The organism is Exiguobacterium oxidotolerans JCM 12280, assembly GCF_000702625.1.
GTDB lineage: Bacteria > Bacillota > Bacilli > Exiguobacteriales > Exiguobacteriaceae > Exiguobacterium_A > Exiguobacterium_A oxidotolerans.
Window position 1 is genome coordinate 1,945,686 of the sequence record NZ_JNIS01000001.1, and the last position, 101,815, is coordinate 2,047,500.

Sequence of the window (101,815 nt, forward strand, 5' to 3'; positions counted from 1 at the left end):
CGACCCGACGTTTGAGTGGAACGACGTATCAATTGCAGTCGACGAATCCACTCGTCTGGGAAGCATTGCGTGAAGAAGGATGGGCACAGCGTGATTTAAAACAATTCGTCATGAGTAAAGCGATTCGTTAACGAAAAAAATAGCCATCGTTCGTAAGTAGCAACCACTACTTTGGAACGAATGGCTATTTGTCATGTCCATAAACTAATCATGACGATGATGGCGAAAATTACGAATAAGATTCCAGTGCCACCCAGCATGATAAGCATAATTTTGTTCATCATTGGAAAATGCCTCATCTCTAAGAATGAATTTATGAAGAAATACGTGCTATATAATCTTGAATCATCACAAGATGCGACCCGACGATATTATCCGGCAAGTCCGTCAGCGACACATACGTCAATGCAACACTTTCATCACTGACACGGAGTGTGCCGGAAGTATCGGACGCAATGTACGCAAGGGTGACGCTTTGAAAGACATCCCCATTCGCGAGTGTCGTGACATAATTTTTACCGGAGTAGACACCAAGCAACGCAAGCGTCTCCGCAACGAGTCCGGTTTCTTCGAATAACTCACGTCGGGCCGTCTCTTCCGTCGATTCTTCCCATTCCATGAGACCACCCGGAAGACCGAAACGTGCTTGATCTTCATTTCGTTGTTCGAGTAAAATCTGACCTTCCTTAATGACGAGAACGACGGCACCGACTAAAATCAGCGGAGTGGGTCCGACTAAATCACGGATGGATTTGACGTAATTCATCGCGGCACCTCCTGATGGAACGGGCATCCCGTAGCTTGCGTCTGTTTCGGGAAAAAGTTCGGTCGCTGTAACGCATTGTCATAATCTTTATGGAAGACGTGTGTCGCTGCTCCGCTCATCGGCGGAACGAGCCACGACCATTCCCCAGTGACGTCGCGACCGCAAGTGGCTTCATTTTTTTCGAACCGGGCGAATTGTTTAGCCGCCGTATGATGATCGACGATCGTCACTCCGGACCGCTCGAAGGATTCGAGGACGGCGACATTGAGTTCGACGAGGGCCCGGTCTTTCCATAAGGCGCGTTCGCGGGACGTGTTCAGACCAAGTTGTTTTGCGACAAGCGGTAAGAGATTATAACGGTCCGCGTCAGCAAGATTTCGGGCTCCGATTTCAGTTCCCATATACCAGCCATTGAACGGAGCACATGGGTACGAAATGCCGCCGATTTCAAGGCGCATGTCGGAAATCATCGGGACCGCGTACCACTTGATTTCGCGTCCGGCGAATAAGTCGTATTCGGGATGGATGATCGTAACTTCAAGAATCAGTTCTTGCGGAATCTCATGGACTGTCACTTGACCATCAAGTTCAATCAGGAGCGGCAAAATATCAAAGGCCGTTCCTTGTCCTGTCCAACCAAGTGCCTGGCACTGCTTCGTGAAGGCAAGCGATGCCGGGTCACCAAGAACGCCGTCGACCGTTTCGTATCCAGCGTAACGAATCAATTGATGATTGAGGACGCGGACACGTTGCGGATGGAAAATCGTGATTGTCGAGCGGATCCGTCCCTCATTGGTGGCGTGGCGAATGTGGTGGAACAACGCGTCTCGAATCGCTTCGATTGTTGTCGCCGCACGGGCATCGATGACGTGCAGTTGATCCCAAAAGAGCCGTCCGATGCACCGGTTGCTGTTACGCCAAGCAAGTTTCGCTCCGAACGTCACTTCATCCGTTGTTTGTGTATAGCTTCCCGTTCGTAAAATTTCATCGCGCACGTCGTTCAAACGATTTTGTGTATGTGGTGTCTCTTCTATATAAGTCGTCAAGAAGCGTTCTGCTTCGTCTAGTAAATGTTGCACGGCGTTTGAGTCCTTTCTTCATCCAAAGCGACAGAGTTTCTTATTCTAGTGTACAAGGTGAATGGGGGGAGCGCCAACTCATAGCAATTGCCCGTTTTTTGACACGTTCAAAAGACGTTCGCAGATTAAGCGGGAGAGGGAAGGGGGATAGATAAGAGAATCAATCGAAAGTGAGGAACTTGGCATGTCTTTAGTCAAACCGGTTTTTATTCGCTTTTTTGGCGAAGCTTTTTTTGATAAGTCGGCACAGCTCGCCTATTATTTGATGTTGTCCTTATTTCCATTCTTATTATTCGTTGTCGGATTAGTATCTTTTTTACCGTTCACTTCCGGTGAAGTCCTTGATTTGATTCGTCCTTTCGCACCAGCGGAAACCTATGATTTAATTCGCCGAAATGTCGTAGGGATTTTTGACGAAGGGGGATTAAAACTTGCTTCGATTAGCTTCATCGCAGCCTTTTGGCTCGCCTCGATGTCGGTCCAGTCGCTTGTCCGTTCCCTCAATGACGCCCTTGAGGTAACAAGGAAAGTGCCGTTTTGGCGGGGCTTATTACAAGATTTCGGATTTACGATTGGTATGATGTTCATCTTGCCGTTTTCGCTACTTGTTCCGGTCGCCGAGAAATTGGCCCGGCGTTTCATCAGTCATTTTGCACTCATCGCAGATATTGCAGCGGACTATTCGTCCATCTGGTTTGTATTCCGCTGGGGGCTCGGTTCCTTGTTTCTATTCGTGTTCTTTGTGTTATTGTATCGCGTTTTACCAAGTGTTCGATTAACGATTCGTCAAGTACTCCCGGGGGCATTGTTTACGACGATTGCCTGGCAGGTCGTATCGGAAGCCTTCTCGTACTATGCGGAGTTTGGGAGTTACAATCGTCTCTACGGTCAGCTCGCAGGAATCATCGTCTTGATGACCTGGTTTTATTTATCCTCCGTCGTTTTGATGCTCGGTGGATTGATGAACGCAGAACGAATGCGGCAGAAAAAAGAGGCGAAGATCATGAAGCCTGAAAAAATCAAAAAAGAAACTGTCCGCTGAGGGCAGTTTCTTTAGCGTGTAGATAAACTCTTATGAAGCGTGAAAATGCGATATCGAGAGACAATCCGTTCGCGTTTCTTTGTCTCGCATCGTCTTCAAAGCGGCAATCGGTCGCGGTTCTAAAGCGATTCGAGACGGAGTGCGATTTAAACCGCCTGCATGCCCAGCTTTCCGTCACGACATCCTCTAAAAAGCGTCACGTTTCGTTGACTCCTACGGGAAAAAGTGCGTTTTCAACGCACTTTCAGAGGCAGGCAAGACCCTGCTCGTTGTCCGTGAGGATCAAGGAGCAATGGCTTGCGCCTCGCCCGAGGAAAGCAACGAAAAAAGACGCTTGATCTCCTGATAACACGTTGTCTTCAGTTTGCAGATAAAGGGTTATGAAGATTATTTTTCGCTTTGGACGCGATTCAAAAAAACTCATGTCCTAGGAATGTCTACTTCTTACTTTTTGATAGAAAAATAGAAGCAATAATCCAATCGTAAAGACACCGAGCAAGATGAGCGATCCTGTTTCCTGCCCTAAGACTTTTAAAATGACACTGACGGCGACGACGGCGTAAAAGACGCCAAGACTCTTCCGGACGAAATGGTCTTCAAATAGATGAAGCAAGGAAGCACCGATCGGAGAGCCGATAAACGCACCGACGATTAAAGCAATGCCGAGATAAAGCGGAGCCTCGGTACCGGAAGCAAGATAACTGGTGACACCGCCGAGGACGATCAGTGTCGCCGAGGCGATGCTCGTGCCGATGGCTTGTTTGAGTGGGAAACGGACCCAACCCATCAAGAGTGGGGTAAGCAAGAAGCCACCACTGACCCCCATGAGGGATGACAGAATTCCGGCAGCAAATCCGATCACCATCAATTTATAGAGATTCGCTTGTGTGACGTGTCCTTCGACTGGTTTTCGTTTCGATGGTTTTAAGAATTGAATCGCAAACCACGTCAACAAGACGATGTAGAGGACGGAAATCATGGCATCGGCACCGGTCCGTTGTTCGAGCCAAAAGACGACCGGCGTGATGACTGCAGAACCGACGATCCCCGATAATCCGACGGCTAACGCATCACGGGCATGGAAATTTTTCAGACGCATATGCGATACCGTCCCGGTCACGGTCGAACCGAGTGTCAATAACAGACTGAGGACGATCGCGGTACTGGGTGGATAACCGAGGATTAATAAAAGAGGAGTTAAAATAATTCCTCCGCCGATTCCGAAAAAGCCGGATAGAATACCAATTACTGCTCCAAGTATGATAAATAGTACAAACTCCATATGAGCCCTTCTTTCATGTTTTGTTTCTTTGTGTAATTAGTATAAGTGAACAGATATTATTATGAAAATGAATTATAATAATGATAATGATTTAAAAAAATAATAAGGTGGTAGATATAGATGAAACTGCATGAATTAAAAACATTCGTAACACTTGTAGATACAAAACATTTTACGCGAACGGCTGAACTCTTGTTTATTTCACAACCGACAGTTAGTGTTCACTTAAAACGATTAGAGGAAGATTTAGGACAACTATTATTACTTCGTAACGTGTTTAATGCATCGCTTGAAGTGTCTGATGCAGGCTGGGTTGTGTATCACCATGCAAAAGAAATGTTGTTTCAAGCAGAACAAATGCAATTAGAACTAGATGAACTGAAAGGTTTCATTCGGGGGACACTACGACTTGCAGCAACGCATACCATTTATGAAACGATATTAGAAGAGATGATCCATGACTTCTTAATTGCATACCCAGATGTCTCAATTGACGCACGGATTATGAACCATGATCAAGTTGAACAAGCGTTATTACATCATGAAATTGATATCGGACTTGTCGAAGGTGATCCGTTAGTTCAAAACATCAATTGTATTCCTTTTGCGAAGGATCAGTTACATGTCATCGGGCGGACAGAGTTGGACATGTTAGAAGCTACTTGGATTTTTAGAGAGGAAGGTTCAGCTGCACGTGTTGCCTTGATGCGGTGGTTGGAAGAAAAAAAGATTCAGCCTCAAAAAACTATAACGGTTCACTCTAATCATTTAATCCGTCAACTGATTATGAATGGAACTGGTATTTCGACATTATCAGAACGATTTATTCAACCCTTAAAAAAATCGAATGACTACCGAATTTATGCAGAAGACATTGAACAAAGAACATTTCAATTTGCGATTCCAAAAGCACATCCATCCCGTCTCGCGCTCAAGTGGATTGAAGAAACGATAAAGAAATCTTGACTCCATCAATTAATTAAAGCTACTTATTATGTTTTTTTATTTAGTCTATTAATCAAAACTATGATAACAGTAAAAATATGGGGGTTATAATGTAGGGGATTCTTTTAGTAAAGCGATAACGAGGGGGAATTTATGAATGAAAAAGGAAAAAATGATTGTCGTAACGATCATGTTCTTCATCATCGGTCTATTTGTGTGGGTCAAATTTTTAGCACCGACAGAAGAAAACGTCATACAAGCAGCACATGGACCGAGTCTGAACACCTTGGACCAAGAAGCGAATGCAGAAGACATCAAGCAAGGGAGAGACTATATCAATCATACAAGTAGTCTTCTTCCTGATCATGTGGGAAGTACGATGTCATGTGCTAGTTGTCATGCGACAGGAGCAACAGGTGGATCACTTGATTTAGTTGGGGTCACAAAAGAGTATCCACAATATAATAAGCGTGCGGGGAAAGATGTTTCCATTGAAGAACGTGTAAATGGGTGTTTTACACGAAGCATGAACGGGACAAAACTTGATTTGGACGGTAAGGAAATGAAAGCGATTGTAGCCTACTTGGATTTTCTTGCAAAAGATACTCCAGATGGAATCAAGGAACGACCATGGACAAAAATCGCGCTCGAAGGTGACTTGCCAAAACCTAACATAGGCAATGGGAAAGATATTTATTCGAATTCTTGCATGGCTTGTCACGGTTCGACACAAGCGGATGGACATGGTCTTGCTGTCTTCGGTAAGAATTCCTATAATGATGGCGCCGGAATGAATCGGCTTCGGACGACAGCTGGCTTCATTCAAAATTATATGCCAAAAGAGCCAATGGGAGGAGTCGAAACTGGGGGACTGACAAGACAGGAGGCAGTTGACGTTGCTGCGTATATCAATTCAGTTGGTCGACCGGTCATGAAAGGAAAAGAAAAAGATTACCCGAATGGAGATCCACCGGACGACCTATCGTATCCAATAGACTCCGTATCAAAACAATAAGGAACAATGAATCGATTGACAACGAGTCTCGCTGTACCTTTTAACATTCTTTACGTAGTCAACCCCCGACATGCTTTCCGCTTTTCGGACAGCGTGTCGGGGGTTGTTTGTTTGTTTCAGGTACGTGTGTTCTTTTCCAATACATGAATCGACCTATCTTTGGTTAAGTACAAATAACAGTTATCGATGAGACTGCACCAATTTTTCCATCATTTCTTGATTCATAGGTCCGATCACTTTGTTTACGATATATCCTTTAGAATCAATGATATAACTGGTCGGAACCGTATAGGCTTTATACTGTTTTCCGATTGTTCCATCCGTATCAAGTGGAATTGTAAAGGTGAGTTTATAGTCATCGATGAATTTTTGTAAAGCTGCTGTCCCGTTATCTTGTGACGTTAAATTCACCGCGATGACTTCTACATTTTCTTTGTGAGAAGCATGAAACTTTTGAATATGCGGCATTTCTGCCTGACAAGGTGGACACCAAGTCGCCCAAAAATTGAGAATGACTGTTTTCCCTCGATAGTCGGAAAGGCGAATCGTCTCACCATCTACTGTCTTTAGCGAGAAATCGGTCGCCAGTTCATGATGTGCCTCGTCTTTTGATGCTTTTGGATTTGAAAGTGCTATCGCTTCTTGTTTTTGAGATTGCTGGTTTCGGTACACATTAATGGTAGCTAACAGTACAACGAGAAACAGGATTAGCAATAGAGCTATTTTTTTATTTTGATTCATGCGTCCCTCCTAGTTTTTCTGCAAGTCCTGCCCCGCTTACGAATAAAAATTGGAATAGCATCACCTGCCACTCAGACAGTCCGATTAGTGATTGGATAATGAAATGAAAAAATAAAAAGACAACCATCCATTCTAGCGCCAACATGGAAGGCACGTTGTAAAACAATAAGATGAGTGTTAAAACAAGTCCTCCATACAAAACAGCCAGCCAGTTCGCCTGGAGTGTGTTTAAGATAAATTCAAACTGAAATAAGTATAGGACGGATAGGAACGGTAGTATGCGTAAGGTGGCTGAATCGACTTTTCTCACCCAATACAAAATCAGTCCAAGTAAAGATAGGAATAACCCACGGGTTCCCCCATCAAAAAAGAGAGCGGATTTAGGCATCGCTAAGACGAGTGGTAGATGGAAGAGAATATAGCTTCCTTTCCATACCAAAACGAAGAGTAAAAAACTATTTATCATCCAGTCACCTAGACGCCGATGCAACAAGATACGATATGAAATTGAAAGGAGGAAAAGCGCTAAAACAACCGATAACCAAGTGAAGGAAATCGAAAACTGTCCGATTTGAAGATAATTATTCATTAGAGGACAGGCGTGTTAACTCGAACGTAATTTCGATTGAATCGATAACAGATTGAATCATGCCACAATTTTTAAGGACGAGCTCTGCGATGGAAGAAGCTTGTTTTTCGCTGATCTCGCCATCCATTTCGACAGTAAAGTGAAGTTTGGTAATTCGATTGGCACGTTCTGTGTCACGTGTGACATCGACGTTCATCGTGAGACTTTGGTATGAAATCCGTTTCTTTTGTAGAAGATTTCGTAATAGCGTGCCGCTACACCCAGCAAGTGATGTGACGAAAAGTTCAAGCGGACGAAAACCAACTTCCGGGTTCTTTGATACAGGGAGAGAGCCATGTGGTAAGGACGTAGTAACTGCCTCTTCTTCGATAATATAGTGCATAATTGTGTCTCCTTTCAGGATACTATGATCAGTATTTCATTCAATTGTTAAGGAATGATGAAGAAGGAACAGGTGGTGTATTTTTCAAAGATTGGAGAGGTGGTCAGCTTCCGATAAATTTATAGCCCATTCCACGAACGGTTTGGATATAGGGAAAGTCTGTTTCTTCTTTAATTTTATTGCGTAAATGACGGATATGGACGTCGATGGTCCGATTGCTAACTGCTTTTTCATCATTCTCATAAATCCGGTCGAGTAACTGTGTGCGCGTTAAGATTTGATTCGGATGTTGCATCAAAAGCTGTAACAACCTGAACTCAAATGAAGTGAGATGAAGTTCGGTTCCATTGATGGATGCTTCACCGCGTAATGGTTTTAAGAGAAAACCCGTGAAACTCAATTTTCCACAGCGACTGGCTGTTCGTCTTAAGACAGCTGAAATCCGACTCATCACTTCAGCTGGACTAAAAGGTTTGGTGATATAATCATCAGCCCCTAATCTAAATCCGTACAATTTATTTTCTTCAGAATCTTTAGCTGTAAGTATGATGATCGGCATCATGCTTTGGAAGTCTTCACGAATCCAGTGGCAAAGGTCTTCCCCGCTTAACTTCGGTAACGTCAAATCGAGCAGTATGATACAGGGGTCGTACATCTCAATCATTCGTTTTCCTTCTAATCCATCTGCGGCCTCTAATACTTCATATCCTTCTTTTAGTAAATACATTTTCAAAAGCTGTCGAATCTCCGGATGGTCTTCGACGAGGAGAACTGATTTTCCAATGAGTTCTTGTTTTAGCATGCATATCACCTTTTCATGAATCAAAATATTAAGTGAACATCTATTCGATAACGCCATTATAGTCTACTTGTCGGTTCGTTAACGAATGGTCTAACTAAAACTTCTCGCCTTCATTTATTTTCTTCAGGCGAGACACCAGTCAGAAGTCGGGATGTAATTTGCCTTGACGGATCAGTAAGGACTCGAAAAAAGAACTTAGGGGGATTCCCCTATATCAGCGAGAGAACGCTTTCATTAAAATGGATATATCTAGTAAAACAAAATCGGAGGGGGATTTTTAAGTGGATATGAATCGGAAAGCAAAACTTGTCGTCGTAGGTGCCGGATCAGGTGGGATTACGGCAGTAGCGCAGTTATTACGTAAACGCCCTTCTCTTAAAGGAAATATATTATTAATCGACCCGGCTGAACAACACTACTATCAACCGTTATGGACGCTGGTCGGAGCGGGTGATGTCAAAAAAGAAACGACTGCACGACCGATGGCTTCGCTTATTCCAGAAGGTGCAGATTGGCTTCAAGAATCTGTACAGACATTTGAACCTGATCAAAACAGACTCGTAACAGGTGCTGGAACAGTGATTGAATATGACTATTTAATCGTAGCAGGAGGCATTCAATTAAATTGGAGCGCGGTTCCGGGACTTCGTGAAACAATTGGGAAAAATGGTGTTTGCAGTAATTATTCATTCGACACCGTCTCGTCCACATGGGAAGCGATTCGAAATTTCAAAGGGGGCGTAGCTTTATTCACCATGCCGAGTACCCCTATAAAATGTGGAGGAGCTCCCCAGAAAATCATGTATCTAGCTGAAGAATATTTCGAAAAGCACGGTGTCCGAAACCAATCGAGTGTTCAGTTCATGACAGCACTCCCAAATATGTTTGCGGTACCACGTTATGAAAAAACCTTAAACGAAGTCGTACGTCGGAAACGAATTGAAACGCATTTCAAAACAGAACTCGTTGAAATTGACGGGCCAAATCGCGTCGCGACATTCGAAAATTTAGATACAAAAGAGCGATTTACACAAAAATTCGACATGATTCATGTTACTCCACCGATGGGACCGATGGATTTCTTGAAGAATAGTCCGATATCGGACGATTCGGGATGGGTAGATGTAGATAAGAAGACACTTCAACACGATCGTTTCAAAAACGTGTTTGCATTAGGAGACTGTTCAAATCTTCCGACATCGAAAACAGGTGCCGCGATTCGTAAACAGGCCCCGGTCGTCGTCGAAAATCTAATCTTAATAATGGAACACAATGAGCAAGATAAGGCAGAGTACGATGGCTATACATCTTGTCCGCTCGTTACAGGTTACAATAGCCTGATTATGGCTGAATTCGATTATGAAAAGCACCCAGCAGAAAGTTTTCCGATTGACCAATCGAAAGAACGTTTATCGATGTTCATCGTTAAAAAACACTTTTTGCCGGTTTTATATTGGGACGGAATGCTCAAAGGATTGATGTGAGGAGGGAAATCATGGAGACGGAATTTACAAGACAAAATCCTGTGAATGATTTGTTACAACAACCTGAACAACAAGAAGCCCTTGCCCAGCTACTTCGTGATTTACCTGTTCTCGTTGCTAGACTTGAACAGTTAGAAAAAAGTGTGAGCTTTGCTGAACATGTCTTACAAGATAAAGAATCAGTCCTTCCTCTCGTGAAGGAAGTAGAGCGACGCGTCGAACAGACAGGTCTGACAAAAGCACACTTGGATTCAATGATTGAACTTTCAAGACTGTTACCTGAAGTGACGCCGCTCTTAAAGCAAGGTGTAACAAGTTTGCTTTTTGTTAAAACCGTTGTCGAAGATGAACAATCGATGAAAGACCTATTATCCTCTCCTCCACGAGTACCGATGCTCGAGGAGACGAAACGTCGCTATACCCATAAACAATTGGAGAAAAAACGAATCTCTCCTCTACGTATCCTACGCTTAGTACGACATCCGATGTGGAAACAAGGTTTTTTATACGTCGAAAGTTTACTTGAGACTTTCGAAATGAAAAAAAAGAAAAGGGGATGAAAGGCGATGTATTTTCGTTCTTGTTTTGATTCAAAACTCGCTCAATTTTCTTATGTCATAGGATGTCAAAAGACTGGTGAAGCCATCGTCATCGATCCAGCACGCGATACGAAGATTTATCAGGAGATTGCGAAAGCGGAAGGCTTACGCTTGACTGCAGCGACTGAAACGCATATTCATGCTGACTTCGTATCTGGAGCACGACAATTGGCAAGTCGAGGAGACGTTCAACTATACCTTTCAGATGAAGGGGATGAAGGGTGGAAGTATCAATATGATACGCCGAAAAGCGTCGTCTTATTAAAGGACGGGGACACCTTCTATGTAGGGAACATTCGATTTGATGTGCTGCATACACCAGGGCACACACCAGAACATATCAGTTTCATCTTAACGGATGAAGGTGGAGGATCAAGTGTTCCAATGGGAATATTCACAGGAGACTTCGTATTTGTGGGAGACGTCGGGCGACCAGATTTACTCGAAAAGGCAGCAGGGGTAAAAGGCACATCTGCTTTAGGTGCACGGCAACTGTTTCAGTCTTTAAAAAAATTTCGAGCGCTACCCGATTTCCTCCAGGTCTGGCCTGGGCACGGAGCGGGAAGTGCATGTGGAAAGTCACTTGGCGCAGTACCAATGACGACTGTAGGATACGAAAAGCAAAATAACTGGGCGTTACGTAACGAAGATGAAGCAGATTTCGTCAAGGAGCTCTTATCCGGTCAGCCGGAGCCACCGACGTATTTCGCAGTCATGAAACGAGTTAATAAAATCGGACCTGAAATATTGAGCGATGATAAAATAGAAGAGATTTCACTTTTACCGGAGGCTGGAGTGCAACTTCTCGATACACGTCCGGCGAACGAATTCCGTGTTGGCTATCGAAAAGGGACAATCAATATCCCATTCAATAAGTCTTTTACAAACTGGGCGGGATGGTTGCTTCCTTACGATCAAGACATCATGATTTTGGCAAAAAAAGAACAGATTACAGATATCGTAACTGCTCTTCATTCAGTCGGCATCGATCGAATTCGAGGGTATATCGATGTTGATAATCTAGAGTTCACGCAAGTCTATCCTGAAGTCAGCGCTGAGGAGTTACAACAGGAACTAGATTCTGACGATGTCTTTTTGATTGATGTCAGAAATCAATCAGAGTGGGAGACTGGACATATAAAAGGTGCCCATCACCTCATGCTAGGAACGTTAGAAGCTAATTTCTCTGAGATACCGCACGATGCAAAAATTGTGATGCAATGTCAATCAGGTGCACGTTCTGCGATCGCGATGAGTTTAATGAAACGAGCCGGGTATGAAAATGTCTATAACTTAACGGGTGGATATAATGCTTGGAAAAAAGCTGACAAACCGGTTGTCCAATCGTAAGATGAAATTAATTGAACGACCGTGTCTAGGATAGACGCGGTCGTTTTTATGGGGGGAGTCTACATGGAAATTGAACAGTTCGGTCAACAAATTCTCAATGTCATCCAAGATGGAATCATCGTGATGGATCAAACAAGAAGTATTGTTGCACTTAACCCTTCAGCCGAGAAATTGACGGGGTGGAAACTAGGTGGACTCGTCCCGTACTGTTCTTTTTGTCAAAAACGTTTTATTGGTCCGGGCGAAGAACGGTGTTACTTGGTGACTCATGAACAATCACCGTATTTTTCTTCAGAGATGCCGACGTACTCGGGAGAAATGGTAGATGTCGAGATGAGTACTGCGAAAATTATTCAAGATAAGGATAATGGTGCAACATATTATTTACTCGTTCTACGTGACTTCTCGGAACGGAAGAAACAACAGGAACATGAAGGAAGACAGCGGATGGTCCAACAACTGATTGCGGCACGTGAGGAGGAACATAAACGACTGGCGATGGAATTGCATGATGGTGTTGGTCAATCTCTATTTGGATTATCGATTGCGCTTGATACTTTAAAGAATAGTACGATGGATGAGAAGACGACGGCTTATTTGAGTGAAGTCTCGCAAGAAATGAAACGTGTCATGAATGATTTACGGCTCTATTCCAAACAGTTACGTCCTCTTGAACTTGATCAATTCGGTCTTGCGACGGCGCTTGAAAATTTGTTGATCGGCTTTCGCAAGCAAAAGCCGGATGTCCAATTTATTCTTCACACAAAACCGACGATGTCGCGTTTAGATGCAATCGTAGAAATCAATTTATATCGGATTGTACAAGAAGCAGTCATGAATAGTCTAAAACATGCATTTCCTGCTCGGATCAAGGTAGTGCTTCATGAGGAGAAAGATCAACTTGTACTTTCGATTCAAGACAATGGTATTGGGTTTGATGTAAAAAAACATCAAAATGGGTTAGGCTTACAGCATATCAATGAACGGGCTTCGACGATTGGGGCAGTGGTCCATCTAAAAAGTACAATCAGTTCAGGAACACACGTTACGATCAACTTAGCATATGGGAGTGTTGAAGATGAGGCGGACGCCGATTCAACTATTAATCGTAGATGACCACATGCTCATTCGAAACGGACTACGATTATTAATCGAAAAAGATCCAGACTTATGTGTCGTTGCAGAAGCGGGGGATGGAGGAACGGCGATTAGGTTAGCAATCCAACATCAACCTGATGTCATCTTGCTGGATGTCACGATGCCTGGTGGACTTGACGGCTTTATGACGAGTCAGGCGCTTCAGCAGGAAGTTCCGAATAGTAAAATCATCTTGTTGACGATGCATGATGAAGAAATTTATGTTCAAAAGGCAATCGAACAAAATATACCCGGGTATCTATCTAAAAATAGTGACATCTCTGAACTATGTGGAGCCATCAAGCGCGTGTACCATGGAAAAAGACATTATCAGACATCCCTTCCAGAGCATGAGATAGAACGGTTGTTGTCCGTAAAAACGAATAAAAAAAATACGTTGTCTCGTCGGGAAATTGAAATTGTTCGTCTGACAGTCCTCGGATATACGAATATTGAAATGGCGAATAAGTTAGGAATCAGTCCTAAGACCGTTGAAAATCATAAGGCGCGCGTTATGTCGAAGTTACAAATTAAGCATAAACATGAGCTTGTCGATTTTGCTTTAAAAAATTATTTCATTGAATTATGAACTTAAAATTAAAAAGAAAAACTTTTTCGTTGACTTATACCCCCGTAGGTATTAAAGTATGAAATGTACCAACGAGGTATGACGAATGTCACACGAAAAAGGAGAGTGGTCTTCAAATGGAAAAATTATATGAAGATCGAATCATTCATCGAATGAACCGGATTGAAGGACAACTACATGGCATCGTCCGCATGATGAAAGAGGATGCTTCTTGTAAGGATGTCGTCACACAGCTCAGTGCGACACGAAGTGCAATTGATCGTGTCATCGGACTGGTTGTGAGTGAAAACCTCATCGGTTGTGTCAAGAATGATGAGACAGAAGAAAACCATGAACAGGCTGTTGCAGAAGCCGTTCAGTTGCTGTTAAAAAGTCGGTAAAATTTTTTAGAATATTTTATACCCCATAGGGTAAATTAGATGGAGGAATTAATTAAATGTCAGATGTTAAAAAAACAACGATTGTATTGTTCAGTGGAGATTACGACAAAGTGATGGCAGCATATATCATCGCAAATGGAGCAGCAGCGTACGATCACGAAGTTACGATTTTTCATACGTTTTGGGGATTAAACGCGATGCGTAAAGATGAACCGATCCAACCGGATAAAACGTTCCTCGAAAAAATGTTTGGTAAATTCATGCCACGCGGTGCCGATAAAATGCCACTTTCGAAAATGAACTTCGGTGGAGCCGGTCAAAAAATGATCAAAAACGTCATGAAAAAACACAATGCGATGCCACTTCCGGATTTGATTGAACTGGCGAAAGAACAAGACGTGAAGCTTGTCGCTTGTACGATGACAATGGACTTACTTGGTTTGAAACAAGAAGAATTACATGATGGCATCGAATACGCAGGTGTTGCAGCATACCTCGCAGACGCAGAAGACGGAAACGTCAATCTCTTCATCTAATTAGAGAATGGGGGCATCACAAAGTGGATATCTTAACCGTTGTTTTTCTAGCGATTGTCGCGTTTCTTGCTTACCGGATGTTTGCACCGACGAAAGGTGTCGCAAAGGTTTCAACAACTGAATTAAAGAGTAAATTAAATGACCGCAACCGCTTTTACTTGGATGTCCGGACACCGGGCGAGTTTAAAGGCAACCACATTAAAGGGTTTAAAAATATTCCGCTCCAAACGTTACCGGCGCAACTCGACAAAATTCCGAAAGACAAGGAAGTCATCGTAATCTGTCAAAGTGGGATGCGGAGTAAGCAGGCTGTCAAGCAACTCAAAAAAGCAGGTTATCCGAACGTGACGGAAGTATCGGGCGGCATGAACGCGTGGCGCTGAACGTAAACTAAAGGAGGATGAACTAAATGAAACGACTAACAGCTAAAGAAGTACAAGAGAAGATTGAAAACGGGGAACAACTGAACATCATCGACGTACGTGAAGTCGACGAAGTGAAAGAAGGCAAGATTCCTGGAGCGAATCATATTCCGCTTGGCCTCGTTGAATTCAAAATGAATGAACTCGATAAGAAAAAAGAGTACGTCATGGTTTGCCGCTCTGGTGGACGTAGTGGTCGCGCGGCAACATATCTCGAAGGACAAGGCTTCCAAGTCATCAACATGGATGGCGGCATGATGTCTTACGAAGGAAAAACAGAGTAAAAAATTTAATCTTAATTATACCCCTAGAGGTAAAAGGAGCGAATACTTTTGCAGACAATTAAAACAGACGTTGTACTCGACGCACGCGGACTCGCTTGTCCGATGCCGATCGTCCGTACGAAAAAATCAATCAAGACACTCGAACCAGGTCAAGTCATCGAAGTGCAAGCAACCGATAAAGGGTCAACTGCTGATTTACGTGCTTGGGCGAACAGTACAGGCAACCAGTACCTCGGAACGATTGAAGAAGGGGACGTGTTACGTCATTACGTCCGGAAGTCTTCCGGAAACGATCAGGAAGCACCTGCTTTCACACAAGTAGTGAATAACGAGACACTCGAAGCAGTCCGCTCAAACGATGATGTGCTCGTTCTTGATGTACGTGAAACGGCCGAGTATGCTTTCGCCCATATTCCGAACGCAATCAACATTCCGCTCGGTGAACTTGACACACGCAGCGAAGAACTCGATAAAACAAAAACGATTTATGTCGTTTGCCGGACAGGGAGCCGGAGTGACCTCGCATCACAACAACTCGATGCAAAAGGATTCACGGTCCAAAATGTCGTCCCGGGCATGAGCCAGTGGACATTTGATACGGCAACGACTGTTTAATTACTAAACCGCTTAGGAGGAACAACAACAGATGGCACATGCAATGACGACTCAAGAAGTCACACAAAAAGTTATTAACCGTCAACCACTCTTTATCTTAGACGTCCGGAACGAAGATGCATTCGCGGACTGGAAAATTGAAGGCGAGAACTTCAATTACCTGAACGTTCCATACTTCGATTTACTCGATGGTGTCGAAGACATTCTCGATCAACTGCCAACGGATCAAGACGTTCTCGTCGTCTGTGCAAAAGAAGGTTCTTCCATCTTCGTCGCCGAGATGTTAGAAGAAGCAGGACGGACTGTTTCTTATCTAGCAGGTGGAATGAAAGCATGGAGCGAGCACCTCGAACCGATTTCACTCGGAACATTAAATGAAACAGGTCAAGATCGTGGTGAAGTCGTCCAGTTCGTCCGAATCGGAAAAGGCTGCCTGTCTTATATGATTATCTCGGAAGGCGAAGCGGTCCTCGTTGACGCAACACGGATGACAGATGTCTATCTTGATTATGCAGCAGCACGTAATGTCAAGATTACACATGTATTTGATACACACTTACATGCCGATCATATTTCAGGTGGTCGTGAAATCGCTGAAAAAACGGGTGCGACTTATTGGTTACCACCAAAAGATGCGACGGATGTGACATTCGAATACGCAGCACTTGAAGATGGCAGCCATGTGCAAGTCGGAGATACACAAATCGACGTACTTGCCCTTTATTCCCCGGGACATACGATTGGTTCGACATCATTCGTCGTCGACAACCGGTATCTCTTAACGGGCGATATTCTATTCATCGATTCAATTGGTCGCCCTGACCTCGCAGGTCTTGCGGACGACTGGGTCGGTGACTTACGAAACTCACTCTACAAGACGTACCGTGAACTTTCGAACGACTTGATCGTGCTTCCGGCACACTTCATGTTGATTGAAGAGTTAAACGTAGATGGCAGTGTCGCGGAGAAACTCAGTATCCTCCTCGCGAACAATCATGGATTGAACATCGAAGACGAAGCCGTCTTCCGTAAGATGGTGACAGAGAACTTGCCGCCGCAACCAAATGCGTATCAAGAAATCCGCGAAACGAACATGGGTAAGAAGACACCCGATCTCGAAACACAGCGTGAGATGGAAGTCGGTCCGAACCGGTGTGCCGTTCGTTAATCAGCTCGAAAACTAAACTAAAGCAAGCAACTATTAGGAGGAATTCACCAATGAAATCAGAACTCGTACTCGACGCAAAAGGACTTGCATGTCCAATGCCGATCGTCAAAACAAAAAAAGCAATCGCAGGACTTGAATCAGGACAAATTTTAGAAGTGCATGCTACGGATAAAGGCGCTAAAAATGATTTACAAGCTTGGGCAAACTCAGGCGGTCATGAGCTCGTTAAACACGAAGAAGAAGCGAGTGTCTTGAAATTCTGGATTCAAAAAGGGTAATTCAAGTTGAAGGGGGCTGCTGACAGTCCCCTTTTTTTAAAGGAGTGATCTACATGGAAATCGGTTTTATCATTACCATCTTCTTAATCGGTTTCGTCGGTTCTTACATCTCCGGGATGTTAGGGATTGGCGGGTCGATCATCAAGTATCCGATGTTACTTTATATTCCGCCACTGCTCGGATTTGCTGCGTTTTCTGCTCATGAGGTCGCAGGAATCAGTGCCATTCAAGTATTTTTTGCGACGATTGGTGGCGTCTGGGCGTATCGTAAAGGCGGTTACCTGAACAAATCGTTGATCATCAACATGGGTGGAGCGATTTTGATTGGGAGCTTCATCGGCGCATATGGCTCGAATGTCTTAGCGGAAGATACAATCAATCTCGTCTACGGCATATTAGCGTTGACGGCTGCCGTCATGATGTTCGTTCCGAAAAAAGGGCTCGATGACATTCCGCTCGATCAAGTGAAGTTCAATAAAGGTATCGCAGCAAGTGCTGCCTTCATCGTCGGGATTGGTGCTGGAATCGTCGGTGCTGCCGGGGCATTCTTACTCGTCCCGATCATGCTCGTCATCTTAAAAATTCCAACGCGGATGACGATCGCTTCGTCCCTCGCGATTACGTTCATCTCTTCGATTGGCGCGACCGTCGGTAAAATTACGACGGGGCAAGTCGATTGGGGTCCTGCAGCCATCATGGTCGTTGCCAGTCTGATTGCGGCGCCACTCGGAGCGATCGCCGGGAAAAAGATGAATACTAAAATTCTGCAAGTGACACTTGCCGTCTTGATTCTCGCGACAGCAATTAAGATTTGGCTTGATATTTTGTAAGCAGACAAAAAACGAGTCGGTATCGTCAAAAGACGAAACCGACTCGTTTTTTTGCTTACTTGCTTGCGTCGATGACGTGAAGCAATTGCTCTTCGACTTCTTTTGCGACTTGTTTTAATTGTTCATCTTCCACGAGCGCAATCAATGCCGTCGGACGTGGCATGCCGATTTTCGTTTGTCCACTCTCCGTAAAGACAGCCAGTTTACAAGGTAGGAAGTAACCCGCACGTCGTTCAGCTGACAGGACGCGGTGTGCTTCTTTCGGGTTACAGACTTCGAGAATATGGTACTCGCCTTCAAAGTCGAGTCCTTTTTCATCGAGCTTGCCTGCTAAATCGAATTCCCAGAGGACACCAAACGAAACTTTTTGGAGTTCCTCTTTCAAACGTGTGATGGTTTCTTCTGTTGAGTGTTCAGTCGTAACTGTATAATCAAACATCGATACCCCTCCTGGTGTTTAGTCTTAAAACTGTTCCCTACTTTTTCATTAAATAATCATTCCGCATCAGATGTGCAATTTTGAGGCACGGTCAACGACAAACTATGTGAAATCAAGGTACATTAGAAAAAAGACATCTAACCATTCACCCGGAACGTATGCTTTAAAAAGGAGGCGAAGGGAGATGAAGAAGCGAATGTTGACGATTCTATCCGTCGTGGCATTACTTGCCATCATGATTGGTGGGTATTTTGTTTTCCAGCAACAACAGGCGAAGTCGAGCGGAAGTAAAGAACTGACTTATGCGAAAGAGGAGACGGCGATTTTAGCAGGGGGCTGTTTTTGGTGTATGGAACCGCCATTTGAGGAATTGAAGGGCGTGAAATCCGTCATCTCAGGTTATACCGGCGGTGACGTTGAAAACCCGACGTACAATCAAGTGTCTGCTGAGACGACCGGTCACCGGGAAGCCGTTTTGATTACGTTTGACCCGACTGTCATTTCGTACAAACAGTTACTCGATGTCTACTGGCGCCAAATCGATCCAACCGATCCGAACGGTCAATTCGTCGATCAAGGCGAGTCGTATACGACAGCGATTTTTTATACAAACGACGACCAAAAGCAAATCGCTGAACAGTCAAAACAAGATCTGGCAGATCGCGGCATCTTTGACGACAAAATCGTCACACCTTTGATTGCGGCCGGTCCTTTTTATGAGGCGGAGGCATATCATCAGGACTACTACTTGAAGAGCGAGAAAAAGTATAAGTTTTACCGTGCCGCTTCCGGACGAGATGATTTCATCAATCGGCACTGGAACGATCAACCGAAACTCGATTTACCGAAGTATGACAAGTTAACGGATGCTCAAAAGAAAGCGAAATTGACCGATATTCAGTATAAAGTCACGCAAGAAGATGGAACGGAACCTGCCTTTGACAATCCCTATCATGACTTAAAGGCAGACGGGATTTATGTCGATTTGATTTCTGGCGAACCGCTCTTTTCGTCAAAAGATAAGTACGATTCAAAAACAGGGTGGCCGAGTTTCAGTCAACCGCTTGAACCGGGTAATATTATCGAAAAAAGTGACTTTGCCCTTGGGATGAAGCGGATGGAAGTCCGAAGCCGTCACGGCAATGCCCATCTCGGTCACGTCTTTAATGATGGTCCCGAGCCGACTGGTCTAAGGTATTGTATGAACTCGGCAGCCTTGAAGTTCATTCCTAAGGAAGATTTAGAAAAAGAAGGGTACGGCCAGTATCTGTCTGAATTTAAATAACATAGGCGCCCCATCCTTTCGTTTGAGAGGGTGGTTTTTTTCTGAAAAAAGCAGGGGGAACAAGTCGTTCGGTCAAGTGAATATTTTTTCTTTCGAAATTGTAAGGTAATATAACGAAAAAATTATCATATTTATCCAAATAATGTTTATACTTGAGAAAAGTGCGATTTTATTTTTCTAAGGAGGAACATTAGTGAAGAAGTTGACGATTTGGCTCATGTTGAGCTGCCTCATTCTGACACTTGGAGTGGGACCACTCGCTACGAAGACGGTAGCAGCGGACGAACTCGGACAGGCGATTGAATTGAAGGTTGGGCAAGAAACAGTCCTTGAGACAGGAACGAATGAAAAGAATACATATTGGTATAAGGTCGAACAGCAAGCAGGAATCGAAAAAACGGCATCGCACTTCGAATTATCACTTGATACGGATCAATCGATCGAAGTGACCGCCTATCCGAGTGAAGAAATGGCAGCGAAAGATGAAACATTCGATCGTTACCGGAGCTACGCTGAACCGAATGAAAAAGAAGCCATGAAACTGGCGGTTCCCTACGCTTGGGATGGCCCGTATTATATAAAAGTCGATTACTATCCGAACATCGAAGAAGGCAAAACGACGAAAGCAGCACACGTTAAACTGACATACAACGATGTCAAACTGGCAGTCGAGTACGAACCAATCAGTGATATTAGCTGTGCCGCGGAAGAAGCGTTGAAGCAAACGACTGAAGAAAAGCCAATGCTAGCGTTGATGCACGCGATTCAAAAACAAGTGTTGAGTCAATCGGAGCAAGGACGCAGCTTGACGTCGCTGTATTACAAAGCGTCACCCTACGTCGTCAAAGCGATTTTATTTAATAAAGATAAGCGCACGCAAGCAGCAGAAGACTTGAAGACGTTGAAACCAGCGATGACGGCGCTCGTCAACGGGACGACGTATACGTTATCAAAAGCCGATCAGCAGGCGGTCAATCGTCTGTTTGAATTAACACGTGACGCGTCACCAGAAGTCATCGCGAATGAAATCAATCAGTATGCGAAAAAGATGGAAATTTCAACACTCGGTGGAAGCACGCTGAGTGAAACGTTCCGTTCACTCGGAATGACGATTCAATCAGAAGAAAAAACACGGTTCATCGTTAAATTAAAACCGGGTCAGATGAATCGGTCGATGAAGATTGCTGGAACTAAGGCGACAGATGTTGAGCGTTTATCGCTTGGTAAGGCGGGCGACTTCGTCATTGTTACGGAAGATCCGACAGTCAAAAGTCAAACCGCAACGGCACTGAAACAGTCACTTGGCCGGTCTTCTGCCGTCGAGTATGTCGAGAAAATTCAGACGTACCGCGCAACAGGGGACATCAACTATGACTACCAGTGGGCGCTAAATAAAAATGCGATCGTCGAACAGTTACCGGATGTCGGAATCGGTTTTGAACAATTCGTCGCCAGTCCAATCAGCAAAACACTGACTCCGGTGACGATTGCTGTCATCGATACAGGCGTCGATTACCGCCTGAAAGATTTACAAGGAAAAGTCGACATCGCGAACGAAAAAAACTATGTCGATGTCAACGGACAAGGAGATGCCCTTGACGACAATGGTCACGGGACACACGTCTCAGGCGTTATCGCAGCAGCACTCGAAAATGAATATGGCATTCGCGGGATTCACCAATCTGCTAAAATTCTCCCGATTAAAGTGTTGAATGCAAATGGTGAAGGCGAAACAGATGCCATCGCACTCGGGATTAAATATGCTGTCGATCACGGAGCAAAAGTCATCAACATGAGCCTCGGTGGCGGCGAGAGTCGAACGATGGCTTACATGATGAAGTACGCAGCGGACAACGGTGTCACAGTCGTTGCGGCGTCTGGGAATGAATATGACAGTTATGTCGGATTCCCGGCAAGTTCAGAATATGCGATTTCCGTTGGAGCAACGAATCCACTCGGAATGGTCGCTGACTATTCCAACTACGGCTTCGGGCTTGACGTCGTAGCACCAGGATCAAAAATCGCAAGTCTCGTCCCGGACGGTAATACCGTCTACATGGATGGAACGAGTATGGCATCACCACACGTTGCTGCAGTCGCCGGTATCTTGGCGTCACTTGACGGGACACTGAAACCAAAAGAAATCGAAAATATCTTACGAACGAGTGCAGAACCACTTGCTTTCGAAAATCCGAATGATTGGTATGAGGATGATGAAGAGGATATGGAGGACGAGTATCCTCCTGGTAAAGCGCCAGAAAAACTTCCGGCCTACGTCAGTCCGGTATCCGGTTACGGGAAAATCAATATTTTGCGTGCCATCTCACAATTGCATTTACAAGGAAAAGTCAAACCGGTCTATGACAATCAACTCGTTGTCAGCGGGACTGTTAAGACGGGCACAAAAGTAGAAGTCTGGTCAACAAAACGTTTAGCTTCGACGGTAGCGAAAGCTGGTACGTTCTCCGTTCAAATTCCACGCCAAACAAAAGAAACGGTCTTGACGATTCGTTATGCGAATGGAACGGATGTTACATCTGAGCGGACGGAAGTATTGCCTGGGAAAGCACCTGCTGCACCGAAAGTGAATCCTGTACTCGCAGGCGCGACGAAAGTGACAGGGACAGCCAGTGCAAATGGGAAAATCGTCATGAAGGACGCGAAGAATAAGACGGTTGCCACAAGCATGGTCGATGCCAAAGGTAAGTTCAGCGTCAAAGTACCAAAACAAACAGCTGGAGCGCGCCTCAGTGTGACGGTGCTTGATATCGCAAAACGTTCAAGTAAACCCACTGTCGTAACGGTTTTGGCACCACCTGCGGCACCAAAAGTCAAAGCGATCACTAGTAGTCAGACGAAACTGTCTGGGACAGGTGAGAAAAAAACGCGCGTCTACGTACAAAATGCGAAAAAGAAAGTCATCGCTAAAGGAGCCGTCACGTCAAAAGGAACGTTCTCTGTAAAAATCGCAAAACAAAAAGCAGGAACGAAACTTTCCGTTTATCTTGTCAACGCGCATCAACAGACAAGTGTAAAGACGTCGGTCACGGTCAAAAAAGCAAAGAAATAATCTATTGAACGGGCCTTCTCCAGTCATCTGGAGGAGGATTTTTTGTAGTTAATTATTTTTAAGGTATTTTTCGGTAGATTATGCTATTTTTAAGTAACTGAAACAATTTCAAAAAAGGCATCATCCTTCAGGGGATGGTGAGGGGGATATTCTATGATCAAGTGGATTCGGAGACGAATCGGACGCCAGTTGTTAGCGGTGTTTTATGTAGTATTACTATTAGTATCGGTGACATCATTTTTTGTGTATGACTATATGGAGACACGAATCGAATCGTCCCGAAGTAATCTTGAGACGATTAGTGAAAAAAACAGACGGGCTGATACGCTTTGGGATAATTGGCAGACCGTCCAATTCGGGTTACGCGGATTCGTAATTTTTGGAGATCAAGAACGATTTGATGAAATCGAAGCTTTGCGGACTGAAATCAAAAGTGAGACGGATTGGTTTGGACGCAGAGCAGAAACAGACCAAGAAGAAGAATTCTCAGCGCAAATGTTGAACTTGTATGATTTATATTACGGGGCATTGTTCCCGCTGACGCAATCGTACGTAACGGAGAAAAAAGCAAATCGCATCAATGAAGATTTTTTACAAGGCGATAGTTTGTTTTCGTTACCAATCGCACAACGTCTTGTCGAGCAAGGCCAAATCAAACCGACGGCAGACGGGTCGATTGATATCACACCAGACATTGAAAAAGCATCATCAGCACTCGAGGAATACCGTGACACGTTGCAGCAACAACAAGAAGCAGCCGTTTTAAAATTACGGACGGAAGTTGCGAATACACAATGGATTTGGATTTCAAGTATTTTTGTTTTAATCAGTTTCATTCTCTTATTCGTTCATCCATTCATTCGTCGGGTAACAAAGCAGTTATTCCGCTTAATTGACGACAATCAAAAGTTAACACGGAGTGAACCGATTGAAATAGACGAAGTGGCACAACAACGTCCGGATGAAATCGGTCTACTCCGGGCCTCATTCAATCAAATGGCGATGACGACGAATGCCCATAAAGATGAGATGCAGGGGAAAAATGAAGAGTTGCAAGCGCAAAGTGAAGAATTGCTTGCACAACAAGAAGAATTGCAAGCGCAACAAGAAGAGTTAGAAGAAGCTTACCAAGCAACGAAACAAAATGAAGAAAAATTAAAGCTCAGAAGTGAATTGACGGAAGCCTTAGCTGTTCGAGAAACGATGGAAGCCTATCCATCCATCATCCAGAAAATGATTGATATCACGTCTTCGGAGTACGGAGCGCTTTTGCTTTATGAAGCAGGCATGTACATCGGGGCGACGACGAATGGGATGAAACAAACTCACCTGGAAGCCTTACGAACTGACGACACGTCTGTGTTAAGCCGGATGCTGTTAGGTAAACAGATTGTTCAATCTGAAAAACGTGTCGACCGCACAGCGGACATTCCGTACAGTTTTAGTACACACGAAGTGGCACTACCTATTTATGATCCGGCAAGTGGCCAGTTGATGGCAGCAGTTTATTTAGTCCGATACAAGTCGCCTTACAAAAAGCAACAGCTACTTGATATGCGCGATTTCTCCCAACAAATGACGCTCTCTCTGTTGCGGACACGTTCGTATGAAGAGATGAAACAAGAAAAGAAAAAGACGGAACAAGTCTTAGACTCGATTCGTGAGGCCATCATCTACCTAGAAGACGGAAATGACGAACTGTATGTCAACCGTCCACTGTTTGACCTGATTCCAGAATTACAATCGGAGTTCACGAGTGACCGGACCTTATCATCCGGGTCCTATGTGATTGAAGTGATGCGAAGTGTAGTAGACGATCGTGACGTATTTGATGAGTATGTCACTTTAATTCGCTCAGGCATCGTTCCCCCGGATAAGTTTCAGTTCGATGTGCGAAACAATACAGCACACCTTGAAGTGTATGCAGAGCGGATTGATATTGAAGGCGGATGGAAAGGTGTTATTCTTGTCATTCGTGATATTACCCGGGAAACAGAGGCGGATCGCCTGAAAACAGAACTCGTGTCAACGGTCTCCCATGAGTTACGGACACCGCTTTCATCCATTTATGGATTTACGGAGTTGATGTTGAATCGTGAAATCGATGTCATGAAGCAAAAAAAATATTTAGCAACGATTCATGACGAAACAGGTCGTTTATCGAACTTAGTGACAGACTTCTTAGACGTTCAACGGATGCAATCAGGAGCGCAGCTCTATCAAAAGATGACACTTGATTTGTATACTGTCACGAAACAAGTCGTCGAAATTTATGAGACGTCGAGTGTGCGCCACTCGATTCGACTACGCCTCTTAAATAAAGAATTGCCACCCATTCATGCTGACGAAGATCGCATTAAACAGCTCTTAAGTAATTTAATAAACAATGCAATCAAATATTCACCGGATGGTGGAGAAATTGACGTCGTTCTGGATTTGGATGATGAGAATGTCATCATTCATATTATTGACGAAGGGATCGGCATACCGCATCATGCGTTTGCTCATCTATTTGATAAATTTTATCGCGTAGACAATTCCGATACGCGTCGTATCGGTGGAACGGGGCTCGGATTATCAATCTGTAAAGAAATCGTCAAGGAACATGATGGAACGATCCACGTTGAATCTGAAGAAGGCGAAGGCAGTACATTTACGATTCTACTTCCAGTGTCTAGCGTACTTCCATCTTAAAAATACGAAAATGCTTGCTCGTTCATTCGAGCAAGCATTTTTTAGGGTCGACCAAACCAAATACTTCGATAGGCGGAATAGAGGAAAATAAAAAATTTTTTGAATATAATAAGAAAAGAAGGTTAAAAATATATTGTTTTGACCGATAGAATATAGGACATTAGAACTATTTGAAGGGAGGAGGACGAAGTGAGACAAAAATTAATTTATATTTTGATAATTGCTTGGATTGTGAGTCATTTTAGCTGGTTAGGTATCGTAGGAACGTCCTCCGATCTCGCACGAATCGGTAATAGTCTATTTACGACGGGTGGTGCCGTTTTATCGTCTGCAATGCTCCTACTGGCGATTTATAAACATCCCACTCGTTCCTTTACGCAACGACTTTTTTTCTTATTGCTCTTAGGAAATATCGCTCTGATTGCCGGTGAAGTAGGTCAATTGGTTTTGCAAATTCAGCGGGCTGAACGCCTTGGACCATTCGACTGGATTGATTTTGTCTTCAGCTTGCAAATCATCTTTTATTTGATTGCGTTTTGTTACTTTTTATTCAACCGCCGTACGCAAATCAATCTGCGATTTTTCTTATTCGATGAATTGATTATTTTGATTGTTGCAGGATCGATATCTTGGCACTATATGATTACACCCTATTTAGAAAATGCGACCGGATTTGACTTAGAAACTTTACTTTTGATTCGTTATCCGCTAGGTGATTTGTTACTCCTAGGAGGAATGATCATCTTATTCTTTGGCGTGATGAAACGAGGCAACAGTAAATCGTTGTTGCTCGTCTTATTAGGTTTTCACTTACAACTATTAGCTGACCTCTTGTATGTCGTCTTATACCGGGCGGACTTCCCGGTGTCTGCGATGTGGCTTGATCCGGTTTGGCTTGCGACGACATTGACAGTAGGGGGAGCCGCGATTTTATTTGATGCAGATGAGCGGTCCCTCGATTTCATGCTAAATCGTCGCGTGCTGGATTGGGTACGTTTAGTGACGCCTTATATTTTCTTGTTGATTTTATTTATCACAATGGCGCGCCAAGCCGTCACCTTTAACGGCTTGACCATCGGACTGATGATTGCGACACCGTTGTTGATTTCGCGACAAATTCGTATTGTCATGGACAATCAACGCCTTCGGGAAAACTTGGAGGCGAAAGTCGACCAGCGGACGGCGGACTTGGAGCGAGCGCTCGAAGAAATGGAGCACATGGCTTATCACGACGCATTGACGAATTTGCCGAACCGGTATTTGTTTGCCCGTCTCTTTAAAGAAGAGCTGCGTCGCGCAGAAATACATGAACGCTTAGCCGCCTTGTATTTTATTGATGTGGATCACTTCAAACAAATCAATGACACGTATGGTCACCAAATCGGCGATCAACTCATCATTGATATTGCCAGCCGTCTTGAGAAAAAATTACCACACAACACCGTCATTTCCCGTCAAGGGGGCGATGAATTCGTTGTCCTTTTATTTGACGTGAAAGAAACGAACGTGATTGAAGAGTGTGGACAAGTACTCGTACAATTGTTTGAACGACCCTTTATTCTTCAAGAGACCCCGGTCTTCATGACAGCGAGCATCGGGTGTGCGATCTATCCGACGCATGCGACGTCACGGACGACGTTGATCGAACAAGCGGATGTTGCGATGTATGAAGCAAAGCGGCGTGGGAAAAACCAGTTCTATCTACAAGCTGATTAAAAAGCGAAGCCTCCCGGGAAAACAGGTGGCTTCGCTTTTGCAGTTATTTAGCATTTGCTAAAAATTTTTCGAGATCAGAAATCGCTGTGATGGAAGCGTTACACTGGTCGCTGTCGATGCATAAGTAGTTCCCGACAGCACGATAATGATCAGCTGATTTATTTGTTCGGACCGAGACGAGCGCGACCTCATTGTTTGTTTTACAGAGGCTACAAATTCCATGCTGAATGTTTGGTAAATAACTGCTCTCGAGTCCAATCCACGTCCCATCGAGCGGATAAACAAAAAATTTCCTTTTGTTGCTCGTATCATTCCAGCTCAAATACGTCGTCGCTGAAAAATCAATCGTATCGAGGGGCGGAAGATGGAGTTTTTTTGTTTTTGGAAAGAGTGCCTGGATTTCGGCAACTGTAATCGCTGGAAATGGCTCGACGAACGGTTCGATTTGATCGAGATACGTGAACAGCTGCTGTTCTGAAGCTTGATTCCGGATCGTCATCAAAAGTTCCTCTTGTTCCGGTGACAGAACGGGAATGATGTCGAAGATTTTTGTCGTTGCGCTGTACAAAACGGCATCACGGACATCAGGGTCATTCACGGTCGTTAATTGTTGAAGTAATAATTCAATTTGATTCCGGATGAAATTATATTGGTGGGGCTTGATGAATGGTTGCATATAATCAACGCTCCTTTATCTTTCCATCGTACCTGATTCCGTTTCTTGAAGACAGTTTTTTTGTTTTCGAGCATGTCACGTCGGGGAAAGAATAGGTAAGGAGGTGGACGCGAGATGTTGACACTGACGGGACTTCGTTTACTCAATTTTTCATCGTTTTTATTCGTTTTACTTGCTCGTGTCGTGTGGTATAAGACGCCGACCGAGTTACCGTTAGCAATCATGCCGGCACCATTCGTTGATGCTGTCCTCGGTGTTCTGTATACGACACTCCTGATTTGGTGCATCCGTCCAGTCCGCTCTTATCCGGCCGATCGAACGTTGATACTTGATATAAGTGGATGGTTCAGTTTGACGATGATTGGACTCGGAGCAAGTTCGATTGTAGGTCCGCCGTGGGAACTCGTGTTGATGACAGTCTCTTTCATAAGTCTTTGTCTCATCTATTCAAAAATTCAACAGCATCCGAACCGTTCACCTTGGATGCGTTCGCCTTTTTCTGTCTTTCTAGCCTGGTCGAGCGTTCAAATCTTAATTTTACCGTTTCGGATTTTACGTGATTTCCGGTTTGAGGAACTATTTGGTTTAAGTGTCTCGCTTTGGACGAGTATCATGCTGATTGTTTTCGCCGGTGGTGTACTCGTATTCAGCTGGTTCCATTCGGATTGGGTGTTTGGTGTAGTGATGATTTGGTTTTATAGTGGGCTGTTCTTTAACGATCGTCTCACTTGGACACAGGAATGGATTACCGTGATTGCGACGGTGGCAGTCGCAATCGTTACAGTAGTGGTCTTTCGGAGACGACAAAAGATTTTTTCAGAACAAAAAACACCAGTTTCTTGAAAGAAAACGACAGTTTGAATCATTGCTTTTCGTTTTTTCGGGTATATCCCTTATAGAAGTTAAAAAGGGGGACACAGTCAAATGGGGAAAAAAATAGAAGTTAAAAAGGGGGACACAGTCAAATGGGGAAAAAACAATTTATCGGAACGTATGAAAATGAAACCGAATTGATTCGGGATATTGAAGATTTACATTTTAAAGGGTATCTTGAGGAAGATTTATATGTCGTCTTACAGGATAAAACCGATATGGCGATGTTGCGGGGACAGTCAGCAGCACAACTCGTCACGGGTAAACGGACATTGTTCGAGCGTTTTACTGGAAAGCCGGCGACAGAAGAGGAAATTCGAACAGCATTTACGTCACTTGGTCTAGCGGACGATGAAATCGAACGTCATGTCGTCGGTGTCCGGCATGGTGCTTACGTTTTGTTTGCGGATCGAGAAGGTGCGGAGCGACCGACACCGTCACCTAAAAGTATCTTGGAGACGGAGCCGGAAGGCATCGAAGCAGAACGGAAACTTGATCATGAAAACAGGGCATTGGAGAACGAAAACAACGATAAATTATGAGTGTTGCTTTTGTTTGAGTGGAGAGGGTGAACCATGATGGACAGCCACTACCATACAATTCTAGTCGCAGTAGACGGATCAAAGACGCCAGACTTGGCATTTGATAAAGCGGTCCAGTTTGCAAAAATTGATCATGCAAAGCTCGTCATCACACATGTCATCGACATTCAGACGTTCGCAAATGTCCGTGCCAACCAACGTTTCATTGACCAAAACGTGACAGAGTATGCACAAGAATTACTTGAACGATACGAAAAACAGGCACATGAAGCCGGGGTGGATGCAGTCGAGCTCGTCATCGAGACAGGGTCACCGAAGACGCTGATCCCGAAAGTGATTGCACCGCGTGTCGGGGCGGGACTGATTGTCTGTGGGGCTGTCGGCATGAACGCGATGGAACGGATCATGATTGGGAGTGTGTCTGAAAACATTGCCCGTTATGCGAAATGCGACATTTACATCGTCCGTCCAAAAACGTTAAATTAATCAAAAAAGATAAGCAGTCTCTTAACGATAGTAGCTTAAGAGATCGCTTATCTTTTTTAGGTTACTTTGTTAGCAGGTAATAAAATACACCAAGTACGATTAAGATGACCGGTAGTAAAATCAAGTACATCCAAACCATGTTTTTAGCAGTTGTTTTGTTACTGTAGCTTTCTTCATTGCGGCTACGTCCGACCATGAGTGTAAAAATAAGTCCAATGATGCAAATCACAAGGGCAATCCAAAATAAAGCTGTCATTCTGTTACCTCCTTCATGTACCAAGCATGAGCTCTCTTTCATCATATCGAACATTGATTGCGTCTGTCTGCCTAATTGTGACAGTTTGAAGTTGACGTCAGCTAGTTGAGGGGCTAAACTAACACTAACAGTTTAGGAGGTAAACTAAAATGAAAGACAATCTTCGGGAAGCCGTCCTTCTGTTTGAGGAAGTCATGATTCATGGGACGGAACGCGTATTAAAGTCCGTTGAATCTCCCGTGTGGCGTTTGTATTCTCCAGAGCAACTTCATTTATTGAAAATCGTCGGTAAGTACGGACCGATTGCTTCAGGACGAATCGCCGTCATGCAAGGTGTCCATAAAAGCGCGATTTCAAACCGTCTGAAAAAGTTGAATGAAAAAGGACTCGTTGAAGTCGAACGGGCGGAAGATGATCATCGGACAAAACAAATCATTTTGACGCAAGCAGGACACGATGTCGTCGAGGAATCGAACCAGGCAATCTATCTCTATTTGGAACAATTGATTGACGGTAAGGTCGAGGACGATGAAATTCAACAGTTTATCGAAACGTTTAAAAAGGTCAAATCGATTTTAAAGATTGAAGATTAAGCAGCAGAGAAAAATAGAACTAGAAGAGGTGGAGAAGGCATGCGACAAATCGTCAAGTGGCGCTGGCCAATCGTAATCGTCTTGTTGATTGCGACAGTCGGTCTATTTTTAGCGGCACCGAACTTATCGAAACAAGCAGAAGATGCGGGAGCGATTCAACTCGCAAGTGATGCAGACTCGCAGCGCGCAGCAGATATTTTACAGGCAGCTGGTGCAAGCGAAGAAACCATTTCGCTCGTCATCCCGTTAAAGGACAAGGTCTCAGCGTCTGACCGCACTGACATCGGTCAAATCGTGACGGATTTAGAAAAACTCGACAAACCTGTGACCGGTGTCCTTAATCCGTTTGAAAGTGAGGAAACGGAAGGACAACTCGTCTCAAAAGATAAAAAAACAGTGCTCGTTCCAATTACAGTGGACGGGTCGCAAGAAGAAATTACAGCGCTCGCGGAAAAAATCCGGGCGGATGTCCTTCCGAACGACCGGACGATTTATCTGACAGGTGAATCGCTGATTAATGCGGACGTCAACAAAAGTTCGCAAGAAGGACTGAAACGGACGGAGTTAATTACTGTCGGTTTGATTTTTGGTTTATTGCTCATCGTTTTCCGTTCGATCGTCACACCGTTCGTTCCACTGCTTGCAGTCGGCGTAACCTACCTGATGAGCCAATCGTTTGTGGCGTTTTTTGTTGATTGGTTCGGTTTCCCGGTCTCGAACTTCACACAAATCTTCCTCGTCGCGATTTTATTCGGGATTGGGACAGATTACTGTATCTTACTGTTAAGCCGCTACAAAGAAGAACTGACAGCTGGACATGACGTCGAAACGGCAATCGTCAACACGTATAAAACAGCGGGTCGGACATTGCTGATCAGTGGGATTGCCGTTCTCGTCGGTTTCTCGGCAATCGGATTCGCAGATTTCCCGATCTTTAAATCATCGGTTGCAGTCGCAGTCGGGATTGCCGTCTTACTGCTCGTCCTGTTTACACTCGTTCCATTCTTCATGGCGACGCTAAAAGAAAAATTATTCTGGCCGTCGAAAAGTGCCGCGAGTCACCGTGATAGTAAGTTATGGGCACGTTACGGCGGATTATCGATTCGCCGTCCATTGCTCGCGATGGCAATCGTCGCTGTCATTACAGTCCCGACGCTCTTTACGTATGATGACGATCTTTCATTCAATACAGTCGATGAGATTGGAGAAAAATACGAAACCGTCAAAGGGTTAAATGCGATTTCAGACGGATTTGGTGCGGGAGAATCGCTCCCCGTCAACGTCATCTTAAAGGACGATAAAGACATCGTGACAGAAGAAACGCTCCCTTACGCGGAGCAGTTAAGTCGTGAGCTCGTCAAATTGGATGGTGTCAAATCCGTTCGGTCGATTTCAAGACCAACGGGTGAGGTCATCCCCGATTTATACGTCGACCGCCAACTCGCGCAAATTGCAGATGGAGTCAAAGATGCCAATGCGGGTCTTGGTGAAGTCAGTCAAGGTCTAGAGGAAGTCGAAAAAAACCTTCAATCGATCAGTGGACAGCTTCCGGCTGGAGACGAAGCGACGGCTGGGGCAACACAATTGCAACAGGCAGCAGATGGTCTCGGTCAAATCAATCAACAGCTCGGCGCTGTCGGTCAAGGACTGCAAACGACACAAAACATACCGCAAGCGGTCGGGACGTTGTCCGCTTTATCGGAACAATTGACGCAAATTGAAACCGGGATTGCGCAAGCGGCGACAGGAATTGAACAACAAGGTGCACAAGCTGGACAGCTCGGTGGTGGCTTGACGCAACTTGCGGACGGTGTCGGTTCGGCAAATGACGGTCTTCAAAAAATCGAAGACGGTTTAACGGATGTAGCGGATATTCTGACTGAGATGGGCGATTCGAAAACGATTCGCGGGACCGGAATGTTTATTCCGAAAGAGACGTTAACGAATAAAGAGTTTGAACCGGTCATCGAACGATATGCAATTGATGACGAAACAGGATTGAAGTTTGAAGTCATCTTAAACGACGATCCCTATTCGCCAAAAGCGATCGAAACAGTCGCGGCGATTAAAAAAACGACTGCGAGTACGTTAAAAGATACGCCACTCGAAGAGGCGAAAGTGGCTTACGGTGGTATTTCAAGCATCAACAGTGACTTAAATGATACGTCAAAAGCGGACTTTTCGCGGACGGTCGCGATTATGATCGTGAGTCTGTTCATCGTCCTCGCAATCATGTTCCGTTCGTTCATCATGCCGCTGTTCATGATTGGTTCATTGTTACTGACGTACTATACGTCGGTCTCGATTGCAGAGTTGATTTTCGTCAACGGACTTGGGTATGACGGGATCAGTTGGGCGGTTCCGTTCTTCGGTTTCGTCATGCTCGTTGCACTTGGCATCGACTATTCAATCTTCCTCCTAGATCGCTTCCGTGAAGAAACGATCAACGGACTTGAGACGAAAGAAGCGATGTACATCTCGATGAAAAAAATGGGATCGGTCATCATTACGGCAGCAATCATTCTCGCCGGTACGTTCGGTGCGATGATGCCATCCGGTGTCCTCAGTCTCGTTCAAATCGCGACGATTGTCATCACGGGTCTTCTCTTGTATGGATTGATTGTCTTACCGCTCTTGATCCCAGCGATTACGGTTTCGTTCGGTTCAGGTGTCTGGTGGCCTTTCCGTCAAAAAGAAAATAAGAAGTAAAGGCATTAAACTAGTCCATCCGGGCGTCATCCGGATGGGCTTTTTCGTTATACTACAAGCAGGAGGCGATGAAGATGCAACAATTCAATCAATTGACGGACCGTGTGTGGTATCAAACACCGGTCAGTGAAACGGATCGACCGATTTTAGGGTTGATTGTCGGAGCAAAACGCAGTCTGATGATTGACGCAGGAAACTCGAGCCAGCATGCGGCACTGTTTTTAGAAGAAGTGGAGCGACAGGGCTTGAAAAAACCTGATTTACTGGCATTGACGCATTGGCACTGGGATCATATTTTTGGTTTGAAAGAAATGAACGTACCGTCCATCGCGACGAAGCGGACAGTCGCGCGAATTGAACAGATGCTTGATTATGATTGGACAGATGAAGCACTTGAAGCGCGGATTGGGCAGGGAATCGAGATTCCGTTTTGTGCCGATGCCATCAAGCTCGAGTTTGGTCCGACACGTGATATAGCAGTACAATTGCCAGATATTCAATTCGAGGGAGAACTTGTCGTCGACTTAGGGGGCGTACACTGTATATTACGAGAAGTTGAAAACGATCATTCACCCGGTAGTCTGCTCGTTTACATACCGGAAGAACGTGTCTTATTTTTAGGGGACGCGATGTATGCCGATATCTTTTCGGCGAAATGGAACTATACGGTCGAGCGAATGACGTTGCTACTCGATGCAATCGCGGAGTATGATGCGGCGTATTATGTCTGGTCGCATGGTGAGGCGATGCCCCGCGAAGTGTTCGAACAAGAAGTCGCGATGTTACGTCAGGCGATGGATGTGACGGAGCGAGCAGGTGGGAAGATTTCAGAGATGCGTCGGTTATACAAAGAAACGGTCGACCGTGTGTTAACGACGGACGAAGAAGAAACACTCGTCTTTTTTGCGAACGGGATGAAATCTTAAAGCAATCGATTGTCAGTTCGGAAGGAATTGATGCCGCCAAAGGCGAAATTGTTCAATATGAGAAAAATTGGATAGTTGAGAAAGGGAGTTGTATAATGTATCCGGATAAAAATAATCGGAACGAAACAAGCGACCGTGTTTTTTTTGGTACGGGAAAATTCTTTTTCGTCTTTGTGATTGCGCTAGTGCTCTATGTCCTCTATGACTTGTATCTCCAATAAGAACAATCTGACGCGTCACCTTCCTGAAAAAATCGGGAGGTGATTTTTTGATTTTTAGGGGAGTGCAAAGAGACCAAATTTTGGGTAATAATCACCATGAGACACTTACAGGTTTTTGCAGAGGAGGCACAACATGAAACGCATCCAGATTGCCGACTTTGATCGTCGTTTACCTGGGAGAGAGCTCCGGGAGACGACGCATTATTATGAAGTGATTTTTATGAAAGATTACGAAGAAATGTATCCTTCAACACAAGTACGAACGATTCAATTGGCAGATATATGTGTCAACTTAATCGTGATGCCGGAGCAGACGTATCTCGTCTCCGCGTTGTTTTTGAAGCCGGTCGAAGTAACAGACGTCGTCGCCTGGATTCAACTGTACACGATTAGTTTCGCGCAAGCAGACGCGTCAGGATATTATGTCGAACAGGCGGATGAGATTCTTGAAATCGTATTGTATCAAGGCAACCCCATCGTCATCGCAACGAGAGGGGATGACCGACTATATTATGCGACGAAAGGAGCAATCGAGGTGCGTCGAGCGACAAACGAAGGGATTGGAAAAAAACCGTTATTGTATTTAAATGGGGAAGCTTGGTTCGGGGTTCCGCGTTTAGAGTTCAATCCAAAGCAAGATGAGCTTCATGTGAACGGGACGTTTTTATTTGCTGATTATATGGATGCCTATCAAGGGCACGTCGGCTTCTTCCGTCAGGCGACACCCGATTTACCGACCGTGTTGTTAGTCGGACGAGCCATCATCGAGATGGAATTGACAGAGAATCCAGATGGCAGTCGGATTTTAGTCATTGAACAACCGTACGATGAGGCATGACATGTGTAGATGTAGAATCGTCTTCTTTGCTAAGCCAGTGAAGAGGACATTTTTTGGTTTGAAGAAAAGGGTTGAAACGGGACAGTGAAATCCCTTACAAAATGTGCGAAGATAGGAAGGAGAAGGTTAGAGGGGATGAGGGGAAGCATGACGAAAGAGACACCACGTAATTCAAAATGGATGCGCTCCTACAATCGGGCACTTGTGTTACGCCTGATTCGAATGCATCAGCCGATTTCGAGAGTCGAACTTGCCCAGCGGACAAATTTGACGAAGCCGACGGTCTCGAACATCGTCAGTGAGTTGATTGCCGATGGTCTCGTGACGGAACGGGAACTCGGAGTTTCGAATGGGGGACGCAAACCAATCATGCTTGAATTGGTTGCGACGGAACAATATGTCATTGGAATCGATGCGACGAGTCATCGTTTCATCGGTGTCATCGCCGACTTGAGTGGAAATACGATCCATGAAGTCGAATCACTCGGACAGTTTGATACGAATGACGATATGATTGATGCCGTCAGTCAACTGTGTGGAGAACTGATTGAAGCGACAAAAGGTGTCGGGACGATTCATGGCATCGGGATTTCTGTCCACGGGATGGTCAATCCGGAAACAGGTGTCATTTTATTCGCACCTCGGTTCCATCTCCATGATGTTGAATTAAAAACACATTTAGAAGAACGCTTTCCCTATCCCGTCTTCATTGAGAATGATGTCCGGGCACTCGCCTCGTTTGAACTGTTATTTGGTGAGGGCGTCGGTGTCGATCAATTCTTCTATCTCTACGCGGGAGAAGGGATTGGTGGGGCATACGTTCTCGGTGGGAAGCTGATTGATGGAGAAAACCATATCACCGGTGAAGTCGGGCATATGCGTCTTGATTTAGATGGACCCATTTGCTCCTGCGGGAACCGGGGATGCCTCGAGGCATTGGCAGGCGAAAAGTCACTGTTGCGCGATTTTGAAGTCATTGATCCACAAGTACAGACACTAACAGAACTTCGAAGTCGTCTAGCATCAGGGGATGAACAAGCAATCCGTGCGTATCACCGGGCAGGTGAATATATCGGAATCGGGGTATTGAATACGATTCACTTGTTGAACCCGAAACGGATTTTACTAGGCGGCCCGATGTTTGAACGCGCACCGGGCATCGTCGAGCAGATTAAAGAACGGGTCGCGCATACGGCACTGACAACAGCTTCGCGTCATACGGACGTGAAAATGGTTCCGTGGAGTGAAAAGCAAGGTGCACTCAGTGCAGCTGCCTTAGCGACAAATAGTGTCTTTCAAACGATTTAAAGTATAAACTACTTCCATCGATATGACGGAAGTAGTTTTTTTGACTGTAGGCAAAATCTTATGAAGAATGAAAATGCGATAACGAGAAGCAATCAGTTCTCGCTTCATCTTCAAAGCGGCAATTGGCCTAAAGCGATTCAAGACGGATTGCGCGCCAAATCGTCTGCGCGCCTGGATTTCTCTCGCGGTATTACCTAAAAAGCGTCACGTTTCGTTGACTCCTACGGGAAAAAGTGCGTTTTTAACGCACTTTCAGAGGCAGGCAAGACTCTGCTCGTTGTCCAAGGAGCAACGGCTGGGGCCTCGTCCGAGGAAAGCAACAAAAAAGACGCTTTGTAACGTCCTCAGTTATTAGGACTTCAAGCAATCTCGAGATAACTCCAAAAAATAATTTATGAAAACGTTTACAATCATAGAATCGATATGCTATAGTCTTTTTAAAGATAGATAATAAATTTAATTTACTAAGTTCATGTGAACGGTGGAGGTGGATGCGGACTGGCGAAGACCAGTCGAGCTGAAACGGAAAGAAGGAAGCAACGCGCCGATGGAAACAAAAGATCCGTGGGTTTCCTATCGTGAAGCTTTTGGGCGTTACGGGGCCATCCGCGGCTTTTACTATGATCGTCAAACGCAGCGGATGACTGAACAACAATTAGGGGATGAACGGTCACCGGACCAAGACATCGTGCTCGTCCGTCCGCGACAAGATGGAGTTTTTCAATTCCGGATGTCATCCGTGCAAGGAGTATTGACAATCCGTTCCTCAGAACTGCATGTTCGAAAAAATGAGAGCGGATACATCGAATTACGCGCATTGATGCAACAAATGCGGACGGCAGGCTGCTTGACACTTGGCGGGGAGTTTTACTTATTTGTCGCTCGCGAAGTCGACACACTCGATTATCGGTTACGTTTGATTGCCCGCGTGTTGATTCGGCTACAGGGAATGCCAATTGACCAAACGGTGATGGAAGACTGGTGCAAACAAGCGAAACTGGAAGGGCAACACGGTCAAAAATACGCATGATACTTACACATAAAAAGGGGATCAATCAGATGAAATTTAAAAAATCGAAAATTTTAGCGGCAGCATCGGTTCTTACATTATCAGCACTACTCGCAGCTTGTGGTGGCGAAGATGAAAAACAGACGACAACAAAAGACGGTAAAACAATCGTTACCTGGTGGGGCTGGGCACCACAACCTGAAGCTGGGAAAGCGGTTGTCGATGCGTTCAATAAATCGCAAGACAAGTATTCAGTCGAATTCAAACGGTACAGTGAAGACTATGAAAAGCAACTTCAAGTCGCAATGTTGTCAGGTAAAGGCCCAGACATCATTGGCTTAAAAGAACCGATGATTCAGCAGTATAAAGATCGTGTCGTACCGGTCGATTCATATATGGATAAAGCAGCCGGAGATGGATGGAAAGATAAATTCGTCGAGCTCGGGATTGAACAGACGACACTTGACGGGACACAATACGCAGTCCCAATCGGTTTCACAGGACAAGCATACTTGATGTACAACAAGACGATGCTTGATAAATATGGTGTCACGCCACCTAAGAACTATAAAGAAACGGTCGATGCCGTCAAAAAAATCAAAGCGTCTGGCGATAAAGTCATTCCATTGATGCTCGGAGCAAAAGATGCTTGGATCGACATCGATGTCTACAACGTCCTCAGTCACCAAGTCGCACCGGGTTATATTCAAAAAGTCTTGTCGGGTGAAGCAAAATGGACAGATGACGAAATGGTCAAAACAGCACAAGTCTGGCAAGACCTCTTCGAAGATAAAGTCTTCCAAGAAGGAGCGCTTGGTCTTGCGACTTACAATGACGGGATGAACCAGTTCTTCGATAAAAAAGCTGCGATGTGGGTCATCGGTTCATGGGAAGCACACTCGATGACGACGGCTGAGAAAAAAGACAAATGGAAAATTGACGATGAGCTTGGATTTGCACCACTTCCTAACCTCGTAGGCGGAACAGAACAACCGATCATCGCTTCAATCGATATGGCGCTTGGTGTCAATAAAGAGTCGAAACAACAAGAAGGTGCAGCAGAGTTCATCGCCTTCATGAGTCAAGGTGAAGGACAAGAAGTCTACATGGGCGAGTTCGAGATGGCACCAGGAATTAAAGATGTCACGATTGATTCCGATTCAGCTTTCACAACGGAAGGTGAAAAAGAATCATACAAAATGTTGAATGATACGCTTGCTGAAGCAGTCGCGAGCCGCGGAATCCGGGATACGAAATTGAACGATATCCTCGGGAAGGAACTTCAAAATATCGCAACAGGTCAAGATCCGAAAGAAGCACTTCAACGTGTGCAAGATACAGCGGATAAATCGGCGAAATAAGCAGTAGACAGCGAAGTGATGCGCCTGGCGTATCACTTCCTGATTTTTGGAAAAGAGGAAAGTGAGGAATCAACATGCAGACAGAGCGTCAGGAATTGCCGATTAAACCAAAAGCAGAGCCGTTAAAACCAGCAGCGACACGTTCACCTGCTCCAAGAAAAAAAGGCAAGATGAAACAAAATATGGTCGGTTGGGCATTTGTCGCACCAATCGTCCTTTTCGTCGTCAGTTTCATTTACTACGGGATTTTCTACAATGCCTATAACTCGTTTTTCTCATGGGACGGAATTTCGTTTGATAAAGCGTTCGTCGGACTTTCAAACTATGCGGAAATGTTCGGAGATCCGGATTTTTATCTTTCGCTCAAAAACACCTTTTTGGCTACATCAACGAATTCTTACGTGCAATCGGTCTTGGGAGCCTCGAGCAGAACTGGCTCGGCGATCCGGATATCGCGCTTTATTCCGTCATCGCGATCAACATCTTCCAGTGGACAGGGTCATCGATGGTCATGTACTACATGGCGATGTTGACGATTGAAAAAGAAATTTTCGAAGCCGCAAAAATTGATGGAGCAGGGTTCTTCCGGACACTGTGGAGCATCGTCTTCCCGAACTTAAAGGGCACGACCTTCACCTTATCGATCCTTGGTGTCATCGGTGGACTGAAGACGTTTGACTTAGTCTGGATCACGACTGCCGGCGGACCGGGATCGTCCACAGAATTTATCTCGACCTACTTATTCCGAAAATCAATGCTTCAACAGGAAGTCGGCTACTCGAGTGCTGTTGCCATCGTGCTACTTACAATCGCGTTGCTGATCACGTACTTCCAATTACGGATACAAAAGAAAATGGATAACTAAGGAGGAACGTACCATGAATGTAGAATCTAAAAAGAGTCGTTGGATAATCAACCTTGTCCTTGCCTTAGCTTCAATCGTCTGGCTGTTCCCAATCTTTGTCATGTTCAAGGAGAGCTTACGTGTCAATGGATTTGAGAACTATATCGCGACGTTACAAAACCCGAATTTCCCAACGTTCGTCTTCAACAGTTTCTTTGTTGCTTTCTTCATGATCATCATCTCAATCACGATTCTTGCGTTTGCAGCGTTCGCTTTTTCAAAGCTCGAGTTCGCAGGAAAGCGTCTCATGTTCAACATGGTCCTCGCCGGTTTAATGTTACCGGTTGCTTCGATGATCGTCCCTTTGTTCTTTACGCTCCGTTCATTTGACGGACTGAACAATCATTGGGGATTGATTGGGGCGGAAGTTGCGTTTTTCCTCCCGTTCGGCTTGATGCTCATCAAAGGGTACTTTGACGAACTGCCGAACGAATTGATGGAAGCGGCCTATATCGACGGTGCGACGATTTTAGAAGTCTTCTTCAAAGTCATGTTGCCGCTCGCTAAACCGGCGCTCGCGACAGCTTTGATCTATGCCTTCCTCAACTCGTGGAACGAGTACTTGATGGTCTTAACCTTCATGACGGATCCTGCTTACCAGACCGTCACGATGGCACCGAGTTTCTTCAAGGATGCACTTGGCGGCGATCCGGGTAAAATCTATGCGTCACTTGTGTTAATCAGTTTACCGACAATGGTGTTCTATATCTTCTTCCAACGTTTCTTCCAAAAAGGAATGACAGCTGGTGCAGTAAAATAATTTGTTTTTTGAGTCAGGGGGAGCAGCATGTATTTAGGAGTCGATTATTATCCGGAACAAACGCCACGTGAGTTGTGGGAGGAAGATTTTCGTTTGATGAAAGAGCTGGGGGTCAATGTCGTCCGAATCGCAGAATTCGCGTGGACGATGATGGAACCGGAAGAAGGGGTCTATGACTTTGGCTTTTGGGATGACGTCGTCGAACGACTCAGTGACGCGGGCTTCGATATCGTTCTCGGGACACCGACGGCGACACCACCCGCTTGGATGTGTCACCGCTATCCTGAGATTCTGCCGGCAGACGAAAACGGTGTGACGATCAGTTTTGGCGCGCGTCGTCACTACACGGTTCACAGTGAGACGTATCAAAAGTTCTCCGTTGCGATTACGACAGAAATGGCGAAGCGATACGGGAAACATCCGCGTGTCATCGGTTGGCAGACGGATAATGAATATGGTCATGAAAAGTCGGACCGCTCTTACAGTGATGTCGACCGGGCTGCCTTCCAGATCTGGCTCAAGAACCGCTATGGCACGCTTGACGCATTAAACGAAACATGGGGAACGGTTTTTTGGAGTCAAACCTATACGGCATGGGAACAAATCCCCGTCCCGCGTAAGGTCTACCAAGAACATAGTCCGGCCCTGCTCGTCGATTTTGATCGGTTTTGTGCCGATGGGTATACCCATTACAACAAGCTGCAAGTCGATGCCTTACGGGAACATATCCATCCGGATGCCTTCATCACACATAACCTCGTCTACAGCGATATGGCTGTGAATCAACAACAGATGGCGCAAGATCTTGATTATGTCTCGTTTGATAACTATCCCGTCTGGGGTGGGTTACCGGAGCCGAACCGTTTCGAGAAGATGGCGAGCGATCACGACCTCTGCCGCTCATCGAAACAGGGCAAAGGCTTTTGGGTCATGGAACAACTTAGTGGCGCACAAGGTTGGAGCAAAATCGGATACTTACCACGCCCGGGTCATATTCGCCTCTGGACGTATCAAGCCGTCGCGCGTGGTGCGGAAGCGATCGTTTATTTCCGCTTCCGGGCCGCCTTGTTCGGGACGGAAGAATTTTGTCACGGCATCATCGACCACGATGGGAAACCGAAACGGAAATTTGCTGAAGTCAAACAGATCATGACGGAACTGAATACGTTTGGTGACGAGATCAATGCCAGTACGTATCGAGCGGATGTCGGTGTCTATTTTGATCAAGAAAATGTTTGGGCCTGGACCCATCAACCACATAGCGATGCGTTTGATTTCCGGACCGAGTTCGTCCGTTTTTATGGCGGGGCTGTCCGCAAGCAGGTTGCGACGGACATCGTCTTCCCGGGCGACGCGCTTGACGGCTACAAACTGATCATCGTGCCGCTGTACTTCCTGACGAACCCGACGTTCGATCAAGCACTGATTGATTACATGGAACAAGGTGGCCACGTCATCTTTACGTACCGGACAGGTGTCAAGGATCCGCATAACAATGTCATCCCGAAAACACTGCCTGGAAAATTCGCGACATACGCAGGGATTGAAATCGATGAATATGAATCCCTCCAGGCTGTGCAGGAAAATCGTGTCGAAGGAATCGGCGCTTTCAGCGGACAATCGTCACCGGCACGGCTGTGGTGCGATTTGATTACACCGACGACGGCAGAGCCGCTCGCCGTGTATCGCGATACATTTTATGACGGGGTCGCAGCTGTCACACGAAATCAATATAAAGGAACGGTGACGTACATCGGAGCGTCAATCGATGATGCGATGATTGATACGATTTACGCGCAAGCCTTTGAAGAAGCAGGAATCGAGACGTTTGAAGTGCCGGACCAGGTCGAAGTCGTTCGCCGTCACGGGGAAACACGCGATTTCGTCTTCCTGATGAACCATGACACAAAAGAACCGAAACAAGTCACGCTCGACGGAACATATCAGGAGCTGACGACGCAAGAGACATACAGTGGAACAGTGACACTCGCACCGCTTGCGACACTGATTCTGACGACGTAAGGAGGTAGACCATGGCAATCTTTGAAGTATCGAAAAACCGGTTCGTAATCGAAGGACAAGCTGTCGCACACGTCGTGACGGTCGGGGGGGATGGAAAACTCGTCCATACGTATTTTGGCGCACGACTTCCTTATCAGGCAGATTATGCGGCATTGCCGAGTGCCGTCCTCGCCCATAGCTCATTCGAGTCACCGGACGGTGTTGCGACGTACGACTTCATCCCGTTCGGTGAGATGGTCTATACAGAACCGACGTTAAAATCAGAACGGACAGACGGAGCGCGAATCAGTCAGTTTTCATTCGAACAAGCAGAGCTGTCGGATACGGTGCTCACCTTATGGCTCCACGATCCGCTCCAAGACTTGCGTGTCGGAGTACGGTATGAACTTTTTGCGGCATACGATACAATCGGGCGTTCGCTGATCGTCGAAAACGCAGGAGAAAAACCTGTCCGTTTGACGACGGCACAGTCGTTCGCGATGGGACTTTTAAATCGTCCGACGCTCAACTTCCATCATTATGCTGGGACATGGACGGGCGAATTCCAAAAACAAATCACGCCGCTGACAGCAGGACGCAAGACGATTGAAAGCCGTCGTGGTGTGACGAGCCACCAAGCCAATCCTTGGTTCGCACTTGAGCATGACGCAACAGAGACGACGGGCGAAGTCATTTATGGTCACTTGGCCTACTCGGGTAACTGGGCGATTCATGCCGAGCAGGATGCCTTCGGGTTCGTCCAACTATCGGGTGGGATGAACGGATTTGATTTCAGCTGGACGCTTGACGCGGAACAACGTCTGACGACGCCGGTCTTTTATATCGGCTACGCCCCGGACGGCTTTGCCGGAATGAGTGCGCGCGCGCATGACTTCCAGCGTCACATCATCATGCCAGCGTCTGACCGTGAAAACGTTCGGCCGGTCCTCTATAACTCGTGGGAAGCGACGTATTTCGACGTAACGGAACAGGGACAACGGGCACTCGTCGATCAAGCAGCTGATATCGGATGCGAACTATTCGTCGTCGATGACGGCTGGTTCGGTGAACGTCACTCCGATCAAGCGGGCTTAGGGGACTGGGTCGTCAACAAGAAAAAGTTTCCGAACGGTCTGACGCCATTGATTGAGTATGTGAAGGGGAAAAACATGCAGTTTGGTCTTTGGGTCGAGCCGGAGATGGTCAATCCGGACTCCGATTTATATCGCGCACATCCGGACTGGATTTATCATGCTCCGGGCGCTGTCCGGACGACATCGAGAAACCAGTTCGTCTTGAACCTTGGTTTACCAGAAGTCGAACGGTTCGTTTATGACATGATGGATGAATTATTGACGACGCATGAAATCGACTACATCAAGTGGGACATGAACCGGGCGTTTTCTGAGCCGGGCGTCCCGTCGCGAACACCGGACGCGCAACAAGAACTTTGGAAACGCCACGTCGATGCCTTATACCGAATCTTCGACGAGCTACGACTCGGGCATCCGACGGTCGACTTCGAAGCATGTGCCGGTGGCGGAGGTCGGATTGATCTCGGGATTTTAGAGCGGACGGAACAAGTTTGGACGAGTGACAACACGGACCCGCTTGACCGGTTGACGATTCAACATGACTTCTCGTTTGCCTATAATGCGAAGATGATGAGCTGCTGGGTGACGGATGGTCCGAACTGGTTGAACGGGCGGAACTTACCGCTTGCGACGCGGTTCGTCTCTTCGATGCAAGGGACGCTCGGTATCGGTGGAAACTTAAGTGAGTGGACGGCAAGTGAACTCGCGGAAGCAAAAGGATGGATTGAGACATACAAGACGATTCGACCGACAGTTCAGCACGGACGTCAATACCGTATCAGTCCATTCTCACAAACGACAGCGAGCATCATGCAGTATACGTCTGAATCTGAGACGGTCATTTTGGCGGTTGCACCGATGCGTAAGCATGGCATTCACCAGTACAGCTTTAAACTGACGGGATTAGATGCAAATAGACTGTACCAAGTGGAAGATCGCCAGGTGAGCGGTGCTTACTTGATGAACCAAGGACTGAACTTCTCTTATTCGACGGACTATGAAGCACGTTGTTTACGGATTCAACCCATCCATCAATTGAGACAAATTGAGCAAAAGGAGCCGATCGCATGACCGACCAGACGTTAGAACAAATCTTTGAAGAGCAATTCGGTGTACAGGCGACACATCGCTTTTTTGCGCCAGGGCGTATCAATTTGATTGGAGAGCATACGGACTATAACGGAGGTCATGTGTTTCCATGTGCCTTGACGCTTGGGACGCATGCGATTGCCCGAAAACGCGATGATGCAACGTGTCGTTTCTATTCACTCAACTTCGAAGCAGACGGCATCATCGAAGTCGGATTAGACGACTTGACCCATAATCCGCAAGACGGTTGGACGAATTATGCCAAAGGAATGGTGCACGTCCTTCGCGAAGCGGGTTACGCCATCACGTCAGGATTTGATGTTTTAATCAAGGGCGATATTCCGAACGGAGCAGGGTTGTCTTCGTCTGCTTCACTCGAACTCGTCATCGGTGTGATGCTCGAGCGTCTCTATGACTTATCGCTTGACCGGGTCGAACTCGTGAAATTCGGTCAGCAAGTCGAAAATCATTACATCGGCGTCAACAGTGGCATCATGGATCAGTTTGCAATCGGGATGGGACAGGCAGGATCAGGATTACTCCTTGACTGCCAAACGCTTGACTACACGTATGCGCCGCTCGACTTGACGGGTTATACGATCATCATCATGAACACGAACAAGCGGCGGGAACTCGCCGATTCAAAATACAACGAGCGGCGTGCAGAATGTGAACAGGCGCTCGAACAGTTACAGCAAGTCCGTCCGTATGCAACGCTCGGAGATTGGTCGATGGCAGAATTCGAAACCGTCACACTCGACGACGAACGCTTGATGCGTCGGGCACGCCATGCGATTTCTGAAAATGAGCGGACGTTACAAGCCCTAGAAGCACTACAAGCAGGGCAACTCGAGGAATTCGGAGAATTGATGAATGCGTCGCACCGGTCACTCCAACACGATTATGAAGTGACAGGGCAAGAACTCGACGCGTTGGTCGAAGCGGCTTGGGCACAACCGGGTGTCCTTGGGGCACGGATGACAGGAGCCGGCTTTGGTGGCTGTGCGATTGCAATCGTTGAAACGTCAACAGTCGACCGATTCATCGATGCCGTCGGACAGCGCTATGAAAGCCGGATCGGTTATCCGGCAACGTTCTACACGGCGACTGTCGGAGACGGAGCACGTGAAGTCGAACGGGAGGTCATCTAATATGGCCGTACTAGTTGTCGGTGGGGCCGGCTATATCGGCTCCCATGCCGTTTATCAGTTGATTGATGCTGGAAAAGACGTCGTCGTCATTGATCATTTACAGGCAGGTCACAAGAAGGCGGTCCATCCGCAAGCCCGTTTATACGAAGGTGATATTCGCGACCGGTCGTTCCTTGACCATGTCTTTACAGAAGAGACGATTGAACAGGTCGTTCACTTCGCCGCCTTTTCGTTAGTCGGGGAGTCGATGGAACAGCCATTAAAGTATTTCAATAATAATGTCTACGGAACAGAAGTCTTACTCGAAGCAATGGTCGCGCATGACATCAAACAAATCGTCTTCTCCTCGACGGCAGCGACATACGGCGAGCAGGAAACGATGCCGATTCTCGAGACAGCAGTGACGAATCCGACGAATACGTATGGTGAAACGAAATTGATGATGGAGAAGATGATGAAATGGTGCGAACAAGCACATGGTCTTCGTTATGTGGCGTTACGCTACTTCAACGTCGCTGGAGCACGCGCGACAGGAGAAATCGGGGAGGATCACACACCAGAAACTCACCTCGTGCCGCTCGTCCTTGAAGTCGCAAACAATCAGCGGTCTGTCATCTCGATTTATGGGGACGACTACGCGACACCGGACGGGACATGCATCCGGGATTACATTCATGTCGAAGATTTGATTGATGCCCATATTCTCGCACTCGATTACTTACAACAAGGACACGCGAGTGACGTCTTTAACCTCGGTTCGAGCAACGGATTTTCCGTCCGCGAAATCATCGAAGCAGCACGCCGGGTGACAAAACATCCGATTCCGGAACAAGTCGTCGCTAGACGTGCCGGTGATCCGAGTACGTTAATCGCAGGATCAGAAAAAGCAAAACGTGTTCTCGGCTGGTCACCGCGTCGGACGGACATCGACCAAATCATCCGTGATGCCTGGAACTGGCACGAACGCCGTCCGAACGGCTATCAGACAACATAAGAGAGAGAATGGATTGAGGAGAGTGAAGGCGATGAATGAACACATCAAACGATTGATTGAGCAAGCGATTGCTGAACATCTGATTGACGCAGAAGATGAAATCTATGCGCGTAATCGAATTCTTGCGCTTGTCGGTCAGGCGGATTATACCGATCCAGGGACCGTTACAGCGGAACCGATTCCTGACATCCTCGAGGCGCTGGTGGAAGAAATGATCGCGTCCGGACGGCTTGCCGCACGACTCGACGAAAAAGAACGTTTTGCAGCTGAATTAATGGATGTGTTCGTTGATCGTCCTTCGACGATCACGACGACGTTCAATCAGCTTTACAAAGAAAATCCGGTGCAAGCAACGGATTATTTCTATCAACTCAGTCAGGCGAGCAATTATATCCAGACGAAACGGATTGCGAAAAACATCCAGTACAAGGCAGCGACGACTTACGGAGAAATCGATATTACGATCAACTTATCGAAACCGGAAAAAGATCCACGCGAAATTGCGGCAGCTCGGACGGAACCTGTTGCAGCATCGACGTATCCAACGTGTTTGCTTTGTGTCGAGAACGTCGGTTATGCCGGACGCAGCAATCATCCGGCTCGGGCGAACCACCGGATCGTTCCGTTGACACTTCAAGGTGAGGCTTGGGCATTGCAGTATTCGCCATACGTCTACTACAACGAACACAGCATCATTTTGTCGCAGACGCACCGCGACATGGTAATCAACCGCGCCGCCTTTGAACGATTACTTGAATTCGTCGATCAATTCCCGCATTATTTTGCAGGGTCAAATGCTGATTTACCAATCGTCGGCGGTTCGATTTTAACGCATGATCATTATCAAGGCGGACGTTATGAGTTCGCGATGGACCGGGCAACGATCCAAAGCCGGTTCGATTTGCCGCAACAACCGGATGTCAGTGGGCAAACGTTACACTGGCCGCTCAGCGTCATCCGCTTGAGCAGTAAGGATCGTCAGCAGTTACTTGCTGCCGCCGATGATATCTATACGACATGGCTGACCTACAGTGATGCGGACCAAGACATCATCGCGATGACGGACGGCGTCCGCCATAACACCGTGACACCGATCGCCCGGATGCGAAACGGCAGCTATGAACTCGATCTCGTCTTACGAAACAATCGGACCTCTGTCGAACATCCAGATGGCATTTTCCATACGCACGCGGACATCCATCACATCAAACGGGAAAATATCGGCTTGATTGAAGTGATGGGACTTGCCGTCTTACCGGCCCGGTTGCTGGAAGAGCTAAAACAGGTCGAACAGTTCATCGTCGGTGAAACGACGGACGTCTTGCCGGTACACCGGACTTGGGCGGAAGAGTTGAAGCAACAGTACACCGGTCAACCGGTCACATCTTACGTCGAACAAGCCGTGGCTGAGAAATTCGTCCGTGGACTCGAAGACTGCGGTGTCTTCAAACAAACGGAGGCAGGTCAAGCAGGACTTGCCAAATTTTTGCAGACGGTGACACGCCAAGTGGCAGGTGACCGGCGATGACGTACGAGACACATCCAACAGAAGACGCGCGACTCGTGCGGCATCGCCTGATGCAACCGGACATGGAAGTCGAGATTTGGAATTACGGTGGGATCATCAACGACGTCCAGGTCAAAAATCGAACGGGCAAGCTGGAGAGTGTCGTGCTGGGCTTTGATACACTGGCTGCTTACAAAGAACATTCGCCGTATTTCGGAGCAATCGTCGGCCGGGTCGCGGGACGGATTGGGCAAGCCCGTTTTTCAATTGCTGAACAAACTTATCACCTTGCGGCAAATGACGGAACGAATCACTTACATGGCGGCACGCACGGCTTCGATCAAGTCTTCTTTGATGTCATCGAAGCAACGGAACAACTGTTGCACTTACGGACGCTCAGTCCGGATGGTTGCGAAGGGTATCCCGGAAATGTAACCGTGGATGTCATCTACCGGCTAAACGGAACAGCATTGACGTTGTCGATTGAAGCAACGACGGATCAGACGACACCATTGAACGTGACGAATCACACGTACTGGAACCTGTCCGGCAACTTACAACGCGATATTCTGGATCATCAGTTGACGTTACCGAGTTCGACCTATCTACCGCTTGGACCCGATCTGCTACCGACGGGGGAATTCCGTCCGGTCGACGGAACGGTCCTTGATTTTCAGACAGGGCGGTCGATTCGCAGTGGCGCTGAATCGGAAAGTGAAGAGACGGTCAATGCCGGGAATGGTTATGATCATCCGTTCGTCTTAGATGAAGGAGAAGGAAGCGCGCAACTTATTGATCCGGTATCAGGACGAACGTTACAGGTGACGACGAATCAGCCGGTCGTCGTCTTATACACGGGAACACAACTCTTGACCGACTATACGGTTCGTGGTGTTCCGTCCCGTCCGTCGCTCGGTCTTTGTCTTGAGGCACAAGTCCATCCGAATGCTGTCAATGAATCCCGTTTTCCATCGATTCTCGTCGAACCGGGTGCGATGTACCAGTGGGAGACGACATATCGGTTTGGGGTCAGTGATGTAAACTGATTCCAGTAGGAGTCGAGGATGAATGTTTCCGCCCTCCATCAATCAAATGGCCGATGATTCCACTTTTCAGGGAATCATCGGCTATTTCTATGCAACTTCTTATAGGTCAAGATCGTTTAGTGCTTGCTCGAGGATCGCCTTCCGCCCGTGGAAAGCGAAGTCTCGCATGAGAATCAACAAACCGCGAATGATCTTTAGCTTGTCTCCATTTCATGTTGTGTTAATCTCGATGACTCATGCCTCAACCGAGAAACACATATGAACAAAAGGCTGATTGTTCATCAACCGCGACGTAATGAATGCCGTGTCTACGTGAAAACCCGAGTGCTCCGTTTCTTGTTAGAAAACGGAGTCGCTCGGGTTTTCGATTACATCGAGTTCGGACGGATTTCCTGCTCTAAGGCAAGCAAACGGCGTTTCATGTTCAATCCACCCCAGTAGCCGATCAAATCACCATTCTTGCCGACGATCCGGTGACAGGGGATGACCAACAGCAACCGGTTTTTCCCGATTGCCGTCCCAACGGCTCGGATGGCACGAGGGCGTGCGACGGCCGCTGCAATCTCGGAATACGTTGCCGTGCTTCCGTATGGGACAGCTTGCAAGGCTTGCCAGACATCAAGCTGGAACGGTGTCCCGATTGGATGAAGCGGCAGTGTAAAGGCCGTCTGCTCTCCCTGCAAATAACCGAGCAGTTGCTCCCGATACGGGTTGATTCTTGAATCGTCAATTAGGACTTCAGCCCGCGGGAGGTACTTTCGTTTCCAGTCCTCAAACAGTTCGGACGGTTCGTCAAACGCACCGACATAACAGAGACCGTCTGGCGTCGCGGCAATCGGAAAGCAATGGTGCTCCCATTCGAGTTTCGTGAAGTAAAGTTCCATCGGGCGTTGCTCCTTCAAAAACAAGTAGTATGGTTACGTGTTCGAGAAGACGGCTTGCTGGCGTGGTGGAAGGTGGATTGCTTGCCCGACCAGTGCTTCGAGTGCTTCCGTCAACGCTTCGTTGCGACTCGGGTGTGCTTGGACCGGAAAACGTAAATCCTCTTGTTTTGCGGCCATTTCCAGTGCAAGCGCAAACGTACCGGCGAGTTCCAGGGCACCGTCCCCGATCATATGAATGCCTAAAATCAGTGATGTCTTTGCGTCCGAGACGACCTTGATGAAGCCACTGCCCGCATCGATGCTACTCGCTCCGTTTGCCGTCAATGGGAACTGTCCGACTTGCACCGTGTGACCGGCGTCGGTCGCCGCTTGTTCCGTCAAGCCGATGGAAGCGATTGGTGGAAGTGAGCGGACGATCGTCGGGAAGTAAGGAATCATCGTATCAGGTGAAGCGCCACCGAGATGTTCCGCCGTCCGTTTTGCTTCATGGATCGCCCGCGTCGCGAGTTGCGGACCCGGTGTGACGTCTCCAATCGCATAAATATGGGGGAAGTTTGTTCGACCAAGCGCATCTACGACAAGTGTTGCATCCTCGTTTAACGTCAGACCAAGCCGGTCGACACCTAAATCAAGTGTATTCGCCACGCGTGGCAACGAGTGGAAGAGGTAACTGGCCTGGACCGTTTTTTCTTGTTCCGCCTTGACGATTGTGACGTCGACATGCGTATCCGTCGGTGTTATCGTCGTCACGGTGCCGCTGACAAGTGTGATTTTTTGTTTTTTGAATGTCCGCTTTAATTCTTTTTCGAGACTCATGTCGAGCCCGAAGCCGTCAGCGATCAACGTCACGTCTGTCCCGAGTGCTTGAAAACTCATCGCCGCTTCAATCGCGATGTAATCGTTCCCGATGATGATCAGGCTCTCCGGTAACTCCTGTAATTGATACAGTTGTTCCGCGTTCAAGAGAACGGATGATTCTTCCCGGATGCTGTGGCTGCCGGTTGCGATGACGACATCTTGAAAACGATACGTATCGAACTGATGTCCTTGTTCGACACCGATCCGGTCGTTTGAGAGGAAGGACGCAGACCCGGTCACGTATTCAATATCGTTTGCTTTACAAAGCGCTTCGACGCCTTGGCGCAGCTTCGTCACGACGTGATCCCGGTAGTTCGCTAACTGGCTGAAGTCATGCGTCGTGTCGACGGAAAAGCCGAGTGCCGACAAGTGTGAGAGACGTGTCCGCTCCTGCGCGGCATGCGCCAATACTTTCGACGGAATACATCCGACGTTCAAGCATGTTCCGCCAAGCCGTTCCCGTTCAATCAATGTGACGTCGCGTCCAAGCTGTTTCGCCCGAATCGCAGCTGTGTAACCAGCCGGGCCACCGCCGAGAATGATAAGGTCACGCTCTTGTGTCAGTTCTCCTACGACCATTTAAATCAACTCCATTAATAAAGTAGTCGGTTGTTCAATCAGACCGGCGAAGCGATTCGTGAAGGCGACGGCCGTCGCTCCGTCCGCGACGCGGTGATCAAACGACATCGAGACGTTCATCATCGAGCGGACGACGATTTGATCGTTTTCATCGACGCAAGCTCGTTTTTTTGTTTTATGAAAAGCGATCAGGGCGGTCTCCGGGTAGTTGATGATGGGCGTCGCACCGGTACTGCCGAGCGGTCCGACATTACTCATCGTGAACGTGCTCGCTTTTAAGTCGCCCGCCCGCAACTCGTTTGTTTTCGCCCGTGTCTGCAGTCCGGCGAGTTGTTCATGTAACACGCGGAGTGAGAGCTGGTCGGCTTGACGGACGACAGGGACGATTAAGCCGTCTTCCGTTTCCGTCGCGATGCCGATATGGTACTCCTGCTCTAAAATGATTTGATCATTGGCTTCATCCAGTTTGGCATTGAAGACCGGGAAGTCTTTTAAGGCAACGACAAGTGCCTTGACGAAGAAGGCATTGACACTGATCGGTGTCCCGTTCGCTTTTAGTTCTGCCCGCAGTACGAGGAGACGTGTCATGTCGATTTCTTCAAAGTGCGTGACATGAGGAATCGTAAAGAGCGATTGCGTCATCTTCTTCGCAATCTGTTTGCGGATTCCACGAAACGGTAAAGTCACCGGATTAGCTGGAGAATGTCCTGTTTCAGGAGCTGCTTTGACTTCGGGTGTTTCCGTTTCCGTTTTCGGTGATACGGGTTCTGGCTGGGCGACGAACTGCAAAACATCTTCTTCCGAAACGCGTCCGGATGGGTCCGATGCAGGTACTTGTTCGATATCAATTCCGTGATCGCGAGCGATTTTTCGTGTGTACGGTGTCGCGAGGACACGGCGCGTCTGTACGGCAAGCGGTGTTCGCGCGTTCACGACAGGACGCGATGACTCGGTGACGGTTTCAGGTGTTGCCGCTTCCTCGTCACCGGATTCAATCAGAAGGAGCGTCGTTCCGACCGTGACAGTCTGTCCAATCGGAATTAAGATGTCCTTGATGACGCCGGAAACCGGTGCCGGCAGTTCAGCGACCATCTTATCGGTCGATACTTCGACAACCGGTTGATCAAGTGTCACATGATCGCCGATCTTGACGAGGTAATGGGCGATTTCGCCTTCCGTCATGCCTTCTCCGACATCATGTAGTTTCACTTCAGTCATAAACTCAGCTCCTTAGAAGTCGACCGTCCGCGTAATCGCTTCAAGTACGCGGGCAGGTGTCGGAATATAGTGATCCTCTAGTGCGAACAACGGGACCGGGACATCAAATCCGGTCACACGGGCGATTGGTGCCCGCAAGTAGAGGAAGGATGTGTCATTAATCAAAGCAATCAAGTCTGTCCCGAGACCGCCCATCGCATGGGCCTCGTGGATGATGACGACACGTCCTGTTTTTTGGACGGAGGCGGCGATTGTCTCTTGATCGAGCGGATAGAGTGTCCGCAGGTCGAGCACTTCACAGGAGAGCCCTTGTTTTTCTGCCTGTGCGGCTGCTTTTTGAGCGACTTGTACCATGCCCCCCCAAGCAATCAACGTGACATCTGCCCCTTCCGAGACGATGTGCGCTTTACCGATTTCAATCGTATAGGCTTCGTTTGGAACGGGTTCCTTGAAAGCGCGATAGCTCCGCATCGATTCGAGGAACAAGACGGGGTCGGGGTCATCGATTGCAGCAAGTAACAGTCCTTTGGCGTCGTAAGGCGTCGCAGGACAGACGACCTTGAGTCCGGGCATCGAGGTGAATAAACTTTCCGTGCTGTCCGAATGGATTTCCGGGGCGCGGATGCCGGCACCATACGGCGCACGGATGACCATCGGTACGCTGTAGCGTCCCATCGTCCGCATCCGGATACGCGAGACGTGGGTCATGATTTGTTCATAAGCCGGATAAATGAATCCGAGAAATTGAATTTCGACGATCGGTTTAAAGCCATTGACGGCAAGTCCGACCGAGGTCCCGACAATCCCCGCTTCACTGAGTGGGGTGTCGATGACACGGTCTTCGCCGAATTCAGCTTGCAGTCCGTCCGTTGCCCGGAAGACACCGCCGTTTTTCCCGACATCTTCGCCGAGGACAAGCGTCGTGTCATCGGTCGCTAATTTAATTCGTAATGCATCCGTGACGGCTTGGATGAGTGTCATATCGGTTTGCTGATTGATTGGTGTCGCCATGTTAGTTCCCCCTCGCAGTCAGGTAATCGGCTTTTTGACGCGCGACGTCTGCTGGCAACGTCGCATAGGTATGATCGAAGAGGTCATCGATTGCCGGTGGCTTGAAGGCTTCCATCGCTTTGACGGCCTCCTCGACCTCCATTTGATGGCGTGCCCGGATTGCATCGATTTCCGTGTCGTCGTAAAACCCTTGTTCACGCATGAATTGTTCGAGGCGCGTGAGCGGATCGACACGGTCGCGCGACCGTTCTTGATCGCGGTACTTCGACGGGTCGTCCGCTGTCGTATGGGCACCGAACCGCCATGTGACGGCCTCAATCAATGTCGGTCCCTGACCGTTCCGTGCGCGGGCGACAGCTTCTTGCATCGTGAAGTAGACGGCAAAGGCATCGTTTCCATCAATCCGGACGCTCGGCATGCCGTAAGCGAGTGCTTTTTGGGCGATGGTCTCCGAGTGCATCTGCTTTTGGATCGGGACAGAAATCGCATAACCGTTATTTTGGTTGAACAGAATGACCGGTGCCTGGAAGACACTCGCGAAGTTCATCCCTTCATGGAAGTCACCTTCAGATGTCGCCCCGTCTCCGAAATAGGCAACGGAGACGGCAGTCGTTCCTTTTCGTTTTTCCGCCCATGCGGCACCGACCGCGTGGGGGATTTGTGTGGCAATCGGAACGGCAGGCGGGAAGATATGCAAGTCATCCGTCGGAACACACCCCTCGACCCGTCCATTCCAGTAAAGGAGTGTCCGTACCATATCGGCACCGAACGTCAACGTCGCCCCGTGATCACGGTACGTCGGGAAAATCCAGTCCGTATCGTTTAATGCCAGGGCACTGCCGACTTGAGCCGCTTCCTGTCCTTCAAACGGGGCATAGGTTCCGAGTCGTCCTTGGCGTTGCAAGTTGATTGCTTTTCGATCGAATGTCCGAATCCGGTTCATATGCGTGAATAACTGTAACGCTAGTTCTTTCGTCAATGCGTCTCGTTTCGTCTCGTCGACGATTTGACCGGCATCGTCGATGATGCGTTGAATCGGGAATTGTGATTCCATCTCGTCCACCTCCATCAAGATTGATTGCGAATGTTCCACTTCGGTTTTGTTGTATTCGTGAAGATGTTATTGTGACGGGCGCGGACGTGAATCCGTTTGTCACACATCCGGTTTGCGGCTTCGAGTGTCGTGATCGACTCGGCATGGGATTGTCCGAATACTTCGAGGACGGCATCGTAAATGTGGCGCGTTTTCAGGAGGACCCGTTCATGATTGGCTCCGTACAGTTCATCTGCGACTTGAATCAGACCACCGCCATTGACGATGTAATCAGGAGCATAAAGGATGCCACGTTGCATCAATGCTTCAGCGAGCGAATCGTCTGCAAGCTGATTGTTGGCTGAACCGCAGATTGCCTTACATGGAAGACTTGCGATGTTATCGGCACGGATGACACCACCGTAGGCACAAGGGACGAAGACATCGGCATCCGTCAGGTGAATCTCGTGTGGGGCAACGACATGAACCGTTCCCGGTGTCATCTCGGCTTCTTTAACGATCGAGGCGAGTGCTACTTCGTTAATGTCTGAGACGTACAAATTGGCACCTGCATGTAAAAGTTGCTCTGCGACCTTATAACCGACTTTTCCAAGTCCTTGGACGGCATAAGAGGCACGACTCAAGTCGTCAGATCCGAACAAACTTTCAATCGTTGCACGTAATCCGTTGATGACCCCTTCAGCAGTCGGAATCGACGAATCACCACTCCCGCCAAAGGCTTCCGGGATACCGACGATCCGTGAGGTTTCGCGACTCGCATGGACGAAGTCGTCCATCGTCGTCCCCATGTCTGTCCCTGTATAAAAACGTCCGCCTAACGAATCGACGAATCGACCGAACGCACGAAACATTTCCGGTGTTTTGTCCGTTGCCGGATTGCCGATGATGACGGCTTTTCCTCCGCCGAAGTCGACGTCGGCAGCGGCACATTTATAGGTCATGCCACGTGACAGACGCAGGACATCGTCGAGCGCTTCATCGACGCTTGCGTATGGCGCCATACGACAACCGCCAAGTGCCGGACCAAGTGTCGTATCGTGAATCGCGATGATGGCTTGAAGTCCCGAAATCGGATCGTTACAAAAGACGACCTGCTCGTGTCCTGCGATTTTTTCCATGATTGATAATGATGCGTTTGTAGATGGATTGATCATATTCATATCAAAGCCTCCTTGAGTTTCTAAGTAAGCGCTTTCATTTTTTGGTTTAAAAAACGTGTGTCGTCAACTTTTTTTCAATCAATCGTTTATCCAAAATGATTTGTGTGACTTCGCCGACGCCGATCAACCCATGTTCGTTCGTGACGTCGATTTTTGTCCGGACGCGGTTGTCCCGCAGTTCCGTCACCGTCGCTATGATAGTGACGTTCGACCCGAGTGGTGCCATATTCAAATGTTTTACGTTGACTGCTCCCCCGACGCCTTCTTCGAACGATTCCAGATAAGGGAGGATGATTTTGCGGGCGGCCCACTCCATATGATAGACCATCGACACGGTGGAGTAGGCGGGATGGACGACGGTTCCGTCAAACTGTGCGAACATCTCTTCCGTGACGGTCGTTTCGACACGTGCCGTCTGACCAAGGGCTAAACCAGGTTTCATAGAATCCTCCTTTACCTTCAAAACATATCTGTTTCTCTCCAGGTGGTCTTACCAAAAATAGTATAACACTTGTCACACGATATTTTATCAATCAGTTACAAAATGAGCAAACCATTTCAGAAATTTTTTCCAAACAGTAGTATGTTATGCCGTTTTAGGATGGTGAAAAGACCTTAAATCCGAAAAAGGACGAAGAATAGATTAATTGACGAAAGATATGGGAGCTTTTAACAAAATGAATCATTGACAACATTGTGAACGTATCGTAGGTTTAACATATAACTAAATTTAAACGAGCGTATTTTTATTGTGTTAAATGAATGAGGAGGTGCACGATGTTCTATGATGAGGCACTTGAGACGATGACGCATGAAACACGACAACAACTGCAACTCAATCGTTTACGTGAAACGGTCCGGTATGCGATGGAACGTGTTCCATTTTATCGGAAACGTTTTGAGGAAGCCGGGCTTGATGCTGTTGCCTTTGATCAGCTAGAAGATATTCAAAAACTTCCGTTCACCCGAAAAAGTGATTTACGTGAGAACTATCCATTCGGACTGTTTGCCGTCAAACAAGAAGAGGTGGCGCGAATTCACGCCTCATCCGGAACGAGCGGCAAGGCGACGGTCGTCGGGTACACGCAGGAAGATTTGGACGACTGGGCAGGTGCCGTCGCACGTGGTCTCGTCATGGCAGGTGCAAAACGGACGGATTTGTTGCATAACGCGTATGGGTATGGACTGTTCACGGGTGGTCTCGGTTTACATGCCGGAGCAGAAAAACTCGGAATGACGGTCGTTCCTGTATCCGGCGGGAATACGGATCGGCAAATCACATTGATCGAAGACTTCAAACCGGCAGGGATTTGCGGGACACCTTCTTATGTGCTGCGCCTCGCAGAACGGATGGAAGAGCGGGGAATCAATCCTCGGACAACGGGCTTACGTTATGGAATTTTCGGAGCTGAACCGTGGTCGGAAGAAATGCGTCGGACGCTCGAGAAAAAATTGAATATTACTGCACTTGATATTTACGGACTGAGCGAAATCATGGGTCCGGGCGTCGCAATCGAATGTCCAGCGCAACAGGGATTACACATCATGGATGACTTGTTCATCACGGAAGTCATTGATCCGAGCACGGGGGAACCGTTACCAGAAGGGATGGTCGGGGAACTCGTTTTTACAAGTTTAAAAAAGAAAGCGCTTCCAATCATTCGCTACCGGACGGGGGACCTCGCTTCGATTACACGTGAAACATGCGCTTGCGGTCGAACGACGACCCGGATGTCCCGGATTACGGGACGGACGGACGACATGATGATCATCCGCGGTGTCAACGTCTTCCCGTCGGAGATTGAACGTGTCCTATTGAAACAAGATGGTGTCACACCACATTATCAAATTCATCTCGTCAAACGACATGGACTTGATGCGATCGAGTTACACGTCGAGCTCGAAGAACAGACGCAGCAAGAAGCGGTCATGCGAACCGTCTGTGAAGCCATCAAATCAGAATGCCTGATTTCGATTGAGATGATCTGTCACCCGCGGTATGGCGTCACCCGTTCAGAAGGAAAAGCAGAGCGGATTGTCGATCGTCGGACCGAAACGTCGGATAAAGAACCTGTTTAAGACAAGAGGAGGAACTCAACATGTACGATGCAACACACTTGTTCGAACCGGAAGTCATGACGGAAGAGGAAAAGCTCGCCCGGTTCACGGAACGAATCGAGAACGGTGAAAAGATTGAAGCGGATGACTGGATGCCTGCGTTTTACCGCGATACGTTAATCAAATTGATTTCGATGCACGGAATCAGCGAAATCATGGGCGCCTTACCAGAGAAGGAATGGGTCCCGAAAGCCCCGTCCCTCCGGCGAAAACTTGGGATCATGGCGAAAGTCCAGGATGAAATGGGGCACGGACAACTGTTGCTCCGCGTCGTCGAGGATTTGATGAAACCGTACGGGAAAACGCGCGGTGATTTGATGGATGACCTGTTTACGGGACGTCTGAAGTTTCACAACGTCTTCCACATGCCGACCCGTACGTGGGCAGATGCCGGAACGATCGGTTGGCTCGTTGATGGGGCGGCAATCATCACCCAGACGAACATGTTAGGGGCGTCATACGGTCCGTATGCCCGTGCCTTACAACGAATTTGTGCGGAAGAAGTGTTCCATGCCCAGCATGGTGAATCGATCATCATGGCACTTGCTGAAGGAACACCCGAACAAAAAGCAATGATTCAGGAATCGCTGGATGAATGGTGGGAGTCGCTCTTGATGTTCTTCGGACCCGCGACAAAAGAAACGACCGGGACATCAAAACAAGACATCACGATTGCCTATAAGATTCGGACGAAGACAAACGAAGAACTCCGCCAAAATTTCTTTACGAAGTATGTCCCGCGGATTCAATCGCTTGGACTGGTCATTCCGGATCCGACCCTCCGTTTTGACGAAGAGTCGGGGCAATGGATTTATGCCCAGCCCGATTGGTCGGAGTTCAAGAAAATCATTCAAGGCGGGGGACCGCGTTCGAAGGAGCGTCTCGCCTTACGCCGGACGTCTTATCAAAATAACGCGTGGGTCCGTGAAGCGTTGGCCGAGACGATGGCATGAAGGGGGGAAACGACATGACGGAAACATTTTATCAGGAGTTCGAAGTGTTTAGTAAACGGACGCCGAACGCCGCGTTCACGCATCAATTCAGCTTGCTTGCACCAAACAAAGAGATGGCCTTACTGATGGCGCAAGAAAACTTCATGCGTCGTGAACCGGTCGTCGACATTTGGGTCGTCAAACGGACGGACGTCCGCGGCTTGACTCCGGACGAAAAGCAGATGTTGACGCGACTCGATAACAAGGATTACCGGACGACGAAAGGGTACGGCTACTTGAAGAAGAAGTGGCGCCATTATGAACAGCAGATGCTCGACGAAAAAGAAATCATGTCTTGGCAAGGAGGCGACTCGAAATGACGGAGCAAGAACGGACGGCGCTCGCAGCGTTACTGTATCAGTTAGCGGATGACGATTTTCTTTATGCGTTCCGCGGCTCGGAATGGCTTGGTCTGGCACCGCATATCGAAGAAGATGTCGCGTCCTCATCCATTGCCCAGGATTCGATGGGACACGCGGCGATGTATTATCAGTTGCTCGAAGAGTTAGGGGAAGGGAAGGCGGATGCCTTAGCACACGTCCGGCTGGCGCATGAACGGAAAAATTCGGTTCTCGTCGAACGGGTCAACGGTCCCGGATACTACATGGAGACACCGGAGTATGACTGGGCGTATGCCGTCGTCCGGAACTACTGTTACACGCTGGCGAAAAAAATCCGCATTGATGCCTTAAAAAACAGCAGCTATGCCCCACTCGCGGCAGCCGCCGTCAAAATCAATATGGAGTTGTACTATCACCTGCTCCACTGGCAAACGTGGTTCACGCAACTGTATCAAGCGACTCCGACGGCACGCCAAAAGATGGATGCGGCACTTGAACAAGTGTTGGCGGACTTCGGTGACATGTTTGATTACGGGGAGCACGGTGACGTGATCGAAGAGATGCGCTTGATTGAAGGACAAGGGATCTTGCTCGACCGCTGGTATCAGACATTGACGCCGACACTTGTCGAGTTGGATGTCACGTTACCCGAGATGCGGATGTCAGCCAATGGCCGCAATGGTGAGCATTCGGCTGACTTAAACGATGCCTTGTCGACGCTTGGAGAAGTTTATTTGATTGACCAGTCCGCCGTATGGTGAGGAGGGATGCGTCATGACGACGCTTGCGTTACAACAAGAAATTCAGGCCGCGCTCGATACCGTCAAAGATCCGGAAATCGATGCCGTCAGCATTCTTGATCTCGGGATGTTCGACAAGATGGAATTGACGGAATCTGCAGGCGGCTACGCGATTCGGGTGACGTTACTTCCGACATTCCTCGGGTGTCCGGCACTCGACATCATCAAAAAAAATACGATTGCGGCACTCGAACAAATTACGGCGTTACAAACAATCGATGTCGTCTTCATCTTTGATCCGCCGTGGACGTCGGACCGGATCACCGAGCGAGGCATCGAAGGACTGAAATCATTCGGGATTGCCCCACCACGTGTCGTCGACGGATCGTGGGAAATTGATTGTCCGTACTGTGGTTCGACGTTCGTATCGATCGAAAACCTCTTTGGTCCGACCGCATGTCGCAGCATTCTGTACTGTAAAACGTGTAAAAATCCATTCGAGGCGATGAAACCCGTCTCTACTCTCATGTGAAGGAAGGTAATTGATATGGTAAAACTAATCGCGCTTTATAAACACCCGGAGAACAAGGAACAGTTTGACGAGCACTACTTCAATGTTCATGGTCCGATCACGGCTAAAATTCCCGGGCTACAAGAGATGACCGTGACGAAAATCGTCGGTTCACCGATGGGTGGCGAAGGAAAATATTATTTGATGTGTGAAATGGTCTATGAAAGTCACGAGACGATGCAAGCCGGCATGCGGTCACTTGAAGGGAAAGCATCGGGGAAGGACTTGATGAGCTTCGCAGGGGACCTCGTCACATTGATGATTGGTGAAGAAGTCCATGCCGATGCCACAGTACGTTAAGACGGCAATTGATGGAGCGGTCGGACGCATCATTCTCAATCGACCGGAGCGTTATAACGCCCTCAACCGGGCGATGATTCATGAAATCGTCGAAGCGATGGAGCAGTTCGACCGCGATGAGATGATTGGTGCCATCATGTTGAGTGGCGCCGGAAAATCCTTTTCTGCCGGGGCAGACATCGACGAGATGGTAGAGGCAACACCGATTACGATGGAACTTCTGGACCCTTTCGCCGATTGGGACCGCATCAGCCGGGTGAAGAAGCCGCTGCTCGCTGCCGTTCACGGCTATGTCCTTGGTGGTGGGTTTGAATTGGCACTTGCCTGCGATTTAATTTATGCAACAGATGCGACACGGTTCGGGTTCCCGGAGGTCAATCTTGGAGTCATGCCGGGAGCAGGCGGAACACAGCGACTGACGAAGCGGATCGGTCGGACACGTGCCCTCGAATGGTTATGGACGGGGGAGCAGATGACAGCCGATCAAGCGGAGCGTTTTGGGCTCGTCAACCGACTCGTCGAAGCCGACCAACTCGAAGCGACGGTCCTGACCGTCGCCCACCGGATTGCGGCGCAACCGAAGATGTCGGTCCGTCTGATTAAGGATGCCGTCGATAAAGCCGGCGATTTGTCGATCCAGGACGGAATGGAACACGAACGGCGAAATTTCTACTTGTTATTTGCGACAGACGATCAGACGGAAGGCATGCAGGCCTTTCTTGAAAAACGTCAACCTACATTCAAAGGAAACTAAAAAGGGAGTGGATGTCATGTCAACGGTACACGAAAAAACAATCGAAATGAAACGGTCGGTCTATCACCTCGTCATCAATGGGGAGCAAGTCGAAGGCGAGACAGGCGAGACGTTTAAGACCTATAACCCGGCGACAGGGGAAGTCCTGGCAGAAGTGGCGAAAGCGTCAAAAGAAGATGCTGACCGTGCCGTCAAGGCAGCACGTGATGCCTTTGACCATGGCAAGTGGAAGATGTGGCCAGTTGGTCGCCGTGCGCAAATCTTGAACAAAATCGCAAGCATCATGCGGTCGCGCTTCAATGAAATCGTCGAACTCGAGATTCTCGATACCGGAAAATCGTTAGCGGCTGCGCAAGGACAAGTCACGCAAGCAATCGAAGACTTCGAATTTTATGCCGGGGCGATCGTCGGTCACCGCGGTGTCGTCAATAACGTGCCGGGACAATTCCATAACTACACAGAAAAAGAAGCAGTCGGTGTTTGTGCCCAAATCATTCCATGGAACTATCCGTTGATGATGGCGGCCTGGAAAGTCGCACCAGCGATCGCGGTCGGTTGTTCCGTCGTCGTCAAACCGGCAACGCTGACGCCGCTGACTGCCATCATTCTCGGAGAAATTTGTCTGGAAGCCGGTGTTCCGGCCGGCGTCGTCAACGTCATTCCGGGATCAGGACGCGAAATCGGGAACCATCTCGTCGAGCATCCGCACGTCGATAAAGTAGCCTTCACCGGTTCGACGCCGGTCGGAAAAGACATCATGGGTCGGGCATCGGAGACACTGAAACGTGTCACGCTCGAGCTCGGTGGTAAGTCACCGAACATCGTCTTTGAAGATGCGGATATCACAGCTGCTGTCGACGGCTCGTTGTTCGGCATCTTCTATAACAGTGGCCAGTCATGTGAGGCACGGTCACGTCTGTACGTTCACGAGGATATTTACGACGCGTTCATGGAGCAATTCGTCGCAAAAACAAAACAACTCGTTCTCGGCAATCCATTTGATAAAGGGACACATGTAGGAGCAATCATCGATCAACAGCAACTCGATGTCATCGACGGGTACGTCCAGTCGGCAAAAGCAGACGGGGCAACGATCCTTGCGGGCGGTCAAATCGAACAGGTCGAAGGATTTGAAAAAGGATTCTGGTATGCACCGACGATCATTACGGATGTCACACATGACATGAAAGCCGTTCAGGAAGAAATCTTCGGACCGGTCGTCGTCGTCATGCCATTCAAAGATGAAAAAGAAGCGGTCCGTCTCGCGAACGATACGGAGTTTGGTCTCGGTTCAGCGGTCTGGACGAAGGACGGGGCACGGGCGACACGGGTCGCGAACCAAATCAAAGCCGGCATCGTCATGGTTAACTGTCCGTTCTCCGCGTTCCCGGGTACGCCGTTCGGTGGCTACAAACAATCCGGTTTCGGTCGTGAACTCTGTATCGAAACGCTTGATTTATATACGGAAACGAAAAGTATCTTATCGTATTACGGAAGCCGTCCGCTTAATCCGTTCGGACTGTAAACACCAACGTGCGGACGCGAGTCCGCACATTTTTTTATAAGGAGGAATTCAGATGATTAATCAGATTGTCGTTGTTGGATCAGGTGTCATGGGGCGCGGAATCGCTTACGTCGCAGCCGCAAAAGGGTTCGACGTCACACTCGTCGATATCGAAACGGCCTTGCTCACTTCTGCCAAACAGGAGTTGGAGCGGATTGCCGAAAAAGGAATCGTCCGCGGGAAGATGTCGGCGGATGAAGTCGAACAACTGTTTTTACACCTTCGTTTTTCAACAGACTTAACAGCGGCCGCAGCAGACGCCGATCTCGTGATTGAAGCTGTTCCGGAACGGCTCGAGATTAAACAGTCCGTCTTCCGGACGATTGAAGCCGCAGCCCGACCGTCATGTTTCTTTGCGACGAACACGTCAACGATGAGTCCGACGGAAATCGCCTCGTTCACGATGCGACCGGACCGTGTCATGGCGATGCATTTCTTTAATCCGGTTCATCTGATGCCGCTCGTCGAACTCGTCCGTGGACTTGAGACGTCGGATGAGACAGTGACGGCACTGACGGACGTCGCCGAACGGATGGGGAAAGAAACGGTCGTCATTCAGGAGTTCCCGGGGTTCGTCACGTCACGGATCAGTGCCCTCGTTGGTAACGAAGCCTTCTACATGTTGCAAGAAGGACTTGGAACGCCGGAAGAAATCGATAAGGCGATCAAGCTTGGGTTGAATTATCCGATGGGACCGTTCGAACTGGGAGACTTAGTCGGGCTCGATACGCGCCTGCATAATTTACGTTACTTACATGAGAAGCTCGGAGAAAAATACCGTCCGGCTCCATTGCTCGAACAATACGTCAAAGCGGGACGGCTCGGTCGTAAGACGGGACGCGGAGTATATGACTATGCGAAAAGCGGGGTGAAGGCACCATGAGGCGTGTCGCAATCATCGACGCCGTCCGGACACCGATCGGACGGTACAATGGGGCGTTAAAAGACGTCCGGCCGGATGACTTAGGAGCGGTCGTGATTGAAGCCTTACTCGCCCGCAACACGCGTGTTGCCCCTGAAACGATTGAAGAGGTCATCTTCGGCAACGCAAACCAAGCGGGCGAAGACAATCGAAATGTTGCCCGGATGTCGGGTTTACTTGCCGGTTTACCGGTCAGTGTCGCCGGAACGACGATGAATCGGTTATGTGGTTCCGGATTGGATGCTGTCATCGCAGCCGCGCGGGCAATTGCCTTAGGCGAAGGAGATGTCTATATCGCCGGCGGGACAGAAAGTATGACCCGTGCGCCATTTGTGATGGGGAAACCAGATACGGCGTTCCCACGTGGCAATCAAACATTATACGATACGACAATCGGCTGGCGGTTCGTCAATGAACGGCTGGCCGAACAATACGGAACCGACTCGATGCCGGAAACGGCGGAGAATGTCGCGTCGCGTTATGGAATCAGCCGGGATGCCCAGGACGACTTCGCGTATACAAGCCAGTTGCGGGCAAAACAGGCGATTGACAGTCGGCGTTTTGAGGACGAGATGGTCCCTGTTCGTTACGCAAACAAACGCGGAGCGATGCTTGAGGTCAGTCAAGATGAACATCCGCGACCAGAGACGACGCGTGAGAAGCTTGGCACATTGCGTCCGTTGTTTCCAAACGGAACGGTCACGGCGGGGAATGCGTCAGGCGTCAATGATGGTGCATCCGCCTTGTTATTGATGAGTGAAGAACACGCACGCGAACTCGGACTGACGCCGCTCGGGTTTTACCGGGCGAGTGCGACGGCAGGTGTCGAACCTGCCATCATGGGCATTGGTCCGATTGACGCAACGAAAAAAGCGTTACGGCGCGCAGGACTGACGATTGAAGAACTCGACCTGATTGAACTGAATGAAGCGTTTGCCGCACAAAGTTTAGCCTGTATCTATGAACTTGGTCTTGATGCGGAAAAAGTCAATGTCAATGGAGGGGCGATCGCATTCGGTCATCCACTCGGTGCCAGTGGTGCCCGGATTTTGACGACCTTGTTGCATGAAATGAAGCGGACGAACCAGACATACGGACTAGCGACGATGTGTGTCGGGGTCGGACAAGGGATCGCCTTGATAGTCGAACGGGAGGGACTGACATGATTCATGTTGAACGCAGTGGACAACTCGGACTGATTCGGATTGACCGCCCGGAACGGATGAATTGTTTTGATTATCCGACGCTGGTCGAGCTGCAAGAACTTGTGGATGCCGTCAAAGCAGATGAGTCGGTCCGGGTCGTCGTATTTACAGGGACAGGAAAAGCGTTTAGTGCCGGTGCCGACTTAAAGGAGCGGGTGACACTAAATGAAACAGAAGTCCGGCGCAATGTGCTGGCGATTCGTGAAGTCTTTGCGAGCATTGCGGCGTTGCCCCAACCGACGATTGCAGCGGTTAACGGTCATGCGCTAGGTGGAGGATTTGAGTGGATGCTTGCCTGCGATTTCCGGATTATCGTCGACGGCGCGTTGGTCGGTCTGACGGAAACGAGTTTCGGGATCATCCCGGGAGCGGGTGGGACGCAACGTCTGCCGCGTCTGATTGGGGAGACACGAGCGAAAGAATTGATCTTTACGGCGAAAAAAATTGATGCCGCGACGGCAGAACGATATGGTCTTGTCTCGCAAGTCGTTGCGACACGTGACGAGTTATTACCGGCTTGCTTTGAACTGGCAGCAGCGATGCTCCGCAATGGGCCGATTGCCATTCGTCAGGCGAAACAAGCGATTGACGGCGGAATGGATGTGTCGCTCGCTGACGGCTTACGACTTGAAACGGAAGCCTATGAGGCAGTCATTCCGACCGAAGACCGGCTTGAAGCACTCCGCGCCTTTGCTGAGAAACGAACACCACAGTTTCAAGGGAAATGAGGATGGTCGCCACCTGAAATAACACGTATACTAACGGTACACAAAAAAACGTTATATCAAAGAGAGAGTGAATGACATGAGTGCGAATACCCAATCAATGATTTTTACGATTTATGGCGATTATATCCGACACTACGGGAATCAGATTTGGGTGGGGAGTCTGATTCGGTTGTTGAAGGAGTTCGGACATAACGAACAAGCCGTTCGCGTTGCCGTTTCCCGAATGGTCAAACAAGGATGGTTGATTTCAGAAAAACAAGGAACAAAAAGTTTTTATTCACTGACGGACCGTGGGGTCGAACGGATGGAAGAGGCGGCGCGGCGGATTTATAAGTCGACACCACACGTCTGGGATGGCAAATGGCGGACGTTGATGTATACGATTCCCGAGGAAAAACGTCAGATTCGGGATGAACTGCGGAAAGAACTGACGTGGAGTGGTTTTGGTAACTTATCGAACGGGGTCTGGATTTCTCCAAACCCGCTCGAAAAAGAGGCGACCCGTCTGATCGAGGCGTATCAGATTACCGAATACGTCGATTTTTTCGTCGGCGAATACCACGGACCGCAACAAGATCAATCGCTCGTCGAACGTGCTTTTCCGCTCGACGAGTTACAAGCGCGGTACGAAGCCTTCATCGTCGAGTACAGTCGGCGCTACATCGTTCACCAAAGTCAAATCCAACTCGGAGAAATGGATGAGGAACAGTGTTTTGTCGAGCGGACGAAGCTCGTCCATGAGTACCGGAAGTTTTTGTTTACGGATCCCGGCCTGCCGCAAGAATTACTTCCGGATGCCTGGAACGGTCATCATGCGGCTGTATTATTCGAACAATACTACCGTCTACTTGCGGCACCAGCCAGCCGATTTTTTGAGTCAATCTTCAAAGAGACACACGACGTGACACAAAAAAGTTCCGACTACGATGCGTCGGAACATCCGTTGTTTGCGGAGCGGTCGTAAGCGCAAGTCTTCTTGCGCTTTTCCGCAGCGTCGATTGAGAAATGCATCTTTTACAGGTGAACTCTGGTCTTCTGGAAGTTCACTTTTCGCATGTGGAAAACAGTTATTGTCCGAGCTGTTCCCGGAAGGCATAGCCTTTATCGACATACGAGTCAATCGATTCCTGAATCATCTCGAGATCGGCCGGTGTCAGTTGACGGACGACTTTTCCGGGTGACCCGACAATCAAAGAGCGGGGTGGGAACTTCTTGCCCGGGGGAATCAACGTATTGGCACCGATGATAGATTCTTCACCGATTTCGGCGTGATCAAGGACCGTCGCCCCCATGCCGACGATCGATCTGCGGCCGATGCGACAGCCGTGGAGAATGGCATTATGTCCGACCGTCACTTCATCTTCGACGATGACCGGTGCCCCTTCGTATAAATGGATCGTCGCGTTGTCCTGGATGCTGCAACGCTTCCCGATTGTAATCGGTCCTTCATCCCCGCGTAATACGGCATTGAACCAAACCGTTGACTCTTCACCGATCGTTACGTCACCGATTAAGAATGCTCCCGGCGCCACGAAGACGGTCTCCGCAAGTCTAGGTGTCGTATCACGATATGGAATATTCATAAAAACCCCTCTTTTCCGATTAATGAATTTCAATTCAGTCTTACTTAGTATATCATTCTTAAACAGCAGATTGGAGGAAGACGATGTCCCGATTATGTGAGTTACTGCAAATCCGCGTTCCAATCATCCAAGGCGGAATGGGAAATGTCAGTCATGCCGCCTTAACGGCAGCTGTCTCGAATGCCGGTGGTTTAGGAACAATCGGTTGTGGCACACGTTCGCCGGAAGAAATGCGCCGTTTGATTGAGCAGACCCGTCAATTAACAACGCATCCGATTGCCTTGAACATTGCGATTGGTGTCTCGCCGCATACGGAAGCCCTGATTGAATTAGCGATAGCAGAACAGATTCCGGTCGTGTCCTTATCAGCCGGAAATCCAGCACCTTACATGAAACAGTTACGGTCCGCCGGTATTACGACGATGGCGGTCGTCGCGTCGGTCAAACATGCGCTGAAGGCAGAAGCAGCGGGGGTCGACCTGCTTGTCGCAGAAGGGGTGGAAGCGGCGGGGATTAATTCACCGCTTGAGCTGACGACGCTGACACTGGTTCCGCAAATCGTCGATCACGTCAGACTCCCTGTCGTCGCGGCCGGTGGAATTGGAGACGGTCGTGGTCTTGCAGCCGCCTGGATGCTTGGTGCAGTAGGTGTTCAACTCGGTACGCGGCTGATTGCGACGCAAGAAGCAGCCGTTCATCCGAACTACAAGAACCATCTCGTAGGAGCAACGGATCTTGAGACACGAATCATCGGTCGTTCCGTCGGTCGTGTCCGGCGTGTCTTAAGCGGACCGTATGTTGCGACACTCGAAGATGTTTCGTCGCTTGACGATTTTAACGCGAAGACGACAGAATCCTATCATGTGACGGGGGCGGTCGATGGTGACGAGGTCAACGGGTATGTCAATGCCGGTCTCGTGTCCGGTCTGGTTGCAGATATTCCGACCGTTTCCGAATTATTCGAACGGATGCAGCGGGAGGCATTTGAGCAAATTGAACGGGTGTGGGCGGATTATATGTAATGGATCAGTAAGGCGGATTGTTCCTGGGAAGACGGGCAATCCGTCTTTGGACTGTAGACAATGTGCAATCGGAGACTAAGCGTCATGTTTCGTTGCTTTCCTCGGGCGAGGCGCAAGCCATTGCTCCTTTGTCCTCACGGTCAACGAGCAGGGTCTTGCCTGCCTCTGAACGTGCGTTAAAAACGCACGTTTTCCCGTAGGAGTCAACGAAACATGACGCTTTTTAGGTACTACCGCTTTGAAGACGAGGCGAGATGGGGAAGCACGAACGGATTGCATCTCGATATCGCATGTTTACGTTTCTTAATCGTTTGTCTACACGCTGAAGACGGGCAATCCGTCTTTTTTTATACAATTTTTTAAAACGGGACATTTGTCCTTTTCAGACGAGGTGCAAATAGTGTCTACTCATAACAGAAGAAACAAAAGGAGGTGCCTTAAAGTGCAGGGAGTTATATTCGCATTAATGAGTGGACTGTTCATTGCGTTGCAGGGAATTTTTAATGCCCGTTTAGGAGATGCCATTGGCCCATGGTTTTCCGTGACAATCGTTCATTTCGTCGGATTGATGGGGTGTTTAGCGATTTATAGTGTGGTCCGCGACCGGAAAATCGGCGGCTTTCGGCAGCTTCCGCTCATCTACGCCAGTGGCGGATTGCTTGGCGTACTCGTCGTCGTGACCGAACTGACGTCGATTCAGTTACTCGGCATGACGTGGGCGATGTGTTTGTTGCTCGTCGCACAAATTTTATGTGCATTCGTGATTGATTTGAACGGCTGGTTTGGTGTCATCAAAAAAAGGAGTAACCGGGGACAGTGGATCGGGATCAGTTTGATGCTTGCCGGAGTTGCGATTTTTTCACTGTCCTAAAGGGAGGATCTATGCAGACGATTGAGACCTATTTAAAACAGTACGACTTAGTGGATATTTTTACGGAGACCAGTAAAGGCTATTTACGCATCGAAACGTTTTCGGAAGGGGACCTGTTATGTGTGACGGGTGAACCGATTGACCGGATGTATTTCATCGTCGAAGGAAAAATTAAAATCTCTGCAGCATCGGCTGAAGGGAAACAACGGATTTTACGCTTCAAAAAGGCGATGACGGTGATTGGGGACGCGGAATATATCAACGAACGGGAAGTCTTGAATACCATCGAGGTGATTACGGACGTCGTGGCACTCAGCATTCCGTATGCGATCTTACGTGAGCACAATACGACGAACACCTTTTTACAATTTTTACTGCGGGTCATTACGACCAAATGGTACGCGGACTCGAAGTCAGCATCGTTCCACGTCCTCTACTCGGTCGAAGAACGGTTTGCCGGGTATTTGTTATCGATTACCTCGGACGTTTCCGACAGCCTGTTTTATCAAGAGATGCGAACGTCGAATCTCCACGACGTCGCCGATTGGCTCGGGACGAGTTACCGTCATTTAAACCGCATCATCTCAACGCTTTGTGAGGAAGGAATCTTAGCGAGACGACGCGGGAAAATCATTATTTTAGATGTAGAGCGGATTAAAGAAAAAGCGAACGGAAATAGTTACGAATGAGGAGGGGCTAGCTTGGGATTAGGTATGTTTTGTGCGATTACGGCAGGAATGATGATTAGTTTACAGACGGTATTGAATGCCCGGATGAGTCATGCGTTCGGGGCATGGGCGACGACGACCCTCGTCTTTTTTGTCGGGTTTGTTGGTTCACTGCTTGCGCTACTCGTATTTCGGGGTGGTACATTATCGAACATTCAAACGGTCGAACCGCTATATTTATTTGGTGGTCTGGTCGGTGTCGGTGTCGTATTTTGTGTGATGCGTGGGATTCAGCTGCTCGGTCCATCGATTGCGATTTCGGTCGTCTTGATTTCGCAACTGAGTTTTGCATTATGTGTCGACTTGTTCGGTTGGTTCGGTTTACCGAAACTTGAACTTTCGCTCGGACAAGTCGCTGGATTGATTGTGATGTTAGCCGGTATCTTTGTGTTGAAACGATATCAAGTCGTAGAAATCGAAGCTTCGGATGAGTTGTCGGAAAAGGTATCGTAATTCTTACGGTTAGCTCTGGCAACATCAAGTCGATTTTTCAGCGCGAAGACGAATTAGTAGTTGTGAAATGAAAGCTTCTCCCTTTTTCGTTGCTTTCCTCGGGCGAGGCGCAAGCCGTTGCTCCTTGATCCTCACGGACAACGAGCAGGGTCTTGCCAGCCTCTTGGCAGCGCGTGTTCACGCGCTTTTTCCCGCAGGAGTCAACGAAAAACGAAGCTTTCAGGGTATACCGCAGAGAAAAATCATAGAGTAGCTTTAGAGCGCAATCCGTCTCGAATCGCTTTTAAAGCGAAAAGCAATCGGTCGCGACCCTGCAGCTTTGCTGTAGCGGCGCGGAAGATTGCCGCTTTGAAGACGAGGCGAGACAGGGAAGCGTGAACTGATTGTCTTTCGTTATAGCATATGTACTCTTCATAAGCGTTTATTTGCAACCAAAAAAGCCCACGCGAAGAGCGGGCTTTTTTAGTTTAGACAGAAACTTCTTCTTTCCAAGCCACATCGATGAATTCATCGCGACCTGATGCTTGCCGGTCTTTTTTGTAGTGCTCTGGATTCTTTTTGTGGAAGCCTTGATGATAGTCTTCTGCTGGGTAAAACGCTTGTGCCGCTTCAATTCGTGTGACAATCGGTTGCTTAAAGCGATTGCTCGCAGCAAGCGCGTCACGTGAAGCAATCGCAGCAAGGCGCTGTTCTTCCGTATGATAAAAGATGGCAGGTGCATATTGGGTCCCGCGGTCTTGGAACTGTCCGCCGGCATCTGTCGGATCCGTTTGCGGCCAGTAAAGTTCGAGTAACCGTTCGTATGGGAAGAGTGCCGGGTCAAATGTAACTTCAACGACTTCGACATGACCTGTCGTCCCCGTTTTCACTTGTTCGTATGTCGGGTTTTCCACATGTCCTCCTGTATAACCGGAAACAATTCCGTGAATCCCCGGTAATTCCTCAAAGGGTGTCACCATGCACCAAAAACAGCCTCCTGCGAATGTTGCTTTTTCCATCTATATCTCGTCCTTTCCGCTGGCGTTAGTCGCCCTGTAGTGATTCGTGCTCTGACAGCGAGAAAACGAAAACGACTCCTTTGCTTGGTTGCAAAAGGAGTCGTCGCTTTTTATCAACCAAAGCTTGCGCTTTGCTGGTCGTAGCACCTTGCCACTGAAGGCAGGTTGCTGGGACGTCATCGATCCAGATCTCTCAGTCCACTCTTGATAAGTGTTATATGAAGTTGATTAAATTCGTTATCATTGATGTGATAATAGCATCTCTAAAACGACAAAGTCAATCCTTAAGATTGTAAAGCATGCAGGACGGTTGCGCCTAAGGCTTTTGCACCGATGAGTAACGCCTGTTCATCGATTTCATATTTCGGATGGTGTTGCGGATAAATCGTACTCCCGTCCGTTTTGGCGGACCCCGTAAAGAAGTAGCTTCCTGGGATACGCTCTAAATAATAGGCGAAATCATCGGCTGCCATCATCGGCTTGAGTTCTTTGACAGATGCCTCACCTAAGAAAGCTGTCGCTTCCTTAACGAGATTTGTTTCTACCGGATGGTTCCACAGGGACGGATAACCGGTCGTAAAGTCGATGGAGTAGCTGGCACCGATTCCGGCACATGTCGTCCGGGCAACTAAATCGACCTCTTGCCGTAACTGGTGCCGGAGTGTTTCGTCAAATGTTCGAATTTCTCCGACAATCCGTGCTTCACCGGTAACAATATTTGGAGCCGTTCCGGCATGGAATGAACCAATCGCGACGATGGCAGGTGAAAACGGATCAACGCGACGACTGACGAGGTGTTGGAGATTACAGACGAGTTGCGCCCCGGCGACAAGCGCATCTTGTGTCTTATGCGGCGCTTGCGCATGACCACCCTGTCCGTGGACGACGATTTCAAATTCATCGATGGCACAAAGCGTATGTCCTGCGTGATAGCCGATTGTCCCGACAGGCAAGTCGTTTTCGAGATGCGTACCGAAAATTGCATCGACTCCGTCGAGACATCCGTCTTCAATCATTTGAATGGCACCACCTGGGAAAACTTCTTCCCCGTGTTGATGAATGAACACGATTGTTCCATGAAGCTCTTCTTGCAGTGCTGTAAAGGCCGCCGCAAGACCAAGTGCAATCGCCGTATGTCCGTCATGTCCGCACGCATGCATGACGCCCGGATGAATCGAACGGAAGGCGAGATCCGTTTCCTCCTGCAGTGGCAGGGCATCAAAATCAGCCCGAATGGCGATGGTTTTTCCAGGATATTTTCCTTTGAGGGTCGCGACGATCCCGCTTCCACCGACGTTCCTGCGGTAAGGGAGACCAAGCGCATCATAAAACGAGGCGATTGCATTTGGTGTCCGCACTTCTTGAAAAGAGAGTTCCGGGTGACGGTGCAGATCACGACGTTGTTCAATGATTTGTTGTTCGAGTTGATCGAGTTGAGTGAAGAGTTGCTGTTGCATCATAATCATCCTTTTCGGTTTTTGAGGTATGACTTTCTATAAAACGGGTACAGATAGGAGTAACGAATGATGAGGAGGAAAACAAGTCATGGGAGAAATTATTGTCAACGCGGTCATCACAGTCAAAGCAGGTTTAGCCGATCAAGTCTTTCCGATTTTAAGTACAGTCTACAAAGCTTCACAAAACGAGCCGGGGTGCTTGCGTTATAGCTTACATCAATCGATCGAAGATGAACATCAGTTCATGCTTTATGAAGTCTATCAGGACGAAGAAGCGTTAGAAGCGCATATCGCGTCAGACCACTATAAAGCGTATCGTGAGCAAATCGAATTGTACTTAATCGATCGCCAAGTTACGAAATACGCGGAAATGACATTTTAATGTTAGCTAAAAGAAGCGGACCTCCCGGGTTAGGGAAGGTCCGTTTTTTTTTTAATCATTACATTGATTTGAAACCGAGGAAGTGTTCACGCCAGTGCGGCTCGTAAATCGAACTGATTTGCAGTTGTGATCCTCCGGCATGGATGAAGTGTTTACTATCTAACATGATCCCGATATGCGAGGGACCATCCGTATACGTATTTTCGAAGAAGACGATATCCGAACGTTTTCCGGAACTGATACTTGTGCGCTGATTCGTAAAGAACGCTCCGTACCAGTAACCACGGACATTCGTCCGTCCGCCGTATTTTCCAGCTTGGTTCGTCGCATAGTGAATCAATCCGGAACAATCGAATCCACCATTGGCCACGTTTTGTGAACCCCATGTGTACGGGGTACCGATATGAGCAACAGCAGCTTGAATCAACTTTTCACCACGTGAATTATTTTTCTTGTCGACTTTTGTTTCGCTCGTCACTGTAAGGGCCGTCATCGGGATGTAGACGGGTGTCCAGCCGGACTGGATGACATAGAAGTTACCGACACGGTAACGCGGATACACACGCTTGCCTTGTTCGACTAGACCGGCACCTTTTGGACTAGTGGGTGTATCAAAAAACGAAGTCGTTGTTTTGACCGTATAGACTTTTGAACGATTGATGGCTTGTTCGTTATACCGCATATCCGGTTTACTCGTTCCGATGTAAGGATTAAGGACGTAACCCGTTTGACCATTCGGTAGACGGACTTGCCAAAAATCATCATCAATCGATTTTAACCCGATCAACTTCGTTCCTTTGCTTAAGTGACTCGCCGGGCGACTGTAGGCGACGTCAGCAGAAAAGAGCGGTGTCTGGTTGAAATGGACGTAAAAGACGGTCCCGACTTTGGCTTTAGACGTCGGTTTATTTAAACCGAGCCGACTTGAGTCAACGAATCCGAAGCGTGATCCGATTTTGACGCGTGTGTAGTAACCGCTTTTTCCATAGGTCGTGATTAACGCTCCTTTTTTCAGTGTCCCAATGTTTCCGCTAAGACTGGCTTTCGGATGGACGACCAACTTGTCTTCAGTCACGTAACGTGTTCCTGTCGTCGCGTACAAATCTGCTTTCGTTGCTGCGAGCGAACTCGTCAAGACGTATGCATATTCACCGCGGAAGATGATTCGACTATAGGCGCCGCTCGTCCCGTAAATCGTCAAGCGCGTGTTCTTTTGATGATGCTTAAGAACCGTACTTGAACTGCTTGGGGATTGCTGGATCGGTGTTGTTTTTTGGATGTACAGGCGATCTGTTTTGGCATAGACTTTTGATTTCGCGAGCGAGCTCGTCAAGACGTATGCATATTCACCGCGGAAGATGATTCGGCTATAGGCGCCGCTCGTGCCGTAAACCGTCAAAAGTGTATTTTGTTTATGATGCTTCAAGACGGTGCTTGAACTGTTTGGCGATTGCTGGATCGGTGTCGTTTTTTGGATGTAAAGCCGGTCCGTTTTGGCATAGACTTTTGACTTCGCGAGTGAGCTCGTCAAGACGTACGCATACTCGCCACGGAAAATGATTCGGCTATAGGCACCGCTCGTGCCGTAAACCGTCAAAAGTGTATTTTGTTTGTGATGCTTCAGGACCGCGCTCGAGCTGTTTGGCTCTACCTGAATCGGTGTCGTTTTTTGGATGTACAGTCGGTCCGTTTTGGCATAGACTTTTGATTTCGCAAGTGAGCTCGTCAAGACGTACGCATACTCGCCACGGAAAATGATCCGGCTATAGGCACCGCTCGTGCCGTAAACCGTCAAAAGTGTATTTTGTTTGTGATGCTTCAAGACCGTGCTCGAACTGTTTGGCTCTACCTGAATCGGTGTCGTATCTTGGACGTAAAGCCGATCGGTCTTTGCGTAGACGACGGAATCGCCGAGGTGCGCCGTCAATACGTATCCGTACGTATCATTGATTCGGACGCGGGAATAAAGACCAGACGTCCCGTAAAGATCGACCGATTGATTCGGTGCTAACGTCCCGATGACCGAACTCGTTGCTGCTTTGTCGTAAATGGATGTCGTTTGTTGGGCGTACTTTTTCCCGGTCAGCGGATACGATTCAACTTCCTTTGAACCGAGTTGTTTTGTAAGAACGAAGCCGTAAATGCCATTGAACTGGACACGGGTGAACGTGCCGGATGTCCCGTATGTTTTGACAGTTGCATTTAAAGAATAGCTCCCAAGTTGTTTACTTGTCGTATCGGCATCTGTATAAATCACGGTTTGTTGTTGGGCGAATTGAGTGCCTGTCGCTTCATAAACAGGTGTCTTACTTAAGAATTTACTTGAAACGAAGACGTAAACGTCGCCTTGTTTGACCCGCGTGAAGTCACCCGATGTCCCGTACGTATCGATTAACGTATTTTGAGTGATTGATTTTCCTGTCGGCGTATCAATTGAAGCAGTCGTATAGGAAGGCGCGAGTGCTGTTATGTATTGCGAATCGATTTTTTGATAAACCGGTTGCTTTGCAAGTTGCGTTGTCTTGACGAAGCAATAGACACCGTCGATTGAAATGCGTGTAAAGAGACCATCTGTGCCAAAGGTTTCGACGGCGGTCGTTGCTGGTATCGTCTTGACGAGGGTCGTCTCGTCAGCAGTCTCAAAAACAGGAGTTTCGGAAAGTGTATATTGCGTTCCGGTTGCTTGTTCTGTTTCTATTTGTTCTGTTTCTGCTTGTTCTGTCACTTCCGTTGGTGTCGGATTCGTATCCGCGTGGCCTTGTAGTGGGAGAGACCCGAGTAACATGACAGATGCCGTGATACTCGTAAACCAATATTTATAAGATTTCATTCATTGAGCTCCTATCATTAAAATTTTAATTTAGCATGTCTAAAGATAAGTTTAGCACTTTCTTTTTGGAAAAAGAGCTGGATATCAGAAATAGTAAAAATGAACTAAATTATGGGAACCGTTTCGTAGGACACATTCCGCCGTGAATGAATCAAAAAAGAGACGGGCAAATTTCGTTAGAAATTCGCCCATCTCTTTTGGTGAAATGATATTATTCTGCTTCATGATCAATCTGCCATTCCCAGTCGAGCATGCTGTAAATCAACGAATCCCGCCAGTGGTCTTCTAAATAAACGGTTTCCCGTAACAAACCTTCGCGCGTCATCCGGACTTTTTGCAAGACACGCTCCGAAGCGACATTTCGCGGATCACATGTTGCCGTGATGCGATGTAAGTCCAATTTTTCGAAGCCGAATTCGAGTAAAAATGTTGCAATCGATGTCGCGTAACCATTGCCCCATTCGTCAGGCGATAAAATATATCCAATTTCTGCGATTTTATGTTCTGTGTCGGTGACGATGAGCTCTCCCGCGCCAATAACATGATCGTCCGGGAATGTTACGGCGAAGACATAGCGACGACGTGGATTTTCGAGCTCACTTTCAAGTGCGTCGTGTAAGAATTGTTTCGTATCACTCTCAGAGTTTGGTCCCCACGATTGATACTGACTGGCGATTGGTTGTGAGGCATAGGAATGCACAGCTTCCAAATCTTCTGGTGTGAAGCGTCGAATCCGAAGTTGATCGTTGATTTTGTAGCGCATGATGAGACCCTCCTCTTTAGTTGATTCACTACTATATATTAGCTAAACGGTGTGGATTCTCCTGTTTGACACGTAAAATCAAGCGTGCTAGGGTGGAAACATCGAATGAATAAGTTAGCCTCTAGGGTTCCGTACGGTGACGTAGTCTTGGACCGAGGGAGGCACATGAGTACATCTCATGCAACGGAGGGATAAAAGCCCGGGAGTAGAGCGTTTAGACGCCTGCTTCCGGGCTTTTTGTAGTTTTAAGATGAATGAAGGAGGAGAAATGATGACAAAATATTGGTTAAGTATAGTAGTGGCCTCGTTTTTTGAAGTGTCTTGGGTCGTTGGACTAAAGCATGCTGACAGCGCGCTCGAGTGGATGGGAACAATCATCAGTATCATCATCAGCTTTACTGTTCTTATTAAGGCGAGCAATCATCTACCTGTCGGAACGGTGTATGCCGTATTCGTCGGTCTCGGGACGGTCGGAACGGTCATTTTAGATATCGTCTTATTTGATCAGGAGGCGTCTGTGATGAAGTTAGGATTGATTGGTATTCTTCTGTTGGGTGTCATCGGATTGAAATTAGTGAGTGGGGAGGCTGAAGCATGAGCTGGTTATTTGTTGTCATTGCCGGATTGTTTGAAATGTTAGGTGTCGTTTTCATCAATACGTTTAATCAAAATAAGACGATCAAGAATGGTTTATTGATGTTTGCTGGATTCGGCTTGAGTTTTGTTTTTCTGACACTCGCAATGAACGGATTACCGATGGGAACGGCGTATGCTGTTTGGACGGGAATCGGAGCAGCCGGTGGAACAATACTCAGCATGATTTTCTATCATGAAGCGAAAGACTGGAAACGTGTGCTCTGCATCGGTCTAATCTTGAGTTCGACCGTAGGATTAAAGCTGATTGGAGAATAAACATATCAATTAGATTATTTTTTCTAGGAAGAACCGACTTGTTGGCATATTTTAGAGTAAAACAGGAAATACTCCTTATAAGGATACGTTGTACGACAAAACGAACATAAGGGGAGATTCATATGAAAACGAAACAATACATCGGTACGTACTACTCGGAAGAAGAGTTAATCTCAAAAATGGATGAATTACACATTCAAGGGCACCGGGAAGAAGATTTTTATGTCATCGTCAAGGAAAAATCAGATATCGAACTTGTTCGTAGTCAAATGGATGCGGAAATCGCTGCGACAAAACCCTCATGGATGGATCGAATCCGAGGAAACAAAGGGCGCGATCAAGAAGTCGATCAGCTGTTCGAATCACTTGATTTATCTGCAGAAGATGTAGAAGAACGTAAAGTCGAGGTCGAAGGTGGCGGATTCGTATTATTGCTTGAAGTACAAGACATCCAGTTCGACCCGCATCTCAATACGGACAATACGCATGAAGATGTCAAAGTCCGTTACGGTAGTTATGATGAGACACATACGTCGAATGCTGCAAATTCAAACGCCCAACTCGGTTCAGGGAACACGCTTGACGTCGATCGTGACTCTAAGGAAGAACACGCTGAAGTCGATTTACATCGAGCCGGAACGGATAAGATGCCGCAAGATGAACAAGCCATCAATCGGGCGAAAGTAGAACAAGACCGTAAGCCGGACATTGCGATGCGTCGTGATGATGATTTCAAACGGCTCGACTCTGAGCGTGAGGACGAACGGAAGCGACAATCTACGAACCATACGGATGATGTAGCCGAGCAAGATCACGGAAACAATCTCGATCGTTAATCCGCTCTTGAAGAAGTTACTAAAAGGGAGGCGCCGAAAACGGCGCCTCCCTTTTTGATTATTTTTTATGCATTTCGTCTGGGTTCGAACCAGTCCGTTGATTTTGATTTAACGCATCAATTTGTCGCATTTCATCTGGTGAAAGTTCAAAGTCGAAGACTGCCAAGTTTTCACGAATTCGACTCGGCGTGACCGATTTCGGAATGGCAATGACATCATGTTGAAGATGCCAGCGGAGAATGACTTGAGCTGGCGTTTTCTTTTTAGAGGCTGCAATCTGCGTGATGACAGGTTCAGTCAAGGCGTCGCGTCCCTTCATGAGCGGACTCCATGCTTCAACTAAAATGTCGTGTTCCTTACAAAACGTCCGAATTTCTTCCTGACTTAAGAACGGATGTAATTCAATCTGATTGACAGCAGGTACAATCGTTCCTTCTTCCAAAACCCGCTTTAAGTGGGGGACATGGAAGTTTGAAACCCCGATGGCTTTCGTTTTTCCTTGCTTGTACAGTTCTTCGAGTGCATGCCATGTGTCCATGTAACGATCTTCATTCGGCATCGGCCAATGGATGAGATACAAATCGACATAATCGACTCCGAGTTTAGTGAGGCTTGTTTCGAAGGCTGCGAGCGTTTCTGCATATCCTTGGTCCGCATTCCAAACTTTTGTCGTCAGAAAAATTTCTTCGCGCGGAATTCCAGAGTCACGTAATGCGCGTCCGACACCTGCTTCATTTTCATAAATCATCGCCGTATCAATTGAACGATAGCCGGCACGTAACGCTTCCAGTACTGCTTGATACACTTCTTCTTCGGATACTTTAAAGACGCCGTAACCGAGTTGAGGCATCTGTAGACTGTTGTTGAGTGTGACGTGTTGCATGAGTGGAAGTCCTCCTTCATGTAATCGTTTTATCTTCATAAGTGTACGCTTATTGAGTATGAAAATCGAATGAAATGAAAGGTTGAAACGAAGGTCGGTGATGCGTATACTGAGCAATAACAAATAATGGAATGAGGCGATTGAGATGATTCGTCAAGCAGTTTTGCAATACATACATGAAAAAGAAGCAGTATCTCAGCTCGACACGTTGCTCGGCGAGCGGAATGGTGTGTTACTACACGGAGCAAAAGCCTTACAAGCGGCGAATCCTTATTTGCCAGCATTACCGAAAGTCCTATTTCAAGGACATTGCACGGATGAACAAGTTGCCCAGTTAACGGAGGCGTGTGGGGAGTATGACGTCCTCATCGCACTCGGGGGAGGTTCCTTGATTGATACGGCGAAACAAGTTGCCGTTCGTTTAAATCGACCGTTAATCGTTATCCCGACGATTGTTTCGAATTGTGCGCCGTGGACGCCACTGAGCGTCATGTACGACACGCAAGGTCAATATCTTCGTTTTGATACGCTGCCGGTTGTCATCGAGGCACTTTTACTCGACCATCGGATTCTGTCGGCGAGCCCCTATGATTATTTTGTCGCGGGTCTCGTAGACACACTTGCAAAATGGTATGAGGCCCGTGCGTTAAGTGGGATCACAGTGGAGAATCCGATCATTGAAATGGCTTTACGGGTTGCCGAGCAGTGCGAAGACCTCATCTTAAAAACACCAATCAGCGAGGAGGTTTTTCGGGCGTATCCGTCCAGCATCGAACACTTGGTGGAAACCGTCATTCCGTTAGCGGGGAGTGTCGGCGGGTTTGGTGATGATGCGACGCGTGGGGCAATTGGTCATGGTGTCCATAATGCGATGTCTCCTTTTGCGTCCACTCATTCGATTTTGCATGGAAGTAAGGTTGGATATGGTCTCTTGATTCAGGAAAAGTTATTAGGAGAGAGCGAAGCATACGACGAGCTGCGTACGTACTTGCAAAAAAATGGACAGCCAATCACGAGTCTTGATTTAGGACTGACAACATCAGAGCTTAGTCAGTTGGCCGTACAAATCGGACAAGAGCCATTATGTCAGTTGATTGAGACGGATTTATCACCAACGCGTCTACTGGACGTGCTCACGCAAAATGATGTCGAGAGTATCACAACCTCATGAAAAAACAGCCTCCGATTAAAAACGGGGGCTGTTTTTCTTATTATTGTGCCTTTGCGAATTGTGCGTAAGGTGCAGGGCGACCAAGCAGGTAGCCTTGTCCGAAATCAAAACCAAGTTGCCGGCAAAGCTCGAGTTCTTCTTGCCGCTCGATGCCCTCTGCTAAAATCTTGATTCCCATTTCTTTCGTAAGATGGCGAGCTTTTCGTAAGAAAGCTTCATTTTCTGCGACCGTATCACAGTCCGAGATGAAAGACCGATCGATTTTGATATAGTCTGGTTGAAGTAACGTCAACATATCGAGTGTCGAGAAACCAGCGCCGACATCGTCAAGCGCAACTTGTATCCCTTGTTTTTTATATTGCTCGAAGACATGTTTCAAATGAGTGACGTCTTCAATTTTTTCCGTTTCGACGACTTCAAACACAAGACGACTCGGGTCGACATTATATCGTTCGACGATTTCGAACGTATGACGAAGGCAGTATTCTGGGTTATAAATCGTTGAGGGAAGGAAGTTGATGAACGTTTTTTCGGTTCCGCCAATATGATGTGTCGCCCGGATTGCTTCTTCTCGTGCACGTTGATCGAGTCGTGAGTGAAGACCCATCTTCGAAGCTGTCGAAAAAAGAATACCTGGCGACATCGGGACATTATGATCGGCGGCGCGAAGGAGTGCCTCATTCGCGAACAGCGTGTTGTCCTGGATATTATAGATTGGTTGGAGATGACTCGTCATGTCACCTGTTTGGATGAAGTCGATGGCTTGACGATGACGTAATTGCTCGAGTAAAACAGAAGCGAGAAGCGTTGGGGTAGAAAAGCGCGATCCATCTTTTCGACATGAGACGGGAACATCATTAAGCTGTAATGTTGATTCAAGAAGCTCCTCCAACTGGTTAAACGATGTATACGAATAAACTTGAGGGATGCTCGACTGGATATGTAAGGAGCCGGCCTCGATAAAACGGATCGTTGTCGTACATTCGGCGCAAGGATGCCACATAAAATGATTTCCACCTTTCCTGTAGGAAGATACACCTAAAAAGATGTATTTATTAAATTGGTTAAATACTTTACCCAAAGATAATTGAAATGTAACTTCAATTCAAACATTTAGTACGCTATTGACCAAACTAAAAAAAGATAGAGAATTCGAAGAAAATCGAATCCTCTATCTTTTTTATCGGGTGATTGAACCGAAATGTAAAACGATCATGCGGTCATAAACAAAATCCAGCCCGTCGCGTGTAACAAAAGAGCAAGCGGGACAAGTAGCTGAAATTTCGGTTTGCGTGTTTTATGACGCACGAGTTGCATTCCGAGTAATGAACCGAGCGCACCTCCGAGAAAGGCAATCCAAAGCAATGTGGCTTCCGGCGTCCGTTGTGCATGTTGTTTCGCACGACGTTTATCGGACCACATCGAGAAGAAGCCGACGACGGTCATCACGCCGTAAAAAATAAGAACCATGTATAATCCGTTCATTAGTGTTCCTACCTTTCTGCGCCACCGCCGCCGGAACTACCGCCGCCACCACGACTTCCGCCACCGCCACCACCGCCGCCGCGCATAACGGCTGACAGGATGTTGATGATCGCGAAGAAGAACATGCCACCTGTAAATTTCATATCCAAGAACAATAACAGGACAAGACCTGCGCCGATGACGAGTTTGACCCAAAGACTCAATCCGTCTTCAGCATTCGCTTTAGGTGGATCTTGTGATTCGAGTGACTGTTCCTTCGAGACGACACTGATGACGGCTTTATAGGTTTCTGAAGCTGCTTTTCCGTAATCACCTTCGTCGCGATAGGGAACGGCGTATTGATCGAGGATTCGACCTGCCGTGATGTCGGTCAGGACACCTTCGAGCTTGTAACCGACCTCGATTCGGAAATTGCGGCTTTTTTCGTTTGGCGCCACGACCACCATGACACCATTGTCTTTTCCTTCTTGTCCAATCCCTTGGGCACGGAAGGTTTCATTCGCATACGTACTCAAATCTTGTCCTTTTAAGTCAGGGACAGTTTTTAAAACGACTTGTGCGGTCGTATATTGTTCGAGTTCCTGACCAAGACGAGCAAGTTCCGCTTCTTCCGACGCGGTCAGCAACTGTGCATCATCTTGGATGAAGAAAGCTGCGCCCGTGCGTTCTGATACGGCTTCGGCAGTCGGAGTCAGAAGGAAGAAAACGAGGAACGCACTCAGAAGGAGACGCGTTCTTCGCCAAATCATTTCGAATCACTGTTGAAATCGACCGTTGGGTTTTCGCGGTCGCTTTCTGAAATTTCATAGTATGGTTTTTTATCAAAACCAAACGCCGAAGCATAAAGCGAAGTTGGGAAACTACGACGTTTCTTATTGTAGACTGTGACGGAATCATTGTAATCTTTCCGTGCGATACCAAGACGGTTTTCTGTCCCTTCAAGCGTGTCCATCAACGACTGGAACCGTTCGCTTGATTTAAGTTCCGGATACGTCGTTTGTAAGGCAATCAATCCACGGAGGGAAGATGTGACTTGTTGGTCGGCTTCAATCCGTTGTTCTGTCGAAGCAGCGCGGGCAAGACCAGCTTGTGCTTCAGCGATATCACCGTAAACTTTTTCTTCTTGACCAGCGATACCTTTAACAGTTTCGACAAGGTTCGGGATGAGATCCGCCCGTCGTTTAATTTGGTTATCGACTTGTGACCACTTGTTCGAAACGTCTTCTTCGACGTTTACGAGACTGTTGTATTGTCCGATTGCTAAGAAAGCAATGATGACAACAACAGCAATTCCGATGATGAGAGGTAATTTAGAACCCCCACGATTTCTACGTGCCATAATTCGTTCACTCCTTTTTCTGTATCTCATCTACTATATACCCTAAACGGTTTCAATAAGTTTCAAAAAAACAAAAAACTATCAGCAAAAAACTGATAGTTTTTTTGTTTCTTACATGTAAACGACGATTGCAAGAATCCCAGCTAAGACAAGGCGATAGATCGCAAATGGGACAAGTTTGATTTTATTGATCAGTTTCAAGAAGAAACGAATCGATAGTAGCGCAAACGCGAACGATGCAACAAAACCGACGATGTAAAAGCCAAGATCGCCTACATTGATGTAATCCCAGTTCTTAACGAGCGAGAGAAAACTGGCTCCGAACATGATTGGCACAGCCATGATGAATGTAAAGTCAGCCGCTGTCCGGTGGTTCATTCCGAGGAAGACCCCTCCGGAAATCGTTGAACCGGACCGTGAAAACCCTGGCCAAAGTGAAATACATTGGAACAATCCGACGAGTGCTGCTTGGCGGTAAGTAATTTGGTCGAGCGTCGTCGTTTTCGGTTCTTTTGGACCGAGTTTATCCGCTGCGATCATCAAGACAGCTCCGACGGCGAGACCGATGATGACGGTATCGATCGAAAAGAGGTTTTCATCGATGAAGTCTTCGAACAATAAACCGAGGACGGCAGCAGGAAGCAGTCCGATTAAGACGTGACGCAGTTTTAATTTGTGTGTGCCCGTCGCATCATGCTCGCCTTCAATCTTATAGAGACCGATCAGGCTGAACAACCGTTTCCAAAAGACGACGATGACGGCAAGAATCGATCCGAGCTGAATGACGATCTTAAAGGTGTTCGCGGAGTATTTTCCGAGAAAGTCCGTTGTTTGGAGCCACATGTCGTCGACGATGATCATGTGACCAGTTGAAGAGACAGGGGCGAATTCCGTCATCCCTTCGACGAAACCGAGTAAGAGTGCTTTAAGTAATTCTAAGATATGCATGATATTCTCCTTCTATATTTTACTATCTAAAAACATATCATGTTTCATTCTTCTGAGATAGAACTAATCTGAATATCGGGCGCAAGACCGATAACGAAAACACCTTGTCGAATGAATAAAAAAAGAGTAGGATGGACTTATAATCAAACGAACATTTGAATGAGGTGGAGGAATGGAGACGAAAACTGAGCGATTACGAATTTCAGGAATTGATTGTGCCAATTGTGCGGCGAAGGTCGAGCGTGGTGTTTCGACTGTCGAAGGAATCGAAGCGGCAAATCTTGATTTTACGGGACAAAAGCTTTATATCACTTATCAAGGAGAGGCACCGGATGACGCGACATACGATGCGGTCGTCAAACGGGTACAAGAATTAGAGCCGAACGTCGAAGTTTCTCGTGACGTTCCATCTGACGAAAGTCATGTTCATGACCACGGTCCATTTTTAACGAAAATGAAAAAGATTCAATACAGCATCGGTGGGGTTGCCTTCATCAGTGCCTTCTTTTTACCGAGCTCAATTGAACTTATCTCATTTGCGCTGGCTTACTTCTTAATCGGTTGGGATGTGTTACGAAACGCGCTCCGAAATATTCGTCAGGGACAAGTATTTGATGAAAATTTCTTGATGGTCATCGCGACGGTTGGTGCTTTTCTAATTGGCGAATACCCGGAAGCGGTCGCCGTCATGCTGTTTTATCAAGTCGGTGAGTTTTTCCAACACCGGGCAGTCGATCAATCACGCAAATCGATTGCTGAATTAATGGATATTCGCCCTGAGACGGCAACTCTTGAAAATGGACAAACGATTAGTCCGATGCAAGTGAAAGTCGGGCAACGGATTTTAGTCCGACCGGGCGAAAAGATTCCGCTCGACGGAACAATCCTTGAAGGAGAAGCGTTCATCGATACGGTCGCCTTGACAGGAGAATCGGTTCCACGACGTGTCCGTACGAACGATACGATTCTTGCAGGGACGATCAATACGGATGGGCGACTGTTGATTCAAGTCGATCGTCTCTACAGTGAGTCGACGGTCGCGAAAATTCTTGATCTCGTCGAAAATGCTTCGCGCCATAAGGCACCGACGGAAAAATTCATCACCCGATTTGCTCGTGTCTACACACCGGCAGTCGTCGGGATTGCGACGTTACTCGCCGTGCTGCCGCCACTCTTTGTCGCAAATGCGACATGGGAAGACTGGATTTACCGGGCACTTGTGTTCCTTGTCATCAGTTGTCCCTGTGCGCTCGTCATTTCCATTCCGCTCGGGTTCTTCAGTGGAATTGGTGCCGCTTCAAAACGCGGGATTCTCGTGAAGGGTGGAAATCATCTCGAGGCATTACAACAGCTGGATACGGTCGTTTTTGATAAAACAGGGACCTTGACAGAAGGGGTCTTTGAAGTGACGGAACTCCGCCCGGTTGCTTGTTCAGACGAAGAATTGTTGAAAGTGGCAACGCTTGTTGAACAGCATTCGAATCATCCGATTGCAAAGTCCATCCAACGGACATATGCAAGTTATGGTGAAGTGACGGAATCCGTTCAAGAGTATCGCGAAGTCGCAGGATCAGGTGTCGTCGGTCGCTTCGGAACGGATACGATTCGTGCCGGGAATGCCCGTTGGTTCAACGAACTTGGTTATGAGACGCTTGATCAAACGGCAGACGGGACGTACATTCATGTCGCACGCAATGATACGTATCTCGGCTACATCCGAATTGCTGATCACATTAAAGACAGCACGGTTGAAGCACTTGCTCGCCTCAAAGCACTCGGTGTGCGGAAAACGGTCATGTTGACGGGCGACCGCCGGGCAACGGCAGAAGCAATCGGCCGTCAAATCGGGATTGACGAAGTTGCAGCAGAACTATTACCTGATCAAAAAGTCGAACAACTCGAACTGATTTTGAAGCAAGCGGATGGAAAAGTGGCCTTTGTTGGCGACGGCATCAATGATGCCCCTGTTTTGACACGAGCCGATGTCGGAATCGCGATGGGCGGACTCGGCAGTGATGTGGCGATTGAAGCCGCAGATATCGTCCTCATGACAGATGAACCAAAGCAGTTGGTCGAAGCAATTGAGATTGCCCGTGCGACACGAAAAATTGTCTATCAAAACATTTTCTTCGCACTTGGCGTGAAAGCCGTGTTTCTCCTGTTTGGTGCATTTGGTTTCGCGACGATGTGGGAAGCTGTGTTTGCGGATGTCGGTGTAACCGTCCTGGCTGTTTTAAATGCGATGCGCATCCTCAAAAAATAACCAAAGGTCCACGCTGTAAGGTGCGGACTCAAAAGTCATTCCAAGATCAACCTGAAAACTCCTTCACCGGCGATGAAGGAGTTTTTTTGTTCAATCGGTTTGTTTTTAGCCTAAGGCGACATCAAGAATCATCATGACGGTAAAGCCGACCATTAGACCGAGTGTCGCTAAATCCGAGCCGTTTTCAGCTTGTGATTCAGGAATCAATTCCTCAACGACAACAAAAATCATCGCGCCGGCTGCAAAGGCGAGTGCGTAAGGCAGTAACGGCTGAATGAAGAAAACGGCAGCCGCCCCGATCATCGCCGCAATCGGTTCAACAATAGCGGACATTTGACCGTAATTGAAAGCGCGACGGCGTGACATGCCTTCACCACGAAGCGGAATCGATAAGGCAGCACCTTCCGGCATATTTTGAATCCCGATTCCGAGTGCGAGCGTCAAAGCACCAGCGACTGTCGCCCCGTCCATATTTAACGCAGCAGCACCAAAAGCGACACCGATTGCTAGACCTTCTGGGATATTGTGCAAGGTGATGGCTAAAAAGAGCAGAGTTGCCTTTTTAAGACCGGTCGAAGGGCCTTCTGCATTTTCAAGTGGTGCGGATAAGTGTAAATGTGGTGTGACGAAGTCGAGTAAGCGAACGAAGAAGCCACCTGCTAAAAATCCGATTGCAGCCGGAAGCCAGGCGATGCCACCATCCTGTTCCGTAAATTCAATCGCCGGAGCGAGCAGTGACCAAAAGGACGCAGCGATCATGACACCGGCGGCGAAGCCGAGCATCATATTCATGACCTTTTTTTCAATTGTCGTAAAGACGAAAACAAGTGCCGCCCCAAGTGCGGTCAAGCCCCATGTCATCATCCCGGCGAGTAATGCCTGGATCACGACGGGGAGTGAAGTAAACCATTCAAACATACAAACATTCCTTCTTTCAAATCATAATTCAAGAGATAAGTGCATTATTGAAGCCCACTGTCACTCCTACCCGTTTTCAATCCGAACTAGTCGCATCAGTGGAATTTCGATCGAATTTTGACTCCGGACGTGCAGAAGTCCTCGTTCGCGCTCGATTCGTTCGATGAATCCGGTCAGTGTGATATAGCTTCCCTCCTTATAATACGTGATTTCAAGTTCTTTTCCTTCCATTAATGCTTCTTCGAGGATGAATTGCCATGATTCTTGAAGTTGTTCATCGATGGGCGGTAGTGTTAAACGATGCGTATCTTTATAATAGTCGCGCAACAGTTGAATGTACTCCGGCATCAAAAACGGAATCCATTTTAAATTGCCACGGTCACGATACCGTGTCATTGCCGTCACCTCCCGGATGACCACCGACGAAGCGGAGGCGGCGCTTGGCGACACTTGTATCAAGAAAAGAAACAGCGAGGCGGATGGTTCCCTTCCCGTAACGGACGTTGACATGATCGATTGCCTTTAACAAGCGTTTGCGTTTCCAAACACGGGTATTGTCTTCGAACAACGACAGTTGCAGTGCACCTTGGTCGGGGACGAGTTGACCGAGCGAGACGGACAAAAAACGAATCGGTTCGTGTTCGAGCCAGTTCGGCTCGAACAGCTGAAGGATATGCCGAAGGATAATCCGTTCGTCTGAAGTCGGATAAGGGAGACGGAGTTGCTTTGAAAATCCTGCCCGGACAACATGTCTTGAGTAACGGACACCTAAGTGAACCGTCCAGCCGAGTTGATTGGAAAAGCGGACGCGGGCTGCGACATCGCTTGCGAGCTCACTTAAGACCAGTCGAATCTGGTCGTATTCGTAATAATCACGCATCAGTGTCACGCCATGACCAATCGTCTTCTGTCGGGATGATGCCGGACGAAATAAAGCGGTCGGGTCAATCGTCGTCGGAGATTGATCGATGCCCCATGCATGATGCCAAAGTTCGGCACCGATGACACCAAAACGTTCGTGTAGTGTTTCTAATGGTGCGGCCGCCAAATCGCCGATCGTCTCAATCCCTAAATGATTCAGGTGATGCTCCATTTGATGACCGACTCCCCACATCTTGCGAATCGGAAAGTCATGTAAGAGACGCGGGACGTCGGCGTAACCACAACGCGCGATGCCTTGTTTCTTCCCGAGTAAATCAAGGGTTAGTTTCGCGATGACGTTATTAGGACCAATCCCGATTCGGACGTGAATACCGGTTTGTTCCAGGATAGCTGACTGTAATTGGTTAGCCGCTTCAAAATCCGTACCGAAGAGGTGCTCCGTTCCCGTCATGTCAATGAAACTTTCGTCAATCGAGTAGACCCGGATTGCTTCCGGTGGTCCGAATTGATGGAGCACATCGAGGACACGAATCGACGTTTTCATGTAGCATAACATGCGTGGTTCGACGATGTGAATCTGCTTTCGTTCCTTATACGGGAGTTGTTCAATCTGGTAGAGACGGCTTGCCGTTTTGATACCAAGCGTCTTCAAAGCAGGGCTCGCCGCTAAAATGACGGAGCCGCTTCGTTTTAAATCGGAAACGACGGCTAATTTTGTTGTTAATGGTGGTAGATTTCGGTAATGGCACTCGCAGCCGGCATAAAAAGAGACACTATCCACGCAAAAAATACGTTGATTTGGAAAATCCGTATCAGAAGACACGAAAATCACTCCTTAGAGAACATGCGTTCTTATTTTATTTATGTTGATTCTAACACGGTCTCAAAGTGTCTCAAATCAAAAATTGAAAAAGAGTGTACATGTCATCACTTTTTTTGAGCGCGGCATGACTTTAGAGATCATCCTCTTGAGTCATATTTAGGTAACAGGTTTGGTACACTAAGGACTGAGAAGAAGAAGGGTTGGGAGAGAATGAAGAAAAAACCGATCATCCATCTACCGGATGTCCCGAATAATTTAGCAGTCGAAACATTTGCAGAAATCGAAATCGATGATCCGTACTTGTATCAAATGATGTATGAAAAAGAAACGTTACCGATCGAGCTGACGGAGCGGATCGATGCCAATCAAGTCTGTTTTCGGAATGTCTCATTTGCGGGTCTCGTGTTTGATCGCGCGTCATTTGAAAATGTCCGATTTGAGCAGTGCGATTTGACAGGCTGTCAGTTCCGTGACAGTCGTTTTCATCGCGTTCTGTTTCAGGACTGTCGCCTGACAGGGGTTCAATTAGAAGAAACGACACTTGATCATGTCACGATCAAAGCATGCCAGGCGAATTACTTACAAGTGATTCGGACATCGCTCCGACAAGTAATGTTTGAGCAGACGGCGATGCGGGAGACACAATTCTTCGAAGGGAAACTCATCGATTTACGTTTTGAGGATGTTGAATTGATGGAAAGTCAGTGGGTTGAAACACCGTTAAAGGGACTCGATTTACGACAAGCGGACGTCTCGGGGATTACGATTGATCCACGCTTTTTGACAGGGGCAATTGTAACGGAAGGACAAGCAATCGCATTTGCCCGATTACTCGGTCTTGTCATTCCGCAAGAATGAACATGAAAAAACTGGACGCTGTTCCTCTTCCTTTTAGGGAAACGGAAAACGTCCGGTTTTTTTGTATTCGTATGACCTCGAAGGAGAGACTTAAAAGGACAGCGTCTCGCCGTCGTCCGGAATCAAAAAGTGAGCGGAGAGATGATTTGCTGCTAAAAAGTCAGCAATCATATCGCGGCGGAGGAGGCAGTGGTTGACAGCTTCAAGGTGTGAGACGACAATCGTCGCTTCAGCCGCTGCCTTGTGGACCGCTAATAGATCACGTTCCGACATCGTGATTGGTTCACCTGTCAGGAACTGAGCCGCACCACTATTGACGACGATGACATCGGGGGCATACGTATCGATCGCAGAATCGACGTCGTCGCACCAAATCGTGTCACCGGCGATATAAAGCGTCGGTTCATCAGGATGTGTAAAGACGAGACCGGATACGTGTCCCATCCGTTGCCCGATTTCGCCGACGCCGTGTTGACCATTCGTGCGGTAAACTTTGACATCGCGCAGTGTCACGCCTTGGTCGAACGACTGAACGTCCGTGAATCCGGCCTCTTGAATGACAGAAACGTCCGTCGCGTTTTGGGCATAGAGCGGAACCGCCTTCGGGAGTAGCTGTTTGGCAGCATCATCGAAATGATCGGCGTGAAGATGTGTCACGAAGACGGCATCCGGGTCGAGTAAGGTCGAGACATCGACCGGTAAGTCGACAAGGGGGTTGCGGTGGGTGTTCGGTGTATGGTCGAACGGAGGAAGCGAACCCTTTTCACCGAGAAAAGGATCAATTAAAAAAACTTGGTTGGCATAGGTCAAGACGAGTGTCGCATTTCGAATTTGCTGGATGTTCACAGGCAATCTTCCTTTCTTGTACGAATCTTCCTCGTCTCATATTCCCGACTTGCCGAACCTTTAATCCAAAACATCATTGGTCCGGTTTAGGGAGAATTTTTTCCATCGCCAGGACATCAACGTAATATCCGTTTAACATTCCTTGTTCTTTAAAGGTACCGACGATTCGGAATCCGGCTTTGATGTAGAGTTTTTGTCCAATCCGGTTGAAGGGGAACGTAAAGAGAATCAGCTTATGCATCCCTTGAGCAATCGCATGTTCTTCGATGATGTCGAGTAATCGTTTACCGATTCCTTGTCCGCGGTGCGTCCGTGTGATGTAGACGGACAGTTCACCGACGGACTGATAGACGGGACGCGGATTGTAGGCATCGAGCGAAATGAAGCCAAGAATCTTTGATCCTTCATAGGCGACGTAACCCGCATGTCGCTCGGAGCGTTCACTGAACCATTGCTGCATGAAGGCGAGATCTTTCGTATCCGTCTCGAGCGTCGCGATGCGGTCTTCAATTCCTTCATTATAAATGGCGAGCACGTCCGGTAAGTCGGCTTCTTGAACGAGACGAATCATCATAAACGTCAGCTCCTTTTTGTGTCCTTTTCTTCATTATATCGGAGATGGGTGAAACAAACGGCATGTTTCTAGAATAGGAACGACAGAACAACAGCCGATGTCCTCTATCGAATAGAAGACATATAGATGAAATGACGTAATTTTTTACGTTGGTTTCGTCGCTCTTTTCCTTCTAGAATTGCCTTTTAGACAACGACGTATTACCGGTTTCGAAAAAATAATTAAAAAAACAAGGTTTAACTTCGAATAGATTCGGTAATATTCATTATATGAAAGGATGGTGATGCACATGAATGATTACCAATGTAGAGGGAACGATCGCATGTCGCTTCGAGTAGAAGAGGATCACCGGACTTGACGAACGGAATAAGTTTATAGACACGGATTGTACCCGTGTTTTACGTGCACCTTGCACGAATCAAGAACGGTTTACGGCATGTAATCGTTCCTGAAACACAAAGGGGGGGTCGCTTTGCGGCGCCCCCTTTTTTGTGCGTATTGAGAGACTCATATGCCTTTCCAAAGGGGCTGTGGGTATGAGAAGATAGAAAGAGTCAGAAAATTCAACTACTAAAGAGCAAGGGGCCTGACAATGCGAACATACACAAGGGAGATTCAAGCAATCATCGACAACGTAGAAAAAGTAATCGTCGGTAAGGAAGATGTTATTACACAATCGTTAGCAGCGCTACTTGCCGGAGGACATGTCTTACTTGAGGATGTACCGGGTGTCGGGAAAACGATGCTCGTGCGCGCATTCAGTCGCTCAATCGGCCTGACTTTTAAGCGTGTTCAATTCACACCCGATTTACTCCCCTCGGATTTAACGGGTGTTTCGATGTATAACCAAAAAACGAGTCAATTTGAGTATCGTCCGGGTCCGTTGATGGGCAATATCGTCCTCGCGGATGAAATCAACCGAACCTCTCCGAAAACCCAATCGGCGTTACTGGAAGGGATGGCGGAAGCAAATGTAACGGTGGACGGAGAAATCCATACGCTTCCGAATCCCTTCTTTGTCATGGCGACGCAAAATCCGATTGAGCATGAAGGGACATATCCGTTGCCGGAAGCACAACTCGATCGCTTTTTAGTCAAAGTCAAGATGGGCTATCCGGATTTTCAGCAAGAGATGAAGTTGCTGAATCGATTCGAACGCGATGAACCAATCGATACGCTCGAATCGGTCATCGGGCGCGACGAATTGTTAAGGATGAAGGAAGAAGTCAAGGAAGTCCACGTCTCACAACCGGTTAAAAAATATATCGTTCAGCTCGTCCAGGCCACGCGTGAGCATGCTTCGCTTTACCTTGGAGCCAGTCCGCGTTCATCGATTGCTTTAATGAAAGTCGCGCAAGCCTGGGCTTATATGGAAGGGCGGAAATTCGTCTTACCCGATGACGTGAAACACCTGTTGACACCCGTCTTATCACACCGGTTGATTTTGACGGCAGATGCTCGCTACCACGGACAGTCGGCTGAACGGGTATTGGAACAGGTGAAAAAAGAAGTTGCGGTGCCGATTCAACACGACGTGGAGTCTTTATGAAACGGTGGCAAATCGGCTGGCGTTATGCCGTCCTGCTCCTGATGGTCACGGCATTGTGGATTTACGCCCGTGTGGATGGTGGAAATGTAGCCTCGTTACTGTTCTACGTCATGGCAGGTTTGACTGTCTACTGGACGATTTTTTTAATCTGGCCCGTGACGAAAGCCGTCGCGACGCGAGAAGTTTCGAATAAAATGTTGATTGCTGGGACGGACATTCCTGTTGTTTTACAAGTTAGACGAAAATACCCCTTTCTTGTCGGGACCGTCGAAGTGACAGAGGACGTACCGGAAGCGTTGAGTGCGGAGCGTTTAGACATTCGGCGCTCGTTACGTGCCCATTACCGGAAGACGGAACAGATTGAATATGTCATTCTATCAATTCGTCGTGGACTGTATCAGATTCCGGGTTGTGTGATTGAAATCACGGATCCGTTCGGTGTATTCATGCGAAAAAAACTCTATCCGGTCGAAACGTATCTTGCGATTGAACCGGCACGGCTCGCGACGCAGTTGCCACATGAAGACGACCGGGGGGACGGCGGAATTTCGCCCGTCTCGCTCGATTTGCGGCAGTCATCCTTTACCGTCGTTGGAGTCCGGGAATATGTCAGTGGCGACCGGATGAACCAGATTGATTGGAAGGCAACGGCGAAACGCCAAGGTTTGATGACGAAGACATTTGAACGGGAACAAGAGCGGGAAACGACAATTGTTTTTGATGAAGGAACGGTGAGTGATGCGCAGTTCGAACGGAGCATTTCGATGCTTGCTGATGCGACCGATCAACTCAACAAACGGCGCTTGAATTACCGGATCCATCTCGTCGGTCATGCTGTCCAGTCCCTGTCGCTACCACTTGAAGGGGCGAAGCTGACACATTATTTGATGACGGCTCAACCGAGTCGGACCCGGTCCTTCATTGAGTCGTGGGAGTATTCCTCAAAAGCATTACGTCTGAGTGGAAACGTCCTCTTCATCACGCCGGACCTTGAATCGAATAACGAAATGTGGATGTCTAAAATCAGACAGGAAGCGACCGTGCATGTCTATACGCCGGAAAGGAGGGGGAGCCGATGAGTCGACGACTGATTTGGAACTTACTCGCGGCGTTACTACTTGCGAGCTTCATGCCCCCGCTACTGGAACTGACGACGTTTGACAGCATCGTTCCTTTCTTGCCGCTTCTTTTGACACCACTCCTGCTATCGCACGTCCAAAGACGGTGGTTTTTAAGTGGTAGTCTACTTGCTTTGATTGTGTCTTTTTACTTCATCTTGACACCGGGAGAAGCACCGTGGCGACTATTAGGTGAAATTACGGATGATGTATCACGTGTCATCAATGGGGAGTTGCCGGGACGACCGTCCTTCGCCTTATCGATCGGTCTAATTAGCTTTTTAATCGGCTACCTTGGTCGCCGGACCTTCCCGAATCGAGGATTTGTCGTTGGGTTGACTGTCGGTGTGATCGGTTTCATCGCCTATTGTGACACATGGACGGATTACTCGGGTGACCAGTTCATCTTGTATCCGATCCTCCTGGCATTACTGTTGTTGTATGCGACAGAAATCAATGAACGACCGACTGCCTCTTACGTTCGGCCGATTAGTGCCTTGTTGATTATCGGTGTAACGATCGTTGCAGCACTGCAAAGTCCAGTCATCACAGCGACGTGGCAAAACAGTTGGTATGATTGGACGTCACGTTTTGAAGGAGAAGGTACATCGACGAATACGATTCAAAAAGTCGGATATGGCTCGAACGATGAACAGCTCGGTGGTCCATTCCAAATGGACGACCGTGAAGTTTTCCAAGTCGAGAGCGAAGGGAACCGGTACTGGCGGGTCGAGACGAAAGATATCTATACCGGTAAAGGCTGGGTCTTATCAGAATCAAATCCTGAAATTGATGGTCGCGGCTTCTTCTCACACTTTGGCGATGACGTCGAGACACGTGAAGAGAGCGCAACGTTCGAGCTGGCTCGCGAGTTGCCGTTTGTCCCTTACAATGGAGATAACGTGCGCTTGACGGCAGATGATCAACGGCAAAATCTTTTAATCAACCCGGAAAATCAAAAAATTTCGTATCTCGACGATGCAGCACGGCAACAAAATTATCAGATTCAGTATGCGTATCCACTGTTTACTGAAAAACTACTCCAAACGGATGAACCGGTAAAACTTTCAGAAATGGAACAAGATCGTTACCTGCAACTGCCGAGAACGTTACCGGACCGGGTTCGTGATTTAGCGGCTGAGATCGTTGCTGATGAAGAAACACCGTGGGAGCGCGCGAAAGCGATTGAAAATTACTTCGAGCAAGAAAACTTTGAGTACAATACGGAAGATGTTGCTGTCCCGGAAGAAAATCAAGATTATGTCGATCAATTCTTGTTCGAGACGAAGCTCGGTTATTGTGATAACTTTTCGACTTCGGCAACTGTTTTACTACGAGCAGCTGGATTACCGGCACGCTGGGTCAAAGGCTTTACAGGTGGCGAATCCGATGTCATCGGTTCTGCTGTCACGAGTTATACGGTTCGAAACAAAAATGCCCATTCCTGGGTCGAAGTCTACATCGAAGGACCGGGTTGGGTACTGCTCGAGCCGACTGTAAGTTTTGACGGGGCAGGACAATATACGATCAATCAAGAGACTGATAACGAAACGGAACAATCAAATCCACAACGGGATACAGAAACAGATACGGAAACGGCAACACCGAACCGTCCGCAGGAAAATCTTCTCGATGACGCCCAAGCGACGACGGCGAATCAGGCGGAAAAACGTTCGATTCCCGTCTGGCCGATCATTGGTACGTTGCTCGGTCTTGTGTTCCTCTATCTGTTTAGAAAGCCAATCATACGAACGGCCGCAATTCTCTTCTTCCGTAGCCAAATCAAACGACCGGAAGGGTTCAAACGGATGTATCGCTTCTTGCTCCGACGTCTCGATAAACAAGGGTTCCATTATAAGGATGGACGGACACTCGCGGAACTTGCACATGAAGTCGATGTGTACTACGAAACGTATGCGATGCGCCCATTGACGGATGCCTACGAACGGATGATTTATGGTGGTGAAACGTTGTCACTTGAAAAGAAACGTGAATATTTCGAAAATATGATTCGTCGCGTAGAGGGTTGATATTTTTGAATTGATACAGTTACAATGAGAACAACGTAAATCATACATGCATCTCCTTTGTATATACTCGCGGATATGGCGCGAGAGTCTCTACCGGGTCACCTTAAACGACCTGACTATGAAGGAGCAGACCCTTCGTATACATTTTTTTGTGAAGCGGCCTGCTCTTTTTCCATTTTATCCATGGGGGAAGAGTGGGCTTTTTTCATAAGGGTACGCATGAAACTTGAAAGGCGGGAATAGATTTGGAAGCACATTTGGACCAAGAAATGATCCTCGTCCTCGATTTTGGAGGGCAGTACAACCAATTGATCACACGACGCATCCGTGATCTCGGAGTTTACAGTGAACTGCATTCGCACAAGATTACGGCAGCGGAAATCAAAGACATCGCACCAGCCGGTATCATCTTCTCCGGTGGACCACGCAGTGTCTACGCAGAAGACGCGTACCGCTGTGATCCGGAAATCTTCGAACTCGGGATTCCGATCTTCGGTATTTGTTACGGCATGCAGTTGATGTCGCAACACTTCGGCGGTACAGTCGAGCGTGCCGGACACCGCGAGTACGGAAAAGCGACATTGACGCTGAACGATCCGTCTCCGATGTATGCGAACTTGCCACTCGAACAGACGGTCTGGATGAGCCATAGTGATCTCGTCACAGCGGTTCCGAACGGTTTCGTCGTCGATGGGACAAACGTTTCCTGCCCGATTGCTTCAATCAAAAACGAAGAGCTGAAAATGTATGGTGTCCAGTATCACCCGGAAGTCAACCACACGATGTTCGGGAAAGAACTCTTGAAAAACTTCCTGTTCGAAGTCTGTCAGTGTACAGGCGACTGGTCGATGGAAAACTTCATCGAAATCGAAATCGCAAAGATTAAAGAAGAAGTCGGTGACAAAAAAGTCCTTTGTGCGCTTTCAGGCGGTGTCGATTCGTCCGTCGTCGCAGCACTGATTCATGCGGCAATCGGTGATCAGTTGACATGTATGTTCGTCGACCACGGTCTCTTACGTAAAGGGGAAGCGGAAAGTGTCATGAAGACATTTGCCGATCACTTCCACATGAACGTCATCAAAATCGACGCGCAAGACCGTTTCCTGAACAAATTAAAAGGGATTTCGGATCCGGAGCAAAAACGTAAAATCATCGGTAATGAGTTCGTGTACGTCTTCGACGAAGAAGCGTCGAAATTGACGGACATGGACTTCCTTGCCCAAGGTACGCTTTACACGGATATCATCGAAAGCGGAACCGATACGGCACAAACGATTAAATCGCACCACAATGTCGGTGGATTACCGGAAGACATGCAGTTCAAGTTGATTGAACCGATCAACACGTTGTTCAAGGACGAAGTCCGTGCACTCGGTAAAGAACTTGGTTTGTCGGACGAAATCGTCTGGCGTCAGCCGTTCCCGGGACCAGGTCTCGGCATTCGTGTCCTCGGTGAAATCACAGACGAGAAGCTTGAAATCGTCCGCGAATCCGATTTCATCCTCCGCGACGAAATCAAAAAAGCTGGTCTCGAACGTGAGATTTGGCAGTACTTCACGGTCTTGCCACCACTTCGTTCAGTCGGTGTCATGGGTGACGAGCGGACATACGACTATGCAGTCGGTATCCGTGCTGTTACGTCGATCGACGGCATGACGTCGGACTGGGCACGCATCCCGTGGGACGTACTCGAGAAGATTTCTGTCCGGATTGTCAACGAAGTCCAGAACGTTAACCGCGTCCTGTACGATGTGACGTCGAAACCACCTTCAACGATTGAGTGGGAATGATTTTACGACTCTTCTTCCTGAGAAATTAGGAAGAAGAGTTTTTTTGTAACGCTTTCAAAACCGAACGTTCGGATAAAATTCGACCTTAAATTTCGCTTTTATGGTTGACCGTGCATTTCGAGCATGCTACGATGTGTCTGTTCTTATTTTAAATCATCTACTAAAAAACAAAAAATAATGCCGTATAATTCTGGGGATATGGCCCGGAAGTCTCTACAGGAACACCTTAAAGGTTCCTACTACGGCGTGCACTGATTCTAGTGTGCGCTTAAAGAAACGGCTTTTACCGCTTAGGTAACTGCCGTTTTTTTCGTTTCTTGAGACGGCTTATTTGGAAAGAAGGCAACCATGAGCACACAGATGAAACCGCAACAACCTAAACAAAAGGAGAACGCGATCGCGCGATTCTTCGACTTCGACGGACTCGGTACGAACATGCGGACAGAGTTCATCGCCGGTATGACAACATTCTTCGCGATGGCGTACATCTTATTCGTTAACCCGAATACGTTAGCAGACGCCGGGATGAATCCTGGTGCTGTCTTCGGTGCAACGGCGCTTGTCGCCGTCATCGGTTCAGTCACGATGGGCTTACTCGCGAATTATCCGATTGCTCTCGCACCCGGTATGGGACTGAACGCGTTCTTCGCCTACAGTGTCGTCATCGGCATGGGGATTCCGTGGGAAACGGCATTATCCGGTGTTTTAGTATCGGGTCTTGTCTTCATGGTACTGACGGCATCAGGGATTCGTGAAACAATCATCAATGCGATTCCAGAACCACTTAAAATGGCAGTTGCTGCCGGAATCGGTTTATTCATTGCCTTCATCGGTCTGAAAACAGGCGGCATCGTCGTCGCGAACGAAGCGACGCTCGTCTCACTCGGTAATTTGGGTCAAGGAACAACGTTACTTGCTGTGTTCGGTTTAGTCGTTTCAGCGATCTTAATGACACGCGGAATCAAAGGCGCCATCTTCTTCGGAATGATTTTGACGGCAATCGCGGGAATGATTTTTGGATTGATTCCTGTTCCGTCAAGCCTTGGTGAAATCGTTTCAGCTCCACCGAGTATCGCACCAACATTTGGACAAGCATTCCTTCACTTCAATGAAATCTTTACTGTCCAGATGGCAGTCGTCATCTTAACGTTCTTCTTCGTCGATTTCTTTGATACAGCGGGAACACTCGTTGCCGTTGCGAACCAAGCAGGATTAATTAAGGAAAATAAAGTCCCACGTGCAGGACGCGCTTTGATCGCTGACTCAACAGCAACAGTCGCAGGTTCAATCCTTGGAACATCAACGACGGTTTCATACATTGAATCAAGTGCAGGTGTCGCAGCAGGTGGTCGCTCAGGAATGACGGCAATCGTAACCGGCTTATTCTTCGGGCTTGCCTTGTTCTTCTCACCACTGCTCGCCGTCATTACGGCACCGGTCACAGCACCGGCACTCATCATCGTCGGTGTGTTGATGGCATCCTCACTTCTCCAAATCGATTGGAAGAAGTTCGAGTATGCAGTTCCAGCCTTTTTGACGGTCATCATGATGCCGCTCACGTATTCGATCGCAACGGGAATCGCATTCGGGTTCTTATTCTATCCAATCACGATGATCGCGAAAGGTCGCGCGAAAGAAGTGCACCCGATCATGTACGCCATGTCACTCGGATTCCTAGCATACTTCATCTGGTTACACTAATTTTTCGTATTAAGCTGACGTCTTTCTTCTATATAGAAGAAAGGCGTTTTTTTAATGGAGAGTAGGGAATGAACAAACAGGAGGTGATGAACGTGTTGGAAAAACTAACAGGTCCGATATTCGAACGACTCGCTGTCGATAAACGTCTTATTCGTGTGGCCCGAGCAGTTGGCTTACCTTTAGGGGGGACATTATTCGTAGGAGGGCAAACAATCGATGAGACGTTCCGAACAGTCCGAACGTTGAATGCGCAGGGTCGGGCAGTCACGATTGATTGTTTAGGAGAGTTTATTCACAGTGTGCAGGATGCAAAGGCGATTGCGGATGAATGCATTGATGTTTTGTACCGATTAGAGAAAGAACAAGTGGATGGACAAATTTCATTAAAGTTAACATCCGTCGGCGTGCGCTTAGATCCGGAACTCGCCCTCATGCAGATGGAGCGTATCCTTGAAGTCGCACTTCAGCTGAATCGCCGGGTGACGATCAACATGGAAGAGTACGAAATGACTGAATCGATTTTGAAAATTTTCCGTGTGCTTCAGTTCTCTTACCCGAACCTTGGCGTGGCGCTTCAAGCAAATCTGCACCGTAGTCGTTTTGACTTAGATCAACTCGAACCGATGACCCGGATCGTAAAAGGGGCATATACGGGTTCGAAGGAACATTACATCGAAGATAAGGCGATGGTAGATGCCAACTATCTTCTATTAGTAAAACAGAATTTGATGAAAGGACGTTATACGCAAATCGCAACACATGATGACGATATGATCGAGGAACTACTCGACTTTATTCGACAAGCTGACATTTCAGATGAGTGTTTTGAATTTCAAATGCTTCAAGGGATGCGACCGCAACGTCAGAAAGAGTTGGTCAATTCAGGATATCGTGTTGTCGTGTATGTACCGCACGGAGTAGACTGGTATACGTACTTGAT

The 101,815-nt window shown here is 47.7% G+C and carries 102 protein-coding genes and 3 riboswitches (2 of these 105 only partly in view); of the genes, 69 read left to right on the forward strand and 33 right to left on the reverse strand.

The window, feature by feature from the left end:
• Positions 1 to 131 carry the 3' end of a GNAT family N-acetyltransferase gene (locus P403_RS0109895; protein ID WP_029332481.1) on the forward strand. Its footprint begins 652 nt before the window's first position, so 131 of the gene's 783 nt are visible here — the last part of the coding sequence; its start codon lies off the left edge, out of view; the stop codon is at positions 129 to 131.
• Between the two features lie 182 nt (positions 132 to 313).
• On the opposite strand, the gene P403_RS0109905 is transcribed toward P403_RS0109895, so the two are convergent.
• Both P403_RS0109905 and P403_RS0109910 read right to left on the reverse strand, forming a co-directional pair.
• The gene (locus P403_RS0109905; RefSeq protein ID WP_029332482.1) at positions 314 to 766 is read right to left on the reverse strand and encodes an NUDIX hydrolase; all 453 of its coding nucleotides are present in this window, start codon (positions 764 to 766) and stop codon (positions 314 to 316) included.
• Positions 763 to 1,845 (reverse strand): nitric oxide synthase oxygenase, encoded by a 1,083-nt coding sequence (locus P403_RS0109910; protein ID WP_029332483.1) that lies wholly within the window; start codon positions 1,843 to 1,845, stop codon positions 763 to 765. The genes P403_RS0109905 and P403_RS0109910 overlap by 4 nt, the downstream gene beginning before the upstream one ends.
• Positions 1,846 to 2,029: 184 nt before the next feature.
• Here P403_RS0109910 and P403_RS0109915 point away from each other — a divergent pair, with 184 nt between their 5' ends.
• Positions 2,030 to 2,887: a YihY/virulence factor BrkB family protein gene (locus tag P403_RS0109915; RefSeq protein ID WP_029332484.1), complete on the forward strand. Its 858-nt coding sequence runs from the start codon at positions 2,030 to 2,032 to the stop codon at positions 2,885 to 2,887.
• Between the two features lie 427 nt (positions 2,888 to 3,314).
• Here the strand turns inward: P403_RS0109915 and P403_RS0109920 are convergent, their stop codons facing one another.
• Positions 3,315 to 4,169 (reverse strand): sulfite exporter TauE/SafE family protein, encoded by an 855-nt coding sequence (locus P403_RS0109920; protein ID WP_029332485.1) that lies wholly within the window; start codon positions 4,167 to 4,169, stop codon positions 3,315 to 3,317.
• Positions 4,170 to 4,289: 120 nt separating this feature from the next.
• Here P403_RS0109920 and P403_RS0109925 point away from each other — a divergent pair, with 120 nt between their 5' ends.
• Together P403_RS0109925 and P403_RS0109930 are read left to right on the forward strand one after the other, a co-directional pair.
• Positions 4,290 to 5,135 carry a LysR family transcriptional regulator gene (locus P403_RS0109925; RefSeq protein WP_029332486.1) on the forward strand — a complete coding sequence of 282 codons (846 nt, stop codon included), beginning with the start codon at positions 4,290 to 4,292 and terminating at the stop codon, positions 5,133 to 5,135.
• Between the two features lie 136 nt (positions 5,136 to 5,271).
• On the forward strand, positions 5,272 to 6,129 hold the full coding sequence (locus P403_RS0109930) for a c-type cytochrome (protein ID WP_051667357.1): 858 nt from the start codon (positions 5,272 to 5,274) through the stop codon (positions 6,127 to 6,129).
• Positions 6,130 to 6,309: 180 nt separating this feature from the next.
• Here the strand turns inward: P403_RS0109930 and P403_RS0109935 are convergent, their stop codons facing one another.
• From P403_RS0109935 to P403_RS0109950, 4 genes are all read right to left on the reverse strand, one after another.
• The gene (locus P403_RS0109935) at positions 6,310 to 6,870 is read right to left on the reverse strand and encodes a peroxiredoxin family protein (protein ID WP_029332488.1); all 561 of its coding nucleotides are present in this window, start codon (positions 6,868 to 6,870) and stop codon (positions 6,310 to 6,312) included.
• Positions 6,857 to 7,336: a hypothetical protein gene (locus P403_RS0109940; protein ID WP_029332489.1), complete on the reverse strand. Its 480-nt coding sequence runs from the start codon at positions 7,334 to 7,336 to the stop codon at positions 6,857 to 6,859. Before P403_RS0109940 ends, P403_RS0109935 begins: the two co-directional genes overlap by 14 nt.
• 115 nt (positions 7,337 to 7,451) lie before the next feature.
• Positions 7,452 to 7,841, reverse strand: coding sequence for an OsmC family protein (locus P403_RS0109945; protein ID WP_029332490.1), 390 nt, complete (start codon positions 7,839 to 7,841; stop codon positions 7,452 to 7,454).
• 103 nt (positions 7,842 to 7,944) lie between these two features.
• Positions 7,945 to 8,643, reverse strand: a complete 699-nt coding sequence (locus P403_RS0109950) for a response regulator transcription factor (protein WP_029332491.1) — start codon at positions 8,641 to 8,643, stop codon at positions 7,945 to 7,947.
• Positions 8,644 to 8,930: 287 nt separating this feature from the next.
• Here P403_RS0109950 and P403_RS0109955 point away from each other — a divergent pair, with 287 nt between their 5' ends.
• From P403_RS0109955 to P403_RS0110015, 13 genes are all read left to right on the forward strand, one after another.
• A complete protein-coding gene (locus P403_RS0109955; RefSeq protein ID WP_029332492.1) occupies positions 8,931 to 10,127 on the forward strand; it encodes an NAD(P)/FAD-dependent oxidoreductase in 1,197 nt (398 codons plus the stop codon).
• 11 nt (positions 10,128 to 10,138) lie between these two features.
• Positions 10,139 to 10,687, forward strand: a complete 549-nt coding sequence (locus P403_RS0109960) for a hypothetical protein (protein ID WP_029332493.1) — start codon at positions 10,139 to 10,141, stop codon at positions 10,685 to 10,687.
• Between the two features lie 6 nt (positions 10,688 to 10,693).
• Positions 10,694 to 12,076: an MBL fold metallo-hydrolase gene (locus tag P403_RS0109965; RefSeq protein WP_029332494.1), complete on the forward strand. Its 1,383-nt coding sequence runs from the start codon at positions 10,694 to 10,696 to the stop codon at positions 12,074 to 12,076.
• Between the two features lie 63 nt (positions 12,077 to 12,139).
• Positions 12,140 to 13,192: a PAS domain-containing sensor histidine kinase gene (locus P403_RS0109970; protein WP_051667359.1), complete on the forward strand. Its 1,053-nt coding sequence runs from the start codon at positions 12,140 to 12,142 to the stop codon at positions 13,190 to 13,192.
• Complete coding sequence (locus P403_RS0109975) at positions 13,155 to 13,802, forward strand: response regulator transcription factor (RefSeq protein ID WP_029332496.1); 648 nt, start codon at positions 13,155 to 13,157, stop codon at positions 13,800 to 13,802. The genes P403_RS0109970 and P403_RS0109975 overlap by 38 nt, the downstream gene beginning before the upstream one ends.
• A gap of 116 nt (positions 13,803 to 13,918) precedes the next feature.
• Complete coding sequence (locus tag P403_RS0109980) at positions 13,919 to 14,182, forward strand: metal-sensitive transcriptional regulator (RefSeq protein WP_029332497.1); 264 nt, start codon at positions 13,919 to 13,921, stop codon at positions 14,180 to 14,182.
• A 56-nt stretch (positions 14,183 to 14,238) separates the two neighbouring features.
• The gene (locus P403_RS0109985; protein WP_029332498.1) at positions 14,239 to 14,718 is read left to right on the forward strand and encodes a DsrE/DsrF/DrsH-like family protein; all 480 of its coding nucleotides are present in this window, start codon (positions 14,239 to 14,241) and stop codon (positions 14,716 to 14,718) included.
• A gap of 23 nt (positions 14,719 to 14,741) precedes the next feature.
• Complete coding sequence (locus P403_RS0109990) at positions 14,742 to 15,101, forward strand: rhodanese-like domain-containing protein (protein ID WP_029332499.1); 360 nt, start codon at positions 14,742 to 14,744, stop codon at positions 15,099 to 15,101.
• A 26-nt stretch (positions 15,102 to 15,127) separates the two neighbouring features.
• A complete protein-coding gene (locus tag P403_RS0109995; protein WP_029332500.1) occupies positions 15,128 to 15,424 on the forward strand; it encodes a rhodanese-like domain-containing protein in 297 nt (98 codons plus the stop codon).
• Positions 15,425 to 15,472: 48 nt separating this feature from the next.
• On the forward strand, positions 15,473 to 16,039 hold the full coding sequence (locus P403_RS0110000) for a sulfurtransferase TusA family protein (protein ID WP_029332501.1): 567 nt from the start codon (positions 15,473 to 15,475) through the stop codon (positions 16,037 to 16,039).
• Positions 16,040 to 16,070: 31 nt separating this feature from the next.
• Positions 16,071 to 17,207, forward strand: a complete 1,137-nt coding sequence (locus tag P403_RS0110005; protein ID WP_029332502.1) for an MBL fold metallo-hydrolase — start codon at positions 16,071 to 16,073, stop codon at positions 17,205 to 17,207.
• A 50-nt stretch (positions 17,208 to 17,257) separates the two neighbouring features.
• On the forward strand, positions 17,258 to 17,485 hold the full coding sequence (locus P403_RS0110010) for a sulfurtransferase TusA family protein (protein WP_029332503.1): 228 nt from the start codon (positions 17,258 to 17,260) through the stop codon (positions 17,483 to 17,485).
• Between the two features lie 53 nt (positions 17,486 to 17,538).
• The gene (locus P403_RS0110015) at positions 17,539 to 18,315 is read left to right on the forward strand and encodes a sulfite exporter TauE/SafE family protein (protein ID WP_029332504.1); all 777 of its coding nucleotides are present in this window, start codon (positions 17,539 to 17,541) and stop codon (positions 18,313 to 18,315) included.
• A 55-nt stretch (positions 18,316 to 18,370) separates the two neighbouring features.
• Here P403_RS0110015 and P403_RS0110020 read toward each other — a convergent pair whose 3' ends face one another.
• Positions 18,371 to 18,754 carry a DUF302 domain-containing protein gene (locus P403_RS0110020; protein ID WP_029332505.1) on the reverse strand — a complete coding sequence of 128 codons (384 nt, stop codon included), beginning with the start codon at positions 18,752 to 18,754 and terminating at the stop codon, positions 18,371 to 18,373.
• A gap of 184 nt (positions 18,755 to 18,938) precedes the next feature.
• Between P403_RS0110020 and msrB the strand changes: the two genes are divergently transcribed.
• The 4 genes from msrB (at position 18,939) to P403_RS0110040 (ending at position 27,519) form a co-directional block, all read left to right on the forward strand.
• Positions 18,939 to 20,039 carry a peptide-methionine (R)-S-oxide reductase MsrB gene (gene msrB / locus P403_RS0110025; RefSeq protein ID WP_029332506.1) on the forward strand — a complete coding sequence of 367 codons (1,101 nt, stop codon included), beginning with the start codon at positions 18,939 to 18,941 and terminating at the stop codon, positions 20,037 to 20,039.
• A 193-nt stretch (positions 20,040 to 20,232) separates the two neighbouring features.
• Complete coding sequence (locus P403_RS0110030; RefSeq protein ID WP_029332507.1) at positions 20,233 to 23,109, forward strand: S8 family peptidase; 2,877 nt, start codon at positions 20,233 to 20,235, stop codon at positions 23,107 to 23,109.
• A 153-nt stretch (positions 23,110 to 23,262) separates the two neighbouring features.
• Positions 23,263 to 25,803 (forward strand): HAMP domain-containing sensor histidine kinase, encoded by a 2,541-nt coding sequence (locus tag P403_RS0110035; RefSeq protein ID WP_029332508.1) that lies wholly within the window; start codon positions 23,263 to 23,265, stop codon positions 25,801 to 25,803.
• Between the two features lie 189 nt (positions 25,804 to 25,992).
• Positions 25,993 to 27,519, forward strand: a complete 1,527-nt coding sequence (locus P403_RS0110040) for a GGDEF domain-containing protein (RefSeq protein ID WP_029332509.1) — start codon at positions 25,993 to 25,995, stop codon at positions 27,517 to 27,519.
• Between the two features lie 43 nt (positions 27,520 to 27,562).
• Here the strand turns inward: P403_RS0110040 and P403_RS0110045 are convergent, their stop codons facing one another.
• Positions 27,563 to 28,195 carry a FusB/FusC family EF-G-binding protein gene (locus tag P403_RS0110045; RefSeq protein WP_029332510.1) on the reverse strand — a complete coding sequence of 211 codons (633 nt, stop codon included), beginning with the start codon at positions 28,193 to 28,195 and terminating at the stop codon, positions 27,563 to 27,565.
• 114 nt (positions 28,196 to 28,309) lie between these two features.
• On the opposite strand from P403_RS0110045, the gene P403_RS0110050 reads away from it, so the two are divergent.
• The 3 genes from P403_RS0110050 (at position 28,310) to P403_RS0110060 (ending at position 30,096) form a co-directional block, all read left to right on the forward strand.
• Positions 28,310 to 29,038, forward strand: a complete 729-nt coding sequence (locus P403_RS0110050) for a hypothetical protein (RefSeq protein ID WP_029332511.1) — start codon at positions 28,310 to 28,312, stop codon at positions 29,036 to 29,038.
• Positions 29,039 to 29,160: 122 nt separating this feature from the next.
• A complete protein-coding gene (locus P403_RS0110055; RefSeq protein WP_029332512.1) occupies positions 29,161 to 29,610 on the forward strand; it encodes a YflT domain-containing protein in 450 nt (149 codons plus the stop codon).
• Between the two features lie 36 nt (positions 29,611 to 29,646).
• Positions 29,647 to 30,096 carry a universal stress protein gene (locus P403_RS0110060; protein ID WP_029332513.1) on the forward strand — a complete coding sequence of 150 codons (450 nt, stop codon included), beginning with the start codon at positions 29,647 to 29,649 and terminating at the stop codon, positions 30,094 to 30,096.
• Between the two features lie 61 nt (positions 30,097 to 30,157).
• Here P403_RS0110060 and P403_RS0110065 read toward each other — a convergent pair whose 3' ends face one another.
• Positions 30,158 to 30,352, reverse strand: a complete 195-nt coding sequence (locus P403_RS0110065) for a hypothetical protein (RefSeq protein WP_029332514.1) — start codon at positions 30,350 to 30,352, stop codon at positions 30,158 to 30,160.
• A gap of 149 nt (positions 30,353 to 30,501) precedes the next feature.
• Here P403_RS0110065 and P403_RS0110070 point away from each other — a divergent pair, with 149 nt between their 5' ends.
• The 16 genes from P403_RS0110070 (at position 30,502) to P403_RS0110145 (ending at position 49,863) form a co-directional block, all read left to right on the forward strand.
• Positions 30,502 to 30,945: a MarR family winged helix-turn-helix transcriptional regulator gene (locus P403_RS0110070; RefSeq protein ID WP_029332515.1), complete on the forward strand. Its 444-nt coding sequence runs from the start codon at positions 30,502 to 30,504 to the stop codon at positions 30,943 to 30,945.
• Positions 30,946 to 30,984: 39 nt separating this feature from the next.
• Positions 30,985 to 33,654, forward strand: coding sequence for an MMPL family transporter (locus P403_RS0110075; protein ID WP_029332516.1), 2,670 nt, complete (start codon positions 30,985 to 30,987; stop codon positions 33,652 to 33,654).
• A 74-nt stretch (positions 33,655 to 33,728) separates the two neighbouring features.
• The gene (locus P403_RS0110080) at positions 33,729 to 34,580 is read left to right on the forward strand and encodes an MBL fold metallo-hydrolase (RefSeq protein WP_029332517.1); all 852 of its coding nucleotides are present in this window, start codon (positions 33,729 to 33,731) and stop codon (positions 34,578 to 34,580) included.
• Positions 34,581 to 34,934: 354 nt separating this feature from the next.
• A complete protein-coding gene (locus tag P403_RS0110090; protein WP_029332518.1) occupies positions 34,935 to 35,639 on the forward strand; it encodes a hypothetical protein in 705 nt (234 codons plus the stop codon).
• A 147-nt stretch (positions 35,640 to 35,786) separates the two neighbouring features.
• Positions 35,787 to 36,947: an ROK family transcriptional regulator gene (locus P403_RS0110095; protein ID WP_029332519.1), complete on the forward strand. Its 1,161-nt coding sequence runs from the start codon at positions 35,787 to 35,789 to the stop codon at positions 36,945 to 36,947.
• A 547-nt stretch (positions 36,948 to 37,494) separates the two neighbouring features.
• Entirely contained in the window at positions 37,495 to 37,977 is a 483-nt protein-coding gene (locus P403_RS0110100) for a hypothetical protein (protein WP_029332520.1), read from the forward strand.
• Positions 37,978 to 38,006: 29 nt separating this feature from the next.
• Complete coding sequence (locus tag P403_RS0110105; RefSeq protein WP_029332521.1) at positions 38,007 to 39,317, forward strand: ABC transporter substrate-binding protein; 1,311 nt, start codon at positions 38,007 to 38,009, stop codon at positions 39,315 to 39,317.
• Positions 39,318 to 39,391: 74 nt separating this feature from the next.
• The gene (locus P403_RS16855; protein WP_235195195.1) at positions 39,392 to 39,850 is read left to right on the forward strand and encodes a carbohydrate ABC transporter permease; all 459 of its coding nucleotides are present in this window, start codon (positions 39,392 to 39,394) and stop codon (positions 39,848 to 39,850) included.
• The gene (locus P403_RS16860) at positions 39,799 to 40,182 is read left to right on the forward strand and encodes a carbohydrate ABC transporter permease (RefSeq protein WP_338042118.1); all 384 of its coding nucleotides are present in this window, start codon (positions 39,799 to 39,801) and stop codon (positions 40,180 to 40,182) included. Before P403_RS16855 ends, P403_RS16860 begins: the two co-directional genes overlap by 52 nt.
• Before the next feature lie 13 nt (positions 40,183 to 40,195).
• Positions 40,196 to 40,981, forward strand: a complete 786-nt coding sequence (locus tag P403_RS0110115; protein ID WP_029332522.1) for a carbohydrate ABC transporter permease — start codon at positions 40,196 to 40,198, stop codon at positions 40,979 to 40,981.
• Positions 40,982 to 41,008: 27 nt separating this feature from the next.
• Positions 41,009 to 43,003, forward strand: coding sequence for a beta-galactosidase (locus tag P403_RS0110120; RefSeq protein WP_029332523.1), 1,995 nt, complete (start codon positions 41,009 to 41,011; stop codon positions 43,001 to 43,003).
• Between the two features lie 11 nt (positions 43,004 to 43,014).
• Positions 43,015 to 45,147, forward strand: a complete 2,133-nt coding sequence (locus tag P403_RS0110125) for an alpha-galactosidase (RefSeq protein WP_029332524.1) — start codon at positions 43,015 to 43,017, stop codon at positions 45,145 to 45,147.
• A complete protein-coding gene (locus P403_RS0110130; RefSeq protein ID WP_029332525.1) occupies positions 45,144 to 46,316 on the forward strand; it encodes a galactokinase in 1,173 nt (390 codons plus the stop codon). Before P403_RS0110125 ends, P403_RS0110130 begins: the two co-directional genes overlap by 4 nt.
• Position 46,317: 1 nt before the next feature.
• Positions 46,318 to 47,310, forward strand: coding sequence for a UDP-glucose 4-epimerase GalE (gene galE, locus P403_RS0110135; protein WP_029332526.1), 993 nt, complete (start codon positions 46,318 to 46,320; stop codon positions 47,308 to 47,310).
• Between the two features lie 31 nt (positions 47,311 to 47,341).
• Positions 47,342 to 48,838, forward strand: a complete 1,497-nt coding sequence (gene galT / locus P403_RS0110140; RefSeq protein ID WP_029332527.1) for a UDP-glucose--hexose-1-phosphate uridylyltransferase — start codon at positions 47,342 to 47,344, stop codon at positions 48,836 to 48,838.
• Positions 48,835 to 49,863, forward strand: coding sequence for an aldose epimerase family protein (locus tag P403_RS0110145; protein ID WP_029332528.1), 1,029 nt, complete (start codon positions 48,835 to 48,837; stop codon positions 49,861 to 49,863). The genes galT and P403_RS0110145 overlap by 4 nt, the downstream gene beginning before the upstream one ends.
• Before the next feature lie 368 nt (positions 49,864 to 50,231).
• Here the strand turns inward: P403_RS0110145 and P403_RS0110150 are convergent, their stop codons facing one another.
• From P403_RS0110150 to P403_RS0110180, 7 genes are read right to left on the reverse strand one after another with little or no spacing between them, the layout of a single operon-like run.
• A complete protein-coding gene (locus P403_RS0110150; RefSeq protein WP_029332529.1) occupies positions 50,232 to 50,747 on the reverse strand; it encodes a methylated-DNA--[protein]-cysteine S-methyltransferase in 516 nt (171 codons plus the stop codon).
• Positions 50,748 to 50,780: 33 nt separating this feature from the next.
• Entirely contained in the window at positions 50,781 to 52,184 is a 1,404-nt protein-coding gene (locus tag P403_RS0110155; protein WP_029332530.1) for a dihydrolipoyl dehydrogenase family protein, read from the reverse strand.
• Entirely contained in the window at positions 52,185 to 53,402 is a 1,218-nt protein-coding gene (locus P403_RS0110160; RefSeq protein ID WP_029332531.1) for a dihydrolipoamide acetyltransferase family protein, read from the reverse strand. It abuts the gene before it with no gap.
• Between the two features lie 12 nt (positions 53,403 to 53,414).
• Positions 53,415 to 54,413 (reverse strand): alpha-ketoacid dehydrogenase subunit beta, encoded by a 999-nt coding sequence (locus P403_RS0110165; RefSeq protein ID WP_029332532.1) that lies wholly within the window; start codon positions 54,411 to 54,413, stop codon positions 53,415 to 53,417.
• A gap of 1 nt (position 54,414) precedes the next feature.
• Complete coding sequence (gene pdhA, locus P403_RS0110170; protein ID WP_029332533.1) at positions 54,415 to 55,467, reverse strand: pyruvate dehydrogenase (acetyl-transferring) E1 component subunit alpha; 1,053 nt, start codon at positions 55,465 to 55,467, stop codon at positions 54,415 to 54,417.
• 14 nt (positions 55,468 to 55,481) lie between these two features.
• The gene (locus tag P403_RS0110175; RefSeq protein WP_029332534.1) at positions 55,482 to 56,627 is read right to left on the reverse strand and encodes a Leu/Phe/Val dehydrogenase; all 1,146 of its coding nucleotides are present in this window, start codon (positions 56,625 to 56,627) and stop codon (positions 55,482 to 55,484) included.
• A gap of 46 nt (positions 56,628 to 56,673) precedes the next feature.
• The gene (locus tag P403_RS0110180; RefSeq protein ID WP_029332535.1) at positions 56,674 to 57,069 is read right to left on the reverse strand and encodes a thioesterase family protein; all 396 of its coding nucleotides are present in this window, start codon (positions 57,067 to 57,069) and stop codon (positions 56,674 to 56,676) included.
• Positions 57,070 to 57,404: 335 nt separating this feature from the next.
• On the opposite strand from P403_RS0110180, the gene P403_RS0110185 reads away from it, so the two are divergent.
• The 12 genes from P403_RS0110185 to paaX all read left to right on the forward strand — a co-directional run bounded on the left by P403_RS0110185 (position 57,405) and on the right by paaX (position 67,826).
• A complete protein-coding gene (locus tag P403_RS0110185; RefSeq protein ID WP_029332536.1) occupies positions 57,405 to 58,706 on the forward strand; it encodes a phenylacetate--CoA ligase family protein in 1,302 nt (433 codons plus the stop codon).
• Between the two features lie 20 nt (positions 58,707 to 58,726).
• Positions 58,727 to 59,698: a 1,2-phenylacetyl-CoA epoxidase subunit PaaA gene (gene paaA / locus P403_RS0110190; protein WP_051667363.1), complete on the forward strand. Its 972-nt coding sequence runs from the start codon at positions 58,727 to 58,729 to the stop codon at positions 59,696 to 59,698.
• Positions 59,699 to 59,712: 14 nt separating this feature from the next.
• Positions 59,713 to 60,057: a 1,2-phenylacetyl-CoA epoxidase subunit PaaB gene (gene paaB / locus P403_RS0110195; protein ID WP_029332538.1), complete on the forward strand. Its 345-nt coding sequence runs from the start codon at positions 59,713 to 59,715 to the stop codon at positions 60,055 to 60,057.
• Complete coding sequence (paaC, locus tag P403_RS0110200; protein ID WP_029332539.1) at positions 60,054 to 60,839, forward strand: 1,2-phenylacetyl-CoA epoxidase subunit PaaC; 786 nt, start codon at positions 60,054 to 60,056, stop codon at positions 60,837 to 60,839. The genes paaB and paaC overlap by 4 nt, the downstream gene beginning before the upstream one ends.
• A 13-nt stretch (positions 60,840 to 60,852) precedes the next feature.
• A complete protein-coding gene (paaD, locus tag P403_RS0110205; RefSeq protein WP_029332540.1) occupies positions 60,853 to 61,350 on the forward strand; it encodes a 1,2-phenylacetyl-CoA epoxidase subunit PaaD in 498 nt (165 codons plus the stop codon).
• A 15-nt stretch (positions 61,351 to 61,365) separates the two neighbouring features.
• Positions 61,366 to 61,689 (forward strand): EthD family reductase, encoded by a 324-nt coding sequence (locus P403_RS0110210; protein WP_029332541.1) that lies wholly within the window; start codon positions 61,366 to 61,368, stop codon positions 61,687 to 61,689.
• On the forward strand, positions 61,667 to 62,443 hold the full coding sequence (locus P403_RS0110215; protein WP_029332542.1) for an enoyl-CoA hydratase/isomerase family protein: 777 nt from the start codon (positions 61,667 to 61,669) through the stop codon (positions 62,441 to 62,443). Before P403_RS0110210 ends, P403_RS0110215 begins: the two co-directional genes overlap by 23 nt.
• 16 nt (positions 62,444 to 62,459) lie before the next feature.
• The gene (locus P403_RS0110220; protein ID WP_029332543.1) at positions 62,460 to 63,968 is read left to right on the forward strand and encodes an aldehyde dehydrogenase family protein; all 1,509 of its coding nucleotides are present in this window, start codon (positions 62,460 to 62,462) and stop codon (positions 63,966 to 63,968) included.
• Positions 63,969 to 64,020: 52 nt separating this feature from the next.
• A complete protein-coding gene (locus tag P403_RS0110225) occupies positions 64,021 to 64,890 on the forward strand; it encodes a 3-hydroxyacyl-CoA dehydrogenase (RefSeq protein WP_029332544.1) in 870 nt (289 codons plus the stop codon).
• Positions 64,887 to 66,095: an acetyl-CoA C-acyltransferase gene (locus P403_RS0110230; RefSeq protein ID WP_029332545.1), complete on the forward strand. Its 1,209-nt coding sequence runs from the start codon at positions 64,887 to 64,889 to the stop codon at positions 66,093 to 66,095. Before P403_RS0110225 ends, P403_RS0110230 begins: the two co-directional genes overlap by 4 nt.
• Positions 66,092 to 66,862, forward strand: a complete 771-nt coding sequence (locus P403_RS0110235) for an enoyl-CoA hydratase-related protein (protein ID WP_029332546.1) — start codon at positions 66,092 to 66,094, stop codon at positions 66,860 to 66,862. Before P403_RS0110230 ends, P403_RS0110235 begins: the two co-directional genes overlap by 4 nt.
• A 76-nt stretch (positions 66,863 to 66,938) precedes the next feature.
• A complete protein-coding gene (gene paaX / locus P403_RS0110240) occupies positions 66,939 to 67,826 on the forward strand; it encodes a phenylacetic acid degradation operon negative regulatory protein PaaX (protein ID WP_029332547.1) in 888 nt (295 codons plus the stop codon).
• Between the two features lie 103 nt (positions 67,827 to 67,929).
• On the opposite strand, the gene P403_RS0110245 is transcribed toward paaX, so the two are convergent.
• On the reverse strand, positions 67,930 to 68,445 hold the full coding sequence (locus P403_RS0110245; protein WP_029332548.1) for a gamma carbonic anhydrase family protein: 516 nt from the start codon (positions 68,443 to 68,445) through the stop codon (positions 67,930 to 67,932).
• A gap of 83 nt (positions 68,446 to 68,528) precedes the next feature.
• On the opposite strand from P403_RS0110245, the gene P403_RS0110250 reads away from it, so the two are divergent.
• From P403_RS0110250 to P403_RS0110265, 4 genes are all read left to right on the forward strand, one after another.
• Positions 68,529 to 69,467 carry an NAD(P)H-dependent flavin oxidoreductase gene (locus P403_RS0110250; RefSeq protein ID WP_029332549.1) on the forward strand — a complete coding sequence of 313 codons (939 nt, stop codon included), beginning with the start codon at positions 68,529 to 68,531 and terminating at the stop codon, positions 69,465 to 69,467.
• 442 nt (positions 69,468 to 69,909) lie between these two features.
• Positions 69,910 to 70,338 carry a DMT family transporter gene (locus P403_RS0110255; protein WP_029332550.1) on the forward strand — a complete coding sequence of 143 codons (429 nt, stop codon included), beginning with the start codon at positions 69,910 to 69,912 and terminating at the stop codon, positions 70,336 to 70,338.
• A gap of 11 nt (positions 70,339 to 70,349) precedes the next feature.
• Positions 70,350 to 71,027: a Crp/Fnr family transcriptional regulator gene (locus tag P403_RS0110260; protein ID WP_029332551.1), complete on the forward strand. Its 678-nt coding sequence runs from the start codon at positions 70,350 to 70,352 to the stop codon at positions 71,025 to 71,027.
• A 12-nt stretch (positions 71,028 to 71,039) separates the two neighbouring features.
• A complete protein-coding gene (locus P403_RS0110265) occupies positions 71,040 to 71,519 on the forward strand; it encodes a DMT family transporter (protein ID WP_029332552.1) in 480 nt (159 codons plus the stop codon).
• A gap of 467 nt (positions 71,520 to 71,986) precedes the next feature.
• Here the strand turns inward: P403_RS0110265 and msrA are convergent, their stop codons facing one another.
• Together msrA and P403_RS0110275 are read right to left on the reverse strand one after the other, a co-directional pair.
• On the reverse strand, positions 71,987 to 72,517 hold the full coding sequence (gene msrA / locus P403_RS0110270; protein ID WP_029332553.1) for a peptide-methionine (S)-S-oxide reductase MsrA: 531 nt from the start codon (positions 72,515 to 72,517) through the stop codon (positions 71,987 to 71,989).
• A 107-nt stretch (positions 72,518 to 72,624) separates the two neighbouring features.
• Positions 72,625 to 72,731, reverse strand: a riboswitch (SAM riboswitch).
• A 70-nt stretch (positions 72,732 to 72,801) separates the two neighbouring features.
• Positions 72,802 to 73,974 carry a M20 metallopeptidase family protein gene (locus P403_RS0110275; RefSeq protein ID WP_029332554.1) on the reverse strand — a complete coding sequence of 391 codons (1,173 nt, stop codon included), beginning with the start codon at positions 73,972 to 73,974 and terminating at the stop codon, positions 72,802 to 72,804.
• Between the two features lie 88 nt (positions 73,975 to 74,062).
• Between P403_RS0110275 and P403_RS0110280 the strand changes: the two genes are divergently transcribed.
• Positions 74,063 to 74,356, forward strand: coding sequence for a putative quinol monooxygenase (locus P403_RS0110280; protein ID WP_029332555.1), 294 nt, complete (start codon positions 74,063 to 74,065; stop codon positions 74,354 to 74,356).
• A 58-nt stretch (positions 74,357 to 74,414) separates the two neighbouring features.
• Here the strand turns inward: P403_RS0110280 and P403_RS0110285 are convergent, their stop codons facing one another.
• Together P403_RS0110285 and P403_RS0110290 are read right to left on the reverse strand one after the other, a co-directional pair.
• Positions 74,415 to 77,186: an SH3 domain-containing C40 family peptidase gene (locus tag P403_RS0110285; RefSeq protein WP_235195197.1), complete on the reverse strand. Its 2,772-nt coding sequence runs from the start codon at positions 77,184 to 77,186 to the stop codon at positions 74,415 to 74,417.
• 211 nt (positions 77,187 to 77,397) lie between these two features.
• Complete coding sequence (locus P403_RS0110290) at positions 77,398 to 77,949, reverse strand: GNAT family N-acetyltransferase (protein WP_029332557.1); 552 nt, start codon at positions 77,947 to 77,949, stop codon at positions 77,398 to 77,400.
• A gap of 271 nt (positions 77,950 to 78,220) precedes the next feature.
• Here P403_RS0110290 and P403_RS0110295 point away from each other — a divergent pair, with 271 nt between their 5' ends.
• The 3 genes from P403_RS0110295 (at position 78,221) to P403_RS0110305 (ending at position 79,697) form a co-directional block, all read left to right on the forward strand.
• On the forward strand, positions 78,221 to 78,547 hold the full coding sequence (locus tag P403_RS0110295; RefSeq protein ID WP_029332558.1) for a DMT family transporter: 327 nt from the start codon (positions 78,221 to 78,223) through the stop codon (positions 78,545 to 78,547).
• Positions 78,544 to 78,861, forward strand: a complete 318-nt coding sequence (locus tag P403_RS0110300) for a DMT family transporter (RefSeq protein WP_029332559.1) — start codon at positions 78,544 to 78,546, stop codon at positions 78,859 to 78,861. Before P403_RS0110295 ends, P403_RS0110300 begins: the two co-directional genes overlap by 4 nt.
• Positions 78,862 to 78,983: 122 nt before the next feature.
• Positions 78,984 to 79,697, forward strand: a complete 714-nt coding sequence (locus tag P403_RS0110305) for a general stress protein (RefSeq protein ID WP_029332560.1) — start codon at positions 78,984 to 78,986, stop codon at positions 79,695 to 79,697.
• A gap of 58 nt (positions 79,698 to 79,755) precedes the next feature.
• On the opposite strand, the gene P403_RS0110310 is transcribed toward P403_RS0110305, so the two are convergent.
• Positions 79,756 to 80,580, reverse strand: coding sequence for an aldo/keto reductase (locus tag P403_RS0110310; RefSeq protein WP_029332561.1), 825 nt, complete (start codon positions 80,578 to 80,580; stop codon positions 79,756 to 79,758).
• Positions 80,581 to 80,725: 145 nt separating this feature from the next.
• On the opposite strand from P403_RS0110310, the gene P403_RS0110315 reads away from it, so the two are divergent.
• A complete protein-coding gene (locus tag P403_RS0110315; RefSeq protein ID WP_029332562.1) occupies positions 80,726 to 81,751 on the forward strand; it encodes an iron-containing alcohol dehydrogenase family protein in 1,026 nt (341 codons plus the stop codon).
• 40 nt (positions 81,752 to 81,791) lie between these two features.
• On the opposite strand, the gene P403_RS0110320 is transcribed toward P403_RS0110315, so the two are convergent.
• From P403_RS0110320 to P403_RS0110340, 5 genes are all read right to left on the reverse strand, one after another.
• Complete coding sequence (locus tag P403_RS0110320; protein ID WP_029332563.1) at positions 81,792 to 82,754, reverse strand: EAL domain-containing protein; 963 nt, start codon at positions 82,752 to 82,754, stop codon at positions 81,792 to 81,794.
• A 209-nt stretch (positions 82,755 to 82,963) separates the two neighbouring features.
• Positions 82,964 to 83,236: a DUF1294 domain-containing protein gene (locus P403_RS0110325; RefSeq protein ID WP_420805688.1), complete on the reverse strand. Its 273-nt coding sequence runs from the start codon at positions 83,234 to 83,236 to the stop codon at positions 82,964 to 82,966.
• 8 nt (positions 83,237 to 83,244) lie between these two features.
• The gene (locus P403_RS0110330) at positions 83,245 to 83,985 is read right to left on the reverse strand and encodes a TPM domain-containing protein (RefSeq protein WP_029332565.1); all 741 of its coding nucleotides are present in this window, start codon (positions 83,983 to 83,985) and stop codon (positions 83,245 to 83,247) included.
• The gene (locus P403_RS0110335; RefSeq protein WP_029332566.1) at positions 83,982 to 84,575 is read right to left on the reverse strand and encodes a LemA family protein; all 594 of its coding nucleotides are present in this window, start codon (positions 84,573 to 84,575) and stop codon (positions 83,982 to 83,984) included. Before P403_RS0110335 ends, P403_RS0110330 begins: the two co-directional genes overlap by 4 nt.
• Before the next feature lie 111 nt (positions 84,576 to 84,686).
• Entirely contained in the window at positions 84,687 to 85,523 is an 837-nt protein-coding gene (locus P403_RS0110340) for an undecaprenyl-diphosphate phosphatase (protein ID WP_029332567.1), read from the reverse strand.
• Between the two features lie 172 nt (positions 85,524 to 85,695).
• Here P403_RS0110340 and P403_RS0110345 point away from each other — a divergent pair, with 172 nt between their 5' ends.
• A complete protein-coding gene (locus P403_RS0110345; RefSeq protein ID WP_029332568.1) occupies positions 85,696 to 87,786 on the forward strand; it encodes a heavy metal translocating P-type ATPase in 2,091 nt (696 codons plus the stop codon).
• Between the two features lie 105 nt (positions 87,787 to 87,891).
• Here P403_RS0110345 and P403_RS0110350 read toward each other — a convergent pair whose 3' ends face one another.
• The 3 genes from P403_RS0110350 to P403_RS0110360 form a co-directional block, all read right to left on the reverse strand.
• Positions 87,892 to 88,704 carry a ZIP family metal transporter gene (locus P403_RS0110350; protein WP_029332569.1) on the reverse strand — a complete coding sequence of 271 codons (813 nt, stop codon included), beginning with the start codon at positions 88,702 to 88,704 and terminating at the stop codon, positions 87,892 to 87,894.
• A 66-nt stretch (positions 88,705 to 88,770) separates the two neighbouring features.
• Positions 88,771 to 89,100, reverse strand: coding sequence for a YolD-like family protein (locus P403_RS0110355; protein WP_029332570.1), 330 nt, complete (start codon positions 89,098 to 89,100; stop codon positions 88,771 to 88,773).
• Entirely contained in the window at positions 89,084 to 90,409 is a 1,326-nt protein-coding gene (locus P403_RS0110360) for a Y-family DNA polymerase (protein WP_029332571.1), read from the reverse strand. Before P403_RS0110360 ends, P403_RS0110355 begins: the two co-directional genes overlap by 17 nt.
• A 210-nt stretch (positions 90,410 to 90,619) precedes the next feature.
• Between P403_RS0110360 and P403_RS0110365 the strand changes: the two genes are divergently transcribed.
• Positions 90,620 to 91,267, forward strand: coding sequence for a pentapeptide repeat-containing protein (locus P403_RS0110365; RefSeq protein ID WP_029332572.1), 648 nt, complete (start codon positions 90,620 to 90,622; stop codon positions 91,265 to 91,267).
• A gap of 90 nt (positions 91,268 to 91,357) precedes the next feature.
• Here the strand turns inward: P403_RS0110365 and P403_RS0110370 are convergent, their stop codons facing one another.
• Both P403_RS0110370 and P403_RS0110375 read right to left on the reverse strand, forming a co-directional pair.
• On the reverse strand, positions 91,358 to 92,113 hold the full coding sequence (locus P403_RS0110370; protein WP_029332573.1) for an MBL fold metallo-hydrolase: 756 nt from the start codon (positions 92,111 to 92,113) through the stop codon (positions 91,358 to 91,360).
• A gap of 73 nt (positions 92,114 to 92,186) precedes the next feature.
• Positions 92,187 to 92,687 carry an arsinothricin resistance N-acetyltransferase ArsN1 family A gene (locus P403_RS0110375; protein ID WP_029332574.1) on the reverse strand — a complete coding sequence of 167 codons (501 nt, stop codon included), beginning with the start codon at positions 92,685 to 92,687 and terminating at the stop codon, positions 92,187 to 92,189.
• Positions 92,688 to 93,279: 592 nt separating this feature from the next.
• Between P403_RS0110375 and P403_RS0110380 the strand changes: the two genes are divergently transcribed.
• From P403_RS0110380 to P403_RS0110405, 6 genes are all read left to right on the forward strand, one after another.
• A complete protein-coding gene (locus P403_RS0110380; protein WP_029332575.1) occupies positions 93,280 to 94,236 on the forward strand; it encodes an AAA family ATPase in 957 nt (318 codons plus the stop codon).
• Positions 94,233 to 95,315 carry a DUF58 domain-containing protein gene (locus P403_RS0110385; protein ID WP_029332576.1) on the forward strand — a complete coding sequence of 361 codons (1,083 nt, stop codon included), beginning with the start codon at positions 94,233 to 94,235 and terminating at the stop codon, positions 95,313 to 95,315. The genes P403_RS0110380 and P403_RS0110385 overlap by 4 nt, the downstream gene beginning before the upstream one ends.
• On the forward strand, positions 95,312 to 97,384 hold the full coding sequence (locus P403_RS0110390) for a transglutaminase TgpA family protein (protein ID WP_029332577.1): 2,073 nt from the start codon (positions 95,312 to 95,314) through the stop codon (positions 97,382 to 97,384). The genes P403_RS0110385 and P403_RS0110390 overlap by 4 nt, the downstream gene beginning before the upstream one ends.
• Before the next feature lie 37 nt (positions 97,385 to 97,421).
• Positions 97,422 to 97,523, forward strand: a riboswitch (purine riboswitch).
• Positions 97,524 to 97,653: 130 nt separating this feature from the next.
• Complete coding sequence (gene guaA / locus P403_RS0110395) at positions 97,654 to 99,174, forward strand: glutamine-hydrolyzing GMP synthase (protein WP_029332578.1); 1,521 nt, start codon at positions 97,654 to 97,656, stop codon at positions 99,172 to 99,174.
• A 160-nt stretch (positions 99,175 to 99,334) separates the two neighbouring features.
• Positions 99,335 to 99,436, forward strand: a riboswitch (purine riboswitch).
• Between the two features lie 134 nt (positions 99,437 to 99,570).
• Positions 99,571 to 100,875, forward strand: a complete 1,305-nt coding sequence (locus tag P403_RS0110400; protein WP_029332579.1) for an NCS2 family permease — start codon at positions 99,571 to 99,573, stop codon at positions 100,873 to 100,875.
• A gap of 86 nt (positions 100,876 to 100,961) precedes the next feature.
• A protein-coding gene (locus tag P403_RS0110405; RefSeq protein WP_235195251.1) for a proline dehydrogenase family protein crosses the window boundary here: on the forward strand, positions 100,962 to 101,815 show its 5' portion. 64 nt of this gene lie beyond the right edge of the window; only the first 854 of its 918 coding nucleotides appear in the window; the start codon lies at positions 100,962 to 100,964; its stop codon lies beyond the right edge, outside the window.

Bases quoted from the DNA above. Each gene is read 5' to 3' on its own strand.
- P403_RS0109905 (WP_029332482.1), bottom strand. From the start codon at position 766: ATGAATTACGTCAAATCCATCCGTGATTTAGTCGGACCCACTCCGCTG.
- P403_RS0109915 (WP_029332484.1), top strand. From the start codon at position 2,030: ATGTCTTTAGTCAAACCGGTTTTTATTCGCTTTTTTGGCGAAGCTTTT.
- P403_RS0109920 (WP_029332485.1), bottom strand. From the start codon at position 4,169: ATGGAGTTTGTACTATTTATCATACTTGGAGCAGTAATTGGTATTCTA.
- P403_RS0109925 (WP_029332486.1), top strand. From the start codon at position 4,290: ATGAAACTGCATGAATTAAAAACATTCGTAACACTTGTAGATACAAAA.
- P403_RS0109930 (WP_051667357.1), top strand. From the start codon at position 5,272: ATGAAAAAGGAAAAAATGATTGTCGTAACGATCATGTTCTTCATCATC.
- P403_RS0109935 (WP_029332488.1), bottom strand. From the start codon at position 6,870: ATGAATCAAAATAAAAAAATAGCTCTATTGCTAATCCTGTTTCTCGTT.
- P403_RS0109940 (WP_029332489.1), bottom strand. From the start codon at position 7,336: ATGATAAATAGTTTTTTACTCTTCGTTTTGGTATGGAAAGGAAGCTAT.
- P403_RS0109945 (WP_029332490.1), bottom strand. From the start codon at position 7,841: ATGCACTATATTATCGAAGAAGAGGCAGTTACTACGTCCTTACCACAT.
- P403_RS0109950 (WP_029332491.1), bottom strand. From the start codon at position 8,643: ATGCTAAAACAAGAACTCATTGGAAAATCAGTTCTCCTCGTCGAAGAC.
- P403_RS0109955 (WP_029332492.1), top strand. From the start codon at position 8,931: ATGAATCGGAAAGCAAAACTTGTCGTCGTAGGTGCCGGATCAGGTGGG.
- P403_RS0109960 (WP_029332493.1), top strand. From the start codon at position 10,139: ATGGAGACGGAATTTACAAGACAAAATCCTGTGAATGATTTGTTACAA.
- P403_RS0109965 (WP_029332494.1), top strand. From the start codon at position 10,694: ATGTATTTTCGTTCTTGTTTTGATTCAAAACTCGCTCAATTTTCTTAT.
- P403_RS0109970 (WP_051667359.1), top strand. From the start codon at position 12,140: ATGGAAATTGAACAGTTCGGTCAACAAATTCTCAATGTCATCCAAGAT.
- P403_RS0109975 (WP_029332496.1), top strand. From the start codon at position 13,155: ATGAGGCGGACGCCGATTCAACTATTAATCGTAGATGACCACATGCTC.
- P403_RS0109980 (WP_029332497.1), top strand. From the start codon at position 13,919: ATGGAAAAATTATATGAAGATCGAATCATTCATCGAATGAACCGGATT.
- P403_RS0109985 (WP_029332498.1), top strand. From the start codon at position 14,239: ATGTCAGATGTTAAAAAAACAACGATTGTATTGTTCAGTGGAGATTAC.
- P403_RS0109995 (WP_029332500.1), top strand. From the start codon at position 15,128: ATGAAACGACTAACAGCTAAAGAAGTACAAGAGAAGATTGAAAACGGG.
- P403_RS0110005 (WP_029332502.1), top strand. From the start codon at position 16,071: ATGGCACATGCAATGACGACTCAAGAAGTCACACAAAAAGTTATTAAC.
- P403_RS0110010 (WP_029332503.1), top strand. From the start codon at position 17,258: ATGAAATCAGAACTCGTACTCGACGCAAAAGGACTTGCATGTCCAATG.
- P403_RS0110015 (WP_029332504.1), top strand. From the start codon at position 17,539: ATGGAAATCGGTTTTATCATTACCATCTTCTTAATCGGTTTCGTCGGT.
- P403_RS0110020 (WP_029332505.1), bottom strand. From the start codon at position 18,754: ATGTTTGATTATACAGTTACGACTGAACACTCAACAGAAGAAACCATC.
- msrB (WP_029332506.1), top strand. From the start codon at position 18,939: ATGAAGAAGCGAATGTTGACGATTCTATCCGTCGTGGCATTACTTGCC.
- P403_RS0110035 (WP_029332508.1), top strand. From the start codon at position 23,263: ATGATCAAGTGGATTCGGAGACGAATCGGACGCCAGTTGTTAGCGGTG.
- P403_RS0110045 (WP_029332510.1), bottom strand. From the start codon at position 28,195: ATGCAACCATTCATCAAGCCCCACCAATATAATTTCATCCGGAATCAA.
- P403_RS0110050 (WP_029332511.1), top strand. From the start codon at position 28,310: ATGTTGACACTGACGGGACTTCGTTTACTCAATTTTTCATCGTTTTTA.
- P403_RS0110055 (WP_029332512.1), top strand. From the start codon at position 29,161: ATGGGGAAAAAACAATTTATCGGAACGTATGAAAATGAAACCGAATTG.
- P403_RS0110060 (WP_029332513.1), top strand. From the start codon at position 29,647: ATGGACAGCCACTACCATACAATTCTAGTCGCAGTAGACGGATCAAAG.
- P403_RS0110065 (WP_029332514.1), bottom strand. From the start codon at position 30,352: ATGACAGCTTTATTTTGGATTGCCCTTGTGATTTGCATCATTGGACTT.
- P403_RS0110070 (WP_029332515.1), top strand. From the start codon at position 30,502: ATGAAAGACAATCTTCGGGAAGCCGTCCTTCTGTTTGAGGAAGTCATG.
- P403_RS0110075 (WP_029332516.1), top strand. From the start codon at position 30,985: ATGCGACAAATCGTCAAGTGGCGCTGGCCAATCGTAATCGTCTTGTTG.
- P403_RS0110080 (WP_029332517.1), top strand. From the start codon at position 33,729: ATGCAACAATTCAATCAATTGACGGACCGTGTGTGGTATCAAACACCG.
- P403_RS0110090 (WP_029332518.1), top strand. From the start codon at position 34,935: ATGAAACGCATCCAGATTGCCGACTTTGATCGTCGTTTACCTGGGAGA.
- P403_RS0110095 (WP_029332519.1), top strand. From the start codon at position 35,787: ATGACGAAAGAGACACCACGTAATTCAAAATGGATGCGCTCCTACAAT.
- P403_RS0110100 (WP_029332520.1), top strand. From the start codon at position 37,495: ATGGAAACAAAAGATCCGTGGGTTTCCTATCGTGAAGCTTTTGGGCGT.
- P403_RS0110105 (WP_029332521.1), top strand. From the start codon at position 38,007: ATGAAATTTAAAAAATCGAAAATTTTAGCGGCAGCATCGGTTCTTACA.
- P403_RS16855 (WP_235195195.1), top strand. From the start codon at position 39,392: ATGCAGACAGAGCGTCAGGAATTGCCGATTAAACCAAAAGCAGAGCCG.
- P403_RS0110115 (WP_029332522.1), top strand. From the start codon at position 40,196: ATGAATGTAGAATCTAAAAAGAGTCGTTGGATAATCAACCTTGTCCTT.
- P403_RS0110120 (WP_029332523.1), top strand. From the start codon at position 41,009: ATGTATTTAGGAGTCGATTATTATCCGGAACAAACGCCACGTGAGTTG.
- P403_RS0110125 (WP_029332524.1), top strand. From the start codon at position 43,015: ATGGCAATCTTTGAAGTATCGAAAAACCGGTTCGTAATCGAAGGACAA.
- P403_RS0110130 (WP_029332525.1), top strand. From the start codon at position 45,144: ATGACCGACCAGACGTTAGAACAAATCTTTGAAGAGCAATTCGGTGTA.
- galE (WP_029332526.1), top strand. From the start codon at position 46,318: ATGGCCGTACTAGTTGTCGGTGGGGCCGGCTATATCGGCTCCCATGCC.
- galT (WP_029332527.1), top strand. From the start codon at position 47,342: ATGAATGAACACATCAAACGATTGATTGAGCAAGCGATTGCTGAACAT.
- P403_RS0110145 (WP_029332528.1), top strand. From the start codon at position 48,835: ATGACGTACGAGACACATCCAACAGAAGACGCGCGACTCGTGCGGCAT.
- P403_RS0110150 (WP_029332529.1), bottom strand. From the start codon at position 50,747: ATGGAACTTTACTTCACGAAACTCGAATGGGAGCACCATTGCTTTCCG.
- P403_RS0110155 (WP_029332530.1), bottom strand. From the start codon at position 52,184: ATGGTCGTAGGAGAACTGACACAAGAGCGTGACCTTATCATTCTCGGC.
- P403_RS0110160 (WP_029332531.1), bottom strand. From the start codon at position 53,402: ATGACTGAAGTGAAACTACATGATGTCGGAGAAGGCATGACGGAAGGC.
- P403_RS0110165 (WP_029332532.1), bottom strand. From the start codon at position 54,413: ATGGCGACACCAATCAATCAGCAAACCGATATGACACTCATCCAAGCC.
- pdhA (WP_029332533.1), bottom strand. From the start codon at position 55,467: ATGGAATCACAATTCCCGATTCAACGCATCATCGACGATGCCGGTCAA.
- P403_RS0110175 (WP_029332534.1), bottom strand. From the start codon at position 56,627: ATGAATATGATCAATCCATCTACAAACGCATCATTATCAATCATGGAA.
- P403_RS0110180 (WP_029332535.1), bottom strand. From the start codon at position 57,069: ATGAAACCTGGTTTAGCCCTTGGTCAGACGGCACGTGTCGAAACGACC.
- P403_RS0110185 (WP_029332536.1), top strand. From the start codon at position 57,405: ATGTTCTATGATGAGGCACTTGAGACGATGACGCATGAAACACGACAA.
- paaA (WP_051667363.1), top strand. From the start codon at position 58,727: ATGTACGATGCAACACACTTGTTCGAACCGGAAGTCATGACGGAAGAG.
- paaB (WP_029332538.1), top strand. From the start codon at position 59,713: ATGACGGAAACATTTTATCAGGAGTTCGAAGTGTTTAGTAAACGGACG.
- paaC (WP_029332539.1), top strand. From the start codon at position 60,054: ATGACGGAGCAAGAACGGACGGCGCTCGCAGCGTTACTGTATCAGTTA.
- paaD (WP_029332540.1), top strand. From the start codon at position 60,853: ATGACGACGCTTGCGTTACAACAAGAAATTCAGGCCGCGCTCGATACC.
- P403_RS0110210 (WP_029332541.1), top strand. From the start codon at position 61,366: ATGGTAAAACTAATCGCGCTTTATAAACACCCGGAGAACAAGGAACAG.
- P403_RS0110215 (WP_029332542.1), top strand. From the start codon at position 61,667: ATGCCGATGCCACAGTACGTTAAGACGGCAATTGATGGAGCGGTCGGA.
- P403_RS0110220 (WP_029332543.1), top strand. From the start codon at position 62,460: ATGTCAACGGTACACGAAAAAACAATCGAAATGAAACGGTCGGTCTAT.
- P403_RS0110225 (WP_029332544.1), top strand. From the start codon at position 64,021: ATGATTAATCAGATTGTCGTTGTTGGATCAGGTGTCATGGGGCGCGGA.
- P403_RS0110230 (WP_029332545.1), top strand. From the start codon at position 64,887: ATGAGGCGTGTCGCAATCATCGACGCCGTCCGGACACCGATCGGACGG.
- P403_RS0110235 (WP_029332546.1), top strand. From the start codon at position 66,092: ATGATTCATGTTGAACGCAGTGGACAACTCGGACTGATTCGGATTGAC.
- paaX (WP_029332547.1), top strand. From the start codon at position 66,939: ATGAGTGCGAATACCCAATCAATGATTTTTACGATTTATGGCGATTAT.
- P403_RS0110245 (WP_029332548.1), bottom strand. From the start codon at position 68,445: ATGAATATTCCATATCGTGATACGACACCTAGACTTGCGGAGACCGTC.
- P403_RS0110250 (WP_029332549.1), top strand. From the start codon at position 68,529: ATGTCCCGATTATGTGAGTTACTGCAAATCCGCGTTCCAATCATCCAA.
- P403_RS0110260 (WP_029332551.1), top strand. From the start codon at position 70,350: ATGCAGACGATTGAGACCTATTTAAAACAGTACGACTTAGTGGATATT.
- msrA (WP_029332553.1), bottom strand. From the start codon at position 72,517: ATGGAAAAAGCAACATTCGCAGGAGGCTGTTTTTGGTGCATGGTGACA.
- P403_RS0110275 (WP_029332554.1), bottom strand. From the start codon at position 73,974: ATGCAACAGCAACTCTTCACTCAACTCGATCAACTCGAACAACAAATC.
- P403_RS0110280 (WP_029332555.1), top strand. From the start codon at position 74,063: ATGGGAGAAATTATTGTCAACGCGGTCATCACAGTCAAAGCAGGTTTA.
- P403_RS0110285 (WP_235195197.1), bottom strand. From the start codon at position 77,186: ATGAAATCTTATAAATATTGGTTTACGAGTATCACGGCATCTGTCATG.
- P403_RS0110290 (WP_029332557.1), bottom strand. From the start codon at position 77,949: ATGCGCTACAAAATCAACGATCAACTTCGGATTCGACGCTTCACACCA.
- P403_RS0110295 (WP_029332558.1), top strand. From the start codon at position 78,221: ATGACAAAATATTGGTTAAGTATAGTAGTGGCCTCGTTTTTTGAAGTG.
- P403_RS0110300 (WP_029332559.1), top strand. From the start codon at position 78,544: ATGAGCTGGTTATTTGTTGTCATTGCCGGATTGTTTGAAATGTTAGGT.
- P403_RS0110305 (WP_029332560.1), top strand. From the start codon at position 78,984: ATGAAAACGAAACAATACATCGGTACGTACTACTCGGAAGAAGAGTTA.
- P403_RS0110310 (WP_029332561.1), bottom strand. From the start codon at position 80,580: ATGCAACACGTCACACTCAACAACAGTCTACAGATGCCTCAACTCGGT.
- P403_RS0110315 (WP_029332562.1), top strand. From the start codon at position 80,726: ATGATTCGTCAAGCAGTTTTGCAATACATACATGAAAAAGAAGCAGTA.
- P403_RS0110320 (WP_029332563.1), bottom strand. From the start codon at position 82,754: ATGTGGCATCCTTGCGCCGAATGTACGACAACGATCCGTTTTATCGAG.
- P403_RS0110325 (WP_420805688.1), bottom strand. From the start codon at position 83,236: ATGAACGGATTATACATGGTTCTTATTTTTTACGGCGTGATGACCGTC.
- P403_RS0110330 (WP_029332565.1), bottom strand. From the start codon at position 83,985: ATGATTTGGCGAAGAACGCGTCTCCTTCTGAGTGCGTTCCTCGTTTTC.
- P403_RS0110335 (WP_029332566.1), bottom strand. From the start codon at position 84,575: ATGGCACGTAGAAATCGTGGGGGTTCTAAATTACCTCTCATCATCGGA.
- P403_RS0110340 (WP_029332567.1), bottom strand. From the start codon at position 85,523: ATGCATATCTTAGAATTACTTAAAGCACTCTTACTCGGTTTCGTCGAA.
- P403_RS0110345 (WP_029332568.1), top strand. From the start codon at position 85,696: ATGGAGACGAAAACTGAGCGATTACGAATTTCAGGAATTGATTGTGCC.
- P403_RS0110350 (WP_029332569.1), bottom strand. From the start codon at position 88,704: ATGTTTGAATGGTTTACTTCACTCCCCGTCGTGATCCAGGCATTACTC.
- P403_RS0110355 (WP_029332570.1), bottom strand. From the start codon at position 89,100: ATGACACGGTATCGTGACCGTGGCAATTTAAAATGGATTCCGTTTTTG.
- P403_RS0110365 (WP_029332572.1), top strand. From the start codon at position 90,620: ATGAAGAAAAAACCGATCATCCATCTACCGGATGTCCCGAATAATTTA.
- P403_RS0110375 (WP_029332574.1), bottom strand. From the start codon at position 92,687: ATGATGATTCGTCTCGTTCAAGAAGCCGACTTACCGGACGTGCTCGCC.
- P403_RS0110380 (WP_029332575.1), top strand. From the start codon at position 93,280: ATGCGAACATACACAAGGGAGATTCAAGCAATCATCGACAACGTAGAA.
- P403_RS0110385 (WP_029332576.1), top strand. From the start codon at position 94,233: ATGAAACGGTGGCAAATCGGCTGGCGTTATGCCGTCCTGCTCCTGATG.
- P403_RS0110390 (WP_029332577.1), top strand. From the start codon at position 95,312: ATGAGTCGACGACTGATTTGGAACTTACTCGCGGCGTTACTACTTGCG.
- guaA (WP_029332578.1), top strand. From the start codon at position 97,654: ATGATCCTCGTCCTCGATTTTGGAGGGCAGTACAACCAATTGATCACA.